This window comes from Cupriavidus sp. UYPR2.512 (genome assembly GCF_000379565.1).
Lineage (GTDB): Bacteria > Pseudomonadota > Gammaproteobacteria > Burkholderiales > Burkholderiaceae > Cupriavidus.
The window spans coordinates 84,581-196,959 of sequence record NZ_KB903075.1; the positions used below are offsets into that span (position 1 = coordinate 84,581).

97 protein-coding genes, 1 tRNA gene, 1 other RNA gene and 3 pseudogenes (2 of these 102 running past the window's edge) are annotated in these 112,379 nt (G+C 67.1%); 35 read left to right on the plus strand and 67 right to left on the minus strand.

The annotated features are described in order from the left end of the window. A protein-coding gene (locus A3A5_RS0120535) for a glycosyltransferase family 25 protein (RefSeq protein ID WP_018312403.1) crosses the window boundary here: on the minus strand, window positions 1-17 show its 5' portion. 757 nt of this gene lie to the left of the window's left edge; 17 of the gene's 774 nt are visible here — the first part of the coding sequence; the start codon lies at window positions 15-17; its stop codon lies beyond the left edge, outside the window. A 299-nt stretch (window positions 18-316) separates the two neighbouring features. On the opposite strand from A3A5_RS0120535, the gene A3A5_RS0120540 reads away from it, so the two are divergent. Then, window positions 317-1,096 carry a glycosyltransferase family 2 protein gene (locus tag A3A5_RS0120540; RefSeq protein ID WP_026200953.1) on the plus strand — a complete coding sequence of 260 codons (780 nt, stop codon included), beginning with the start codon at window positions 317-319 and terminating at the stop codon, window positions 1,094-1,096. Window positions 1,097-1,133: 37 nt separating this feature from the next. Continuing rightward, on the plus strand, window positions 1,134-2,207 hold the full coding sequence (locus A3A5_RS0120545; RefSeq protein WP_018312405.1) for a glycosyltransferase family 4 protein: 1,074 nt from the start codon (window positions 1,134-1,136) through the stop codon (window positions 2,205-2,207). Window positions 2,208-2,225: 18 nt separating this feature from the next. On the opposite strand, the gene dnaE is transcribed toward A3A5_RS0120545, so the two are convergent. Further along, window positions 2,226-5,738: a DNA polymerase III subunit alpha gene (gene dnaE, locus A3A5_RS0120550; protein WP_018312406.1), complete on the minus strand. Its 3,513-nt coding sequence runs from the start codon at window positions 5,736-5,738 to the stop codon at window positions 2,226-2,228. 207 nt (window positions 5,739-5,945) lie between these two features. Here dnaE and A3A5_RS0120555 point away from each other — a divergent pair, with 207 nt between their 5' ends. After that, window positions 5,946-6,794 (plus strand): sulfurtransferase, encoded by an 849-nt coding sequence (locus A3A5_RS0120555; RefSeq protein WP_018312407.1) that lies wholly within the window; start codon window positions 5,946-5,948, stop codon window positions 6,792-6,794. Between the two features lie 12 nt (window positions 6,795-6,806). Here A3A5_RS0120555 and A3A5_RS0120560 read toward each other — a convergent pair whose 3' ends face one another. From A3A5_RS0120560 to rpsP, 5 genes are all read right to left on the minus strand, one after another. Continuing rightward, the gene (locus A3A5_RS0120560; RefSeq protein WP_018312408.1) at window positions 6,807-7,487 is read right to left on the minus strand and encodes a CoA pyrophosphatase; all 681 of its coding nucleotides are present in this window, start codon (window positions 7,485-7,487) and stop codon (window positions 6,807-6,809) included. Window positions 7,488-7,631: 144 nt separating this feature from the next. Next, window positions 7,632-8,024 (minus strand): 50S ribosomal protein L19, encoded by a 393-nt coding sequence (gene rplS, locus A3A5_RS0120565; protein WP_018312409.1) that lies wholly within the window; start codon window positions 8,022-8,024, stop codon window positions 7,632-7,634. Window positions 8,025-8,099: 75 nt separating this feature from the next. Further along, window positions 8,100-8,882, minus strand: a complete 783-nt coding sequence (gene trmD / locus A3A5_RS0120570; RefSeq protein WP_018312410.1) for a tRNA (guanosine(37)-N1)-methyltransferase TrmD — start codon at window positions 8,880-8,882, stop codon at window positions 8,100-8,102. 44 nt (window positions 8,883-8,926) lie between these two features. Then, complete coding sequence (gene rimM / locus A3A5_RS0120575; protein WP_051108553.1) at window positions 8,927-9,562, minus strand: ribosome maturation factor RimM; 636 nt, start codon at window positions 9,560-9,562, stop codon at window positions 8,927-8,929. 99 nt (window positions 9,563-9,661) lie between these two features. Beyond that, window positions 9,662-9,916: a 30S ribosomal protein S16 gene (gene rpsP, locus A3A5_RS0120580; protein WP_018312412.1), complete on the minus strand. Its 255-nt coding sequence runs from the start codon at window positions 9,914-9,916 to the stop codon at window positions 9,662-9,664. 152 nt (window positions 9,917-10,068) lie between these two features. Here rpsP and A3A5_RS0120585 point away from each other — a divergent pair, with 152 nt between their 5' ends. The 6 genes and pseudogenes from A3A5_RS0120585 to A3A5_RS44130 form a co-directional block, all read left to right on the plus strand. Further along, the gene (locus A3A5_RS0120585; RefSeq protein ID WP_018312413.1) at window positions 10,069-11,196 is read left to right on the plus strand and encodes a sorbosone dehydrogenase family protein; all 1,128 of its coding nucleotides are present in this window, start codon (window positions 10,069-10,071) and stop codon (window positions 11,194-11,196) included. A 153-nt stretch (window positions 11,197-11,349) separates the two neighbouring features. After that, window positions 11,350-11,751: a hypothetical protein gene (locus tag A3A5_RS0120590; protein ID WP_018312414.1), complete on the plus strand. Its 402-nt coding sequence runs from the start codon at window positions 11,350-11,352 to the stop codon at window positions 11,749-11,751. A gap of 292 nt (window positions 11,752-12,043) precedes the next feature. Then, window positions 12,044-12,199: a hypothetical protein gene (locus A3A5_RS44125; protein ID WP_018312415.1), complete on the plus strand. Its 156-nt coding sequence runs from the start codon at window positions 12,044-12,046 to the stop codon at window positions 12,197-12,199. A gap of 136 nt (window positions 12,200-12,335) precedes the next feature. Continuing rightward, the gene (locus A3A5_RS0120600; protein ID WP_018312416.1) at window positions 12,336-12,824 is read left to right on the plus strand and encodes an NINE protein; all 489 of its coding nucleotides are present in this window, start codon (window positions 12,336-12,338) and stop codon (window positions 12,822-12,824) included. A 21-nt stretch (window positions 12,825-12,845) separates the two neighbouring features. Next, window positions 12,846-12,923, plus strand: a pseudogene (locus A3A5_RS45760) (hypothetical protein); the annotation flags it as partial. Between the two features lie 26 nt (window positions 12,924-12,949). Then, window positions 12,950-13,084, plus strand: a pseudogene (locus A3A5_RS44130) (LysR family transcriptional regulator); the annotation flags it as partial. A gap of 296 nt (window positions 13,085-13,380) precedes the next feature. On the opposite strand, the gene A3A5_RS0120610 reads toward A3A5_RS44130, so the two are convergent. Both A3A5_RS0120610 and A3A5_RS0120615 read right to left on the minus strand, forming a co-directional pair. Then, complete coding sequence (locus tag A3A5_RS0120610) at window positions 13,381-14,601, minus strand: PA0069 family radical SAM protein (protein WP_232431418.1); 1,221 nt, start codon at window positions 14,599-14,601, stop codon at window positions 13,381-13,383. Window positions 14,602-14,612: 11 nt separating this feature from the next. Next, window positions 14,613-15,116: an Lrp/AsnC ligand binding domain-containing protein gene (locus tag A3A5_RS0120615; protein ID WP_018312419.1), complete on the minus strand. Its 504-nt coding sequence runs from the start codon at window positions 15,114-15,116 to the stop codon at window positions 14,613-14,615. Between the two features lie 108 nt (window positions 15,117-15,224). Here A3A5_RS0120615 and A3A5_RS0120620 point away from each other — a divergent pair, with 108 nt between their 5' ends. After that, window positions 15,225-16,529: a D-amino acid dehydrogenase gene (locus A3A5_RS0120620; protein WP_018312420.1), complete on the plus strand. Its 1,305-nt coding sequence runs from the start codon at window positions 15,225-15,227 to the stop codon at window positions 16,527-16,529. Window positions 16,530-16,605: 76 nt separating this feature from the next. On the opposite strand, the gene A3A5_RS0120625 is transcribed toward A3A5_RS0120620, so the two are convergent. The 8 genes from A3A5_RS0120625 to A3A5_RS0120660 form a co-directional block, all read right to left on the minus strand. Further along, complete coding sequence (locus A3A5_RS0120625; protein WP_018312421.1) at window positions 16,606-18,390, minus strand: acyl-CoA dehydrogenase; 1,785 nt, start codon at window positions 18,388-18,390, stop codon at window positions 16,606-16,608. 98 nt (window positions 18,391-18,488) lie between these two features. After that, window positions 18,489-19,424 carry an electron transfer flavoprotein subunit alpha/FixB family protein gene (locus A3A5_RS0120630; protein WP_010812937.1) on the minus strand — a complete coding sequence of 312 codons (936 nt, stop codon included), beginning with the start codon at window positions 19,422-19,424 and terminating at the stop codon, window positions 18,489-18,491. Between the two features lie 18 nt (window positions 19,425-19,442). After that, the gene (locus A3A5_RS0120635; protein WP_018312422.1) at window positions 19,443-20,192 is read right to left on the minus strand and encodes an electron transfer flavoprotein subunit beta/FixA family protein; all 750 of its coding nucleotides are present in this window, start codon (window positions 20,190-20,192) and stop codon (window positions 19,443-19,445) included. A gap of 218 nt (window positions 20,193-20,410) precedes the next feature. Beyond that, window positions 20,411-21,208, minus strand: coding sequence for a MetQ/NlpA family ABC transporter substrate-binding protein (locus A3A5_RS0120640; RefSeq protein ID WP_018312423.1), 798 nt, complete (start codon window positions 21,206-21,208; stop codon window positions 20,411-20,413). A 60-nt stretch (window positions 21,209-21,268) separates the two neighbouring features. Continuing rightward, window positions 21,269-21,922, minus strand: coding sequence for a methionine ABC transporter permease (locus A3A5_RS0120645; protein WP_018312424.1), 654 nt, complete (start codon window positions 21,920-21,922; stop codon window positions 21,269-21,271). Beyond that, window positions 21,912-22,946 carry a methionine ABC transporter ATP-binding protein gene (locus A3A5_RS0120650; RefSeq protein ID WP_018312425.1) on the minus strand — a complete coding sequence of 345 codons (1,035 nt, stop codon included), beginning with the start codon at window positions 22,944-22,946 and terminating at the stop codon, window positions 21,912-21,914. The genes A3A5_RS0120645 and A3A5_RS0120650 overlap by 11 nt, the downstream gene beginning before the upstream one ends. A gap of 164 nt (window positions 22,947-23,110) precedes the next feature. Then, window positions 23,111-23,914: an enoyl-CoA hydratase gene (locus tag A3A5_RS0120655; RefSeq protein ID WP_026200957.1), complete on the minus strand. Its 804-nt coding sequence runs from the start codon at window positions 23,912-23,914 to the stop codon at window positions 23,111-23,113. Window positions 23,915-23,926: 12 nt separating this feature from the next. Further along, on the minus strand, window positions 23,927-24,850 hold the full coding sequence (locus A3A5_RS0120660) for a histone deacetylase family protein (protein ID WP_018312427.1): 924 nt from the start codon (window positions 24,848-24,850) through the stop codon (window positions 23,927-23,929). A gap of 149 nt (window positions 24,851-24,999) precedes the next feature. Between A3A5_RS0120660 and mltB the strand changes: the two genes are divergently transcribed. After that, a complete protein-coding gene (gene mltB, locus A3A5_RS0120665; RefSeq protein ID WP_018312428.1) occupies window positions 25,000-26,106 on the plus strand; it encodes a lytic murein transglycosylase B in 1,107 nt (368 codons plus the stop codon). Window positions 26,107-26,175: 69 nt separating this feature from the next. On the opposite strand, the gene cysM is transcribed toward mltB, so the two are convergent. The 11 genes from cysM to cmk form a co-directional block, all read right to left on the minus strand. After that, window positions 26,176-27,078: a cysteine synthase CysM gene (cysM, locus tag A3A5_RS0120670; protein WP_018312429.1), complete on the minus strand. Its 903-nt coding sequence runs from the start codon at window positions 27,076-27,078 to the stop codon at window positions 26,176-26,178. Window positions 27,079-27,212: 134 nt separating this feature from the next. Beyond that, the gene (locus A3A5_RS0120675) at window positions 27,213-28,514 is read right to left on the minus strand and encodes a solute carrier family 23 protein (RefSeq protein WP_013955857.1); all 1,302 of its coding nucleotides are present in this window, start codon (window positions 28,512-28,514) and stop codon (window positions 27,213-27,215) included. Between the two features lie 237 nt (window positions 28,515-28,751). After that, complete coding sequence (locus tag A3A5_RS0120680) at window positions 28,752-29,138, minus strand: helix-hairpin-helix domain-containing protein (RefSeq protein WP_018312430.1); 387 nt, start codon at window positions 29,136-29,138, stop codon at window positions 28,752-28,754. Window positions 29,139-29,293: 155 nt separating this feature from the next. Then, the gene (gene rfaD / locus A3A5_RS0120685; protein ID WP_018312431.1) at window positions 29,294-30,289 is read right to left on the minus strand and encodes an ADP-glyceromanno-heptose 6-epimerase; all 996 of its coding nucleotides are present in this window, start codon (window positions 30,287-30,289) and stop codon (window positions 29,294-29,296) included. A gap of 28 nt (window positions 30,290-30,317) precedes the next feature. Continuing rightward, window positions 30,318-31,265, minus strand: coding sequence for a D-glycero-beta-D-manno-heptose-7-phosphate kinase (gene rfaE1, locus A3A5_RS39060; RefSeq protein WP_081623962.1), 948 nt, complete (start codon window positions 31,263-31,265; stop codon window positions 30,318-30,320). A gap of 80 nt (window positions 31,266-31,345) precedes the next feature. Further along, window positions 31,346-32,728, minus strand: a complete 1,383-nt coding sequence (locus tag A3A5_RS0120695; RefSeq protein ID WP_018312433.1) for a UDP-glucose/GDP-mannose dehydrogenase family protein — start codon at window positions 32,726-32,728, stop codon at window positions 31,346-31,348. Between the two features lie 39 nt (window positions 32,729-32,767). Beyond that, window positions 32,768-33,997 carry a lipopolysaccharide assembly protein LapB gene (gene lapB / locus A3A5_RS0120700; RefSeq protein ID WP_026200958.1) on the minus strand — a complete coding sequence of 410 codons (1,230 nt, stop codon included), beginning with the start codon at window positions 33,995-33,997 and terminating at the stop codon, window positions 32,768-32,770. A 3-nt stretch (window positions 33,998-34,000) separates the two neighbouring features. Beyond that, window positions 34,001-34,342, minus strand: a complete 342-nt coding sequence (locus A3A5_RS0120705) for a lipopolysaccharide assembly LapA domain-containing protein (protein ID WP_018312435.1) — start codon at window positions 34,340-34,342, stop codon at window positions 34,001-34,003. Between the two features lie 286 nt (window positions 34,343-34,628). After that, window positions 34,629-35,045, minus strand: coding sequence for an integration host factor subunit beta (locus tag A3A5_RS0120710; RefSeq protein ID WP_026200959.1), 417 nt, complete (start codon window positions 35,043-35,045; stop codon window positions 34,629-34,631). Between the two features lie 30 nt (window positions 35,046-35,075). Then, window positions 35,076-36,770: a 30S ribosomal protein S1 gene (gene rpsA, locus A3A5_RS0120715; protein ID WP_018312437.1), complete on the minus strand. Its 1,695-nt coding sequence runs from the start codon at window positions 36,768-36,770 to the stop codon at window positions 35,076-35,078. 166 nt (window positions 36,771-36,936) lie between these two features. Next, the gene (cmk, locus tag A3A5_RS0120720; protein ID WP_018312438.1) at window positions 36,937-37,605 is read right to left on the minus strand and encodes a (d)CMP kinase; all 669 of its coding nucleotides are present in this window, start codon (window positions 37,603-37,605) and stop codon (window positions 36,937-36,939) included. A gap of 123 nt (window positions 37,606-37,728) precedes the next feature. Here cmk and A3A5_RS0120725 point away from each other — a divergent pair, with 123 nt between their 5' ends. Next, entirely contained in the window at window positions 37,729-37,965 is a 237-nt protein-coding gene (locus A3A5_RS0120725) for a DUF2061 domain-containing protein (RefSeq protein ID WP_018312439.1), read from the plus strand. On the opposite strand, the gene aroA is transcribed toward A3A5_RS0120725, so the two are convergent. The 7 genes from aroA to gyrA form a co-directional block, all read right to left on the minus strand. Beyond that, a complete protein-coding gene (aroA, locus tag A3A5_RS0120730) occupies window positions 37,962-39,266 on the minus strand; it encodes a 3-phosphoshikimate 1-carboxyvinyltransferase (protein ID WP_018312440.1) in 1,305 nt (434 codons plus the stop codon). The two genes, A3A5_RS0120725 and aroA, sit on opposite strands and share 4 nt — an antisense overlap. A 41-nt stretch (window positions 39,267-39,307) precedes the next feature. Next, window positions 39,308-40,204: a prephenate dehydrogenase/arogenate dehydrogenase family protein gene (locus A3A5_RS0120735; RefSeq protein WP_026200960.1), complete on the minus strand. Its 897-nt coding sequence runs from the start codon at window positions 40,202-40,204 to the stop codon at window positions 39,308-39,310. A 117-nt stretch (window positions 40,205-40,321) separates the two neighbouring features. Next, entirely contained in the window at window positions 40,322-41,449 is a 1,128-nt protein-coding gene (gene hisC, locus A3A5_RS0120740) for a histidinol-phosphate transaminase (RefSeq protein WP_018312442.1), read from the minus strand. A gap of 28 nt (window positions 41,450-41,477) precedes the next feature. Continuing rightward, a complete protein-coding gene (gene pheA, locus A3A5_RS0120745) occupies window positions 41,478-42,638 on the minus strand; it encodes a prephenate dehydratase (RefSeq protein ID WP_018312443.1) in 1,161 nt (386 codons plus the stop codon). A gap of 108 nt (window positions 42,639-42,746) precedes the next feature. After that, window positions 42,747-43,904, minus strand: coding sequence for a 3-phosphoserine/phosphohydroxythreonine transaminase (gene serC / locus A3A5_RS0120750; protein WP_051108552.1), 1,158 nt, complete (start codon window positions 43,902-43,904; stop codon window positions 42,747-42,749). A gap of 161 nt (window positions 43,905-44,065) precedes the next feature. Next, complete coding sequence (locus A3A5_RS0120755) at window positions 44,066-44,629, minus strand: DUF2059 domain-containing protein (RefSeq protein WP_010812962.1); 564 nt, start codon at window positions 44,627-44,629, stop codon at window positions 44,066-44,068. A 93-nt stretch (window positions 44,630-44,722) separates the two neighbouring features. Continuing rightward, window positions 44,723-47,389, minus strand: a complete 2,667-nt coding sequence (gyrA, locus tag A3A5_RS0120760; protein WP_026200961.1) for a DNA gyrase subunit A — start codon at window positions 47,387-47,389, stop codon at window positions 44,723-44,725. Window positions 47,390-47,822: 433 nt separating this feature from the next. Here gyrA and ompA point away from each other — a divergent pair, with 433 nt between their 5' ends. The 5 genes from ompA (at window position 47,823) to A3A5_RS0120780 (ending at window position 51,013) form a co-directional block, all read left to right on the plus strand. Then, complete coding sequence (gene ompA / locus A3A5_RS0120765) at window positions 47,823-48,476, plus strand: outer membrane protein OmpA (RefSeq protein ID WP_010812964.1); 654 nt, start codon at window positions 47,823-47,825, stop codon at window positions 48,474-48,476. A 125-nt stretch (window positions 48,477-48,601) separates the two neighbouring features. Then, complete coding sequence (ubiG, locus tag A3A5_RS0120770) at window positions 48,602-49,360, plus strand: bifunctional 2-polyprenyl-6-hydroxyphenol methylase/3-demethylubiquinol 3-O-methyltransferase UbiG (RefSeq protein ID WP_018312448.1); 759 nt, start codon at window positions 48,602-48,604, stop codon at window positions 49,358-49,360. Next, window positions 49,357-50,031, plus strand: coding sequence for a phosphoglycolate phosphatase (gph, locus tag A3A5_RS0120775; protein WP_018312449.1), 675 nt, complete (start codon window positions 49,357-49,359; stop codon window positions 50,029-50,031). The genes ubiG and gph overlap by 4 nt, the downstream gene beginning before the upstream one ends. Window positions 50,032-50,114: 83 nt before the next feature. After that, window positions 50,115-50,473: a transfer-messenger RNA gene (gene ssrA, locus A3A5_RS40585) on the plus strand. Between the two features lie 318 nt (window positions 50,474-50,791). Beyond that, on the plus strand, window positions 50,792-51,013 hold the full coding sequence (locus tag A3A5_RS0120780; RefSeq protein ID WP_018312450.1) for a hypothetical protein: 222 nt from the start codon (window positions 50,792-50,794) through the stop codon (window positions 51,011-51,013). Between the two features lie 198 nt (window positions 51,014-51,211). Here A3A5_RS0120780 and A3A5_RS0120785 read toward each other — a convergent pair whose 3' ends face one another. The 5 genes from A3A5_RS0120785 to A3A5_RS0120805 form a co-directional block, all read right to left on the minus strand. Then, entirely contained in the window at window positions 51,212-52,933 is a 1,722-nt protein-coding gene (locus A3A5_RS0120785; RefSeq protein ID WP_018312451.1) for a gamma-glutamyltransferase family protein, read from the minus strand. Window positions 52,934-53,065: 132 nt separating this feature from the next. Beyond that, the gene (locus A3A5_RS0120790) at window positions 53,066-53,602 is read right to left on the minus strand and encodes a DUF1097 domain-containing protein (protein ID WP_018312452.1); all 537 of its coding nucleotides are present in this window, start codon (window positions 53,600-53,602) and stop codon (window positions 53,066-53,068) included. 37 nt (window positions 53,603-53,639) lie between these two features. Next, window positions 53,640-54,908 carry an amidohydrolase family protein gene (locus A3A5_RS0120795; RefSeq protein ID WP_018312453.1) on the minus strand — a complete coding sequence of 423 codons (1,269 nt, stop codon included), beginning with the start codon at window positions 54,906-54,908 and terminating at the stop codon, window positions 53,640-53,642. Window positions 54,909-55,055: 147 nt separating this feature from the next. Next, on the minus strand, window positions 55,056-55,706 hold the full coding sequence (locus A3A5_RS0120800) for a response regulator transcription factor (protein WP_018312454.1): 651 nt from the start codon (window positions 55,704-55,706) through the stop codon (window positions 55,056-55,058). Further along, entirely contained in the window at window positions 55,703-56,770 is a 1,068-nt protein-coding gene (locus A3A5_RS0120805; RefSeq protein WP_018312455.1) for a PAS domain-containing sensor histidine kinase, read from the minus strand. Before A3A5_RS0120805 ends, A3A5_RS0120800 begins: the two co-directional genes overlap by 4 nt. A 311-nt stretch (window positions 56,771-57,081) precedes the next feature. Here A3A5_RS0120805 and A3A5_RS0120810 point away from each other — a divergent pair, with 311 nt between their 5' ends. After that, complete coding sequence (locus A3A5_RS0120810) at window positions 57,082-57,483, plus strand: hypothetical protein (RefSeq protein ID WP_018312456.1); 402 nt, start codon at window positions 57,082-57,084, stop codon at window positions 57,481-57,483. Window positions 57,484-57,543: 60 nt separating this feature from the next. Here the strand turns inward: A3A5_RS0120810 and A3A5_RS0120815 are convergent, their stop codons facing one another. Together A3A5_RS0120815 and A3A5_RS0120820 are read right to left on the minus strand one after the other, a co-directional pair. Next, window positions 57,544-58,038 carry a DUF1854 domain-containing protein gene (locus A3A5_RS0120815; RefSeq protein WP_018312457.1) on the minus strand — a complete coding sequence of 165 codons (495 nt, stop codon included), beginning with the start codon at window positions 58,036-58,038 and terminating at the stop codon, window positions 57,544-57,546. Continuing rightward, a complete protein-coding gene (locus tag A3A5_RS0120820; protein ID WP_018312458.1) occupies window positions 58,028-60,325 on the minus strand; it encodes an ABC transporter ATP-binding protein in 2,298 nt (765 codons plus the stop codon). The genes A3A5_RS0120815 and A3A5_RS0120820 overlap by 11 nt, the downstream gene beginning before the upstream one ends. Window positions 60,326-60,565: 240 nt before the next feature. Here A3A5_RS0120820 and cphA (A3A5_RS0120825) point away from each other — a divergent pair, with 240 nt between their 5' ends. Together cphA (A3A5_RS0120825) and cphA (A3A5_RS0120830) are read left to right on the plus strand one after the other, a co-directional pair. Next, a complete protein-coding gene (gene cphA / locus A3A5_RS0120825; protein WP_018312459.1) occupies window positions 60,566-63,199 on the plus strand; it encodes a cyanophycin synthetase in 2,634 nt (877 codons plus the stop codon). 46 nt (window positions 63,200-63,245) lie between these two features. Further along, on the plus strand, window positions 63,246-65,816 hold the full coding sequence (cphA, locus tag A3A5_RS0120830) for a cyanophycin synthetase (RefSeq protein ID WP_018312460.1): 2,571 nt from the start codon (window positions 63,246-63,248) through the stop codon (window positions 65,814-65,816). 63 nt (window positions 65,817-65,879) lie between these two features. Here the strand turns inward: cphA (A3A5_RS0120830) and A3A5_RS0120835 are convergent, their stop codons facing one another. The 4 genes from A3A5_RS0120835 to A3A5_RS0120850 form a co-directional block, all read right to left on the minus strand. Beyond that, window positions 65,880-66,539 carry an amino acid ABC transporter permease gene (locus A3A5_RS0120835; RefSeq protein ID WP_018312461.1) on the minus strand — a complete coding sequence of 220 codons (660 nt, stop codon included), beginning with the start codon at window positions 66,537-66,539 and terminating at the stop codon, window positions 65,880-65,882. A gap of 122 nt (window positions 66,540-66,661) precedes the next feature. After that, entirely contained in the window at window positions 66,662-67,483 is an 822-nt protein-coding gene (locus A3A5_RS0120840; RefSeq protein WP_018312462.1) for a transporter substrate-binding domain-containing protein, read from the minus strand. Between the two features lie 199 nt (window positions 67,484-67,682). Beyond that, window positions 67,683-68,594, minus strand: coding sequence for a glutamate/aspartate ABC transporter substrate-binding protein (locus A3A5_RS0120845; RefSeq protein ID WP_026200964.1), 912 nt, complete (start codon window positions 68,592-68,594; stop codon window positions 67,683-67,685). Window positions 68,595-68,699: 105 nt separating this feature from the next. Then, window positions 68,700-69,983 (minus strand): D-amino acid dehydrogenase, encoded by a 1,284-nt coding sequence (locus A3A5_RS0120850; RefSeq protein ID WP_026200965.1) that lies wholly within the window; start codon window positions 69,981-69,983, stop codon window positions 68,700-68,702. A 126-nt stretch (window positions 69,984-70,109) separates the two neighbouring features. Between A3A5_RS0120850 and A3A5_RS0120855 the strand changes: the two genes are divergently transcribed. Both A3A5_RS0120855 and A3A5_RS0120860 read left to right on the plus strand, forming a co-directional pair. Then, entirely contained in the window at window positions 70,110-71,072 is a 963-nt protein-coding gene (locus A3A5_RS0120855; protein WP_018312465.1) for a LysR family transcriptional regulator, read from the plus strand. Window positions 71,073-71,161: 89 nt separating this feature from the next. After that, entirely contained in the window at window positions 71,162-72,481 is a 1,320-nt protein-coding gene (locus A3A5_RS0120860; RefSeq protein ID WP_018312466.1) for a hemolysin family protein, read from the plus strand. Here the strand turns inward: A3A5_RS0120860 and A3A5_RS41965 are convergent. The 6 genes from A3A5_RS41965 to A3A5_RS0120890 all read right to left on the minus strand — a co-directional run bounded on the left by A3A5_RS41965 (window position 72,363) and on the right by A3A5_RS0120890 (window position 78,772). Beyond that, window positions 72,363-73,493, minus strand: a complete 1,131-nt coding sequence (locus A3A5_RS41965) for a phosphatase PAP2 family protein (RefSeq protein WP_081623956.1) — start codon at window positions 73,491-73,493, stop codon at window positions 72,363-72,365. The two genes, A3A5_RS0120860 and A3A5_RS41965, sit on opposite strands and share 119 nt — an antisense overlap. After that, window positions 73,490-74,386, minus strand: a complete 897-nt coding sequence (locus A3A5_RS0120870) for a DUF1653 domain-containing protein (protein WP_369797802.1) — start codon at window positions 74,384-74,386, stop codon at window positions 73,490-73,492. Before A3A5_RS0120870 ends, A3A5_RS41965 begins: the two co-directional genes overlap by 4 nt. 204 nt (window positions 74,387-74,590) lie before the next feature. Further along, window positions 74,591-74,680: transfer RNA gene (locus tag A3A5_RS0120875), tRNA-Ser, on the minus strand. A gap of 90 nt (window positions 74,681-74,770) precedes the next feature. Further along, window positions 74,771-76,087 (minus strand): serine--tRNA ligase, encoded by a 1,317-nt coding sequence (gene serS / locus A3A5_RS0120880; protein WP_018312468.1) that lies wholly within the window; start codon window positions 76,085-76,087, stop codon window positions 74,771-74,773. 126 nt (window positions 76,088-76,213) lie between these two features. Continuing rightward, complete coding sequence (locus tag A3A5_RS0120885) at window positions 76,214-77,569, minus strand: replication-associated recombination protein A (protein ID WP_026200968.1); 1,356 nt, start codon at window positions 77,567-77,569, stop codon at window positions 76,214-76,216. 69 nt (window positions 77,570-77,638) lie between these two features. Beyond that, window positions 77,639-78,772, minus strand: a complete 1,134-nt coding sequence (locus A3A5_RS0120890; RefSeq protein WP_026200969.1) for an ABC transporter ATP-binding protein — start codon at window positions 78,770-78,772, stop codon at window positions 77,639-77,641. 122 nt (window positions 78,773-78,894) lie between these two features. Here A3A5_RS0120890 and A3A5_RS0120895 point away from each other — a divergent pair, with 122 nt between their 5' ends. Together A3A5_RS0120895 and A3A5_RS0120900 are read left to right on the plus strand one after the other, a co-directional pair. Beyond that, window positions 78,895-80,538: an iron ABC transporter permease gene (locus A3A5_RS0120895; RefSeq protein ID WP_018312471.1), complete on the plus strand. Its 1,644-nt coding sequence runs from the start codon at window positions 78,895-78,897 to the stop codon at window positions 80,536-80,538. 113 nt (window positions 80,539-80,651) lie between these two features. Then, window positions 80,652-81,323, plus strand: coding sequence for a hypothetical protein (locus tag A3A5_RS0120900; RefSeq protein ID WP_018312472.1), 672 nt, complete (start codon window positions 80,652-80,654; stop codon window positions 81,321-81,323). A 33-nt stretch (window positions 81,324-81,356) separates the two neighbouring features. Here A3A5_RS0120900 and A3A5_RS0120905 read toward each other — a convergent pair whose 3' ends face one another. Beyond that, window positions 81,357-82,394, minus strand: a complete 1,038-nt coding sequence (locus tag A3A5_RS0120905; protein WP_026200970.1) for a Fe(3+) ABC transporter substrate-binding protein — start codon at window positions 82,392-82,394, stop codon at window positions 81,357-81,359. 143 nt (window positions 82,395-82,537) lie between these two features. Continuing rightward, window positions 82,538-82,873, minus strand: coding sequence for a hypothetical protein (locus tag A3A5_RS0120910; protein WP_018312474.1), 336 nt, complete (start codon window positions 82,871-82,873; stop codon window positions 82,538-82,540). A gap of 256 nt (window positions 82,874-83,129) precedes the next feature. On the opposite strand from A3A5_RS0120910, the gene A3A5_RS0120915 reads away from it, so the two are divergent. Further along, the gene (locus tag A3A5_RS0120915; protein WP_018312475.1) at window positions 83,130-84,230 is read left to right on the plus strand and encodes an NAD(P)-dependent alcohol dehydrogenase; all 1,101 of its coding nucleotides are present in this window, start codon (window positions 83,130-83,132) and stop codon (window positions 84,228-84,230) included. 16 nt (window positions 84,231-84,246) lie between these two features. On the opposite strand, the gene A3A5_RS0120920 is transcribed toward A3A5_RS0120915, so the two are convergent. The 3 genes from A3A5_RS0120920 to A3A5_RS0120930 form a co-directional block, all read right to left on the minus strand. Then, entirely contained in the window at window positions 84,247-84,684 is a 438-nt protein-coding gene (locus A3A5_RS0120920) for a hypothetical protein (RefSeq protein WP_018312476.1), read from the minus strand. Between the two features lie 8 nt (window positions 84,685-84,692). Next, window positions 84,693-85,328: an outer membrane lipoprotein chaperone LolA gene (gene lolA, locus A3A5_RS0120925; RefSeq protein WP_013955810.1), complete on the minus strand. Its 636-nt coding sequence runs from the start codon at window positions 85,326-85,328 to the stop codon at window positions 84,693-84,695. Between the two features lie 148 nt (window positions 85,329-85,476). Further along, complete coding sequence (locus A3A5_RS0120930) at window positions 85,477-87,813, minus strand: DNA translocase FtsK (protein ID WP_018312477.1); 2,337 nt, start codon at window positions 87,811-87,813, stop codon at window positions 85,477-85,479. 245 nt (window positions 87,814-88,058) lie between these two features. Between A3A5_RS0120930 and trxB the strand changes: the two genes are divergently transcribed. From trxB to A3A5_RS0120945, 3 genes are all read left to right on the plus strand, one after another. Beyond that, window positions 88,059-89,024, plus strand: coding sequence for a thioredoxin-disulfide reductase (gene trxB / locus A3A5_RS0120935; RefSeq protein ID WP_035813228.1), 966 nt, complete (start codon window positions 88,059-88,061; stop codon window positions 89,022-89,024). Window positions 89,025-89,146: 122 nt separating this feature from the next. Further along, the gene (locus A3A5_RS0120940) at window positions 89,147-89,821 is read left to right on the plus strand and encodes a Smr/MutS family protein (protein WP_018312479.1); all 675 of its coding nucleotides are present in this window, start codon (window positions 89,147-89,149) and stop codon (window positions 89,819-89,821) included. Window positions 89,822-89,836: 15 nt separating this feature from the next. Further along, window positions 89,837-90,478, plus strand: a complete 642-nt coding sequence (locus A3A5_RS0120945) for a trimeric intracellular cation channel family protein (protein ID WP_026200972.1) — start codon at window positions 89,837-89,839, stop codon at window positions 90,476-90,478. A gap of 63 nt (window positions 90,479-90,541) precedes the next feature. Here the strand turns inward: A3A5_RS0120945 and glnK are convergent, their stop codons facing one another. Both glnK and A3A5_RS0120955 read right to left on the minus strand, forming a co-directional pair. Beyond that, a complete protein-coding gene (gene glnK / locus A3A5_RS0120950) occupies window positions 90,542-90,880 on the minus strand; it encodes a P-II family nitrogen regulator (protein ID WP_006162803.1) in 339 nt (112 codons plus the stop codon). 248 nt (window positions 90,881-91,128) lie between these two features. Then, window positions 91,129-93,177: an NAD(+) synthase gene (locus tag A3A5_RS0120955; protein WP_018312481.1), complete on the minus strand. Its 2,049-nt coding sequence runs from the start codon at window positions 93,175-93,177 to the stop codon at window positions 91,129-91,131. A 190-nt stretch (window positions 93,178-93,367) separates the two neighbouring features. Between A3A5_RS0120955 and A3A5_RS0120960 the strand changes: the two genes are divergently transcribed. Then, complete coding sequence (locus A3A5_RS0120960; RefSeq protein WP_018312482.1) at window positions 93,368-94,621, plus strand: GNAT family N-acetyltransferase; 1,254 nt, start codon at window positions 93,368-93,370, stop codon at window positions 94,619-94,621. Window positions 94,622-94,637: 16 nt separating this feature from the next. Here A3A5_RS0120960 and A3A5_RS0120965 read toward each other — a convergent pair whose 3' ends face one another. Together A3A5_RS0120965 and ppa are read right to left on the minus strand one after the other, a co-directional pair. Next, entirely contained in the window at window positions 94,638-95,210 is a 573-nt protein-coding gene (locus tag A3A5_RS0120965) for a cytochrome b (protein ID WP_018312483.1), read from the minus strand. A gap of 124 nt (window positions 95,211-95,334) precedes the next feature. Beyond that, window positions 95,335-95,862: an inorganic diphosphatase gene (ppa, locus tag A3A5_RS0120970; RefSeq protein ID WP_010813006.1), complete on the minus strand. Its 528-nt coding sequence runs from the start codon at window positions 95,860-95,862 to the stop codon at window positions 95,335-95,337. A gap of 202 nt (window positions 95,863-96,064) precedes the next feature. Here ppa and A3A5_RS0120975 point away from each other — a divergent pair, with 202 nt between their 5' ends. The 5 genes and pseudogenes from A3A5_RS0120975 to A3A5_RS45765 all read left to right on the plus strand — a co-directional run. Further along, the gene (locus tag A3A5_RS0120975) at window positions 96,065-97,501 is read left to right on the plus strand and encodes an aldehyde dehydrogenase family protein (protein ID WP_018312484.1); all 1,437 of its coding nucleotides are present in this window, start codon (window positions 96,065-96,067) and stop codon (window positions 97,499-97,501) included. Continuing rightward, on the plus strand, window positions 97,494-97,736 hold the full coding sequence (locus tag A3A5_RS0120980) for a hypothetical protein (protein WP_013955797.1): 243 nt from the start codon (window positions 97,494-97,496) through the stop codon (window positions 97,734-97,736). Before A3A5_RS0120975 ends, A3A5_RS0120980 begins: the two co-directional genes overlap by 8 nt. A gap of 61 nt (window positions 97,737-97,797) precedes the next feature. Next, window positions 97,798-98,556 carry an SDR family oxidoreductase gene (locus A3A5_RS0120985; RefSeq protein ID WP_018312485.1) on the plus strand — a complete coding sequence of 253 codons (759 nt, stop codon included), beginning with the start codon at window positions 97,798-97,800 and terminating at the stop codon, window positions 98,554-98,556. Window positions 98,557-98,699: 143 nt separating this feature from the next. Continuing rightward, window positions 98,700-100,007 carry an MFS transporter gene (locus tag A3A5_RS0120990; RefSeq protein ID WP_018312486.1) on the plus strand — a complete coding sequence of 436 codons (1,308 nt, stop codon included), beginning with the start codon at window positions 98,700-98,702 and terminating at the stop codon, window positions 100,005-100,007. Between the two features lie 698 nt (window positions 100,008-100,705). Next, a pseudogene (locus tag A3A5_RS45765) lies at window positions 100,706-101,029 on the plus strand (hypothetical protein); the annotation flags it as partial. Between the two features lie 153 nt (window positions 101,030-101,182). On the opposite strand, the gene A3A5_RS0121000 reads toward A3A5_RS45765, so the two are convergent. From A3A5_RS0121000 to A3A5_RS0121025, 6 genes are all read right to left on the minus strand, one after another. Next, the gene (locus A3A5_RS0121000; RefSeq protein ID WP_018312488.1) at window positions 101,183-107,053 is read right to left on the minus strand and encodes an Hpt domain-containing protein; all 5,871 of its coding nucleotides are present in this window, start codon (window positions 107,051-107,053) and stop codon (window positions 101,183-101,185) included. Between the two features lie 145 nt (window positions 107,054-107,198). Next, entirely contained in the window at window positions 107,199-109,412 is a 2,214-nt protein-coding gene (locus A3A5_RS0121005) for a methyl-accepting chemotaxis protein (RefSeq protein ID WP_018312489.1), read from the minus strand. Between the two features lie 120 nt (window positions 109,413-109,532). After that, window positions 109,533-110,093: a chemotaxis protein CheW gene (locus A3A5_RS0121010; protein ID WP_018312490.1), complete on the minus strand. Its 561-nt coding sequence runs from the start codon at window positions 110,091-110,093 to the stop codon at window positions 109,533-109,535. 55 nt (window positions 110,094-110,148) lie between these two features. Further along, window positions 110,149-110,520: a PleD family two-component system response regulator gene (locus A3A5_RS0121015; RefSeq protein WP_018312491.1), complete on the minus strand. Its 372-nt coding sequence runs from the start codon at window positions 110,518-110,520 to the stop codon at window positions 110,149-110,151. A gap of 43 nt (window positions 110,521-110,563) precedes the next feature. After that, on the minus strand, window positions 110,564-111,055 hold the full coding sequence (locus A3A5_RS0121020) for a response regulator (RefSeq protein ID WP_018312492.1): 492 nt from the start codon (window positions 111,053-111,055) through the stop codon (window positions 110,564-110,566). Window positions 111,056-111,384: 329 nt separating this feature from the next. Further along, window positions 111,385-111,555 (minus strand): rubredoxin, encoded by a 171-nt coding sequence (locus A3A5_RS0121025; protein WP_018312493.1) that lies wholly within the window; start codon window positions 111,553-111,555, stop codon window positions 111,385-111,387. Between the two features lie 241 nt (window positions 111,556-111,796). On the opposite strand from A3A5_RS0121025, the gene hemL reads away from it, so the two are divergent. Then, window positions 111,797-112,379 carry the start of a glutamate-1-semialdehyde 2,1-aminomutase gene (hemL, locus tag A3A5_RS0121030; RefSeq protein WP_018312494.1) on the plus strand. Its footprint extends 710 nt past the window's final position, so the window shows 583 of its 1,293 coding nt (coding positions 1-583); its start codon is at window positions 111,797-111,799; its stop codon lies off the right edge, out of view.

The window sequence follows — 112,379 nt, forward strand, 5'->3', positions numbered from 1 at the left end:
ACGTAAGCGCCGATCATGCGGCCAGCGCCTGTGCGTCCGGTCTTGCCCGGATTGCAGCCGGGAAGAGAGAGACCAATGCTGCACGCGCAGGCAGAAGGGAGACTTCTTTCATCCCGGCGGAACGGGACAATTGTGCTCGTATCATCAATTTGTGTTTCAGGAAACGGCCCGCGAGCCGACTCGATGGCATCAGGGTGCGCGAAGGGCGCCATGCGCCGGTGCGGTAGAATACGCGGTCTCGATCCAGCGCCTGGCGCCGTGGGCGACTCCGGCGGCCCGCCGGTCTTGTCCGACCTGCGTGCCTCCCCTATGTTCCATGAGAGTCTCGGCCGTCATCATTACCAGGAATGAAGCTCACAATATCGGGCCATGCCTCGAAAGCGTGTCCTGGTGCGAAGAGGCGATTATAGTGGATTGGGCCAGCACGGATGACACAGTGGCGATTGCGCGTGCCGCCGGCGCCACGGTCATCCAGACCGACGACTGGCCCGGGTTCGGCCCGCAGAAGAACCGCGCGGTCGACGCCGCCACGGGCGACTGGATCCTGAGTCTCGATGCCGATGAACGTGTCACGCCCGCCTTGCGCGACGAGATCCTGGGCCAGCTGGAGCGCGCCAACGCCCACGCGCTTGCGCTGCCGCGCCTGTCAGCGTTCTGCGGCACCTTCGTGCGCCACGCAGGCTGGTATCCGGACTATGTGACCCGCGTCTTCCGCAAGGGCCGCGGCCGCTTCACGAATGACCTGGTCCACGAACACCTGAAGGTGGACGATCCGGTCACCCATCTGCGCGAGCCGCTGATCCATTACAGCTACCGCACACTGTCGGACGTGCTGCGCAAGATCGACAGCTACTCCAGCGCAGGCGCGCAGCAGGCCTACGCGCGGGGCAAGCGCAGCTCGGTGGCGTCCGCCGCGGGCCACGGCCTGTGGGCCTTCATCCGGACCTATCTGCTCAAACGCGGCTTCCTGGACGGCAGCGCAGGCTTCGGCGTGGCGCTGATGAATGCGCAGGCAAGCTACTACAAGTACGCCAAGCTGGCGCAGTTGCAGGCCGACGCCGATATCAAGGCAGCCGCCCCTGAGGTCACCCGTTGAGGTCGCCGGCCGCCCCTCCTCTCTATTCCATGCATCGATGAAAGTTGGCATCTCCTGCAATCGCTTCGGCGCTGGCGGCGGCCTGGAACGCTATGCGCTCGACATCAGCCGGGCAATGGCGGGCCGCGCCGGCACCGAGGTATCGGTCTACGCGCGCCGCTTCGACGCCGGCATGGCGCAGTCGGCCGGCATTGCCCCGCACCGGATCGTGGTGTCGTGGCTGCCCGGCAAGCTGCGCGACCGCTACTTCTCGTGGCGGCTGCAAGCGCGCCGTCCCGCGGATGAAGTGCTGATCGGCTGCAACCGCGTGCGCGGCTCCGATATCGCCATCTGCGGCGGCACCCATCGCGGCTATCTCGCTGCACGCGGCACGACAGCGCGCCGCTCGGACCACTGGCAGATCGAACTTGAGAGTGCCCAGTACGCCGGGGCGCACCGCGTGGTCGCGCACTCCGCCTTGATGCAGCGGGAGGTAGTTGAGCTGTACGGCATCCCCGAAGATCGCGTCGAGCTGATCTACCCGCCGGTCGATACGCAGCGCTTCACCCCGGTCGATGCCGCCACCCGGGCGGCCCTGCGCCGCGAGTTCGGCTTCGGCGACGACGAGATCGTCTTCCTGTTCCCGTCGTCGGGCCATGCCCGCAAGGGCTTCGACCTGCTGGCCGACTACTTCTCGAAATCCAGCCTGCCGATCACACTGGCGGTGGCTGGGCGCCCGGTCGGGCGCACCATCGCGCGGGTCCGTGAACTGGGCTACAGCAGCAGGATCGACGCGCTCTACCGCGCCGCGGACTTCACCATCCTGGCATCAGGCTATGAGCCGTTCGGGCTGGTCGGCGTGGAATCGGTGCTGTGCGGCACACCGCTGGTCTTTGCTGACAATATCGCCTGCCTGGAGGTGATCCGGGCGCAGGCCGTGCATGCGTTTTCACGCGAACGTGCCGAAACGCTGGACCATGCCATTCGCGCCGCGGTCGACTCGGCGCGCGCCGGCAAGGGCCGGCTGGCGAACCCGATTGCGATGCTGGACTACGATCCCGGCATCGACGCCCATGTCGATGCCCTGCTGACGCTGGCCGCCAGCGCGCGCGCCGCCCGGCAGGCGGCCTGAGGCCGCCGCTTCCGTGGCTTATTCGTAAACCGTGCTGACACTGTCCGGCGACAGCGCCAGCCGCAAGGCCATCAGCGCATCGTCCGACGGCACCACACGCCAGTCAGGGCCCAGCATGGCCTCGCACGAGGCCGCCGCCGACTGGTAGTGGATGCGCACCGGCAGACCCTGCGCACCGCTGGCCCGGGCCAGGTGCGGCATCAGCAGTTCACGCAACATCCCGGCCGACGAATTCCCATTCATCGACAACCGCACGGCACTGGCAAACTTGACGCGTGCGGCCACCAGGTCCATCACCGACTCCGCCGTAAACCTGACCCCGCCGGTAAACGTATCGTGCCGCGCATTCCCCGTGGCAATCAACAACTCGTCCTCGCGGAACATTTGCCGGTTGGCGTCGAAGACCTCGTTGAACACCGTCATCTCGACCAGCCCGGTGCCGTCGTCCAGCGTCACGATCAGCATCTTGCCGCGCTGGGTCATCTGCGTGCGGATGCCGGCGATCACGCCGGCGATGGTCTTGCCGCGCACGTCGCGGCCGAAGCCGCCGCCGTTGCCCTGCACTTCCTTTTCCAGCGCGGCCAGCGTGCCCTTGTTGAAGCGGCGGACCTCGTCGCGGTAGGCGTCGAACAGGTGGCCGGAGAAGTAGTAGCCAAGCGCCTGCTTCTCTTCCTGCAGCGTGCGCTTGGCGCTCCAGCGCGCCTCGTCGAGCAGCTCGGGGCGGTGCGCTTCGCCGGCATCGCCCATCAGGTCGAACAGCGACACCTGGTTGGCGGACTCGGCCTTCTGCTCGGCGGCCTCCATGGCGATCGGCACCGATGCCAGCAGTTGGGCGCGGTTGTCGTTCAGGCTGTCGAAAGCGCCCGCGCGGATCAGGGCCTCCATGGTGCGGCGGTTGACCTGGCGGCGGTCGACGCGCTCGCAGAAATCAAACAGATCGGTGAACGGGCGCTCTTCGCGCGCGCGCAGGATGTCTTCAATGGCGCCCTGGCCGCTGCCCTTGATGCCGCCCAGGCCGTAGCGGATGGTCTTGGCGTCGGTCGGCGCGAAGCGGTATTCGCTGGCGTTGACGTCGGGCGGCAGCACCGCGAGCTTGTTGAGCTTGCAGTCCTCGTAGAGGATCTTGACCTTGTCGGTGTCATCCATGGCCAGCGACATGTTGGCTGCCATGAATTCGGCCGGGTGGTGAGCCTTGAGCCACGCGGTGTAGTACGCCAGCAGCGCATAGGCCGCCGCGTGCGACTTGTTGAAGCCGTAGCCCGCGAACTTCTCCATCAGGTCGAAGATGTCGTCGGCCTGCTGCGCGGAAAGTCCGTTCTTGTCGGCACCTTCGCGGAACATCACGCGGTGCTGCGCCATTTCCTCGGGCTTCTTCTTGCCCATGGCGCGGCGCAGCAGGTCGGCGCCGCCGAGCGAGTAGCCGCCGATGATCTGCGCCATCTGCATCACCTGCTCCTGGTAGACCATGATGCCGTAGGTCTCTTTCAGGACGGGCTCGACGCGCGGATCCGGGTACTCCACCTTCTCGCGGCCGTGCTTGCGCGCGCAGAAGCTGGGGATCAGGTCCATCGGGCCGGGGCGGTAGAGCGCCACCAGCGCGATGATGTCCTCGAAGCGGTCAGGCTTGGCGTCCTTGAGCATGCCCTGCATGCCGCGGCTTTCCAGCTGGAACACGGCGACCGTGTTGGCGGTCTTGAGGATATCGAAGGCGGGGCTGTCGTCGAGCGGGATATGGCTGCAGTTCCAGTCGGCCTTGCCGGGGTCCAGGCGGCGGATATAGCGCTCGGCCCAGTCCAGGATGGTCAGCGTGGTCAGGCCCAGAAAGTCGAACTTGACCAGGCCCGCGGCCTCGACGTCGTCCTTGTCGTACTGGCTGACTACGCCGCTCATGCCGTCGTTCTGCGCGCCCTGCGTGTACAGCGGGCAGAAATCGGTCAGCCTGCCGGGCGCGATCAGCACGCCGCCGGCGTGCATGCCGACGTTGCGCGTCATGCCTTCCACGCGCTGCGCCAGTTCCAGCAGCTGGCGCACTTCTTCCTCGTTGCTCTCGCGCTCGGTCAGCAGCGGCTCTTCCTTCTTGGCCTCTTCGATGGTGACCAGCTTGCCCGGCTTGAACGGGATCAGCTTGGCAATGCCGTCGACAAAACCGTAGCCGAGGTCGAGCACGCGCCCCACGTCGCGCACCGCGGCCTTGGCCGCCATGGTGCCGAAGGTGGCGATCTGCGACACCGCGTCCTTGCCGTACTTCTCCTTCACGTACGTGATCACGCGATCGCGCCCGTGCTGGCAGAAGTCGATGTCGAAGTCGGGCATCGAGACCCGTTCCGGGTTCAGGAAACGCTCGAACAGCAGTGCGTACTTGAGCGGATCCAGGTCGGTAATGCCCAGCGCATACGCCACCAGCGAACCGGCACCCGAGCCGCGGCCCGGTCCCACCGGCACGCCGTTGTTCTTGGCCCAGTTGATAAAGTCCGCCACGATCAGGAAGTAGCCGGGGAAGCCCATCTTGATGATGGTGCCGGTCTCGAACTCCAGCCGTGCGTAGTATTCCGGGCGTCTGGCTTCGCGCACCGCCTCGTCGGGGAACAGCACCGCCAGGCGCTTCTCCAGGCCGTCCTTGGCCATGTGGACGAGGTAGTCGTCCAGCGACATGCCGTCGGGCGTCGGGAACAGCGGCAGGCGCGGCTTGCCCAGCTCCAGCGTCAGGTTGCAGCGGCGCGCGATTTCGACCGCGTTCTCCAGCGCCGAGGGGATGTCCGCGAACAGCGCGCACATCTCGTCCTGGGTCTTGAAGTACTGGTCGGTGGTAAAGCGCCGGGTGCGGCGCGGATTGGCCAGCAGCTCGCCCTCGGCGATGCACACGCGCGCCTCGTGCGCGGTGTAGTCGTCCGGCGTCATGAACTGCACCGGATGCGTGGCCACCACCGGCAGTTGCAGTTCCGCCGCCAGCTGCACGGCCTGCTGTACGTAGGCATCGGTGCCGGCATTGCCGGCGCGCTGCAGTTCGATGTAGAAGCGCTGCGCGAATACCGTGGACCAATGCAGTGCCGCGCGGCGCGCACTGTCGGCATTGCCGTTAGCCAGCGCCATGCCGATATCGCCACCCATTGCGCCCGACAGGGCGATCATGCCGGTCGCCAGCGGCAGGTCGTCTTCGCCGGGTTCCAGGAACCAGGCCGGATCGATCTCGGCGCGGCCGCGGTGCTGGTTGCCCAGCCACGCGCGCGACAGCAGCATGCACAGGTTCAGGTAGCCGCGGCGGTCCTGCACCAGCAGCAGCAGGCGCGACGGCTTGTCGCGGTCCTCGGCGTTGGTGAGCCAGACGTCGGCGCCGACCACCGGCTTCACGCCGCCGGCGCGCGCCTCCTTGTAGTAACGGATCAGCCCGAAGGCGTTGGCAAGATCCGTCAGGGCGAGCGCGCCCATGCCATCGGCGGCGGCGGCCTTGACGGCGTCTTCCAGGCGGACGATGCCGTCCACGATGGAATATTCGGAATGCAGGCGGAGGTGTACGAAGCGGGGTGCGGACATGGGCGATATTGTACCGGCTCAGCCCGCTGGCATGCCTCCGATATTGCGTGCAGGCGGCCTGGCGCGAGCGCCTGGCATAGCTGATCGCAGCGCTTGGGAATGCGCGGCGCCGGCGCCCGCACGCGTTATAATTTCGCCTTTCCAATCAGGCAGTTATCGCAAGCCGTCGGCGCCCTCCCGGACGCAGCCGTGCAGGCACAGTCTCTCATGCAGATCGTCAATATTTCCGCTTACAAATTCGTCTCGCTGGATGACATCGAGACCCTGCGCCCGGCCATGCGCGAGCGTTGCGAAGCGGCCGGCCTGAAGGGCACGATCCTGCTCGCGCCGGAAGGCATCAATATGTTCCTGGCCGGCCCGCGCGCAGCCATCGACGGTTTCATGGCCTGGCTGCACGCCGATGCGCGCTTTGCCGATATCGCGCCCAAGGAAAGCCTGTCGGAAAACCAGCCCTTCAAGCGCATGCTGGTGCGCGCCAAGAAGGAAATCATCACCATGAAGATGCCGCTGATCCGCCCCGAGGAAGGCCGCGCGCCGTCAGTGCGGCCGGCCGACCTGAAGCGCTGGCTGGACCAGGGGCACGACGACGAAGGCCGCCCGGTGGTGCTGCTGGACACGCGCAATGATTTCGAAGTCGCGGTTGGCACGTTCGAAGACGCCGTCGAATACGACATCGCCAAGTTCAGCGAATTTCCCGACGCAGTGGCGGCCCACAAGGCGGAGCTGGAAGGCAAGACCGTGGTGTCGTTCTGCACCGGCGGCATCCGCTGCGAGAAGGCGGCGATCCATATGCAGGAAGTCGGGGTCGAGCGCGTGTACCAGCTTGAGGGCGGCATCCTGAAGTACTTCGAGGAAGTCGGCGGCAGCCACTATCGCGGCGACTGTTTCGTCTTTGACTACCGCACCGCGCTGAACCCCAGCCTGGAGCCGGCTGGCCCCAAGCAGTGCTTTGCCTGCCGCGCGGTGGTCACGCCGCAGGAGCAGCAAAGCCCGCATTACGTGGTCGGCAAGAGCTGCCCCCGCTGCATCGGCAGCAAGGACCAGGCCGCAGCGTAAGCACCCGGCGGCTCAGGCCGCCAGCAGGTGGTAAAGATTGCGCAGCATGCCCGCGGTGGCGCCCCAGATAAAGCGGTGGCCGCCAGTCTCGCGCGGATAGGGCATGGCGTAGAACACCCGCTCACCGTCAACCCAGCGGAACAGGCGCCGTTCATGGTGGGACGGGTCCATCAGGAACGCGAGCGGCACTTCGAAGACATCGGCAACTTCCGAGGCATCCGGGCGCAGCGTGAAACCGTCACGCACCAGCCCTACCACGGGGCTCACATGGAAACCGGTGCCGGTGATGTAGTCCGGCAGCGCGCCCAGCACTTCCACATAGTCGCGCGCCAGCCCCACTTCTTCTTCCGTCTCGCGCAGCGCCGTGTCGATACGGTTGACATCCCATGACTCCTGCCGCCCGCCCGGGAAGCTGATCTGCCCGGCATGCGCGCTCAGGTTGGCATTGCGCTGCGTCAGCAGCACCGTCAGGCCGTCACGGCGCTCCACCAGCGGCACCAGCACGGCGGCGTCGCGCAGCCCGCGGCTGCGGTCATAGACGCGCGATTCATCAGTGAGCTCCGGCGCCCAGGCCGGCGGCACCTGGAAGCGGTGCCGGATAAAGTCCACCTCCAGCCGCGGCGCGCTCAGGGCGCCGTTGCGCAGGTCGGTGTCGATGACGGGGAGGGATTCGGGATCGAAAGCAGGACGCATAACATCGCAAGTATGACAGAAGCGCGCATTCTGGCGCCGCAGCAAAAGCGCCTGCCGTTGCCGCCGCGCCAATGCAAAAAGGGCACCCTGGGGTGCCCTTCCTGAGGAAACGCTGGCCGGGCTGCCCCGGCCGGCATGCCCAGCTTACTGTGCAGCCTTGGCAGCGACAGCAGCCTTCGACACCAGCTTTTCCTTGATACGTGCGGACTTGCCCGAACGCTGGCGCAGGTAGTACAGCTTCGCGCGACGCACGTCGCCGCGACGCTTCACTTCGATGGCAGCGATCAGCGGCGAGTACAGCTGGAACGTACGTTCCACGCCTTCACCCGACGAGATCTTGCGCACGATGAAGGACGAATTCAGGCCGCGGTTGCGCTTGGCAATCACGACGCCTTCGTAGGCCTGCACGCGCTTGCGGGTACCTTCCACCACGTTCACGCTGACGATCACGGTGTCGCCAGGTGCGAATGCGGGGATGGTCTTGTTCGCGGTCAGACGCGCGATCTCTTCCTTCTCGATCTGCTCGATGATGTTCATCGTTTTTTCTCCGTAACCATCGTGCCGGCGTTGTATGCCCCAGGCATTGCCCGGGCCCCGGCAGAGGATGGGGTTTTACCTGGCGGGGGTCTCCCCCCGCCCTTCCTTCGCCGCCCATTCCGACAAGAATTTCTCGTCGGCCCGGGTCAGCAAACCTTGTTCGCGGGCGGCCTCGATCAGGTCGGGGCGCTTGCTCGCGGTATTGGCCAGCGCCTGCTGGCGCCGCCATTTCTCGATCTCGGCGTGATGGCCTCCGAGCAGGATGTCGGGGACCCGCACGCCTTCATATTCTTCCGGCCGCGTGTAGTGCGGACAATCCAGCAGGCCGTTGACGAAGCTGTCCTGCACGGCCGACTGGGCATCGCCCAGCACGCCGGGCAAGTGCCGCACCACGGCGTCGATCAGCGCCATCGCCGGCAGCTCGCCGCCCGACAGCACGAAGTCGCCGAGGCTGATTTCCTCATCCACGCGGCGGTCGATCAGCCGCTGGTCGATGGCCTCGTACCGGCCGCACAGCAGGACCAGGCCCGGCCGTTCGGCCAGCTCCATCACCTTGGCATGCGACAGCGTCTTGCCCTGCGGAGACATCAGCACCACATGCGGCTTTGGCACGCCGGCCTGCGCCTGCGCCGCCACCGCGGCATCGATCGCGTCATCCAGCGGCTTGGCCAGCATCACCATGCCGGGGCCGCCGCCGTAAGGACGATCATCGATGGTGCGGTAGTTGTCGACCGTGAAATCACGCGGATTCCAGGTACGCAAGCCATACCGCTGCTGCTTGGCTGCCCGGCTGGTGATACCCCAGTCGGTCAACGCGCGAAACATCTCGGGAAACAGCGTGATCACATCGAACTGCATCCGCTCTCTCCCAATGCCAATCCTGCGCCATCGCGGGCACAGGCTCAGTAGTCGAGCCCCCAGTCCACCACGATGCGCCTGCCCGCGGTATCCACCGAACGCAGGAACGCATCGACAAACGGAATCAGCCGTTCGCCGGCCTTGCCGTCAGGGAGCACGCAGGCCACCTGCAGGATCTGGTGGGCACCGTTGTCGATCAGCCCGGACACCTCGCCCAGCAACTCGCCTTGCTCGTTGCTGACGGTGCAGCCGATCAGGTCGACCCAGTAGAACTCATCTTCTTCCGGCGCGGGAAAATCCGCACGCCGGATCCACACGCGACGGCCCTTGAGCGCTTCCGCAAGATTGCGGTCGGCCACGCCGGACGCTTGCGCCACGACGGTGCCACTGTGCTCGCGCGACTGCGCGATCTTTACGCAGACGGGCTGGGCACGCGACGCATCGGCCACCACCAGCCCCGCCTGCGGCGGTGCCAGCAGCCACCAGCGGCGGGCATGCAGCAAGGCCGAAGCATCATCGGCATGCGGCAAGACCTTGATCCAGCCACGGATGCCGTAGGCAGCGCCAATATAGCCGACCTCCACCAGGTCTTCTGGCAGGGGGTCGGCATAAAGGAGCGCCGCGGGCAGTTTGCAAGCCTTTTGCGGCTCGCCCGGGGACTGAACCAGCGGTCGGTTCAGCGGCCGGGCAGCGCCCTGCTTTCGTTCAGTCACGTGTGCAATAAGAACGCGCCCGGCCGGCCGTGAAAACGGCTCGGCCGGGCGCGCTGCAGGCGACGATCAGGCAGCAGCCTTGGCGGCGCCTTGCTTGACCAGGCGGGCAACGGTCGGCGACAGTTGCGCGCCAACGCCTTGCCAGTAGGCCAGGCGGTCTTGCGCCAGGCGCAGGCCTTCTTCACCTTCCGAAGCCAGCGGGTTGTAGAAACCAACGCGCTCGATGAAACGACCATCGCGACGGTTGCGCGAGTCGGTGGCGACGATGTTGAAGAACGGGCGCTTCTTGCTGCCGCCGCGAGCCAGACGGATAACGACCATGGAATGATTCCTCAGAAAACGGGGTGTTCGAGGACGTTCGAACACGAAACGCAAGAGTATAGCCCAATTACCGAGGCCAAACAAACACTTAGGTGATTGACGCGCGCCTGCCGCGCAGGCATCGTGGCAAAAAACGCGACAGGAGGCCCGACATGCGCCCGGCTCTGCACTTCATGGCACGCACCGTACGGCCTGCGGCCCTGCTCGCCATTGTACTGCTGGCAGGCACCGGATCCGCGCCGGCCGCCCTGCCGCTGGACCAGGTCCGGCTGCCGCCTGGTTTTCGCATCGAGGTGCTGACACAGGACGTGCCAGGGGCACGCGCCATGGCGATGTCGCCGTCAGGCACGCTCTTCGTCGGCTCGCGCAGCGAAGGCAAGGTCTACGCGGTGACCGACGCGCTGGGGACCCGGCCGCGCGTGCGCACGGTCGCCACCGGGCTGCGCATGCCGGTCGGCGTGGCGTTGCACGACGGCAGCCTGTACGTGTCCTCGGTGTCGAAGATCGTGCGGATCGACCAAATCGAGGCCAGCCTCGACAAGCCGCCGGCGCCAACGGTGGTGAGCGACCGCTTCCCGACGGACGGGCACCACGGCTGGAAATTCATCGCCTTCGGTCCCGACGGCTATCTCTACGTGCCGGTCGGTGCGCCATGCAATATCTGCGCGCCCGACGAGAACCGCTACGCCAACATCATGAAGATGAAGCCAGATGGCAGCGACCTGCAGGTGGTGGCACGCGGCGTGCGCAACACCGTCGGCTTCGACTGGCACCCGGCCACGCGCGAACTGTGGTTCACCGACAATGGCCGCGACCGCATGGGCGACGACCTGCCCGACGACGAACTCAACCGCGCCACCGCTGCCGGCCAGCATTTCGGCTACCCATACTGCCATGCCGGCACGGTTGCCGATCCCGAATACGGCAGCCAGCGCCCCTGCGCCGAGTTCGTGCCGCCGGTGGCCCGCCTGGGCGCGCACGTGGCGGCCCTGGGCATGCGCTTCTACACTGGCACGCAATTCCCGGCGGCCTACCGCAACAACGTCTTCATTGCCGAGCACGGCAGCTGGGACCGCAGCGAGCCGTCCGGCTACCGCGTGGTCCGCGTGGCGTTGGACGATGCCGGCAAGGCGGTGCACCAGGAGGTGTTCGCGCAAGGCTGGCTGCGCGGCGGCAGGCCCTGGGGCCGCCCGGTCGACGTCCTGGTTGCGCCGGACGGTTCGCTGCTGGTCAGCGACGACCTTGCCGGGGCCATTTACCGCATCCGGTACCGACCCTGAATCCCGCTGAAACCCCCACGGAACGGGGGTCTGGGTGGCCGAAACAATCCGTTACACCGGTAACGGGATTGGCATAGGCGCCCTGATGACCCATGCGTACCATGAACCCATCTTCCAACAGCAACACAGCGCGTCAGGAACCTGGGAATCCGCATGCTCACCCGCTCTCTCCTGCGCGACCTGGTGGCTGGCATCCTGGTGGCCTCGGGCCTGGTCGGCGCGGTTGCCGCCAGCCATGCCCAGGTCGCGTTCTGGCAACAAGTACGGCCCGATGGCCGGCCCGCACGGATGCAGTCGCAGCCCCGCGACGGCTGGCAGATGGCAACCGTGCGCGCCGAGAGCCGCGAGCACGTGCAAGCCCAGATCGACCGCATGGAGGCACGCGCCCGTGCCGACGATCGCCTGAGCGGGCGCCGCGCCGCGCTGGCTGGTGCCCGCGACGACAACCGCGGCCGGGGCCAGGAACGCGACAACCCCAATGAAGCCCGCAACGACTCCCGGCCAAGCAACGTCGGCCCCGGCTGGCAGGCACGTGGCCGCGACAATGGCCGATAAAGGTCGCTGCTGACGGCTGCCGGCGCAATCCCGCCCATTGCCGCACGGCCCAACGGTCTTTCCGCGGTTCGCGGAACTCCTCCCCCGCTGCCCCTGTCTCTATTTAAGTGTGTGCCCCGCTTGCCGGGTGCCACGCACAGGCTGCCGCCCGGCGCTGCCCGGGGCTCACAGCGTGCCGTCCAGTGCAGACGGCAATCGAACTGACCTGCCTCTGCCCGACACCTCCTGCCGGACCCGATCAAGACGGCCCGGGCGCAGCCTCCAGAAAGACAATAATTCTGTGAGGTTTGTCATGTCACCCCTTCTTAGCGACCTGGCCGAACACGCGGGCCAGTTATCGCTGTCAATCCTGTTCATGGGCATCCTGACGCTGGTCCTCTATGGCGAAACCCATATCAGCGAGCACGCGGTGGCCTTCCTGGACGGCCTGCAGTCCGGCTGGCATTAGCGCCGTCCTGCGCGTCTTCTGACGCACGTCCCTTTCTTGCGCTGACTGCCGGCGTACAATGTGGGCCGGCCGGTACCCGTGTGCCGCCGTTCCTGTGCCGGTGCATTGCCGGCCCGCAACCGCCGGATACCCGACCATGCCTGCAGCCACGCCAGCCCGCCATGCCTCCACGCTCGTGCCGCCCGCCCGCGGCAAATCGAAGCTGCTGACCGTGGCACTGGCATTCCTGTTCGGCAGCCTCGGCGCGCATCGCTTCTACCTGGGCGGCCTGCGCGACCCGTATGGCTGGGCGCACCTGCTGGCGCTGCTGGCGGGCGCTATCGGCGTGACCTCGATGGCGACCGGCGCGGGCACCCCGGCGCTGAACTGGGCCTTCGCCGTCGCCGGCGGAGCCTCCGTCATCAGCGCCTTCCTGGCGGCCATCGTCTACGGGCTGCGCCCGGACGACAAATGGGACGCACGCTTCAACCTGACCGGCAAACCTACGCGCTCCGGCTGGCCGGTGGTGATCCTGGTGATCCTGTCGCTGCTGATCGGCACCGGCCTGCTGATGGCCGGGCTGGCGATCAGTTTCCAGACCTTCTTCGAATCACAGGTCGAGGCCGCCCGCGCGTTGTCGCAATAGCGGCGCGGCGACATCGGCGCCGTGCATTTCTACCTGAGCGAGCTGGGCGGGTCCACCTCCACCGCCAGCGCCCGCCTGGGCCGGCTGGAACAGTCGCTGGGCAGCCGCCTGTTGCACCGCACCACCCGGTGGTGCCAGCCGTGTCGATCTGGGCAGTGTTTCCCAGCCGGCACCTGGTACCGCCCAAGACACGCGCCTTCGTGGACGTCTTCGCCGAGCGCTTCGGCAACCCGCCCTACTGGGACCGGCCCGACATCTAGAGCGCACTCCACGCTTGCGCATGATCAAGGCCGGCTCAAACCGCGGCTCCCCTTTCCGTCAATTCGCCCATACTGGTAGAGCCGTCCGATTCCGGCGGCGTCACGCGCGGCGGGGCCATACCCTGGCGCAAAGGAGCAAGCATCGACATGCCAACCTATGAGGAAGGACGCCTGGCGGCGATCGCTGTCAGGCTGGCGCTGTCCTCGGGACTGCCGCCATCGAGCGCGAAGGCCGCGCTGGAACTCGCCAGCAGCATGATCGGCGACCAGCAGGCCACCGAGCGCGCTCAGAAGACTCAGAACAGCGAACCCTGCGGATCGTCCTTGCCGCGGGGCCCCCTGACTGGCGGGCGGAAACGAGACGTATCCAGCTCGAACCGGTTGTAACGGAAACCTAGCCGATCGGCGGCCTTGTAGAAGCGCTGGCGCAGCAAGTCCGCCCACGCGCCCGTACCGCGCATGCGCGAGGCAAAGCTGGCATCGTAGGCTTTGCCCCCGCGCATGTCACGCACGCGGTTCATCACCCGTTCCGCGCGGTCGGGAAAATGCGCCAGCAGCCATTCCTCGAACAGCGGCCGCACTTCCCAGGGCAGCCGCAGCACGATGTAGTTTGCATAGACGGCGCCCGCTTCGTGCGCCGCTTCCAATACACGCTCCAGGTCGGGTTCGGTGATGAACGGGATCACCGGGGCGATGCTCACACCCACCGGGATGCCCGCGTCGGTCAGCGTGCGGATGGTGCGCAGCCGACGCGACGGCGTCGCCGCGCGCGGCTCCAGCGTGCGCGCGATGCCGGCGTCCAGCGTGGTGATGGTGACCGCCGCCACCGCCAGCCGCTTGGCCGCCATCGGCGCGAGCAGGTCGATATCGCGCTCGATCAGCGACGACTTGGTAATCAGCGCCACCGGGTGGTCGCACTCGTTCAGAACCTCCAGCAGGCCGCGCGTGATGCGCTGTTCGCGCTCGATCGGCTGGTAGGCGTCGGTGTTGACGCCCAGCGCGATAGTCTCGCAGTGGTACGACGGCCGTGCCAGCGCCTCGCGCAGCCGCTCGGCGGCGTTGGTTTTGGCATAAAGCTGCGTTTCAAAGTCCAGCCCTGGCGACAAGTCCAGGTAGGCGTGCGTCGGCCGGGCGAAGCAGTAGATGCAGCCGTGCTCGCAACCGCGGTAGGGGTTGAGCGAGACATCGAACGGGATGTCGGGCGATGCATTGCGCGTCAGGACCGAACGGGCGCGCTCGATATGGACTTCCGTGCGCAGCGGCGGCAGCGGGGCTGCCTCAGGCGACGCCGCGGCCTCGGTGGTACCCGGTGCCGCTTCCGGTGCACTGCCCCAGCCATCGTCGAACGCTTCACGCAGGTCGCGCTCGAAACGCCCCTGCAGGTTGCTCACGGCACCCCGGCCCTTGCGCGCCACGGCCGGCCGCGGGCCTGCCTGCGGCGCGACCGCGTCCGGGTCGGCATCGGGCCGCGTCGGGCGGCTGCCGGCGGGCTTGGGTTTCTGCGGGGGGCGCTCCATGCTGGCCTTGGTCACACTGCCTGGCTCTTCTCCTCGACGGAAATCGCCAGCGTCTCCTTGATCTCTTCCATCACCACATAGCTCTTCGACTGCGCTGCGCCGGGCAGCTGCAGCAGGATATCGCCCAGCAGCCGGCGGTATTCGCCGATCTCGCGGATGCGCGCCTTGATCAGGTAGTCGAAATCGCCGGAGACCAGGTGGCATTCCAGCACTTCCGGGATGCGCAGCACCTCGCGCCGGAACTGCTCGAACATATTGCCCGACTTGTTACCCAGCGAGATCTCGACGAACACCAGCAGCGCGCTGCCCAGCAGCGTCGGGTTCAACCGCGCGTAGTAGCCCATGATGACACCATCGCGCTCCAGGCGCTTGACGCGCTCGATACAGGGCGTGATGGTCAGCCCGACCGCCTCGGCCAGGTCCTTCATCGACATCCTGCCGTCGCTCTGCAGCGCCATCAGGATCTTGCGGTCGAGCCGGTCGAGGGTGCGGGTCGGCTGACGACTCGTTCTCATGAGTTTTTCCTGTTTTCCTGAGAAATTCGGTAACTATGACTGGATTGTATTCAATAGTATAGAGACAAATCCTTCATCTAGTTGTCATCGCAGTTGGAGCCCCCGAACATGCGCGTTCTCGTACTTGGCAGTGGCGTTATTGGCGTCACCAGTGCGTGGTACCTGGCCAAGGCCGGTCACGAAGTGACCGTCGTCGACCGCGAGGCGGGTCCCGCGCTCGGCACCAGCTTTGCCAACGCGGGGCAGATCTCGCCCGGCTATGCATCGCCGTGGGCCGCGCCCGGCGTGCCGCTCAAGGCAATCAAGTGGATGTTCCAGGAACACGCGCCGCTCAGCATCCGTCCGGACGGCACGCTGTTCCAGCTGCAATGGATGTGGCAGATGCTGCTGAACTGCAGCGCCGCGCGCTACGCCGTCAACAAGGAGCGCATGGTGCGGCTGGCCGAGTACAGCCGCGACTGCATCCGCGCGCTGCGCGCGGAAACCGGCATCGCTTACGAAGGCCGCCAGCAAGGCACGCTGCAGGTGTTCCGCACCGAAGAGCAGCTGCAAGGCGCGGCCAAGGACATCGCCGTGCTGGAAGAAGCCGGGGTGCCCTACCAGTTGCTTTCGCGCGAGGAACTCGCCGCGAGCGAACCGGCGCTGGCCGCCGTCCGCCACAAGCTGGCCGGCGGCCTGCGCCTCCCCAATGACGAAACCGGCGACTGCGCGCTGTTCACCCAACGGCTGGCTGGCATGGGTGAGATGCTGGGCGTCCGGTTCCTGTACAACCGTTCGATCGACAGCCTGATGACCCAGGGCGATGCCGTCACCGGCGCCGTGGTCAATGGCGAGCCGATGGGCGCTGACCTGGTGGTGGTAGCGCTGGGCAGCTGGTCGACGCAATTGGTGAAGCCGTTCCTGCGCGGCATGTCCAACCTGCCGATCTACCCGCTCAAGGGATTTTCGATCACCGTGCCGCTCAGCGATGCCTCGCGCAGCCCGGTGTCGACCGTGCTGGACGAGACCTACAAGGTCGCCATCACCCGCTTCGACGACCGTATCCGCGTAGGCGGCATGGCGCAGATCGTCGGCTATGACCGCAACCTGGACCCCGCCAAGCGCCGCACGCTCGAGCATGTGGTGACCGATCTCTTCCCCGGCGCCGGCGATGTCAGCCGCGCCACCTTCTGGGCCGGCCTGCGCCCGATGACGCCTGACGGCACGCCTATCGTCGGCCCGACCCAGGTACGCGGCCTGTGGCTGAACACTGGCCACGGCACGCTGGGCTGGACCATGGCCTGCGGCTCGGGCAAGCTGCTGTCGGACCTGGTCTCGGGCAAGTCGCCCGCGATCCGCGCCGACGACCTGTCGGTGGGGCGCTACCTGAAGCCGGCGCGCCAGCGCCTGGCACCGCGCCCGGCTGCCGCCTGACCCAGACACCGTCCCGACCAGCAAAAAGGGCGACCCCGCAGGGTCGCCCTTCACATTTCCTCAACGCGCGTGCCGTTCAGAACTGCTCGGCGGTCAGCGCATTGACCGGCGCCCCGCCGCTGACGACGGCATCACGCAATGCCGACGCCTGCGACAGGATGTGCTCGGCGAAGAAATGCGCGGTCGCGATCTTGGCGTCGTGGAAGGCCGGATCCTCCGCGCGCTTCGCATCGGCAGCCAGCATCGCACGGCCGAACTGCCAGCCGGAGAACACGATGCCGCACAGCTTCAGATAAGGCACGCTGCCGGCAAAGACGGCGTTCGGATCGGACTTGGCATTGGCCACAACAAACGCCACTACGTCTTCCAGCGCCGCGCGGCCCTTGGCCAACTGCGCCTGCACCGCGGTGAACGCGGTGCAGCCATGCTTGCCCAGCGCGGCCTCGGTTTCGGCGATCTGCGCGCAGATCGCGCGTGCCACGGCGCCGCCGTCGCGCAAGGTCTTGCGGCCGATCAGGTCGTTGGCCTGGATTGCCGTGGTGCCTTCGTAGATCGGCAGGATGCGCGCGTCGCGGTAGTGCTGCGCCGCGCCGGTTTCCTCGATAAAGCCCATGCCGCCGTGCACCTGCACGCCCAGGCTGGTGACATCGATCGACAGCTCGGTACTCCAGCCCTTCACCACCGGCACCAGGAACTCGTAGAAGGCCTGGTTCTGCCTGCGCACGGCCTCGTCGGGATGCTGGTGCGCCGCGTCGCTGGCGGCCGCGGCCACGTAGGCCACGGCGCGCGCGCCTTCGGTCAGCGCGCGCATGGTCATCAGCATGCGCTTGACGTCCGGGTGGTGAATGATGGTCACCGCCGCGCGCGCCGAACCATCGACCGGGCGGCTCTGCACGCGCTCGCGCGCAAAGCCCACCGCCTGCTGGTAGGCGCGTTCGGACACTGCGATGCCCTGCATGCCGACCGAGAAGCGTGCCGAGTTCATCATGATGAACATGTACTCGAGGCCACGGTTCTCTTCGCCGACCAGCGTGCCGATGGCGCCGCCATGGTCGCCGAACTGCAGCACTGCCGTGGGGCTCGCCTTGATGCCCAGCTTGTGCTCGATCGACACGCAATGCACATCGTTGCGCTCACCGCTGCTGCCGTCGGCGTTGACCATGAACTTCGGCACGATGAACAGCGAGATGCCCTTGACGCCCTCGGGGGCGGTGGGCGTGCGGGCCAGCACGAGATGGACGATGTTCTTCGCCATGTCGTGCTCGCCGTAGGTGATGAAGATCTTGGTGCCGAACACCTTGTAGGTGCCGTCGCCCTGCGGCTCGGCACGGGTGCGCACCGCGGCCAGGTCCGAGCCGGCCTGCGGCTCGGTCAGGTTCATGGTGCCGGTCCACTCGCCCGAGATCAGCTTGGGCAGGAAGGTGGCCTTCTGCTCATCCGTGCCTGCCGTCAGCAGCGCCTCGATGGCACCGTCGGTCAGCAGCGGGCACAGCGCGAACGACAGGTTCGCGCTGTTCAGCATCTCGTTGCAGGCGGTGGCGATCAGCTTGGGCAGGCCCTGGCCGCCGAACTCCTGCGGGTGCAGCACGCCCTGCCAGCCGCCTTCGCCGAACTGGCGGAAGGCGTCCTTGAAGCCGGGCGTGGTGGTGACCACGCCGTCCTTCCAGCTGCTCGGGTCCAGGTCGCCGGCGCGGTTCAGCGGCGCGACGACCTGCTCGTTGAACTTGGCGGCCTCATCCAGCACGGCCTCGGCCGTTTCCGGCGTGGCTTCTTCGAAGCCCGGCAGTTTGCTGACGGCCTCAAGCCCGGCCAGCTCGTTCATGACGAACAGCATGTCCTTGATCGGCGCACGGTAGGTCATCGATGTCTCCCAACATGTGTGAAAAAGCCGTTCGCGGGTCACCCCCGGAACGGCTCGTACTTGCTACCCGTGCCGGCCGCCGGGCGGCCGGCGAGGCATCAGCCCAGCGCTGCCACCAGCTCCGGCACCACGGTGTTCAGGTCGCCCACCAGGCCGTAGTCGGCCACGGAGAAGATCGGGGCCTCGGCATCCTTGTTGATCGCGACGATCACCTTGGAGTCCTTCATGCCGGCCAGGTGCTGGATCGCGCCGGAGATACCGACGGCGATGTACAGCTGCGGCGCGACGATCTTGCCGGTCTGGCCGACCTGGTAGTCGTTGGGCACGAAGCCGGCGTCCACGGCGGCGCGCGAGGCACCCAGCGCGGCGCCCAGCTTGTCGGCCAGCGGCGTCAGCACCTTGGTGTAGTTCTCACCCGAACCCACGCCACGACCACCCGAGACGATGATCTTGGCGGCGGTCAGTTCCGGACGGTCGCTCTTGGCCACTTCGCGCGAAACAAACTGCGAAACGCCTGCATCGGCCACGGCCGGCAGGGTCTCGACGGCAGCCGAGCCACCTTCGGCGGCGGCGGCGTCAAAGGCGGTGCCGCGCACGGTGATGACCTTGATCTTGTCTTCCGACTTGACCGTGGCGATGGCGTTGCCGGCGTAGATCGGGCGCTCGAACGTGTCCGGGGCATCGACCTTGGAGATTTCCGAGATCTGGGCCACGTCCAGCTTGGCAGCCACGCGCGGCAGGATGTTCTTGCCGTACGGGGTGGCCGGAGCCAGGATGTGCGAGTAGTCGTTGGCAATGGCCAGCGCCTGCTCGGCCACGTTCTCGGCCAGGCCGTCACCAAAGTACGGTGCGTCGGCCAGCAGGACCTTGGTCACGCCGGCGATCTTGGCGGCGGCATCGGCCGCGGCCTTGGCGTTGGCGCCGGCCACCAGCACGTGCACGTCGCCGCCGCACTGGGCAGCGGCGGTCACGGTGTTCAGCGTGGCGGCCTTGATGGATTGATTGTCGTGTTCAGCAATGACGAGTGCAGTCATGTTATTTCTCCCCCGCGCTCAGATAACCTTGGCTTCGTTCTTCAGCTTCTGCACCAGCGTCGCGACGTCCGGCACCATCACACCCGCGCTGCGCTTGGCAGGCTCGACCACCTTCAGGGTCGACAGGCGCGGCTTGACGTCGACGCCGAGGTCTTCCGGCTTGACGATATCGAGCTGCTTCTTCTTGGCCTTCATGATGTTGGGCAGCGTCACGTAGCGCGGCTCGTTCAGGCGCAGGTCGGTCGTGACCACGGCCGGCAGCTTGAGCGACAGCGTTTCCAGACCGCCATCGACTTCACGCGTGACCGAGGCCTTGCCATCGGCAACCACCACCTTCGAGGCGAACGTGGCTTGCGGCAGGCCAGCCAGCGCGGCCACCATCTGGCCGGTCTGGTTGGAGTCGTCGTCGATGGCCTGCTTGCCCAGGATCACCAGTTGCGGCTGTTCCTTGTCGATCAGCGCCTTCAGCAGCTTGGCCACGGCCAGCGGTTGCAGGTCTTCGGTCGATTCCACCAGGATGCCGCGGTCGGCACCGATGGCCATCGCGGTGCGCAGGGTTTCCTGGCACTGCGTGACACCGCACGAGACGGCGATCACTTCGGTGACAACGCCGGCTTCCTTCAGGCGCACGGCCTCTTCCACGGCGATTTCGTCGAAGGGGTTCATGCTCATCTTGACGTTGGCCAGATCGACGCCGGTGCCGTCCGCCTTGACGCGGACCTTGACGTTGTAATCCACCACCCGCTTGACTGCGACGAGTACTTTCATGCGCTCACTCCACTGATAGCTGATAGTCAGAAATTTTGTTCGCTCGTCATTATAACCACCGGGTTGGCGGCTCTCCTGTTTTTCGAACGATCGTACTATTTTATCGGCAAAATGATGCCGGGCATAGCCCGGCAGATCCCAGCCGTCCGACGATTGTGCCGCAAACCGGGGCTTGCGGGCATCGTCTGATTGGATGAAAACCTCAAAGTGACGTCGCCTTACCAGGCGGTGATGACCGAGTCCTTGAAGGTCGAGGTGACGTATTGCTTGATTTCCGGCGAGTGATAGGCCTTCACCAGCTTGGCCACCCAGGGCTTGCTCTTGTCGGCCTCGCGGATCGCGATCAGGTTGGCGTACGGACCCTTGGGGCCTTCGATGGCGATGGCGTCCTTGATTGGCGACAGGCCCGCCGATTCCGCGTAGTTGCCGTTGATGGCAGCGGCATCCAGGTCATCCAGCGAGCGCGGCAGCTGCGCGGCGTCCAGCTCGACGATGCGGATCTTCTTCGGGTTCTCGACGATGTCCAGCGGCGTGGCCTTCAGGCCGGCGTTGGGCTTGAGTTTGATCACGCCCTTGCTCTGCAGCAGCAACAGGCCGCGCCCGCCGTTGGTGGGATCGTTGGGCACGCCCACGCGCGCGCCCTGCTTGAGCTGGTCGAGCGACTTGATCTTCCTGGAGTACACGCCCATCGGGAACGTCACCGTATAGGCGATATGCGTGAACTTGTAGCCGCGGTCCTTGACCTGGGCTTCCAGGTAAGGCAGGTGCTGGTAACTGTTGGCGTCCAGGTCGCCGGCAGCCAGCGCGGCGTTGGGCTGGATGTAGTCGCTGAACTCGACCACCTGGATGTTCAGGCCATCCTTGGCGGCGACCTTCTTCACCTGTTCCATGATCTGGGCGTGCGGGCCGCCAGTCACGCCGATCTTGATCGGCTTTTCCTGGGCGACGGCGCCGGTGGCCAGCGTTGCGCCGATCGCGGCGCCGAGAATCCATTGCAGCAGGTTGCGACGTTGCATGATATGCGTTCCTGTTTCAGAAAATTATTGGCTTGGCGGTGGCTGGTTAACGGTGGCTGATCAACGGTGGCTGATGCGGCGGACAAGCCAGTCGCCGAAACTCTGCACGGCCTGCACGAACACGATCAGGATCACCACCACCGCCACCATGACCTCGGTGATATAGCGCTGGTAGCCGTAGCGGATGCCCAGGTCGCCCAGGCCGCCGCCGCCGATCGCGCCGGCCATGGCCGAATAGCCGACCAGGCTGACAAAGGTGATGGTCAGGCCGGCGACGATGCCGGGCATGGCCTCGGGCAGCAGCACCTTCCACACGATCTGGCCGGTGGTGGCGCCCATCGACTGGGCGGCCTCGACCAGGCCCTTGTCGACCTCGCGCAGCGCGCTTTCCACCAGGCGTGCGATAAACGGGATCGCCGCGATGGTCAGCGGCACGATCGCCGCCGTGGTGCCAATCGACGACCCGACGATAAAGCGCGTGAACGGGATCACCACCACCAGCAGGATGATGAACGGAATCGAACGCACCGCATTGACCACCACGCCGATGCCGCGGTTGAACAGCGGGTGCGACAGCACGCCGCCGCGGTTGGTCAGGTGCAGCAGCACGCCCAGCGGCACGCCCAGCAGCGAGCCGACCACGCCCGAGATCGCCACCATCAGCAGGGTCTCATTGAACGAGGTCAGGAACAGGTCAGACATTTCAGACCACATGCTCGAACTCCTCCACCACGACGCCTTGCGCCTGCAGGTATTCCATCGCCGCCTTCACGTCGGCCAGTTCGCCCGTGGCCATGATCGCCAGCGAGCCGAAGGCCTGGCCCTGGATCTCGTCGATATGGCCGTGCAGGATATTGAAGTCCAGCCCGTAGCGGCGGATCGCCTGGGCCAGCACCGGCTGGTCGACGCCCTCGCCGGTGAAGGCCAGGCGGTAGACGTGGTCGCGCCCGTTGCCCAGCCGGCTCTCCACGCGCTTGAGCACGCTCGCCGGCAGTTCCTGCGAGATGACGTCGCCGATCATGGCGCGGGTGACGTCGTGCTGCGGGCGCAGGAACACGTCGATCACGCGCCCGGTCTCCACCACCTGGCCGGCTTCAAGCACGGCCACGCGGTCGCAGACCTGCTTGATGACTTCCATCTGGTGCGTGATCATCACGATGGTCAGGCCCAGGTCGCGGTTGATCTGCTTGAGCAGCTCCAGGATGGAGCGGGTGGTTTCCGGGTCCAGCGCGGAAGTCGCCTCGTCCGACAGCAGCACTTTGGGCTTGCTGGCCAGCGCGCGCGCAATGCCCACGCGCTGCTTCTGCCCGCCGCTGATCTGTGCCGGATAGCGGTCCTTCAGGGCAGACAGGCCCACCAGGTCCAGCAGCGGCAGCACCGTCGCGGCGATCTCAGTCTTGGGCTTGCCGGCCAGTTCCAGCGGCAGCGCCACATTCTCATACACCGTGCGCGACGACAGCAGGTTGAAGTGCTGGAAGATCATGCCGATCTCGCGGCGGGCCAGGCGCAGCGCGCCCGTGTCCAGCGCTGTCAGTTCCTGGCCCGCGACGATCACGCGGCCGCTCGAGGGGCGGTTCAGCAGGTTGATGGCGCGTACCAGCGTACTCTTGCCGGCGCCGCTGCGGCCGATAATGCCGAAGACTTCGCCCGCCGCGATCGACAGGCTGACGTCCCGCAATGCATGCACGTCGCCTGACGCGCCCGGGAAGCGCTGCGACAGTCCTTGCAGTTCGATCATGGAAAGGTGACCAAAAGAAAACGGCAACAGGCGAGGGATCTCCAGCGCTGTTGCCGCTCGTTATTTTTCTGAAGCGCGTATTTTATGCGATTCGCTTCATACCATAAACGACTTTTTGCCGATGTCTTTATACGTTCCCGGCATATAAGAAGCGAAAAAGTCGATTATGAGCCACGCCAGGACGGCGAGCGCTTGTCAATGAAGGCCTGCACCCCCTCCAGCGCCGACTCGTCCATCATGTTGCAGGCCATGGTCTGGCCAGCGAGCTGGTAGGCGGCCTCGATGCCCATTTCCAGCTGGCGGTAGAACAGGCCCTTGCCGGCGGCCACCGCGGCGGCCGGCTTGGCGCAGATGCTGGCGGCCAGGCGGGCCACCTCTTCGTCCAGCTGGCCAGCGGGCACCACCCGGTTCACCAGCCCGCGTTCACGGGCGGTTTCGGCGTCGATCATGTCGCCGGTCAGCAGCATCTCCATTGCCTGCTTGCGGTGCAGGTTGCGCGACAACGCCACCCCGGGCGTCGAGCAGAACAGGCCCAGGTTGACGCCGGACACCGCAAAGCGCGCATCGTCGGCGGCCACCGCAAGGTCGCACATGGCCACCAGCTGGCAACCCGCCGCCGTGGCGATGCCCTGCACGCGCGCAAGCACCGGTTGCGGCATCTTCTGGATCGCCATCATCATGCGCGTGCAGCGGTCGAACAGGCGCCGGTAGTAGTCGTGCGACGGCGAGGCCCGCATCTCGCGCAGGTCGTGCCCGGCGCAGAAGGCCTTGCCGGCGCCGGCCAGCACCACCACGCGCACGGTGTGGTCCGACGCCAGCCGGCCGAGGGCTTCGGTCAGCGCGTCGAGCAGCCCTTCTGACAGGGCATTGAACGCCTGCGGCCGATTCATGGTCAGTCGCACCACGCCCGCGGCGTCGCGCGATTCGGTCAGCAGCGGTGCGTCCACACGTGCATCGTTCTCGGCCATGGCCATGCTCTCCTATCGTTCCAGCAGCACCTTCAGGTGCGCCAGCACGCTGCGGCCCAGCGCGCTCAGGTTGTAGCCCCCCTCCAGGCAGCTGACGATGCGGCCCTGCGCATGGGCGCGCGCAACATCCACGAGCTGGCCGGTGATCCAGGCGTAGTCCTGCTCCACCAGGCCCATCTGGCCCAGGTCGTCCTCGCGGTGCGCGTCAAAGCCGGCGGAGACAAACAGCATCTGCGGGCGGAATTCATTGAGCCGCGGCAGCCAGATGGTCTCGACCACTTCGCGCACGGCCATGCCGTTGGTATAGGCCGGCAGCGGGATGTTGACCATATTGGGCGCAAGATGCTCGGTGCCGCTGTATGGATAGAACGGGTGCTGGAAAATGCTGCACATCATCACCTGCTCGTCGCCGCGGAACGCCGCTTCGGTGCCGTTGCCGTGGTGCACGTCGAAATCGATGATCGCCACGCGCTCCAGACCGTGTGCCCGCAGCGCGTGGCGCGCGGCAATGGCAACGTTGTTGTAGAAGCAGAAGCCCATGGCGCGGTCGGGCTCGGCGTGGTGACCGGGCGGGCGCACGCAGCAGAACGCGTTCTCGAACTCGCCCGCGATCACCGCATCGGTGGCCGCCACCGCCGCGCCCGCGGCCAGCGTGGCGGCGGCAAGCGTGTGCGAGTTCATCGAGGTATCCGGATCGATCGCGTGATAGCCGCTGGCCGGGCTGGCACGCTCGAGCGAATCGACATAGTCGGGACGGTGCACGCGCTCAAGCTGCTCGCGCGTGGCGGGCGGGGCTTCGCGGCGCTCCAGCAGCCCGTCCAGGCCGTGCGAAATCAGGTGATCCTCGATCGCCTGCAGGCGTTCCGGGCACTCCGGATGGAAATGCCCCATCTCGTGCCGCTGGAACTCGGGGTGCGTGTAATAGCCTGTCGGCATCTCTTATCGTCGCAATGTTGTCTCCAATCGCTACGTTAGCACACGCCAGCCCATGCCACCCAGCGGCGCCGGCGCGCCATGTCGTGACGGCTTGCCCGTAGTAGCCGCAGTGGCATCCGCTATACTCGGTGCGACTTGCAAAGGACACCATGACCGACACCCAGCGCTCACTGCGACGCCCCCTGCTGGGCGCCGCGCTTTCCGCTGCCGCACTCGGACTCTGCGGCCTCTCTCCCAGCCTGCTCGCCGCGGGCAAGCGCCGCGTCAGCATGCGCGAGGAAGAGATCGAACCCGGCCGCTACCGCGACAATCCGCAGACCCGCGCGTTTATCGACGAGATGGTGGCCCGCCACCACCTTGACCGCGGGATGCTGCAGGAGTGGTTTAGCCAGGCGGTCTATTCCGCCACCGTGGTGCGCCTGATCATGCCGCCCGCCACCACCGGCCGCAAAAGCTGGCGCACCTACCGCTCGCGCTTTATCGAGCCGATCCGCATCAACGCGGGCGTGCGCTTCTGGCAAGACAACCGCGACTCGCTGCGCCGCGCCGAAGCCGAGTTCGGCGTGCCGGCCTCGGTCATCGTCGGCATCATCGGCGTGGAAACCATCTATGGCCGCGACATGGGCACCTTCCGCGTGCTCGATTCGCTGTCCACGCTCGCCTTTGACTACCCGGACACGCCCAACCGCGAAGCCCGCAGCACGCTGTTCCGCAACCAGCTGGCCGACTACCTGCTGTGGTGCCGCGACACCCGCACCGACGTGTACTCGGTGCTGGGCTCCTTCGCGGGCGCGATCGGCATCCCGCAGTTCATGCCGACCAGCCTGCGCGAGTACGCCATCGACTACGACAACAACGGCCGCATCGACCTGCGCAACAGCCCTACCGATGCCATCGGCAGTGTGGCGCGCTTCCTGCAGCTGCACGGCTGGGAGCCGGGCCGCCCGGTGGTGTGGCGCATTGCCGGCGACGCCGGCAGCCTGGGCGTCGCCACGGCGGCGGCCGACGGCGAGCCCTGGCCCACGCGCACGCTCAATCAGCTGACCCGCGCCGGCCTGCGCGTGGACGAGCCGATCGACCCCGCGCGCGAAGGCGAGACCGGCGTGCTGGTGGTGGACTTGCCCACCCCCGACCAGCCGACCGAGTACCTGCTCGGCCTGCGCAACTTCTATGTGCTGACGCGCTACAACCGCAGCTTCTTCTATGCGCTGGCGGTGTACCAGCTGGGCGAGGCAGTCAAGGCGGCAATGGGCTGACGCCAGCTGCCCGCCAAAGCAAGAAGGCCTCGCATTTTGCGAGGCCTTTCTTGTTGGCACCGGTTCAGGTTACGCCGGGAACACGCCGGTCGACAGATAGCGGTCGCCGCGGTCGCACACCACGAAGACGATGGTGGCGTTCTCCACTTCCTCGGCAATGCGCAGCGCCACGCAGAGCGCGCCCGCCGCCGAAATGCCGCAGAAGATGCCCTCTTCGGACGCCATGCGCCGCGCCATGTGCTCGGCATCGCCCTGGCTCACCGGCTCGGTGCGGTCGATGTATTTGGCATCGTAGATCTTGGGCAGGTACGCCTCTGGCCACTTGCGGATGCCCGGGATGCGCGAGCCTTCGGCCGGCTGCGCGCCGACAATCTGGATCGCCGGGTTCTGTTCCTTCAGGTAGCGCGACACGCCGGTAATGGTGCCGGTGGTGCCCATCGCCGAAACGAAGTGGGTGATGCGGCCGTCGGTATCGCGCCAGATCTCCGGCCCGGTGCCCTCATAGTGGGCCTGCGGGTTGTCCGGGTTGGCGAACTGGTCGAGGATCACGCCCTTGCCGTCGCGCTCCATCGAATCCGCCAGGTCGCGGGCGTACTCCATGCCGCCCTTGACCGGGGTCAGGATGATCTCGGCACCGTAAGCCGCCATGCTCTGGCGGCGCTCGAGGCTCAGGTCCTCGGGCATGATCAGCACCATCTTGTAGCCGCGGATGGCAGCTGCCATGGCCAATGCGATGCCGGTATTGCCGGAAGTCGCCTCGATCAGGGTGTCGCCCGGCTTGATGCGCCCGCGCGCCTCGGCCCTGGCGATCATCGACACCGCGGGGCGGTCCTTGACCGAACCGGCCGGGTTGTTGCCTTCGAGCTTGCCGAGGATCACATTGCCGCGCGCGTCGTTGGCGGCACCGGGGATGCGCTGCAGTCTGACCAGCGGCGTATTGCCGATGGTGTCTTCAATTGTCTTGTAGGCCATGGGGCGAGGGATCGCGAAAGGGGTCGCAAACGGGGGATTCCAATTCGCCGGCCATTGTAATCCAGACACCTATCCCTCGCCGGCAGGCGGGATTACGCTGCCGCCCGCCCGCCTGCAGCCCATCCTGCCGCGGCTCAGCCTTCCTCGTGGTTGCCTTCGCCCAGCAGGTGGTACAGCAGGATGCAGCCGAAGGTGGCGGTACCGATGCCGCCCAGCGTCATGCCGCCCAGCTTCAGCGTCAGGTCGCCGGCGGCCACGGTCAGCGTGGCGCCAACCGTGATCAGGTTGCGCGAGCTGGAGAAGTCCACCTTGTTCTGCACCCAGATCCGGCCCGCCGTCGCCGCGATCAGGCCGAACACGACGATGGTCAGCCCGCCGATCACCGGACCCGGGATGGTCAGGATCAGCGCACCGAACTTGGGCGAGAAGCCCAGCAGGATGGCCACCGCGGCCGCGACCACGAAGATCAGCGTCGAGTAGATCTTGGTGACCGCCATCACGCCCATGTTCTCGGCATAAGTGGTCACGCCGGTGCCGCCGCCGCTGGCCGACAGCATGGTTGCGATGCCGTCGCCGATAAAGGCACGGCCAATATACGGGTCCAGGTTGCGCCCGGTCATCACGCCGATGGCCTTGATATGGCCCAGGTTCTCCGCCACCAGCACAATCGCCACCGGGGCGATCAGCAGCATGGCGCTGAACTCGAAGGTCGGTGCGGTGAACGCCGGCAGCCCGAACCAGCTGGCCGCTGCCACGCCCGAGAAGTCGATCGGCTTGCCCAGCCCCATCACGTTGGTGCCCAGGTAGTAGGCGAGGTAGCCAGCCAGGCCGCCGATCAGCACCGGCAGGCGCCCGATCATGCCGGGCGCGCGCACCGCCACCAGCCCCACGGCCACCACCGTCAGCAGGCCCACCCAGGTATCGAGGGCCGCGCCGCTGACCGCCTTGACCGCCACCGGCGCCAGGTTCAGCCCGATCGCCGCGACGATCGCCCCGGTCACCACCGGCGGCATCAGCTTTTCGACCCAGGCGTAGCCCACCGCCTGCACGATCAGGCCGATCACCGTGTACAGCGCGCCGGCCGCGATGATGCCGCCCAGCGCCACCGGGATGTTGAGGTTGGGGCCGCTGCCCGCGTAGCCGGTGGCAGCGATCACCACGGCGATGAAGGCGAAGCTGGAGCCAAGATAGCTCGGCACACGCCCGCGCACGCACAGGAAGAAGATCAGCGTGCCGATGCCGGAAAACAGGATGGCGATGTTCGGGTTGAAACCCATCAGGATCGGTGCGATGGCGGTCGAGCCGAACATCGCCACCACGTGCTGGATGCCGGCCAGCAGCGTCTGCCCGGCGGGCAGACGCTCATCCGGCCCGATCACGCCTTCGGTCTTGAGCCGCCACTGCGGCAGGAATCCCGCGTCCTCGCCATTCGCCATATTGTTCTGCTCCCTGTGGTCCGGACTGGCCGCCTGGTCGGCAGCCGCCGCGATTGTGCCTGGTTGTTGGGTAGATGCTGCCTGTCGGCAGCCGCGCGCGGCAGATCCTGCCAGCGCGGCGTCCGCATGATACTCCGCCGTCACGGGGCGTGCGAAGCGGCAAGGGTCTGGCACAACCCATACCAGCAAGGAGCGCGCCCGGCCACACGGCAGCCGGGCGCCAGCCCCCTGAGCCTGCTAGCGCGCGGGCTTGGCAGCCGCCGCGGGCGCTGCCTTGCCCGCCTTGGCCGGGGCTGCCGCCGCAGCCGGCGCCGCTGCCGCGGTTCCCTTCGCGCCGATGGCAAGGCCAGCGTCCTGCAGCTTCGCCACGGACTTCGGCCCGATGCCGCTGACGCGCTCGGACAGGTCAGCGGCGTCCTTGTAGGGCCCACGCTTGTTGCGTTCGTCGATGATGTTGCGGGCGGTGGCGGGTCCCACGCCCTTGACCGAGGTCAGCGCCGCCTCGTCCGCCGTATTGACATCGATGGCGGCATGCGCGGCACCGCCCGCGAACAGGCAGATGGTTGCAGCGAGGGAAACCAGGGAAAAACGCCGGCCAAGTTGCCGGACCCAATGCTTGAACATGAAGGCTCTCCTTTCCTGTGGATGGTCTGAGGTACCACCCCCGCCGGGGCGGCGAGGTCAGGTCAGGATAGAGGCGGGCCGCAGCGGCGGCCCAGGCGGCAACAAAAGTTGACACCGGCCGCACAAAAGCGTGTCGGCCGGCTGCGCGCCGATTGTCAGCCGGCGCGTTCGACCAGCCAGCGGCAGTAGCGCGCCACGCCTTCCTCGACACTCAGGAAGGGCTCGCTGTAGCCGGCGCTGCGCAGCTTCGACACATCCGACTGCGTAAAGCACTGGTACTTGCCGCGCAGCGCATCGGGGAACTTGACGTACTCGAGCAGGCCTTCCTGCACCAGTTCTTCCAGCGACAGGCGCGGCTTGCCTTCGGCCTCGCGCAGGGTGTTGACCACGGTGGCGGCGATGTCGTTGAACGGCTGTGCGCGGCCGGTGCCGAGGTTGAAGATGCCGGACTTGTCCGGATGGTCAAAGAAGTGCAGGTTGACCTTGACCACGTCCTCGACCGAGATGAAGTCGCGGCTCTGCATGCCGGGAGCATAGCCGCCGTACTCTCCGAACAGCTTCACCGTGCCGTCGGCGCGGAACTGGTTGAAGTTGTGGAAGGCAACCGAGGCCATGCGGCCCTTGTGTGTTTCACGCGGGCCGTACACGTTGAAATAGCGGAAGCCCACGATCTGCGACAACGCGGACGGCAGCCGGCGCCGCACGATCTGGTCGAACAGGAACTTGGAGTAGCCGTACACGTTCAGCGGGCGCTCGAACTCGCGGTCTTCGCGGAACACCTGCGAAGCACCGTAGGTAGCCGCCGACGACGCGTACAGGAACTGCGTGCCCTGTTCCAGGCAGCTCTCCATCAGCGACAGCGTGTAACGGTAGTTGTTCTCCATCATGTAGCGGCCGTCGGTCTCCATGGTGTCGGAGCACGCGCCTTCATGGAATACCGCCCGCACCTTGCCGAACTCGCCGCGGGCAAAGCGCGCGAGGAAGTCCTGCTTGTCCAGGTAGTCGGAGATCTCGCAGTCGACCAGGTTGTGGAACTTGTCGGCACGGGTCAGGTTATCGACAGCGATGACGTTGGTTTCGCCGCGGTCGTTCAGGCCTTTGACGAGGTTGCTGCCGATAAATCCAGCGGCGCCGGTGACGATGATGGTCATGGTCGGATCAGGATGGGGGCGCCACGCCTCACGGGGCGGCGCCAAACAATTCAGAATAAGAGACGACGGCGGTGCCAAGCTTGCCCACCACGATGGCGCCGGCACGATTGGCATGCTGCACGGCTTCCTTGAGCGGCACGCCGGCGCCCAGCATGGTGGCGAGCGTGGCGATCACGGTATCGCCCGCACCCGATACATCATAGACCTCGCGCGCCTGGGCGGAGACGTGCAGCACCTCGGCCTCGGTGTAGAGCGTCATGCCCTCTTCCGAGCGCGTCAGCAGCAGCGCCTCGAGCTGCAGCCCGCGGCGCAGGTTCTGCGCGCGGATGGTCAGGTCAGCCTCAGTCTTCCAGGCGCCGACCACGGCACGCATCTCGGCCCGGTTGGGGGTGATCAGTGTGGCGCCGCGGTAGCGCGAGTAGTCGTCGCCTTTGGGGTCGATCAGCACCTTGCGCCCGGCCGCGCGGCTGGCGTCGATCATGCGCGTGACGTGGGTCAGGCCGCCTTTGCCGTAATCGGACAGCACCAGCACCTGGTAGTCGTTGATCAGGGCCAGGAAGCGGTCCTGTACCGCGGCCAGCACTTCATGCGCCGGCGCGCTCTCGAAATCCACGCGCAGCAACTGCTGCTGGTGCGCCACCACGCGCAGCTTGATAGTGGTGTTGAGCTTGGGATCGCGGTGCAGGTAGGGCTGCACGTGGCTCTCGCCCAGCAGCGTCTCAAGCGTGCGGGCCGGCTCGTCGTCGCCGACCACGCCCAGCATGCCCACGCGTGCGCCCAGCGCCGCGGCATTGCGGGCCACGTTGGCGGCACCGCCCAGGCGCTCGTCGCTGCGCTTGACCTGCACCACCGGCACTGGCGCTTCCGGCGAGATGCGCTCCACATCGCCGAACCAGTAGCGGTCCAGCATCATGTCGCCGACCACCAGGATATGGGACTGCCGGATCTGCTCCTGCGGAATGACGGTCTTGTTCATGAACATCCTTGGCAATATCGCGGCGGCCGCGGCCGTCGCGTTAGCTTATCGGTTGATGAGTCCGTTGACCCGCCGGCGCCTCATTCGTTCACGGCCTGCCGGGTCGCACGGCCGATGGCGTGGTACTCCACGCCGGTCTCGACCATAGCCTCGGGCTCATACAGGTTGCGCCCGTCGAAGATCACCGGGGTCTTCAGGCGCCGCTTGATCTGGCCGAAGTCGGGGCTGCGGAACACTTTCCATTCAGTCACGATCACCAGCGCGTCGGCGCCGTCCAGCGCATCCATCTGGTTCTCGTGGAAGCTCACGCGCGCGGCGCCGCCCGGCAGGTCGGCCAGGTCGGCATCCAGCACGCGCCGGGCTTCGGCCATCGACACCGGGTCGTGCATGCGCAGCGACGCGCCGCGCGACACCAGTTCGCGCGCCAGCACCCGCGACGGCGCCTCGCGCATGTCGTCGGTGTTGGGCTTGAAGGCCAGGCCCCACACGGCAAAGGTGCGGCCGGTCAGGTCATCGCCGAAGCGGCGCACGACCTTGTCGCCCAGCACGCGCTTCTGCGCGCCGTTGACCGATTCCACCGCCTCCAGCACCCGCATTGGCTTGCCATGGTCGGCCGCAGTGCGCATCAGCGCCTGCACGTCCTTGGGAAAGCACGAGCCGCCATAGCCGGCGCCGGCATACAGGAAACTGTAGCCGATACGCGGGTCCGAGCCGATGCCCATGCGCACCAGTTCGATATCGGCGCCAACCTCGTCGGCCAGGTTGGCCAGCTCGTTCATGAACGAGATCCGCGTGGCCAGCATCGAATTGGCCGCGTACTTGGTGAACTCGGCCGAGCGCACGTCCATGTAGAAGGTGCGCTCGTGGTGCCGGTTGAACGGCGCGTAAAGCTGGCGCATGGTGGCCTGCGCGTGACGGCCGGCGGCGTCGGCGTTGCTGCCCAGCACGATGCGGTCCGGGCGCATGAAGTCCTCGACCGCGGCGCCCTCTTTCAGGAACTCGGGGTTCGACACCACCGAGAATTGCAGGTCTTCCAGGCTGCGCGCGGCCAGCTCCTCGCGGATCGCGGCGGCCACGCGGTCGCCGGTGCCCACCGGTACGGTGGACTTGTCGACCACGACCTTGAAGCCGGTCATATGGCGGCCGATATTGCGCGCCGCCGCCAACACGTACTTCAGGTCGGCAGAGCCGTCTTCGTCCGGGGGCGTCCCCACGGCGATGAACTGCACGTCGGCGTGCTCGACACTGGCCGCCACGTCGGTGGAAAAGGTCAGCCGCCCGGCGGCACGGTTGCGCTGGATCAGCTCCTGCAGGCCCGGCTCGTAGATGGGCACGCCGCCTGCGTTAAGCAGCGCGATCTTCTGCTCGTCCAGGTCCAGGCAGAACACGTCATTGCCAAGTTCCGCCAGGCAGGCGCCGGTGACAAGGCCAACATAGCCGCTGCCGATGATCGTGACTTTCATAGCGTTAATTCAATTCTGTTTGCACAGGACCGCCCGGGGTCAGCCGAGCGTCTCGGAGCGCCGCGGGGCGTAGGTTTCCCAGCGGTTGCATCCCGGGCATTGCCAATAGAAAAGCCGGGCACGGAAGCCGCACTCGCGGCAGGTGTAGCGCGCGAGGTTGCGCGTGCGCAGCTGCAGCAGGTCACGGATGGCCGTGGTTTCCTGCGCTTGCTCGTCGTTGCCGTCGGCGCCCTCGGCCGGGGCATCGGCACCCGCCGGCTGCGCGGACGGGGCGCCGGCCGCGGCCACCGCCGCCTGCGCCTCGAAATACCTAGTGAGCGCCAGCAGCGTGGGCTGGCGGCGCAGTTGTTCGCGCATCAGGCGCGCCGCGGCTGCCGGGCCGTTCACGTCCAGTTCTGCCTGGTAGGCAGTATCGAGCACCTCCGGCGCCAGCTTGCCCTTGAGCAGGCCGCGCAACCATTCCAGCGCGGCGCCCTCCTCTTGCAGGCTGGCGTAGGCCTTGACCACGCGGTCCGCCACCAGCGGCAGGAAGGATGCATCCTGCCGTTCGATGCCAAGCCAGTGGCCAAGCGCCGCGCGGGCGTCGCCCGCGGCCGCGGCCACATCGCCAAGCAGGATCGGGGCGCGCACGTTGGCGGGATTCTCGGCAACGGCCTGGTTCAGCCACTTCACCGCATCTTCGGGGCGCTTGCGCTGCAGCGCGTCCTGCGCCAGCTCGCAGCAGAACTGGGCAATCTGCAGGCTGTAGCTCTTCTGTTCCAGCGTCTGCAGCTCGCGCGCGGCCTCGATCGCCTTCTGCCACTCCTTTTCCACTTCATAGAGCTCAAGCAGCACGCGCTTGGCCGACGCCGCGTAGGGGCCCGACATCAGCCGGCGCAGCGATTCCTCGGCACGGTCCAGCAGGCCGGCGCGCAGGAAGTCCTCGCCCAGTTCAAACAAGGCATGCTCGCGCTCTGGCTCGGGCAGGTCGGGGCGGGTCGCCAGGTTCTGGTGCACGCGGATGGCACGCTCGGTCTCGCCGCGGCGGCGGAACAGCGCTCCCAGCGCAAAGTGCAGCTCAGTGGTTTCCGGGTCGAGCCGGGCCACCTCGATAAAGGCATCGATGGCCTGGTCGGGCTGCTCGTTGAGCAGGAAATTGAGGCCCTTGAAGTACGAGCGCGGCAAGGCACCCTGTTCGCTGATGAGCTGGCGCACATCGAAACGCGCCGCCATCCAGCCAAGGCCAAAGACAAGTGGCAGCGCCAGCAGCCACCAGGTTTCAAACATCATGGATCAGACTTTCGGGCCGACTACGTTATAGGGAACAGGCTTGCCGTCACGCGGCGCGGATGCGGCCGCCGCCGTCGACGCTGCGGCTGCGGCGGACGCCGGTGCCTGCGCGGCCGCGCGGCGCAGCTTCGCCACCTCCATGCGCTGGCGCATCAGCCCGGGCGCGACCGATGCGAGTGCCGCCACCGCGCCCAGCACAAAGGCGGCGAACAGGATCAGGATCAGCGGCGCATGCCAGACGGCATTGAAGAACAGCTGCAGCGAGGCTTCGGCGGTATTGCGCAACGCCAGCACGAACAGCAGCACGAATACGACGATACGGACGATCCAGGCGAACAGTTTCATGCAGGTAGGCAGCGAGTCAGCGTGACATTGGGACGGGGCAAGCAACAGACAAGGCGCACTGGCGCAAGGCCCGGCAAAGACCCCGGCATTGTAACGGAATCACTTCCCGTATTCGGTAACGTGGCGGTAACGGGGTGCTAACGCGCCACGGGGCGATGATTGCCGACCGGCTCCTGCGCACGATGCAGCACCTGCTACAGCTGCGGCGGCAAGGCACCAGCCAAAAAAAGCGCCCCCAAGGGGGCGCTTTTTTACAAACAACACAGTGGCTGGCAAGCCCGGACGCTCAGGAGCGGACGAAATTCAGTCCGCTCTCGTGCAAACCCGCCGAGGCGGGTGCCGCGCCCTGGCCTGCCTTGCCCGGCGCGGCCTGGGCCGTGCCGCCGGAATGGCCGTTGCCGTTGACGCCCGCAGGCACCGGCTGGCTACGATCAACCCGTTCGCGCAATTCCTTGCCCGCCTTGAAGTGCGGCACCCGTTTCTCGGGTACCAGCACACGCTCGCCGGACTTGGGATTGCGCCCCACGCGAGGCGGACGCTTGTTCAGACCAAAACTGCCGAATCCGCGGATCTCGATGCGGTGGCCATCGGCCAACGCCTCGGACATCGCGTCGAGTATCGTTTTGACCGAGATGTCCGCGTCCCGCAGCAACAGCTGGGGGAAGCGGGCAGCCAGTTTTTCGACGAGCTCCGACTTGGTCATGGGCATACGCGCAAGCGCGGGGGCCTGCGATTACTGGTTGTCCTGGCCGAGCTTGGCCTTCAGCAGGGCGCCGAGGTTGGTCGTGCCAGCCGTGCCGGTGTCAGCCTGGAACTTTTGCATCGCTTCTTGCTGCTCTGCGCTGTCCTTGGCCTTGATCGACAGGTTGATGTTGCGCGACTTGCGGTCGACGTTCACCACCAGGGCGGTGATCTGCTCGCCTTCCTTCAGCACGTTGCGGGCGTCTTCCACGCGGTCAGCGGAGATTTCCGATGCACGCAGGTAGCCTTCCACGTCGTCAGCCAGCTGGACCACGGCGCCCTTGGCGTCCACGGTCTTGATGGTGCCCTGAACCAGCGAACCCTTGTCGTTGGCCGAGATGAAGTTGTTGAACGGATCGCCCGACAGCTGCTTGATGCCCAGCGAGATGCGTTCCTTGTCGACGTCGATGCCCAAGACCACGGCTTCAACTTCGTCGCCCTTCTTGTACTTGCGAACGGCTTCTTCGCCAGTCTCTTGCCACGACAGGTCCGACAGGTGCACCAGGCCGTCGATGCCGCCCGGCAGGCCGATGAACACGCCGAAGTCGGTGATCGACTTGATCTGGCCGGCCAGCTTGTCGCCCTTCTTGTGGTTACGCGAGAAATCGTCCCACGGATTGGCCTTGCACTGCTTCATGCCCAGGCTGATACGACGCTTGTCTTCGTCGATATCCAGCACCATGACTTCGACTTCGTCGCCCAGCTGGACAACCTTGGACGGCGCAACGTTCTTGTTGGTCCAGTCCATTTCCGACACGTGCACCAGGCCTTCGATGCCGGCTTCGATCTCGACGAACGCGCCGTAGTCGGTCAGGTTGGTCACCTTGCCGAACAGGCGGGTGCCTTGCGGGTAGCGGCGCGAGATGCCGACCCACGGATCTTCGCCCAGCTGCTTCACGCCCAGCGAGACGCGGTTCTTTTCCTGGTCGAACTTGAGGATCTTGGCGGTGATTTCCTGGCCAACCGACAGCACTTCGCTCGGATGACGCACGCGACGCCAGGCCAGGTCGGTGATGTGCAGCAGGCCGTCGATGCCACCCAGGTCCACGAACGCGCCGTAGTCGGTGATGTTCTTGACGATACCGTTGACGATGGCGCCTTCCTTCAGGGTTTCCATCAGCTTCTGGCGCTCTTCGCCCAGCGTGGCTTCGACCACGGCACGGCGCGACAGCACAACGTTGTTGCGCTTGCGGTCCAGCTTGATGACCTTGAATTCCAGGGTCTTGCCTTCGTACGGGGTGGTGTCCTTGATCGGGCGCACGTCAACCAGCGAACCCGGCAGGAACGCGCGGATGCCGTTGACCATCACCGTCAGGCCGCCCTTGACCTTGCCGGTCACGGTACCCGAGATGATTTCGCCGTCTTCCAGCGCCTTCTCGAGGTTCAGCCACGATGCCAGGCGCTTGGCCTTGTCGCGGGACAGGATGGTGTCGCCATAGCCGTTCTCGAGTGCGTCGATGGCCACGGAGACGTAGTCGCCGGCCTGCACTTCGAGTTCGCCCTGGTCGTTCAGGAACTCCTCCACCGGCACGAATGCCTCGGACTTGAGGCCGGCATTGACGACCACGAAATTGTGGTCGATGCGCACGACTTCAGCGGAGATCACTTCGCCAGCCTTCATATTGGAGCGGGCGACGGATTCCTCGAACAGTGCGGCAAAGGATTCGTTAGTTTGCAGGTCGGACATAAACGTAAGGTGAAATCCGCAGTACGCCGGCCGGCGCGACTATCGCGCTCAGTCTGCCAGTGCAGCGGGGTCAGGTTTGACACAAGCCAGCCACAAGTCTTGCCCGGGCTGACGCCATCTGGTGCCGTCGGGGTACGCCGCTTCTACTGATGCGCCCGCATGCATCTCATGCATCGGGCCGCACAGCGGCAAACCACTCCAGCACCTGCGCCACTGCCTGGTCCACCGTCATATCGGAGGTATCGAGCAGCTTTGCATCCTCGGCGGGACGAAGCGGCGCGGCGGTGCGGGTGCGATCCCGTACATCGCGCGCTTCAAGGTCACGCAAAAGGTCTTCAATATTAGCAGAAATTCCCTTATCAATCAATTGTTTATAGCGCCTGCGAGCGCGCGCCTCAACACTTGCGGTCAGGAACACCTTGAGCGGCGCGTCCGGGAAGATCACGGTGCCCATGTCGCGGCCGTCGGCCACCAGCCCCGGCAACTTGCGGAAGCTGCGTTGCAGCTGGGTCAGCGCGTCGCGCACCGGCTGGTGCACGGCGATGGCCGAAGCCCGGTTGCCGATCGCCTCGGCGCGGATTGCCAGGCTGACTTCCTCGCCCCGCAGCCAGACGCGGTCAGGGCCGAACTTCACATCGAGGCGGGAAGCGATCGTTGCAAGGGCGTCCACGTCTGCCAAGTCAATCCCGGCGCGGTCGCTGGCCAGCGCCACGAGCCGGTACAGGGCGCCGCTGTCGAGCAGGTGGAAGCCCACGGCATCCGCGACCTTGTGCGCGACAGTGCCCTTGCCCGAGGCAGTCGGCCCGTCAATGGCGATGACGTTGACGATAGTCATTGTTTATAAAACCAAGAGAAACGATTGATTGGGAATCCAATTGCGAATCATTATCATTTGATGAGTACTTTGCCGCAGCCGCGGCAAGGTGCCCTTTTCGTAACACCCGCGAGGCAATCTGCCATGGCAAAAACACTGACGTTCGGCATCATGCACCTCGGCATCGCGTTCAGCGTGACGTACGCGCTGACCGGCAACCCCCCCATCAGCGGCGCCATCACCTTCATCGAGCCGGCCGTCAATACCGTGGCCCACTACTTCTTCGACCGCTACTGGGAGAAGCGCGAGCGCCGCCGGGCCAGGACTGCCCGCGGCCACGGCCCGGCGCAGCGCGACAGCGCCAACCTGGCCAGCGCTTAGCCAGTCACGCCCGCAAACACGCTGAAGTAATCCGGGAACGTCTTCGCCACACAACCCGGATCATTGATCCGCACCGGCAGCGGCCCGAAGGCGGCCAGCGAGAAGCACATTGCCATGCGATGGTCATCATAGGTGCCAATGCCGTCGGCCGGGGTCTGCCAAGGCCGCGGCGGCGTCACACGCAGGTAGTCCGCCCCTTCTTCCACGACTGCGCCGAGCTTGCGCAGTTCCGTCGCCATCGCCGCGATACGATCCGTTTCCTTGACGCGCCAGCTGGCGATATTGGTCAGCGTGGTCGTGCCCTCGGCAAACAGCGCCGCCACCGCCAGCGTCATCGCCGCGTCGGGGATATGGTTGCAGTCCAGTTCGATGCCGTGCAGGCGCCCGTCGTCGCGTTCCGTGCCGCGCACTTCGATCCAGTTGTCGCCGGCCATCACATTGGCGCCCATGCGGTTGAGCGCCTCGGCGAAGCGTACATCGCCCTGGATGCTGCCCATGCCCACGCCTTCCACCCGGACCGGGCCGCCGCCGATCGCACCGGCCGCCAGGAAGTAGGAAGCAGACGACGCATCGCCCTCGACAAAGATCTCATCCGGCGAGCAGTAAGCCGCGCCCGCCGGCAGCACGAAGCGTTCCCAGCCCTGGCGCTCGACCTGGATGCCGAAGCGCGCCAGCAGGTTCAGCGTGATCTCGATATACGGCTTGGAGATCAGCTCGCCCACCACCTCGATCTCGATGCGGCCGCTGTCGGATTGCGCCATCGGCAGGCTCATCAGCAGCGCGGTCAGGAACTGGCTTGACACGTCGCCGCGCACGCGGATCGGCGCATCGATGCGAATGCCGGCCGGCTGGATATGCAGCGGCGGAAAGCCTTCATTGCCAAGGTAGTCGATCACCGCGCCCACCTGGCGCAGGCCGTCGACCAGGTCGCCGATCGGCCGCTCATGCATGCGCGGCACGCCCGACAGCTTGTAATTGCCGCCCTGCAGCGCCAGCGCTGCGGTGAGCGGGCGGATCGCCGTGCCGGCATTGCCCATAAACAGCTCTGCCGACTTGTTCGGGAAGTTGCCGCCGGCGCCGGTGACGATATAGTCAGCGCCCTCCTGCCGCCAGGCCACGCCCAGCGTGCGCAACGCCTGCAGCATCACGCGGGTATCGTCCGAATCGAGCAGGTCGCGCACGCGGGTCTCGCCATTGGCCAGTGCCGCCAGCAACAGCACACGGTTGGAGATGCTCTTCGAGCCTGGCAGCCGGACGGTGCCGGTGGCGCGGGTCAGGGGGCCTAGCGTCAGGTGTTCCATGGTTTTCGTGGGCGCCGGGGCGCCGCGGTCAGGCGATGGGTTCAGGGTTCGGTATTGCTGCCCGCGGCACGCTCTGCGCCCCAGGCCAGCCGGGTCTTGCTGGCGCGCGCGAAGATGCGTTCGAGCGCGTCGCCGTCGCCCTTCTCGATCTGCGCCTTCAGGTGCGCCAGCACCGACTGGTAGGTATTCAGTTCACGCAGCAGCGCGTCGCGGTTGGCCACGCAGATATCGCGCCACATCTCCGGCGACGAGGCCGCGATGCGCGTGAAATCGCGGAAGCCGCCACCGGCGAAGCCCAGCTTCAGCGCCGCGTCTTCCGCATTGGCGACCTGCGCCACCAGCGCATACGACAGCACGTGCGGCAGGTGGCTGACCGCGGCGAACACCGCGTCATGCTGCACCGCCGACATCACGTGGCATTCTGCGCCAGCGCTTTCCCACATGGCGCGCACCGCGGCGACATCCGCGCGCGAATTTTCCTGCAGCGGGCAAAGCACGGTCTTCTTGCCGACGTACAGGTCCGGCAGCGCCGCCTCCACGCCGTTGAGCTCGCGTCCGGCGATCGGGTGTGCCGGCACGAACTGCGCGACCTTGTCGCCCAGCGCCGTCTTGGCCGCCATGATCACGTCTGACTTGGTGCTGCCGGCATCGGTGACGATGGTGCCTGGCTGCAGGTGCGGCTCCAGCGCATGCAGCAGCGCAAAGTTCTGCGCCACCGGCGCGCACAGCACGATCATGCTGGCGCCGCGTGCGGCATCCGCCAGCGTCGCGGCCTCATCGATCACCCCAAGATCCAGCGCCTTCTGCAGCGACGCCGGCGAGCGCCCCACCCCGACCACCGTGCCCACCACGCCGGCGCGCTTGAGCGCCAGCGCGAGCGAGCCGCCGATCAGGCCGACACCGACAATGACAACACGGGAAAAATGCAATGCACTCACAATCTCAGGCCGCTAGGGGCAGTGGCTCGGACCAGTCCGAGGTAATTCGATGATTGACAAAGCGGCAGGCAAGCGGCCTTCCGCTAACGCCGCGAAACGCCGCGATTGTAGCCGCGCTCACGCCAGCGCCCGCTCCAGCGCCGCGATGAAGGCCGCGTTCTCCTCAGCCAGGCCAATGGTCACGCGCAGCCAGCGCGGCAGGTTGTAGTTGCCCACCGGCCGCACGATCACGCCCTGCTTCAGCAGCGCCAGGTTGACGCGCGCGCCTGCGCCGTCGTCATCGCCGACGCGCACCATCACAAAGTTACCGGACGACGGCACGTATTCCAGCCCAAGCCGGCTGAAGGCATCGGTCAGCTGGCGCTTGCCGGCACGGTTCAGCTCGGCGCTGCGGCGCAGGAAGTCGGCATCGCCCAGCGCGGCGATGGCCGCGGCCTGCGCCACGCTGTTGACATTGAACGGCTGCCGGATGCGGTTCAGCAGGTCCGACAGCTCCGGCTGCGCCACTGCGTAGCCGATGCGCAGGCCCGCCAGGCCATAGGCCTTGGAAAACGTGCGCGACACCATCAGGTTCGGGTAGCGGCGCACCCAGGGAAGCGAATCGTATTGCTGGTCGGCATCCAGGTATTCGTTGTACGCCTCGTCCAGCACCACCACCACGTTGGCCGGCACCCGCTGCAGGAAGGCTTCGATCTGCGCGGCTGGCAGGAAGGTGCCGGTCGGGTTGTTCGGGTTGGCGATAAAGACCAGGCGCGTATCCGGCGCGATCGCCGCGGCCATCGCCTCCAGGTCATGGCCGTAGTCGCGCGCGGGCACTTCGATCGCGCGTGCGCCGATCTCCTGCGTTGCCAGCGCGTAGACCGCGAACGCGTACTCTGCATAGACGATCGACTGGCCCGGCTCCACCAGCGCATGCGCGGCCAGTTCCAGGATGTCGTTGCTGCCATTGCCCAGCGTCAGCCAGTCGGCGGGCACACCGAAGCGCGCCGACAGCACGCCCTTCAGCGCAAAGCCGTTGGAATCCGGGTAGCGGCCGAGTTCAGCCACCGCATCGGCCACCGCGCGGCGGGCCGACTCGGGCATGCCGAGCGGATTCTCATTGGAGGCGAGCTTGACGATGCCGGCCTCGTCCAGGCCGAACTCGCGCGCGACTTCCGAAATCGGCTTGCCGGCCACGTACGGCGAAATCGCCCGCACATAGCCGGGGCCGAACACCGTGCCGCCTTGCTTACCCTGCTCTGCCATCTCGTCTCCTTGTTCTTGGCTGGCGGCCTTACTTGCTCGACGGATACGAGCCCAGCACCTTCAGGTAGGCCGCGTTGCGGCGCAGCTCTTCGATGGCGCGCGCCACTGCCGGCTCATGCTGGTGCCCTTCCACGTCGACGTAGAAGTAGTACTCCCACGCGCCGCTGCGCGCCGGGCGCGACTCGAAGCGGCACATCGACACGCCGTTCTCCGCCAGCGGCGCCAGCAGCTGGTACACCGCGCCCGCCTTGTTCGGCACCGACAGGATCATCGAGGTCTGGTCGCTGCCCGACGGCTCGGTCTCATAGCGGCCGATCACGGCAAAGCGCGTGCGGTTGTGCGGATCGTCCTGGATATGCGTGCGCACGATATGCAGGTGATAGCGGTTGGCGGCGGACTCGCCGGCAATCGCAGCCACGGTCGGGGCTTCGCTGGCCATGCGCGCGGCCTCGGCATTGCTCGACACCGCCTGGCGCTCGAGGTGCGGATAGTTGGCGGTCAGCCAGTGCTGGCACTGCGCCAGTGCCTGCGCATGCGCGCGCACCACCGTGACGCCCTGCATGTCGGGCGTGGATGCCATCAGGTTGTGGTGCACCTTGAGCGCGATCTCGCCGCTGATCTTCAGCGAGGTCTGCAGGAACAGGTCGAGCGTGCGCGACACCGCGCCCTCGGTGGAATTCTCGACCGGCACCACGCCGTACTCGACCGTGCCCGCCTCGACGGCACGGAACACCTCGTCGATGCTCGGGCAAGGCACGCCTGACACCTCATGGCCGAAGTGCGCATACAGCGCCTGCTCGGAGAACGTGCCGGCCGGGCCGAGGAAAGCCACTTCGAGCGGCTTTTCCAGCCCGCGGCAGGCGGACATCACCTCGCGCCAGATCGCTGCTACGCTTTCACCCAGCAGCGGGCCGGGGTTGGCGCCCTGCACCTTGCGGATCACCTGCAGCTCGCGCTCCGGGCGGAACACCGGCGCGCCGTACTTCTTCTTGACCTCGCCGACCTCGAGCGCCAGTTTCGCGCGGCGGTTCAGCATCGCCAGCAGTTCGCGGTCAACGGTGTCGATCTGCTCGCGCAGCGGGCTCAGCTCGACTGACAGCTTGCGCTCGGCTTCGCTCAGGTGGCTGTCGTTCTGCTGCGCGTTGGGCGGTGTCTCCTCGCGCGCCGCGGTGCGGTCTTGGCTTGTCATTTTGTATGAATCCGGTGGGCCGCCGGGGCGCGGCGGCCGGAGAAAAACTGACCGCTGCCTGCCGGCGCACTGTGCCTGACGTGCGCGGGCAGCCAGCGGGAATGCGTGTCAGGCGGACGTACGCTCGAACTCGCGCATGAAATCGACCAGCGCCATCACGCCTTCCAGCGGCATCGCGTTATAGATGCTGGCGCGCATGCCGCCCACGGTCTTGTGTCCCTTGAGCTGCACCAGCCCGTTGGCCCGCGCCTGCTGCAGGAACGCCTCATTGCGCGATTCATCGCCCAGGAAGAACGGCACGTTCATGCGCGAGCGGCAGCTTGGATGGATCTCGTTGCGATAGAAATCGCTCTGGTCCAGGTAGTCGTACAGCGCCGACGCCTTGGCGATATTGCGCTGCTCGATCGCGGGCACGCCGCCCTGGCGCTTGAGCCATTTGAAGACCAGGCCGGCGATATAGATCGCATAGGTCGGCGGCGTGTTGTACATCGAGTTGTGCTCGGCCACCAGGCGCCAGTTGAATGCCGACGGGCACAGCGGGTGAGCATGGCCGATCAGGTCGTCGCGCACGATCACGATGGTGACGCCGGCCGGGCCGATATTCTTCTGCGCGCCACCGTAGACCACCTGCACGCGCGACCAGTCGATCGGGCGCGACAGAATATGGCTGGAAGCGTCCGCCACCACAATGCGGTCGCCCCTGACCTGACCGATATCGGGAATGTCCTGCAACTCCACGCCGACGATGGTCTCGTTGGTGCACAGGTGCACGTAGCCGGCATCCTCCGACAGCTTCCAGTCCCCAACCTCAGGTATGCGGTGGAACTTCTGCGCCTCGCTGGTGGCCGCGATATTGACCGCGCCATAGCGGCGGGCTTCCTGCTCGGTCTTGACCGACCAGGTGCCGGTGACGACGAAGTCGGCCTTGGGCGCCTCGGCGCTGCGCAGGCGCATCAGGTTCAGCGGCACGATGCCGTTTTCACCGATGGCACCGCCCTGCAGGAACAGCACATGAAAGTTGGAGGGAATATGCAGCAGTTCGCGCAGGTCCGCGATCGCTTCGGCCTGGATGCCTTCGAACTCGCGGCTGCGGTGGCTCATCTCCATCACCGAGACCCCGGTCCCATGCCAGGACAACATTTCTTCGGCAGCCTGTTGCAGCACTTCAGCAGGCAGCGCTGCCGGGCCGGGCGAGAAGTTGTAGACGCGTTCGGCCAATGCACGCTGCATCATGCCGGCAAGAGCGGGATTCTGGGGATCGTTCATGAGACGGGGAATGGAAAAAATGGCTGCCGGTGTTACCCAAGCAGCCATTATCCCTCAAACCCGCGCCCCGTTGGGCACCCCGGGGCCGGGCCCCGGGGCCGCACCGGCCTGCAAGGCTGCAGGCGGGCGGCAGTCCGATTCAGTCGCGGATCACGCCGGCATCACTTCGAAGCGGCGGTGATTTCCTTCTCGGCGGCGTCACGCATCGATTTGCCGACCTGCGGGCCGTACTTCTGCATCATCGAGCCCCAGATCTCCTGGGTCGCCTTGCCCTGATTGGCCATGAACTTCTGGCCGGTCGGCGACTTCAGGAAGGTGGTCAGGTCCTTGAGTTCCGCCGTCGAATAGTATTTGCCAAAGGCATCGTAGTGTGCCTGGATTGCGTCCTTGCGGAAGCCATCGGTGCTGAACGCCGAGCCGGCGCCGTCAACCATGCGCTGGACCGCGCCGTTCTTCTTCAGCTTTTCGACAGCGGCTTGCTTTTGCTTGTCGTTCAGGGTCTTGTTCTCGACCAGCACTTGTTCCAGCACCAGCGGAGCTTCCTGCTTGGCGCCTTGCTGCCAGTTTTCGGCCTGGCCCTTGACGGCCTGGTCTGCCTGCATGACGGAAAGCAGTTCCTTGATGGCTGCTGTCTTTTCCGCATCCTGCGCGTGGGCATGCTGCGCCATCATGAAGGTCGGAACGAAAGCGGCCAGAACAGCGATACGTCGATAGGTTTTGAGCATTGTGACTCCCTGGTAAATACGTCCGTTTTAGTCGGACAGCCGCGAGGCGAGTTCCGGCTGGCGTCCTATTGTTGCAACAATTTACGATTTGTCTTACGGATTGGCGTCCGCGTCGGCCCCGGCAGCACCTTCTGCGCCGTCGGCATCTTCAGCCTCTTCGCCACCGGCGCCGTTGTCGGCATCGCTTTCGACGATGCGCTGCAGCCCGGACAACTTGGTGCCTTCGTCAACGTTGATCAGCGTGACACCCTGCGTGGCGCGGCCCATTTCGCGGATTTCGGCCACGCGGGTACGGATCAGCACGCCACCGGTGGTGATCAGCATGATCTCGTCCTCGGGCGAAACCAGTGCTGCCGCCACCACACGGCCATTGCGCTCGCTCGTCTGGATCGCAATCATGCCCTTGGTGCCGCGGCCGTGTCGAGTGTACTCAGCAATGGGGGTGCGCTTGCCGTAGCCGTTCTCGGTTGCGGTCAGCACGCTGCCGCGCACGCCCGCCTCAGCCTCTTCGGCGGTCTCGGCCGGCGCCACCAGCATCGCGATCACGGTCTGGCCGTCTTCAAGGTTCATGCCGCGCACGCCGCGCGCCTGGCGGCCCATCGGACGCACGTCGTTCTCGTCGAAGCGCACGGCCTTGCCGGCGTCGGAGAACAGCATCACATCGTGCTGGCCGTCGGTCACGGCCGCGCCGATCAGGTAGTCGCCCTCGTCCAGGTCGACCGCGATGATGCCGGCCTTGCGCGGATTGGAGAACTCGGTCAGTGCAGTCTTCTTGACCGTGCCGCGGGCGGTGGCCATGAAGATGAAGTGCTCGGCGTCAAACTGCTTGACCGGCAGGATCACATTGATCTTCTCGCCTTCGGACAGCGGGAACATGTTGACGATCGGGCGCCCGCGCGAATTGCGCGAGCCCTGCGGCACCTCATAGACCTTCAGCCAGTAGAGCCGGCCGCGGTTGGAGAAGCACAGGATGTAGTCGTGGGTATTGGCCACGAACAGCGTGTCGATCCAGTCGTCTTCCTTGGTCGCCGCCGCCTGCTTGCCGCGTCCGCCACGCTTTTGCGCGCGGTACTCGGAAATCGGCTGGCTCTTCATATAGCCGCTGTGCGACAGCGTGACCACCATATCCTGTGGGGTGATCAGGTCCTCGGTGTCCAGCTCGGTCGCGTTCAGCTCGATCTGCGAACGGCGCTCATCGCCAAATTCAGCGCGGATCGCGGTGAGTTCGTCGACGATGATGGTAGTAATACGCTCCGGCCGCGCCAGAATATCCAACAGGTCGGCAATTACCGCCATGATGTCGCGATATTCCTGGACGATCTTGTCCTGCTCAAGCCCGGTGAGGCGTTGCAGGCGCATTTGCAGGATTTCCTGCGCCTGCCCATCCGACAGCCGGTACAGGCCGTCGGCCTGCATGCCGAACACCGGCGGCAGCCCGTCCGGACGATAGGAGGCGCGGCCGCCCGGCGTCTCGCCTTCGGCCCGCGCAAGCATCTCGCGAACCAGAGCCGAATCCCACGCCTTCGCCATCAGTTCCTGCTTGGCAATCGGCGGCGTCGGGGCGGCCTTGATGATGGCGATGAATTCGTCGATGTTGGCCAGTGCCACGGCCAGGCCTTCCAACACGTGGCCGCGCTCGCGCGCCTTGCGCAGCTCGAACACCGTGCGGCGGGTGACGACTTCGCGCCGGTGCGCCAGGAAGTACTCCAGCATCTGGCGCAGGTTCAGCAGGCGCGGCTGGCGATCGACCAGCGCCACCATGTTCATGCCGAAGGTGTCCTGCAGCTGGGTGTTCTTATATAAGTTGTTGAGAACAACCTCAGGCACCTCGTTGCGCTTGAGCTCGATCACCACGCGCATGCCGGACTTGTCCGACTCGTCGCGGATGTCGGAAATGCCCTCGACCTTCTTTTCAGTGACCAGTTCGGCGATGCGCTCAAGCAAGGTGCGCTTGTTGACCTGGTAGGGCAGCTCGTCGACGATGATGGCCTGGCGCTGGCCGCGGTCGATGTCCTCGAAGTGCGTCTTAGCCCGCATCACCACGCGGCCGCGGCCGGTGCGATAGCCTTCGCGAACGCCCTGGATGCCATAGATAATCCCGGCGGTCGGAAAATCCGGCGCCGGAATCAATTCAATCAGTTCATCCACCGTGGCCTGCGGGTTGCGCAGCAGGTGCAGGCAGCCGTCAACGATTTCATTCAGGTTATGCGGCGGGATATTGGTGGCCATGCCCACCGCAATACCGGACGAACCGTTGATTAGCAGATTGGGAATACGCGCCGGCAGAATCGAAGGCTCTTTTTCAGAGCCGTCGTAGTTGCTGTCGAAATCGACGGTTTCCTTGTCAATGTCGAACAGCATCTCGTGGGCAATTTTTGCCAGGCGGATTTCGGTATAACGCATGGCCGCGGCGTTATCGCCGTCGACCGAACCGAAATTGCCCTGGCCGTCGACCAGCATATAGCGCAGCGAGAAATTCTGCGCCATGCGGACGATGGTGTCGTAGACTGCGGTATCGCCGTGCGGATGATACTTACCGATCACATCACCGACGATACGGGCCGATTTCTTGTAGGCTCGGTTCCAGTCGTTGTTGAGCTCGTGCATCGCAAACAGCACGCGCCGGTGCACCGGTTTCAGGCCGTCCCGCACATCAGGAAGCGCCCGGCCCACGATCACGCTCATGGCGTAATCAAGATAGGAGCGGCGCATTTCCTCTTCGAGGGAGACCGGAAGGGTTTCTTTTGCGAATGGATCCATTGCGGCGTGGTTTATGCGGCAGGTTTAAGCGAATGACAGGCCCTTTGGCGCGCGGCACAGTGGGCGCCTGACGGCTGGGCAACGTGCCATTCTAACATGCCGCCACCCCCCGCCTTCCGCTCTCCGGACAGCCCTTGCGCGCACCTCCCGAGGCTCTCGCTGAAACCCGGAATCCCTGATGCCACAAGGCTTTGCGGGCGGCACAAGACCCATGTTGCACAAACACCACAGCCCCAAAACCCATGCGGCGAATCGAATATATTTACTTCTTAGGAAACGACCCTTGTGGCACAATTCCCCAGCGAAGAGCCAGACATTGTTCGAAGTGGAGCATACACCACATCGAGAATGTTATACTCCGAAGAATGTATGACTTGTTTTCGTCCATTTGCTCGCAGTAACCCTGCGGTGATCTCATCCTGAGAGGAGAAATATGAAAAAATTTGCCAAGCTCGCGCTCGTTGCAGCTACCGCAGTAATGGCTGCATCCGCTCAAGCTCAGTCCGTCCCTTATGAAAAGAAGGCAGTGAACGACAACTGGGGCAACGGTACGAGCGAGTACGTGTGGAAGAATGGCACGAACGAGCTCTGCTGGCGCGACAGCTCCTGGACCCCGGCCACGGCCAACGCGCTGTGCGACGGCGCCCTGGCCCCGGCCGCACCGGCCCCGGCACCGGCTCCGGTGGCTCCGCCGGTCGTCTCGAGCGAGAAGGTCACTTTCGCTGCTGACACCCTGTTCGACTTCGACAAGGCTGTCCTGAAGCCGGAAGGCAAGGCCAAGCTGGACGACCTGGTCTCGAAGCTGCAAGGCATCACCCTGGAAGTCATCATCGCCGTTGGCCACACCGACTCGTTCGGTTCGGACAAGTACAACGATCGCCTGTCGATCCGCCGTGCTGAATCGGTCAAGGCTTACCTGGTGAGCAAGGGCGTTGAAGCCAACCGCGTCTACACCGAAGGCAAGGGCAAGCGCCAGCTGAAGGTCGATCCGAAGTCGTGCAAGGGCAACCGCAAGTCCCAGATCGCCTGCCAGCAGCCGAACCGCCGCGTGGAAGTCGAAGTGGTCGGCACCCGCAGCGCACGTTAATCGGATCCCTTCCGATGAAAAAAGCCCAGCGCAAGCTGGGCTTTTTTTTTGGTACAGTTGCCCGGACTGCCTCCCTCTTCCCTTCACACCGCCGGCGCGGCTAGTGCCGCCGGCCCCCGCATACGATGACGTTGCAATCGCAAACCCTTTCCGCCGCCGACGCCGCCAATCAGGACGTGCCGCGCCGCAATGCCGATCCGAAGGAAATCGACAAGTTCAGCGAACTGGCCCACCGCTGGTGGGACCCGGAAAGCGAGTTCAAGCCGCTGCATGAGCTGAACCCGCTGCGCCTGGGCTGGATCGACGGCATCGCCGGCCTGGCCGGCAAACGCGTGGTCGACGTGGGTTGCGGCGGCGGCATCTTGTCCGAAAGCATGGCGCGCCTGGGCGCCACGGTGCGCGGTATCGATCTTTCGACCAAGGCATTGAAGGTGGCGGACTTGCACAGCCTGGAGTCTGGCGTTGCCGTGACCTACGAGGAGATCGCCGCAGAAGCGCTGGCCGCGCGTGAACCAGCCAGCGTGGATGTGGTGACTTGCATGGAGATGCTGGAACACGTGCCCGATCCGGCGTCGATCGTGCAAGCCTGCGCCACGCTGGTCAAGCCCGGCGGTTACGTGTTCTTCTCGACTATCAACCGCAACCTGAAGGCCTACCTGCTGGCCATCGTCGGCGCGGAATATGTGCTCAACATGCTGCCGCGCGGCACGCACGACTATGACAAGTTCATCACCCCGTCCGAACTGGCGCGCTTTGCCCGCCAGGCCAGGCTGGACCTGGTGGAAATGCGCGGCATGACCTACAACCCGCTGTCGCAGGTGTATGCGCTGGGCCGCGACACCGATGTGAACTACATGATGGCATTCCGCCGGGTGGCAGCATGACGGCCGGCATCGCAGGGGTCTTCTTCGACCTGGACGGCACGCTGGCAGACACCGCGCCGGACCTGGCGGCGGCCGCCAACCGGCTGGTCGTCGCGCGCGGCCAGGCGCCGGTCGCCTATGAAAAGCTGCGCCCGGTCGCCTCGCACGGCGCGCGCGGCCTGCTGGGCGCGGCGTTCGGCCTGCGCCCGGAGGATGCGGAGTTCCCGGCGCTGCGCGATATTTTCCTGGACTACTACGAGGCCGACATCGCGGTCCACACGCGCCTGTTCGACGGCATGCCGCAAGTGCTGGCCGCGCTCGAGGCAGCGGGCATTCCATGGGGCATCGTCACCAACAAGATCGCACGCTTCACCGTGCCGCTGGTCGCCGCGATCGGCCTGGCCCCGCGCGCCAGCGCGGTGGTCAGCGGCGACACCACGCCCCACGCCAAGCCACACCCCGCCCCGCTGCTGCACGCCGCGGCAAGCGCCGGCGTCGACCCGCGCCAGTGCGTCTACGTGGGCGATGACCTGCGCGACATCCAGGCCGGCAAGGCCGCCGGCATGATCACCGTCACCGCCGCCTATGGCTATTGCGGCGACGGCGAGCCGCCCGAGACCTGGGGCGCCGACCACCTGATCCGCCACCCGGCCGAGCTGATCCCGCTGCTGGTGCCTGCCGCGGTCGCCTGACCGCGCCACAGGGGTATCCTGGCCGCGCCAGGAACTCCGCGCGACAGCTTGCGTCCAACCGGGTACAATCCAGCTTCCTCACTGGGGCCGACCTGGTTTCGACGTGGGTTACAAAGCAGTGGAGGGCATACCGAGGACCCGTCACCTCGTTAATCAATGGGAATGCAATAACTGCTAACGACGAACGTTACGCACTGGCCGCTTAATTGCGGCCGTCCTCGCACTGGCTCGCTGACGGGCTAGGGTCGCAAGGCCACGCGAGGTCATTTACGTCAGATAAGCTCCGGAAGGGTCACGAAGCCGGGGACGAAAACCTAGTGACTCGCCGTCGTAGAGCGTGTTCGTCCGCGATGCGCCGGTTAAATCAAATGACAGAACTAAGTATGTAGAACTCTCTGTGGAGGGCTTACGGACGCGGGTTCGATTCCCGCCGGCTCCACCAGTATTCAGTCCGATGCAATACCAGCAGGTCTAGAAACCCGCGAAAGCCCAAGGCTTCGCGGGTTTTTTCTTTGGCGGCCGGATCCCCCGCCATCTGTCTTCCAGGACGGCATCCGCATCGCACCGCCGCGTTTGCAGTTGTTTGCAGTCGGGCCCACAGCCCTGGCCTACGCTGGAATCGCTGCAGGCCGGGCAACGCACGGCATCAGCAACATAGTGCACCACAGGCGGGCTGGCCTGGCACCGGCGGCTCCCCGTTGCCAGGCCCTTTCTCCACGCCCGCGCGACCGCACAGCGTCCACATGAAACGGAGTTGGCGATGCCAATCAAGTCCATCGAGGTCATCCTCACGCGAGACGCACAGTGGGCCCTGGAATACGGCCCCGATAACCCGGGACCGGTCTACCCGTCCCGCGATGCCGCGATTGCCGCAGGCCTGCAGATGGCGATGACCCACGATGCCGTCCTGACGATTCACGGCATCAATGACAAATCGGACGCATTCGATTTCAGGGAATTGCACGCCCCTTTGCTCCATTGATGGTTGGTGCTATCAGCGCGCAATGGAAAGCAACATCCCCAGAATTGGGGATGCCCGGACCGCGTAGCGGCACCATCATGGCATGGGGGCGTACTGCGACTCGCCCGCTGCCACTTGTGGCCCTCGTCCCCCCTGGCCGAGGGCTTTTTCTTGGGTGACGCACCGGCACAACGCAGCGTCACCGGGAAGCGCCGCGCGCTATACCCCCAGCGCCCGGCCATCGCTGCGCGGGTCATGCGCGCCGGTAAGCTGCCCGCCGGCATCGATCCGGATCGCGCCCGGATGGCCGGCCAGCTGGCTTTGCGCAGGGATCGGGCTCAGTTGATGACCGCGCGCGGCAAGCTCGCTGAACACCGGCAGGCCGGCATCCTGTTCCAGCTTGAGGCTGTCGCGGCTGTCCGAGAAGGTCTTGCCCAGCAGGAAGCGCGGGCGGCGCAGTGCCGTCAGCGGATCCATGCCGTAGTCGATCATCCGTGTCAGCACCGCGGCCAGTGTCTGCGGCTGGCCGTCGGCGCCTTGCGTGCCGTACAGCAGATGCGGCCGGCCCTGCTTCAGGTAGATGCCGGGATTGAGGGTATGGAATGGCCGCTTGCCGCCGCGCAGCACGTTGGGGCTGGCGGGATCGAGGCTGAACGATGCGCCGCGGTTGTGCCAGAGCACCCCCGTGTCGCCGACGACAAGGCCGCTGCCCCAGTCGAAATAGACAGTCTGCAGCATGCTCACGCAGCGGCCCTCGCGATCGGCGGCGCCGATGTAGACCGTGTCGCCGGGCCTGAACACATGCGGCCATGCCATGGCGCGGTCCATGCGGATGCGGCGCGCGTGGGCATCGAGATTGGACCTGGACAACAGCCGGTCCAGCGGCACGTCGACAAAATCGGGATCGGCGACGTAGCGGTTGCGGTCCAGGAACGCCAGCTTCACCGCCTCGACCAGCAGGTGGTAATAGTCTGCGCTGCCTTCCGGGATGCCGGACAGATCGAACCGATCGAGGATGCCCATGATCTCCAGCGTCGTCACGCCTTGCGTGGGCGGACGCAGGCCGAGCAGTTCGCCGTCGCGGTAGGCGACGCGCAGCGGCACTTCTTCGCGCGCCTGGCAGCGCGCCAGGTCCTGTTCGCGCAACGGCGAGCCGGCCTTGGCCAGCCCGGCGGCAAGACGGCCTGCGAGGTCGCCCTCATAGAATTCGCGCCCGCCCTGTGTCGCCACCCGGTCCAGGGTGCGGGCCAGCTCGGGCTGGCGGAACATTTCACCGGGCCTGGGCATGCGGCCGTCTGGCATGAAGACTTGTCCGAAGCCGTCCCAGCCCGACAGGTCCGCCGAACGGAACTCCTGCCAGAAGCACTGTGACGGCGTGACGGGGAATCCGTTGGCGGCGTAATCGGTAGCCCGCTCCAGCAGCGCCGACCACGAGTGCGTGCCGCCCCACTGGTCCCGGCTGAAGGCAAAGGCACGGTCCCAGATCGCAACGGTGGCGGCGGCAGTGAGGGCAGCTGCCGGGCCCCGCAGCGGAATGGTGCCGGCATAGCCCGAGATCTCGGACGCGGCCTGGCCGATGCCGGAGAACGTGCGCACATTGCCGCCGCGGTCGCTGACCACCAGGAAGGCGTCGCCCCCCAGGCCGGTAAAGTGAGGATATGTCACGCTCAGCACTGCGCCGATGGCAATCGCCGCCTCGATCGCGTTGCCCCCGGCCTTCAATACCTCAAGCCCCGCCTGGCTGGCCAGTCCGTGCGGGCTCGTGACCATGCCCGTGGACGAATGCGCCTGCCCCGCGCGCCCGGATTGCGCCGGCTCCTGCGCCAGTTCCTGCCCGACAGCGGGCAATACCGTGCTGCCCGCCAGCGCGGCCGAGCCGGCCAGGAATGCCCGACGCGAGGTGCCGGCGCCGCAAGGATCCACTTCACCCAGAAATTCCATACTCACTCCCCCCGGATACGCGGCGGCCGGCCGACGCTGGCATTCCCTGCGTGCCGGCAGCCGCGATAACGATTCGATGATGGCGCCGGGTCAGGCCGCGCCTTGCACGCAAACCCGGCAGGACACGTCGGCTCAGGTCTCGGTCTTCCAGCCCTGCCATGGGCGTTCGGCAACGGATTCCGGCGCGGCGTAGTGATGCTTGATCCAGGCATAGGCCGGCCCGAGCGCATTCATGGCGATCACCGCGCCGAGCGCGGCCACGGGATCGCCCGGCACCGGGCCGAAGCCGCCGAACAGCGTTGCAAAATACGAGGCAAAGCCAAAGAACATACCGGGGATAAAGCGCAGCGCGACGAACACGCGTGCGAGATACATCATCGAAGCGTTGAGCGTGAACAGGATCACCATCTCCGCCACGATCAGCGCAGGCCCGGAGAACTGCTCGGCTGCCTGGCGGAAGCAAAGCACGATGACAAAGGCAAAGAGCGAGCCCACCGGCAGCGTCGGCCAGATCTTCTTCAGGTTCTCCGGCGTGGGACCGCCCATGGCAAAGGTCGCGGCCCAGCTGATGAAGATGGCCCATGGCGGCAAGTGCGAGGCATGCGCGGCGATGGGAACGGTGGTGATGGCAAGCAGTGAGGCCACGACTTCGGCAGGCAGCTTTCTCATGATCGACTCCTGGATGGACGGGGAACGGGCATTGCTGTCAGTGTGGGCAGCACCGGTGCCGATGGATCTCGCAGCGATGCTGCGTGACGACGGTGATCTTGCCGCGCTTCACCACCCACAGCCGCGGCGGGATGTCGATCAGCGCATCGGCCACCTGGAAGGTATCGAGGACAACCAGGTCAGCCTGGCGCCCGACCTTGAGGCCATAGGTGTCGTGCAGGCCGATCGCGCGCGCCGCGTTGTGCGTGCCCATGTCGAGCACCGCGAGCTGGTGCTCGGGCACGCCGAACTGGGCCACGTGCGCCAGCATATTGCCGATCTGCAGCATGTCGGCCTTGCCGAAAGGCGTGAAGGCATTGCGGATATTGTTCGAGGAATACGCCACGTTGACCCCGCCACTGTGCAGGGCCTTCACCGGCGCCAGCCCGCGGCGCTGGTTCTGGACGTCCTTGCGGCCGCCGAGATAGAGATCGGTGGCGGGCAGCGTGACGATGCTGATGCCGGCCTCGCGGAGCTGCTCGATCAGCGGCTGCAGCTGCGCCGCGTCAAGCGCGCCCAGGCTCGTGACATGGCCCAGCGACACGCGCCCCTGATAGCCGGCTTCGATAGTCTTCTGCGCGATATATGACACTGCGGCAAAGCGCTGGTCGCCGGTGTCGTCGGCAAAATCGGCGTGCATGTCGACCGGCGCGTCATAGCGTTGCGCGAGTTCGAAGACCATGTCGATATGACGCATGGTGTCGGCCCATCTCAGCTCGTTGTACGGGCAGCCGCCGACCACATCGGCGCCCAGGTCCATGGCCTCTGTCATCAGCTCGCGGGTGCCCTGCGATTTCAGGATGCCCTCTTGCGGGAAGGCCACGATCTGCAGGTCGAGCAGATCGTGGTACTCCGATTTCAGCTCAAGCAGTGTCTCCACACCGATCAGCCCCTGGATCAGGTCGACATCGGGATGCGCGCGGATCGCCACCGTGCCGTTCCTGACCGCCATGTCCAGCACCTGGCGCGAGCGGTCCAGCACATCCTGGCGCTGCTGCTTGCTTTTCAGGATGCCGGTAACGCGGATGGCTTCGTCCAGCGTGCCGAAGCGCGCTGGCAGGCGGCGGTGCAGCAGGGCCTTGTCCAGGTGCAGATGGGCTTCCACCAGCCCCGGGATGACCGCGCGGCCGCCGGCCTCGATCACTTCATGCGCCGGCACGTCGATGCCGGGCTCGATGGCGGCGATGCGGCCGTCGCGGATGGCGATATCGGTCAGGGGCGCGTCGTCGCGAACGCAGGCGTCCCGGATCAGCAGATCCAGCTGCATGGCTTGTCTCCTCAGGTCTTTGTTATGCAGGCGAAGTCAGGGCTTCGCTACCTGAAGCGTAGGTGCCGGGGCGGCATCACTGCATCAGGATTGGCTGAATTCGACCTAAGGATTTTCCTAGACGCACCGCAGCAGATCCGCAGCAGACTAGGCGGCGTCCCCGGCTTCGGCGAGCAGGCCGTGGCGGATGGCGTAGTGCACCAGCCCGGCGGTCGACGCGATATCCATCTTGCCGAGGATGTTGGCCTTGTGGGTGCTCACCGTCTTGGCGCTGAGCGACAGCGCTGCGGCGATCTCGTTGATGCCCAGCCCCTCGGCCAGCATCTGGAACACCTGCAGTTCACGCGCCGTCAGGCGTGCATGCGGCAACACGGCATCTGGCTGCCGCGCCTGGCTGACGAGCTTGTCGGCAATCGCCGGCGAGACCACGGTACCGCCGCGCGCCACCTTGCGGATGGCACCGAGCAGCTGGTCGGACTCGACATTCTTGGTCAGGTAGCCCGCCGCGCCTGCGCGGATGGCCTGCAGCGCATATTGCGACTCGCGGTACATGCTCAGCACCAGTACCGGCAGCGCCGGATGGCTGGCCCGTATCTGCTGGATCAGCAGGATGCCGCTGCGCCCCGGCATCGACATGTCCAGCAGCAGCACGTCCGGCGCCTGCGCGCGCAGCAGCGCCAACACTTCGCAGCCGTCGGCGGCTTCGGCCACCACCTGCATGTCGGGCACGGTGGAGAAGATCTTCTTGAGCCCGTCGCGGATGATGGTGTGGTCGTCGGCAAGCATCAGGCGGATCATCTTGCCCCTCCGTTGCCGGCAGCGCCGGCATTGGGGATCTGCGCCTCGACCCGGGTGCCGCCGCCCTTCTCACTGGTTACCGCCAGCTTGCCGCCCAGCATCAGCGCACGCTCGCGCATCCCCAGCAAACCCAGGCTGCGGCGATGCCCGGCCCTGGACGCATCGATGCCGCGGCCGTTGTCGGCAACCACCAGCCGCAAGGTCCCGCCGGCCTCGCTCAGTTCCACTCGCACGCGATTGGCGCGGCCATGGCGGCAGGCATTGGTCAGCGCTTCCTGCGCGATGCGAAAGACCGCGGTGCTGAGCTCGGCGCTGAGCTCGCCAACGGGCTGCAGCGCCAGCTCGCAGGCGATGCCGCCACGCTCGGAAAAAGACTCGGCCAGCCACTCGATCGCCGCGTTCAGCCCCAGCTCATCCAGCAGCGGCGGGCGCAGGTCTGCCGCGATGCGCTGCACCGCGTCCACCGTCGAATCCGCGATCTGCTTGAGCATCTGCAAATGCTTGCGGCACGCGTCGCCGGCATCGGGGCCCTGCTGCCCCTCGATAAAGCTCAGTCCCAGGCGCAATGCCGTCAGGGACTGGCCAAGCTCATCGTGCAGCTCGCGTGAGATCCGGGTGCGCTCCGCCTCGCGCACGGACTGCAGGTAGGCGGACAGCTCACGCAGCTGCGCGCGCGAGTCCAGCAGCTCCTGCTCGGAGCGCTTGCGGTCGGTAATGTCGCGCGAGATGCCGACCGTACCGACAACCGCGCCGTCCTGGCCTCGAATCGGCATCTTGATCGTATCGAACCAGCGCAGGCTGCCGTCCTGGCCGTGACGGCATTCCTCATAGCGCCGGCGGATGCCGCTGGCCACCACGGCCTTGTCGGTGCCCAGGTAGACCTGTCCCCATTCCTCCGACCACACCTTGTCCGGCGTGCTGCCCAGGATCTCGGCCTCGGACCGCCCGCATGCGGCCATGAAGGCGTCATTGACCAGGACGTAGCGGGAGCCGACGTCCTTCAGCCAGGCCTGGTCGGGTATGTTGTTCAGTATGGCCCGCTGCAGGTCGACATAGGTATCCATGATTTCTCCTTGCCGGGCCGTTGCCTTGCCGGCAGGCGCCCGATTCATGACAGACAAGAATCGATTCATGCATTGCACTCATCCGACGGCATGGCCTGCCTGCATCCCCCCGCAGACTATAGCCAGCAACCGGCGGCAATGCGCTTGTCGTTTTCCTCAATGGCTGGACGAAAGCGAACGTCCGGATCACAGAGCCTTGCGGCATGGTGTGGATCAAGGGGCTGTGGCGCGGCTATTGTTGGCATGACACTGGACGGGGCCGCGCGGCGAAGGACTACAATAGGCGGTTGCAGTCCTTGAAGGCTTTCGCCATGTCTGACCATCCCCGCTTCACCATCAACCGTTCCATGGTCGCCCTGGTCCCGGAACAGCCGTTCCTGGACTGGATCCAGGCGGTCGATCCCCAGCCGGTGGCCGGCCTCACGCTAGAGCAGGTGCGCGAGGACCAGAGCGTATTCCTGCTGCCGGAAGAACTGGCCGATACGCACGACAACGCCGTGCGCTGGGTCGAGAAGCGCTGGCAGGAATTCTTTGAATTCATGCTGGGTGAGTGGTTCGACGACTCGATGTGGCCCGAGGAACTGTCGCTGCAGATGTTCCGCGAGTGGTTCAGCGTGCGCTACCACTCGATGGTGTTCGACATGGCGCCCGACGTGCCGGTCATGCACGATGACTGGGACGACGAAGACGACGCGTCCGAGATGCTGCACTAGTCCGGATCAGGAACCCGGCCGGCAGAGCTCCGGCCCGGGGTCAGCGTCGCCAGGGACGCCTCAGAGGAAGCGGTCGAGGATCTTGCGGCTGTGCTTGTCCAGCGCCATCAGGTCGCGGATCAGGTAGTGGATGCCGTGCGTGTCCGATATCAGCAGCGTGCTGCCGGCCAGGCGCCGGATCGCCTCTTCGCCGCGCAGCACCAGTTCGGTCTGACCGCGATCGGTCTGCACCGTCCACACGCTGGGCGTGGCGTAGGTCGACACGCTCACGATACGCTGGATCTCCGGCATGAACTCGCGCGAGGCGAGTTCCGCTTCGATCATGCTGCGCTCTGCCAGCGGCAAATCCTCCAGCCGCGGAATCCACACCACTTCATGCCCGTCGGTGCTCATCAGGCCGATGCCGCCCTGCGGTGCGGAAATCGGGAAGGCGCGCACCGGCACCACGCCTTCGTGGACGGTGCCGTCCTCGGCGATCAGGACCAGGCGGCCAAAACGATTGCGATCTAGCGTAAACATGGGCGTCGGCGTGGTGGCAGGGATGTCATTGGGCATTGGCGGCCTCCGGCGTTTCGATCGCTTGGTCCTCGCCGTCACCGTCCTCGGCGTCGACATTGCGCGCCTGCGCCTGGTACAGCTTGTAGTACGCGCCTTCGCGCAACAGCAGTTCATCATGGCTGCCGACTTCGACGATCTGGCCGCGGTCCATCACCACCAGCCGATCGGCCTTGCGCAGTGTCGACAGGCGGTGCGCGATGGCGATGGTGGTACGGCCCTGCACCAGGTTGTCGAGCGCCTTCTGGATTTCCTTCTCGGTGGCGGTGTCGACCGACGAGGTGGCCTCGTCCATGATCAGGATGCGCGGGTTGATCAGCAGCGCGCGCGCGATCGAGATGCGCTGGCGCTCGCCGCCCGACAGCGCCTGGCCACGTTCACCGACCAGCGAGTCATAGCCGTGCGGCAGGCGCAGGATGAACTCGTGCGCATGCGCGGCGCGCGCGGCGGCGATGATCTCATCGCGCGTGGCGTCGGGCTTGCCGTAGGCAATGTTGTCGGCAATCGTGCCGAAGAACAGGAACGGCTCCTGCAGCACCAGGCCGATATGGCGGCGGTACTCCGACACCGGCAGCGAGCGGATATCGACGCCGTCGACGCGGATCGCGCCCTCGGAAACATCGTAGAAACGGCAGATCAGGTTGACCAGCGTGCTCTTGCCCGAGCCACTGTGTCCCACCAGGCCAATCATCTCGCCCGGCTCGATCGACAGGTTCAGCCCGCGGATCACCGCGCGGTTGCCGTAGCGGAAGCCCAGGTCGCTCATGTCGATGGCGCCTTCGACCTGGTCCAGCTTCGCCGGGCGCACCGGCTCCGGCACGCTCGACACGTGGTCGAGGATGTCGAAGATGCGCTTGGCGCCGGCCGCGGCCTTCTGCGTCACCGAGACGATCCGGCTCATCGAATCCAGGCGGGTATAGAAGCGGCTGATATAGGTCAGGAACGCCACCAGCACCCCCACCGTGATGGCGCTGTGCGACACCTGCCAGATGCCGAACACCCACACGATCAGCAGGCCGATCTCGGTCAGCAGGGTGACCGTCGGCGTGAACAGCGACCATACCGCGTTGACGCGGTCGTTGATCGCCAGGTTGTGCTTGTTGGCCTCGCGGAAACGCGACACCTCACGCTTTTCCTGGGCAAAGGCCTTGACCACGCGGATGCCGGGGATGGTATCGGCCAGCACATTGGTGATCTCGGACCAGATCCGGTCGATCTTCTCGAAGCCGTGGCGCAGGCGGTCGCGCACCAGGTGGATCATCCAGGCGATGAACGGCAGCGGCACCAGCGTCACCAGTGCCAGCCACGGGTTGATCGACACCAGGATCACCGCCGTCATGACGATCATCAGCACGTCGGTGGCAAAGTCCAGCAGGTGCAGCGACAGGAAAACGCAGATGCGGTCGCTTTCCGAGCCGATGCGCGCCATCAGGTCGCCCGTGCGCTTGCCGCCGAAGTATTCCAGCGACAGCTTTAGCAGGTGTTCATATGTTGTTGTGCGCAGATCGGCACCGATGCGCTCCGATACGCGTGCCAGCAGGTAGGTCCGCGCCCACCCCAACGACCAGGCCACCAGCGCCGCACCCAGCAGCCCAGCCAAATACAGGCGCACCAGCCCATAGTCGATCGGCACGCCGTTCTGGAACGGGATCAGCACCTTGTCCATCAGCGGCATGGTCAGGTACGGCGGCACCAGTGTGGCCGCAGTGGACAGCAGCGTCAGCAGGAAGCCCGCCAGCAACTGCCACTGGTATGGCCGGGCAAAGCGCCACAGGCGCAGCAGCGCCCAGGTCGACGGCGGGGTTTCCAGTTCCCGGCTGCATTGGGGGCACTGCTCCTCGTCCGGGGGCAGCGGCGCCTTGCAGGTCGGGCACAGCACCTCGCCCGCCTCGCCGGACGGGCGCGCGCCGGCGGCGTCGCGCTGGGCTTCGAACTGGTCGGCCAGCCGCAGCGCGGCCGGATTGTAACCAAGCGTATATCGCCAGCTGGCCAGCCGGCCCTCCGGACCACTCAGTTCCAGCGCGCCCACGCCCGCGTGGTCGGTGTGCGACAGGCGCAGGGTGGGCCCGATGTTCCATTCCCGCACATTTTTTTCACCGGGAGCCCGGCCAACGATGCGCTGGCCGGTCACAACCAGCCACCCTTGGGTAAAATGCAGCTTCGCGTCGAGGTCCAGGGCCAGTCCGGCCAGGACGGTCTCGCCGGGTCGGAGCCACGATCCGGATTCAGCCCGCCAGGGCTCGTCGGCAGCAAGGGCGGTAGGGACAGGCAGGGAGGACTGGGTCATGGATGGCGCGGCGTGCGTCCAGGGGGAACGGACATAACTTGAAACAAATTTAGGCCGGGCACGCTCTGGCGGCCCGCGAATTCGCCCGCAGTATACATAACGACGAACGCGCGGGTACTCCTGATGCATTGCACAATCACTTTTACACCAAGAAAGTCAACCCGCTCTGTGCTGTAACGTTACTGAAAGGTTAGGCTTCCATTTCTCGGGCGGTTCCGCCCACTGCCTCAAGCAAATTCAATGAAAAAGAAGGACATTGAGATTTTCGATGTCATGTCGCTGCGCGGCCCGAATATGTGGACATATCGGCCCGTCCTGGAGGCATGGGTCGATATCGGGGAACTGGAGGACTTTCCCTCCAACACGATTCCGGGGTTCTACGAGCGCCTGTCGGCCTGGCTGCCGTCGCTGATCGAGCATCGCTGCAGCATCGGCGAGCGCGGTGGCTTCCTGCAGCGCCTGAAGGAAGGCACCTGGCCCGGCCATATCCTGGAACACGTGACGCTTGAGCTGCAGAATCTGGCAGGCATGCCTGGCGGCTTCGGCAAGGCACGCGAAACCCCGGTGCGCGGCGTCTACAAGGTGATCGTGCGCGCCTGGCACGAGGAAGTCACCCGCGTCGCGCTGTTCACTGCCCGCGACCTGGTCATGGCCGCGATCGAGGACCGTCCCTTCGACGTCCCCGCCGCCGTGGACAACCTGCGCCGCCTGGTGGACGAGCATTGCCTGGGCCCCAGCACCGCCTGCATCGTCGATGCCGCGGACGACCGCGACATCCCGGCGATCCGCCTGTCGGACGGCAACCTGGTGCAACTGGGCTACGGCGCGCGCCAGCGCCGCATCTGGACGGCCGAGACCGACCGCACCAGCGCCATCGGCGAAAGCATCTCGCGCGACAAGGACCTGACCAAGAGCCTGCTGGAATCCTGCGGCGTGCCGGTCCCTGAGGGCCGCATGGTCGATTCCCCGGCAGACGCCTGGGACGCCGCCGAGGACATCGGCGTGCCGGTGGTGGTCAAGCCTTATGACGGCAACCACGGCCGCGGCGTGTTCACCAACCTGATGACCCGCGAGGAAGTCGAGACCGCCTACGGCGTGGCTATCGATGAAGGCAACGGCGTCATCGTCGAGCGCTTTATCCCCGGCAACGAGCACCGCCTGCTGGTGGTCGGCGGCCGCCTGGTGGCCGCCGCCATGGGTGAGACCGCGAGCGTGGTCGGCGACGGCAAGTCCACCATCGACGAGCTGATCGAGCTGCAGATCAATTCAGATCCGCGCCGCGGCACCACCGAGGACCATCCGCTGAACCGTGTGCGGCTGGACTCGGCCGCGCGCCTGGAACTGAAGCGCCAGGGCATGGACGCCAGCTCGGTCCCGCCCGAAGGCCGCACCGTGCTGATCCAGCGCAACGGCAACGTCGCCTTCGACGTCACCGACCGCGTGCACCCGAGCGTCGCCGCGCATGCCGCGCTGGCCGCGCGCGTGGTCGGGCTGGATATCGCCGGCGTGGACCTGGTGGCCGAGGACATCTCGCGCCCGCTGGCCGAACAGCGCGGCGCCATCGTCGAGGTCAACGCCGGCCCCGGCCTGCTGATGCATATCAAGCCGGCCGAAGGCACGCCGCGCCCGGTGGGCCGCGCCATCGTCAACCACCTGTTCCCTGAGTCCGATGACGACCAGGGCCGCATCCCGGTGGTCGGCGTGACCGGCACCAACGGCAAGACCGTGGTGGCGCGCCTGGTGGCGCGCCTGCTGCAGCTGTCGGGCAAGCATACCGGCCTGGCCTGCAGCGACGGGCTGTTCCTGGACCGCCGCCAGGTCGAAAGCGGCGACCGCGCCAACTGGGAGTCGGGCCATCGCATCCTGATGAACCGCGCGGTCGAGGCCGCCGTGTTCGAGAACGACAGCGGCAGCATCCTCTCCGAAGGCCTAGTCTACGACCGCTGCCAGGTCGGCGTGGTCACCAATTTCGACCAGCCCGACCACCTCGGCGACTACTACGTCGAGGACGAGGACCGCATGTACAACGTGCTGCGCACGCAGGTCGACGTGGTGCTGGAGACCGGCGCGGCCGTGCTCAACGCGCGCGACGAACGCCTGGTGGAGATGGCCGGGCTGTGCGACGGCGACGTGATCTTCTTCGGCCTGACGCCGGAACTGCCCGCGATCGTGTCGCACCGCGCCGCCGGCAAGCGCGCGGTGTACCTGCGCGAAGGCAAGATCGTGCTGGCCACCGGCAGCAGCGAGACCGCACTGGTCGACGTGGCTGCGGTGCCGCTGACCTATGCCGGGCGCGTCGCGTTCCAGGTCGAGAACGTGCTGGCGGCCGTGGCCGCGGGCTGGGCGCTGGGCATTTCCAACGACCTGATCCGCGCCGGCGTGGTGACCTTCGATGTCGGCCAGGTCGACGTGCCGGGCCGCTTCACGCTGTTCGAGCGCAACGGCGCCACCGTGGTGGTCGACGACGCCCACAACGCGCCCGCGCTGGAAGCGCTGGCGAGCGCGCTGGACCGCTTCCCGGCCGAGCGCCGCATGGTGGTCTACGGCGCCGGCGTGCAGCGCCGCGACGAAGACCTGGTGCGCCAGGGCAAGGTCCTGGGCCAGCATTTCGACCGTGTCTTCCTGTGCGAGGACCGCAGCGTCAAGCGCGCCCTGCCCGATGCCGAGGCGCGCGCGCAGCTCAAGCAGGGCCTGTACGAAGGCCGGCGCGTGACCAAGATCATCGACGAAGGCACGCGCGCCAGCGCCATTGAAACCGCGCTCGCCCAGTTGGTGCCGGGCGACCTGCTGGTATTGCAGTGCGACGAGGCCGCCACCGGCGCCACCGTCGACCTGGTGCACCACTGGATGGGCCAGCCCGCGCGCCGCGCCTGACGCGGCCCCAAGCTCAACCGCGCATAGAAGACACGGAAACCGTTCTATGGAAGTCTCACGTATCCGGGCCCTGCGGGGCCCGAACCTGTGGTGCCGCCACACCGCCATCGAGGCGATCGTGGCGTGCCAGGATGCCACCAACATGCTGTCGGCGCTGCCCGGTTTTGAAGACCGGCTGCGCGCCCGTTTCCCTGAGATCGGGCCGCTGCGCCCGGACGAGGAATCGGGCGAGCTGTCGCTGGCCCACGTGCTGGAAGTGACGGCGCTGCGCCTGCAGGCCGCCGCCGGCTGCCCGGTCACCTTCAGCCGCACCGCGCAGACGGTCGAGCCCGGCACCTACCAGGTGATCGTGCAATACAGCGAGGAAGAAGTCGGCCGGCTTGCATTCGAGCTGGCCGAGGCCCTGTGCCGGGCCGCGCGCAACGACACCCCGTTCGACCTGGCTGACGCGCTGCACCGCCTGCGCGAGCTGGACGAGGACGTGCGCCTGGGGCCCAGCACCGGCTCCATCGTCTACGCCGCCGTGGCGCGCGGCATCCCCTACCGGCGCCTGACGCAGGGCTCGATGGTGCAGTTTGGCTGGGGCAGCAAGCAGCGCCGCATCCAGGCCGCCGAGACTGACCGCACCAGCGCCGTGGCCGAATCGATCGCGCAGGACAAGGATCTGACCAAGACCCTGCTGCACGCCGCCGGCGTGCCGGTGCCGCTGGGCCGCTCGGTGCGCAGCGCCGAAGAGGCCTGGGCCGCAGCGCAGGAAATCGACGCACCGGTGGTGGTCAAGCCGCGCGACGGCAACCAGGGCAAGGGCGTGGCAGTGCGCATCCGCACCCGCGGGGAAGTGATGACGGCCTATGAGGTCGCCTCGGACATCAGCTCTGACGTGATCGTCGAGCGCTATATCCCGGGCCATGACTTCCGCCTGCTGGTGGTCGGCAAGCAGCTGGTGGCGGCCGCGCGCCGCGACCCGCCGCAGGTCATCGGCGACGGCGTGCACACCGTGCGCCAGCTGGTCGAGGAAGTGAACCGCGACCCGCGCCGCGGCGAGGGCCATGCGACCTCGCTGACCAAGATCCGCTTTGATGATATCGCGCTGGCCACGCTGGCCAAGCAGCACCTGACCGCCGATTCCGTGCCGGCCAACGGCACGCGCGTGGTGTTGCGCAACAACGCCAACCTGTCCACCGGCGGCAGCGCCACCGACGTGACCGACGATGTCCACCCGGACATCGCCGCGCGCGCCGTGGCGGCGGCGCAGATGGTGGGCCTGGACATCGCCGGCGTCGACGCCGTGTGCGAGACCATGCTCAAGCCGTTCGAGGAACAGGCCGGCGGCATCGTCGAGGTCAACGCCGCGCCGGGCCTGCGCATGCACCTGCAGCCGTCGTACGGCAAGGGCCGCGCGGTCGGCGAAGCCATTGTCTCGACCATGTTCTCCGATGGCGACGATGGCCGCATCCCGGTGGTGGCCGTGTCCGGCACCAACGGCAAGACCACCACGGTACGGCTGATCACCCACATCATGGCCACCAGCGGCCTGCGCATGGGCATGACCGGCACCGACGGCGTGTATATCCAGGGCGAGCGCATCGACACCGGCGACTGCAGCGGCCCGCGCAGCGCGCGCAACGTGCTGCTGCACCCGGACGTGGACGCCGCCGTGTTTGAAACCGCGCGCGGCGGCCTGCTGCGTGAAGGCCTGGCATTCGACCGCTGCGACGTGGCGGTGGTGACCAACGTGGGCGAAGGCGACCACCTGGGCCTGTCCTTCATCAACTCGGTGGAAGACCTGGCGGTGCTCAAGAGCGTGATCGTGCAGAACGTCGCGCCTCACGGCATGGCGGTCCTGAATGCGGCCGACCCGATGGTGGTGCGCATGGCCGACGCCTGCCCCGGCAGCGTCACCTTCTTCGCGCACGACCCCAACCAGCCGGCCATGGCCACGCACCGCGCGCAGGGCAAGCGCGTGGTGTTCGTGGACGGCGCCGACATCGTCGTATCCGAAGGTGATACCGAAGTGCGCATCGCACTGGCCGAGATCCCGCTGACGCGCAACGGCACCATCGGCTTCCAGGTCGATAACGCGATGTCGTCGATCGCCGCCGCGTGGGCGCTGGGCATCGACTGGTCGATTATCCGCCGCGGCCTGGCCACCTTCGTCAACGACGCGCAGACCGCCCCGGGACGCTTCAACGTGTTCGACTACCGCGGCGCCACGCTGATCGCCGACTACGGCCACAACCCGGATGCCATCCTGGCACTGTGCAGCGCTGTCGAGACCATCCCCGCCAAACGGCGCGTGGTGGTGATCAGCGGCGCGGGCGACCGCCGCGACGACGACATCCGCCGCCAGACCCAGATCCTGGGCGGCGTGTTCGATGAAGTCATCCTGTACCAGGACCAGTGCCAGCGCGGCCGCGCCGACGGCGAGGTGCTGGCGCTGCTGCGCGAAGGCCTGCAGGGCGCGCAACGCGCCGGCCAGGTCGAGGAGATCCGTGGCGAGTTCGTCGCCATCGATACCGCACTGTCGCACCTGCAGCCGGGCGACCTGTGCCTGGTCCTGGTGGACCAGGTGGAAGAGGCGCTGGGGCATATCGCCGGCCGCATCGCGCAGGGCTGACCGGCCCGGCGATAGAGAAAAAGGCCAGCTCCGCGGAGCTGGCCTTTTTCCTTGCAGCGCCGATCAGTGGCGCCCGGGCAGCGACAAGCGCCGCTCCAGCATATGCTGCACGCCCGACAGCCCCGTGCTCAGCACCCAGTAGATCGCCGCCACGGCCAGGTACAGCGGCAACGGCTGGTAGGTGGCCGCGATCACCTCCTGCGCCGTGCGCAGCAGCTCGGTCACGGTGATGACCGATACCAGCGAGGTGTCCTTGATCAGGCTGATCAGGCTGTTGGACAGGCTTGGCACCGCCAGCCGCAGCGCCTGCGGGCCGATCACGTAGAGCAGTGCTTGCACCGGCGTCAGGCCGAGGCTGTAGGCTGCCAGCCATTGGCCGCGCGACACGCCCAGGATGGCCCCGCGCATGCTCTCGGACAGGTAGGCGCCGACGTTCAGGCTCAGCGTCAGCACGCCCGCGGGCGTGGGCTCCAGCGCGATGCCGACGCCCGGCAGCCCGTAGTAGACGACAAAGATCTGCACCAGCAGCGGCGTGCCGCGCATGATGCTGACATAGGTACGCGCCACCGCCTTGAGCACGCGGCTATGGCTGATGCCCATCAGCGCCACCACCGTGCCCAGCATCAGCCCGAACACCATCGACCATAACGCGAATTTGATGGTCAGCAGCGTGCCCTGCAGCAGCACTGGCAGGGAATCGGTGACAAGCTGGAGAGCGGACATGGGCGTGGCGGCGGCAGAAGAATGAAAAAGAAAGCGGCGCGGCAGCCATGCAGGCCGCGGCGCCGCGACATGATACCGCCCGGCTTGCTGGCCGGCTTACCTGACTGGCTTACCTAACTCGTTTACTTGATTGGCTTACCGGCGGGCCTGGTCACGTCGGTGCCGAACCACTTCACCGAGAGCTTGCCAAGCGTGCCGTCCTTGCCCAGGTCATCCAGCGCGTGGTTGATGGCCTGCGCGAACTTGGGGTTGTCCTTGCGGAACGGGATGGCCACCTGCGTGGTGGCGCCCGCCACGATTGCGCCCTGCCGCAGCGGCAGGTTGGCGGTCTTGACCAGGTAGGCGACCATCAGCCGGTCGTTCAGCGCGGCGTCGACGCGCTGTGCCACCAGGTCGCGCAGGTACTCAGGCGCGCCGGGATAGGTCTTGACGTCGATGCCCGGCACCGACTTCGCCAGGTCGTTGAAATTGCTGCCCAGGCTGACGCCGAGCTTGTGGCCCTTCAGGTCTTCCAGCGACTTGAACTGGCGGTTGTCATCCTTGCGCTGGATCAGCTGCGCATCCGAGTAGACGTAGGGGGTGGAGAAGTCGAGCACTTGCTGGCGCTGAGGCGTGACGTTGACCTGGTTGACGATCACGTCGAACTTGCCCGCCTGCAGGCCGGCAATGATGCCGCTCCACTCGGTGGTGACGAACTCCGGCTTCACGCCCAGCTTGCCCGCCACCGCACGCGCCACGTCCACGTCAAACCCTTCCAGCTCGTTCTTCGCGCCGCGGAAGCCAAACGGCGGGTACGTGCCCTCCAGGCCGATCTTGAGCACGCCGGCCTGCTTGACGGTATCGAGCAGGTCGGCGGCCTGCGCCGCGGTGGACGCCAGCCCGGCGCCGGCAAGCAGCGAGGCAGCCAGCAGGGATTTGAGCCAGGCAGTACGAATCGATCGCATATGTTCTCCAGTGGATGCGGATAAGCAGTGTGGGGGCAGACAGCGCCGAGGGCCGCTCGTGAGGGCTGCCGGCCAGTTGTGCTGCTATGAGCCTATATCGGGCTCAACACTACCGCAAACACTATCGAACGCTAAATATTGATTCATTATGGCTAAATAACTGCCGGGCCTGATGCGTCCCGGCGGTGGCGCCCTGCCCTTACTGGTAGGCCTTGTCGTTGGGCGCCGCGAACAGCGCCTTCATGTCGGCCGACAGCGGGTAGTTCATGTTGATGCCGCGCGGCGGGATCGGCGACATAAACCACTTGTTGTACAGTTTCTCGGCACGGCCGCTGGTCTGCAGGTCTGCGATCACGCCGTCGGCCAGCTTCTTGAACGAGGGATCGTCCTTGCGGAACATGCAGGCGTAGTTCTCGGTCTGCAGCGGCGCGCCGACCACCACCCAGTCGCCCGCGTTCTTGGCCTTGGTGCGCTCGCCGTACAGCAGCGGCTCGTCCATGACGAAGGCAGCGGCGCGGCCGGTCTCCAGGATCAGGAAGGACTGGCCGTGGTCCTTGGTGCTGATCAGGTTCATGTTCATGGCCTTCTCGCCGTTCATCTTGACCAGCAGGCGCTCGCCGGTGGTGCCGGCGGTGGTGACCACATTGCGGTCCTTCAGGTCGGTGAACTCCTTCACGCCCGAATCCTTCCTGGTCAGCATCCTGATGCCGTAGACGAACATGCTGTTGGAGAACGCCACCTGCTTCTGGCGCTCCAGGTTGTTGGTGGTGCTGCCGCATTCGATGTCGATGGTGCCGTTCTGCACCAGCGGGATGCGGTTCTGCGAGGTGATCGGGGTCAGGCGCACCTGCAGGCTGGGCATCTTGAGTTCGCTCTTCACCTTGTCGACGATCTGCAGCAGGATCTCGTGCGAATAGCCCATGACGTCCTTGCCGTCGGTGTACGAGAACGGGATCGACGATTCGCGATAGCCAAGCGAGATCACGCCGCTGTCCTTGATCTTCTTCAGCGTGTCGCCATCGGCGGCATGGGCGGCGCCGGCGGCCAGCAGCAGCGTGGCGGCCGCAAGCGCGCGGCGGGTGGCGGATCGGTGGAGGTGCAGTGATTTCATGTGGCGCTCCTTGTAGTGGGGCTTGGTCATTGAGGCATGTTTCGTGAACGGCGTCGTGTACTGCGGACGCACGGGTACGGCATGAACCAATACTTGCCTGCGGCGCTATGCGCGCGCAGCATCAAAATCCTCTGCTTCGATGGCCGGACGGCGTCCTGCCAGCCGGTCGGCCAGCAGGCCGGCGCTGCCCATCGCCAGCGTAAAACCGAGCGCGCCATGGCCCAGGTTCAGCCATAGCCCGGACACCCGCGACGGCCCCACCAGCGGCAGGCCGTCCGGCGTGGCCGGGCGCAGCCCGGCCCATGGCTGCAGCTGCGCCAGCGGCAGCTCGGGCACGATGCCCTCGAACAGCGCGCGTGTCTGTGCCACCAGCGTGCCGACCCGCTCCGGGTCGATGCGGGTGCCGCCGCGCACCAGGTCGGCCATGCCCGCCACCCGCAGTGTATTGCCGATGCGCGCGTAGACGATCTTGTTGGCAAAGTCCGTCACGCTGATATGCGGCGCGCGCGTGCCGCTGGCCAGCGGCACCGTGATGCTGTAGCCCTTGAGCGGCCACAGCATCGGCCGCACGCCCAGCGGGCGCAGCAGCGGCACGCTGCCGATGCCGCCGGCCACGATCACCACGTCGGCCGGCACCACGCCGCTGGCGGTACGCACGCCGGTCACGCGCCCGCCCTGCTGCACCAGCCCTTGCACGGCAGTGCCGAAGCACATCGACACGCCGGGGTGCGCCCCGTCTTGCAGCAACCGTGCCAGCGACAGGCAGAAGCGGTGGCAGTCGCCCACTTCCTCGCTCGGGGTGTAGATGGCGCCGGCAATCTCGTTGCGGATGCCGGCCAGCGCGGGCTCAAGCGCCACGCAGGCATCGCGGTCCAGCGCCTGCTGCTCGCAACCCTGGCTGGCCTGGTAGTCCAGCAGCCGGCAGGCCGCGTCGAACGCCGCCACATCGCGGTGCACAACCAGTTTGCCGCGCCGCGCAAAATCGAAGCCGGCGCCCACATCATCATGCTGGTGCCGGGCCACGAAGGCCTGCATCAGGTCGCGTGAATAGAACCCGAGCCGCAGCAGCTTGCGCGTGGTGGCTTCACTGGTGGCGGCATTGCAGGCGCCCATGAAGGCTGCCAGCCAGCGCCACTGCGCCGGGTCGGCCGCGGGCCGGAAGCGCATCGGCGAATCGCGCCGCAGCAGCCAGCCCGGCACCTTGGCCATCACGCCCGGCCCGGCCAGCGGCGCCACATAGCTGTAGCTGAGCTGCCCGCCATTGGCAAAGCTGGTCTCCTCGCCCGGCCCGTCGTGGCGCTCCAGCACTGTCACCTGGTGGCCGTCCTCGGCCAGGCGCCATGCCGTCGTCATGCCGACCACGCCGGCGCCCACGATCACTACCTGCATTGCCATCCCTTGATTGCTTTGTCCCGATCCGGCAAAGCGTAATGCAGGCGGCGCGGATTGCCCAATGCGAATACGTGCCAGAATATGTCATCAGGCTATGGATGCCTGCCCGCTTCCCGGATTGCCATGCGCTTGCGCCAGATCGAAGTCTTCCGCGCCGTGATGCTGACCGGCACCGTCAGCGAGGCCGCGCGCCTGCTGCACGTGTCCCAGCCGGTGGTCACGCGCGTGCTGCAGCATGCCGAGGCCTCGCTCGGCTTCCGCCTGTTCGAGCGGGTGCGCGGCCGGCTGCAGGCCACGCCCGAGGCCAACGCGCTCTACGGCGATGTCGAAAGGCTATATGGCGAGATCGAGCGCGTGCGCCGGGTCTCGGAAAGCCTGCGCCACAAGGGCGCCGGGCGGCTGCGCGTGGCCGCCACCCCCAGCCTGGCCAACCCGCTGCTGGTGCCGGCGGTGCGGCGCTTCTGCGCGCGCCACCCGGACACGCAGGTGCAGGTGCTGACCCACCATACCGACGAGATCGTCGGGGCGCTGCTGGCCAACCAGATCGACCTGGGCTTTGCCTTTGCGCCACCGGGCCACGAGGCCATCTCCTGCGAGCCGGTGGCCAGTGGCCGCATGCTGCTGGCGGTACCGCGCGGCCAGCCGCTGCCTGCCGGCGGGCGCCGCCAGGTGGTGCCGATGCAGCGGCTGATGGAGCGCGCCTTCATTGGCTATGACGACAACAGCTCGCTCGGGCTGCTGGTGCGCCAGACCCTGGCCCGGCACGCGCTGGAGCCGCGCTCGACGCTGGAGGTGCAGACCTATTCGCTGGCGCTGGCTCTGGTCGATGCCGGGCTGGGCGTGACCCTGCTGGACCAGTACACCGCGCTCAGCGCCAGCCCGGAGCGCGTCGCGCTGCACGACGTGGCCCCGGTGCTGCCGTTCGAGATCCAGATGCTGCGCGCCAGCCACCGCGCCGGCTCCAGCCTGGCCGACGACCTGCGCGCGCAGTTTGCGCTGGCCGCGGGGGACCTGGCCGCGACGCTGCCGCAGCGGCTGGAAGCCCCGGCCGCCAGCTTTGACGCCGTGCCCCGGAGCCGCGATTGAGGTCTGCCTGATACCTGATTGACAGCCGCGCGCGCCGTGCACCATCATCAAGCCGCCTGCAGGCACAACCTGCAGGCGCCAAACCGCCTATGTTCGTCCTGACCCTGATCGCCCTTGTCCTTGTCAGCGCCTTTTTCTCGGTCTCCGAGATCGCGCTGACCGCCGCCCGCCGCACCAAGCTGCAAGTCTTGTCGGAGCGCGGCGACGGCCGCGCCACGCGCGTGCTGCGGCTCAAGGAAGAGCCCGGGAATTTCTTCACGATCGTGCAGATCGGCGTCAACAGCGTGGCCATCCTGGCCGGTATCCTGGGCGAGAAGCATGTGTCGGACCTGCTGCTGGAAACGCTGTCGCCCTATATGCAGGTGGTCCATGCCCAGCGCGTGGCCAATATCGGCTCGTTCCTGATCGTGACGCTGCTGTTTATCCAGTTTGCCGACCTGATCCCCAAGCGCATCGCCATGACCTTCCCCGAGCGCTGCGCGCTGGCGGTGATCGATCCGATGCTGACGCTGCTGCGCGTGCTCAAGCCGCTGGTCTGGGTCTTCAACGCCGCCGCCGATGCCACGCTGCGGCTGCTGCGCCTGCCGACCAAGCCGGTCGACCAGATCACTACCGAGGACATCGCCGCGATGGTCGATGCCGGCGCCGAAGCCGGCGTGCTGCACAAGCACGAACTCCATCTGATCGAGAATGTGTTCGAGCTCGAATTCAAAGGCATTACCGCGATCATGACGCCGCGCGACGACGTGGTCTACCTGAGTCTCGACGAACCCGCCGACAGCGTGCGCCGCAAGCTGGTCAACCAGCCGCACGCGCAATACCCGGTGTGCGGGCACGACCTCGACGACGTGCAGGGCTATATCGATTCCAAGGACATCCTGCAGCTGCTGCTGGCCGATGAAAGCGCCGCCGCGATCGGCAATATCGGCCGCCACCACGACAAGAACGTGCTGGTGATCCCCGACACGCTGACCCTGTCCGAGGCGCTCACGCGCTTCCGCGAGATGCACCAGAACTTTGCCGTGGTGATGAACGAGTATGGGCTGGTGGTGGGCATCGTCACGCTGGACGATATCGTCGGCGCGCTGATGGGAGACATCCTGTATTCCAGCGAGGACGAGCAGATCGTGCGGCGCGACGACAGCTCCTGGCTGGTCGACGGCCTCACGCCGCTGGTGGACCTGAAGAAGGCGCTGGACCTCGACACCCTGCCCGGCGAAGACTATGTCGACACCGCGGGCGGGCTGGTGATCTACGCACTCAAGCGCATCCCGAAGAAATCCGAATCGATCACCGTGGCGGGCTATCGCTTCGAAGTGCTGGACATCGACCATCACAAGATCGACCAGCTGCTGGTGTCGCGCCTGCCGCAAGCACCGGAGGCTGAAGCGCCAGCACCGCTGGCGTAGGCGCGACGGCCTGCCGGTAGCGCTCCAGCGTATCCGGCAGCCGGAACCATGCCACATAGCTGAACGCCACCACCACCGCTGCCGCCGCCACCACGCCCAGCCGCCATGGCGCCACCGATTCCCTCGGCGCCGGCGCATGCAGCGTGCGGTAAGCCGTGCCGAGCAGCGCGATCCATGCCAGCCCCAGCGCATAGCCGGCAGCGACATCCGACAGCCAGTGCATGCCCAGGTACAGCCGCGATACCCCGATCGCCGCCACTGCCACCACCGTCAGCGCCAGCACCGGAATGCGCACGCGCCACGGCTGGCGCAGGCACATCAGGAAGGCCAGGAAGCCATAGGTGACCATGCTGCTGGTGGCGTGTCCGCTGGGGAAGGAATACGATTCCAGGCCGCTGTAAATGCTGGCCGGGCGCATGCGCGCCATGCCCAGCTTGAGCGCCATCACGCAGGCGCGCGCACCCAGCAGCGCGGCGGCCCAGTACAGCGCCACCGTCCAGGCGCGCCGCCAGCACAGCCACGCGAACACCGCCACGCCCACCGCCACGGAAATGCGCGCGCCGCCCAGTTCGGTCACGGCCACCATCGCGATATCGAGCCAGTCGGTGCGCAAGGCACGCAGCGATGCAAACACGATCTGGTCGATGCGCACCACGCCCCCGCTGTCGGCGACCTCGCCGGCCAGCCAGAACAGGGCGCTGCCGCAGGCCAGCAGCACGGCGCCGGCCAGCAGCACCACCACCAGTTCGGCCACGTCGCGCTCGAGCACGCGCAGCGTGAGCGTGCTCAGCCGGCGCGGCTGTGCGGCCACGCGCGCGGACAATGCGCCGGCCCCCCACACGCGCCACCGGTCGAGCCAGCGCACCACCGGCCGCAACAGCGCGACCAGCAGCGGCACCAGGCTCAGCAGCAGCACTGTCACCAGCGTGAACAGCGCAAGCAGCCCCAGCGCCGTGCCCGGCGTAAGCCAGGCCTCGGCGAAGGCGCTCGCGCGTGCCGGCACTTCAATCACGGGACGCGCCCCGCCGCACCGACAATACGGGCGATATTGGCGCGAGCCGGCGCCTCGCAGTCGGTAAAGGCGTCGGTCAGGAAAAGTTGCGGGCGCTGCGCCAGCTTGCCCAGGAAGGCCGCGCGCCGGCGCATGAATTCAGTCTCCAGCGCCTCCCCCTCGAGACCGGTGCGCGCGGCCAGCAAGGCGCGGTTCTCGGCGAACACGTCCAGGCTATGGGCATCGAACATTTCCGGCGCTGCGGCCAGCCTGAGCAGGTCGAGATCGAGCACGGTTCCGGCGCCGGCAATGCTTGGGCCATGGCCGCGCGTATCGAGCACGATCTGCGCGGCACGGTCCAGCACCGCGCGGTCCTCGCCGGGCGCCACCGTTTCGATCAGCGCGGCTGATGCGGCTTCGTTGTGCTCGGACCCCGCCACATAGACCGCGTCGTGGCACAGCACCGCCAGCGCCTGTGCGCGGTCCAGCGCAATGCCGCGCGCGTGGGCGGTCTCGAACATCTCCAGGATATGGCGGCGGTCGTGGTAGTGCCGGTAAGGCGTGTCGTGCAGCGCCAGCACATCGAGCACCGCCTGGCGCGGCAGGAAGTCCAGGCAAGCCAGCGCCGCGGGCCAGGCGGGCGCAAAGCGCGGCACCTCGCCCTGCGGCGTGGCCACCGGTTCGCTGAACACATCGGCGCGGCGCACCCACAGCAATGAGGGATCGCGCATCGCGCGATAGACCACCACCGGCGCGAGATCGGCCTCGAAGCGGCCGATTCCGACTGCGGTGTAGGCGCCGCCCTTGTAGTGCCGGTACGGCATGCCGGCGACCAGGTTGGGGTCGGCCGGCAGTTCGGCCGGATCGCCGTGGAAGACCGGTGCGGAGGGTTGGCTGGCGGGTGGCTGTGTCATGGTGCGGCATCCTGCGTTGCGGATCGCCATGATAGTGCACCCGGCAGCGCGTCCGGTACGCAGGCCAGTGCGGCGGCCCATGCCCGCCGCATGAAAAACCGGCCGCGGAAAAAACAAAACCGACGCGCACTTTCGTGGGCGTCGGCCTGAGTTTTACTACGCTGTTGTTGCCTGCCGGTGGTCGATTCCGACAGCTTCTTGTTATGGCGGAGAGGGTGGGATTCGAACCCACGGTACCGTCGCCGGTACGCCTGATTTCGAGTCAGGTACATTCGACCACTCTGCCACCTCTCCGGTAACTTGTTGCCGTGTGGCGAAACCGAGATTATAGCCATTTCCGGCCAGCCGATGCAATAGGCTGGCAGCGGATTTTTTCAGGCAGCTTTACAGCTCCGGCTCCAGGCGGGTGATGCCGCCCATGTACGGCTGCAGCGCGGCCGGCACCGTGATCGAGCCGTCTGCGTTCTGGTAGTTCTCAAGGATCGCCACCAGCGTGCGGCCCACGGCCAGGCCAGAGCCGTTGAGAGTGTGCACCAGCTCAGGCTTGCCCTGCCCCGTGCGCATGCGCGCCTGCATGCGGCGCGCCTGGAAGTCGCCCATGTTCGAGCACGAGCTGATCTCGCGGTAGGTGTTCTGCGCGGGGATCCACACTTCGAGGTCATAGGTCTTGGTGCTGCCAAAGCCCATATCGCCGGTGCACAGCACGATGGTGCGGAACGGCAGTTCCAGCTTATTCAGGATCGCCTCGGCGTGGCCGGTCAGTTGCTCCAGCGCCTCGAACGACTGCGCGGCGGGCACCACCTGCACCAGCTCGACCTTGTCGAACTGGTGCTGGCGGATCATGCCGCGCGTGTCCTTGCCGTACGAGCCGGCTTCCGAGCGGAAGCACGGCGTATGCGCGACAAAGCGCAGCGGCAGCTTCTCGCCGGCGACGATGGCGTCGCGCACGATATTGGTCAGCGGCACCTCGGCGGTCGGGATCAGGTAGAAGTTCTCGATGCGCTCGCCCGCATTGTCGTCACCGGCGCTGCCGACCTTGCGCGGCACCTTGAACAGGTCTTCCTCGAACTTGGGCAGCTGGCCGGTGCCGCGCATCGAGGCGGCGTTGACCATGTACGGCACGTACATCTCGGTGTAGCCGTGTTCCTGTGTATGGGTGTCGAGCATCAGCTGCACCAGCGCGCGGTTCAGGCGCGCCAGGCCGCCGCGCAGCATCGAGAAGCGCGAGCCGGTGACCTTGACCGCGGTGTCGAAGTCCAGGCCCAGCTTCTCGCCCACGTCGACGTGGTCGCGCACGGCGAAGTCAAACTGGCGCGGCGTGCCCACGCGGCGCGCTTCGACGTTCTGGGTTTCGTCATTGCCAACCGGCACGCTTTCATGCGGCAGGTTGGGGATCGACAGCATCAGTTCAGCCAGGTGCGCCTGGATCTCGTCCAGCCGCGCGGCCGAGGCCTTGAGCGTGTCGCCGATGCCGCCCACTTCCGCCATCACGGCCGAGGCGTCCTCGCCCTTGCCCTTGAGCATGCCGATCTGCTTGGACAGGCTGTTGCGGCGGGCCTGCAGCTCCTCGGTCTGGGTCTGCAGTTGCTTGCGTTCGGCCTCAAGTGCCTGGAACGCCGCAACGTCGAGTTGGTAGCCGCGCGTGGCAAGGCGTTGCGCCACGGCGTCGATGTCTTTGCGGAACAGCTGGATGTCGAGCATGTTGCTATGGTGAAGTGCTGGGCCAGCGACATGCCGGCGGACCCGCCATTTTACTGCACCGGCTCCGTCCGGCGCGAACAGGGCGAGGCCAGGCCACACCGCCGTGTTGCCGGCTCACGCCACCGCTCACTCCCCGCCCTTGCCGCCGTCCTTTGCCTTGCCCGCGCGCTGCTCGCGATGCCAGGCGGCATCCAGCTCGCGCAGGTGGCGCAGCTTCTCGGCGATCTTGCCCTCCAGCCCGCGCGGCACCGGCTGATACCAGCCCTGGGCCTTCAGGTCGTCCGGGAAGTAGTGCTCGCCGGCGGCGTAGGCCTCGGGCTCGTCGTGCGCGTAGCGGTAGGCGTGGCCGTAGCCAAGCTCCTTCATCAACTTGGTCGGCGCGTTGCGCAGGTGCACCGGCACCGCGCGCGACTTGTCCTTGCCGACGAAGGCGCGCGCCGCGTTGTAGGCGTTGTAGCCGGCGTTGGACTTGGGTGCCACGGCCAGGTAGATCAGGGCCTGGCCAAGCGCCAGTTCGCCCTCGGGCGAGCCGAGGCGCTCATAGGTCTCGGCCGCGTCCAGCGTGATGCGGGCCGCACGGGGATCGGCCAGGCCGATATCCTCCCACGCCATGCGGACGATACGCCGCGCCAGGTAGCGCGGGTCGGCGCCGCCGTCGATCATGCGGCAGAACCAGTACAGCGCCGCGTCCGGGTCCGAGCCGCGCACGGACTTGTGCAGCGCGCTGATCTGATCGTAGAAGGCGTCGCCGCCCTTGTCGAAGCGGCGCAGGTTTTCCGACAGCGCGCTGCCCAGAAGCGCGGTATCGATCTGGGTGGCACCGGCGGTGCGCGCCGCGCGCGCCACGATCTCGATATTGTTCAGCAGCTTGCGCCCGTCGCCATCGGCCGAGGCCACGATCAGCTGCAGCGCTTCGTCCTGCCAGCTGATGCCGCCCAGTTCCGCGCTGGCGCGCAGGGCGAGCTGGGTCAGCTCGGCATCGTCCAGGCTCTTGAGCACATAGACCGCCGCGCGCGACAGCAAGGCGCCGTTGACTTCGAACGAGGGGTTCTCGGTGGTGGCGCCGATAAAGGTGAAGAGCCCGCTTTCCACATGCGGCAGGAAGGCATCCTGCTGGCTCTTGTTGAAGCGGTGGACCTCGTCGACGAACACCAGTGTGCGCCGCCCGTGCGCGCGGAACTGCTCGGCGCGCTCGACCGCCTCGCGGATGTCCTTGACCCCCGACAGCACCGCCGACAGCGCGATGAACTCGGCGTCGAAGGCATCGGCCATCAGCCGCGCCAGCGTGGTCTTGCCCACGCCCGGCGGGCCCCACAGGATCATCGAATGCGGCTCGCCGGACTCGAACGCCACGCGCAGCGGCTTGCCCGCACCCAGCAGGTGCTGTTGCCCGATCACCTCGTCGATGGTGCGCGGGCGCAGGCGCTCGGCCAGCGGTTGCCGGGAACGGTCGGGAGTATCGGAAAACAGCGTGTCCGCCACGGTATTCAAGCCTTGTGAATGCAGAACGCCACAGTGTAGACCATCGGCGCCCTGCCCCTGCGTCGAAGGCTAGGCGGGAAATGCCACCACGTCCTCGATCTGGACACGGATGCCGATGCGCTCGCCCACGGCATGGTTGTGGTGCGACGGCACCAGCGCCAGCACGCGGCCGCCGCTGGCCAGGCGCAGCGTGTACAGGATCTCGGCGCCGCGGAAGGCCTTGTGGACCACTTCGGCGCGCATCGGGCTGGCGTCGTCGTGGATGATGTCGTCGGGGCGCACCAGCACGTCGACGGCTGCGCCAGCGGGCAGCGCCAACGGCGCCGCTGGGCGCAGCAGGCCCAGTTCCAGTTCAATCTGCGCAGGCCCGCGCAGCCGTCCCGCCATCAGCACGCCCTGCCCGATAAACCCCGCGACAAAGCGCGATGCCGGCCAGTGGTAGAGGTCGTGCGCGCTGCCCCACTGCTCGATCACCCCGTCGTGCATGACGCCGATCTCGTCGGCCATGGCAAAGGCCTCGTGCTGGTCGTGCGTGACCAGGATCGCGGTGGTGCCCTGCGCCTTCAGGATCGCGCGCACCTCCAGGCTCAGGCGTTCGCGCAGGTCGACGTCGAGGTTGGAGAACGGCTCGTCGAGCAGCAGCAGTTCCGGGCGCGGTGCCAGCGCGCGCGCCAGCGCCACGCGCTGCTGCTGGCCGCCGGACAGCTCATGCGGATACTTGCGGCCCGCGCCGGCCAGGCCGACCAGCTGCAGCACCTCGTCCACGCGCGCCGCGCGCCCGGCGCGGCTGGCCCGCACCAGGCCGAAACCCACGTTGGCCGCCACGTCCAGGTGCGGGAACAGCGCATAGTCCTGGAACACCATGCCGATGCGGCGCTGCTCCGGCGCCAGCATCGCTCCGGAAGACGACACGACCTGCCCGTCCAGCACGATGCGGCCATCCTGCAGCGGCTCGAAACCGGCGATGGCGCGCAGCACCGTGGTCTTGCCGCAGCCGCTGGGCCCCAGCAGGCAGGCGATATTGCCGCGCGCCACCGAGAACGACAGTCCCTTGACCACCGCATGGCGGCCGAAGGCGTGACGGATATGGTCTACCTCGATGACAGCGGCGCCAGCGCCAGTGACGTCAGCAACGCCTGCACGGGTCGCCGGCCGGCTGCGGGCCTGGGTGCCGGGCAAGCGTGAATAGGAATCGGTTCGCATGTGCGCATTATAGGGACGTAGCCCGGGGCCAGGACCGCCTTTCGGGTCGATAGCGTGCCCCGCATTGCTAGAATGCGGCAGCCCGCACGCTGTGCGCGGCGCTTCCGCCTACTTACCGACGCATGCTCCTGTCCAGCCGCCGCCGCTTCCATCCCCTGACCCTGGCCACCCTGGCGATGGCGCTGCTGATCGCCGTGCCGGTACTGGTGATCGCCTCGGCCGTGCTGCTGCCCGCCGGCGACACCTGGCACCACCTGATCGACACGGTGCTGGCGGAATACGTGCTCAACACCGTCTGGCTGCTGTGCGGCGTCGCCATGGGGGTATTGCTGCTGGGGGTGACCACCGCCTGGCTGGTATCGACCTACCGTTTCCCGGGCCACACCGTGATGGAATGGGCGCTGGTCTTGCCGATGGCGATGCCGGCCTACGTGATCGCCTATGCCTACACCGATGCGCTGCAGTTTGCCGGGCCGGTGCAGGGCTGGCTGCGCGAGCTGACCGGCTGGAAGGCGCGCGAGTACTGGTTCCCCGATATCCGCTCGCTCGGCGGCGCCATCGCCCTGTTCTCGCTGGTGCTGTACCCCTACGTCTACCTGACCGCGCGCGCCGCCTTCCTGCAGCAGACCCAGAACACGCTGGAGGCCGCGCGCCTGCTCGGCCACGGCACCTGGAGCCGGCTCTGGCGCGTGGTGCTGCCGCTGGCGCGCCCTGGCATCGTTGCCGGCACCGCGCTGGCGATGATGGAAACGCTGGCCGACTTCGGCACCGTCGCCTACTTTGCCATTCCGACTTTCTCCACCGGCATCTTCCGCGCCTGGTTTTCGCTTGGCGACAAGAACGCCGCGGCGCAGCTGTCGGCATGCATGCTGCTGTTCGTCGCCGCCATCCTGCTGATGGAGCGCGCCAGCCGCGGCCGCGCGCAGGTCTACGGCAACCAGCGCCGCGCCGTGGCCTGGACGCTGGACGGCGCGCGCGGCTGGCTGGCGCTGGCCGTGTGCATGGTGCCGGTGCTGCTGGGCTTCCTGATTCCCGCGCTGATGTTGTGCCGCATGGCCTTCACCGACGGCGATGCGCAGTTCGGCCCACGCTTTGTCGGGCTGGTGCGCAACAGCTTCCTGCTGGCCAGCGCCACCGCGCTGGCCGCGGTGGCGGTCGCGCTGGCGGTGGGCTACGCCGCGCGCGCGGCCAACGGCAAGCGCAGCTGGCTGATGCGCGGCCTGACGCGGCTGTGCGGCATGGGTTATGCGCTGCCGGGCTCGGTCATTGCCGTGGGCGTGCTGGTGCCGGTGGCGCGGCTCGACAACGCGCTGTCGGCCTGGCTGCAGCAGCAGTTCGGGGTCTCGGTGGGGCTGCTGCTGACCGGCGGCATCGCCGCACTGGTCTATGCGCTGCTGGTGCGCTTCCTGGGCGTGGCGCTGCAGACCGTCAATGCCGGGCTGGGCAAGATCACGCCCAGCATGGACGCCGCCGCGCGCAGCCTGGGCCACGGCCCCGGCGCCACGCTGCGGCGCGTGCATTTCCCGATGCTGCGCGGCAGCCTGCTGACCGCGGCACTGATCGTCTTTGTCGACGTGATGAAGGAGTTGCCGGCCACCTTTGTAATGCGCCCGTTCAACTTCGACACGCTGGCCGTGCAGGCCTACAACCTCGCTGCCGACGAGCGCCTGACCGAGGCCGCCACCGCCTCGCTGGTGATCGTGGCCGTGGGCCTGCTGCCGGTGATCGTGCTGTCGCGAACGATCCGGCGCGAAGCACAGCGCTGAACTTCCGCCCCTTGCCGTTCCTGCCCTAAAGTTGCGCTCCCGCGCGCCGATAGCCTTTTATGGCCCGGCGTTCGCCCGGGAGCGAACGGCGGCATGCTGCCGCGCAAGAACCTATGCTGCGATATCACATCCTGCTGTTCAAGTTGAACCGGCTGAGCCGCAACAAGCTGAGCGGCGTGGAAGAAGTCTCGCTGGCCGGGCAGCTGGCGGAGATTATCGATTCGGCCGACACGGCCGCGCGCGTCATCGCTGACCTGTTCGATCATGCCAACCCGCAGGTGCGCCGCATCGCGCTCAACGCGATCCGCCGCGCGCGGCAGTACTCGTCGCCCGAGCTGCAGCCCGCGCTGGTGCGCCGCATGGCCGATGCCGAAGCGGTGCTGCGCCACGACGCCGTCTGGATCGTGCAGGAAACCCGGATGGATGGTGCCGAACTGCGCGCCGCGCTGCGCCGCCTTGCCGGCAAGGTGCAGTTGCCGTGGGACGCCGAGCGCGCCCGCGCCAATCCGGGCGACACCGCGCTGGCAGCGCAGGTGCGCGCACGCATGGCATTGGACAAGCTGCTGGAAAAGAGTGCGGCGCAGCGCAACCAGGCGCTGGCCGCGATGACGCTGGGCGCAACGCCGGAGCAGCCCTATGCCGAAGGCACGGTCGGCCATAAGGGCCTGCTGCACCGGGCACTGGTGCGGCGCCAGGCGGGGCGGCGGCTCAACAGCAGCGTGAAGCTGACGTTCCGCAAGGTCGAGCCCACGCAGGTGACGGGGAACAGGCGGTTCCTGCTGTAGCAGGAACCGCGTTACTGCAAAGGCCGTGGCGGCTTACTTGAAGCCGGCGCGGTCCACCAGCTTCTGTGCCTGCGGCTGGTACTTGCCCAGTTCGGCCACGTTGATAGTGTCGGACTTGAACGTGCCCAGCGCTTCCAGTGCCGGGTTGCTGACCTTCACGCCCTGCACCACCGGCCATTCGTTATTGCCGTCGGCAAAGTAGCGCTGCGCCTCGTCGCTGGCCAGGTACTCCAGGAACTTGACCGCCGCTTCCTTGTTGGGCGCATGCTTGAGCATGCCGCCGCCCGAGACGTTCATGTGCACGCCCTGGCTCGACTGGTTCGGCCACAGCACGCCCAGCTTGTCTGCCACGGCCTTGTCTTCCGGCTTGGTCGACTTCAGCAGGCGCGCGATGTAGTAGGTGTTGGCGATGGCCACGTCGCACTCGCCGGCGGCGACCGCCTTGAGCTGGTCGGTGTCGCCGCCCTTGGGCACGCGCGCCAGGTTGGCGGCCACGCCGCGCGCCCATTGCTCGGTGCGTGCCTCGCCATCGTGGGCGATCAGGCTGGAAACCAGCGACAGGTTATAGACATGGCCGCTGGAACGCGTGCAGACCTTGCCCTTCCACTTGGGATCGGCCAGGTCTTCATAGCTGGCGATATCGCCGGCCTTGACCGCGGTCTTGTTGTAGGCGATCACGCGGCCGCGCGCCGAGAAGCCGAACCATTCGCCATTGGCGTCCCGATAGTTGGCCGGGATGCGCGATTCCAGCACCTTCGACTTTACCGGCGCAAACACACCAGCCTGCTGGGCGCGCCACAGGCGGCCGATATCCACCGTGATGAACACGTCCGCCGGGCTGTTGGCGCCTTCGTTGCGGATGCGCTCCAGCAGCGGGTCTTCCTGGCCTTCGATGCGGTTGATCTTGATGCCGGTCTGCCTGGTGAAGTTGGCGTACAGCGCTTCGTCCGTCTGGTAGTGCCGCGCGGTGTAGAGGTTGAGCACCTTTTCCTGCGCCGCCGCGGCGAGCGGCAGGGTCAGCAGGACCAGCGCCGCAGCGCGCGGCAGCAAGGTTCGGATAGTGGTCTTCACGCGGATGGCTCCCCAGCATGGTTTGGGCAGCCGCCGGGACCCCGAGGCCGCCCGGTTATTGGATTCCGGTCAGCGGGAAACAATATTGATTCTTGTTCAGGCGGTCAAATTACATTTCTGTCATGTTGGCCGCCGCGCCGGCCTCAGCCGCGGCGCACCCACACCACCTTACCGGCCTTGATGCCGAGCGTGCGCCGCTGCGGGTTGTAGTCCATGGTGCCGGGGAATTGCTGGCCGTCCCGCTCGCCGAGCCGCCAGGCGCAGCCTTGCAGCAGGCCAATAGCTTCGGCCTCGGGCTTGCCTGCCAGCGCGTCGTCGGCAAGCTTGTCCGCGGCGCAGCCCTCCGGCGTGCCGCGCGACCCCTGCGGGCCGGGCATCGGTGCCGGCTGTGCAGCGCAGCCGGCAAGCACGGCACCGCCCAGCGCCAGCCAGAGCAGTCGTCGGGCGAGGCTGCCGGACATGGTTCGCATCGCAGTCATGGGGTTCTCCTGATGAGTAAGGCGAGTATGAGGATGGTCGGACACGCGGCACACCGCGGTGTTCAGCTTCTTTGCATACCGGTATGAAACTTTTGCCGGATTGCCATGCATTGTGCACATTTTCCGTGTGGCGTCGGCTTGATCTGGATAAACCGGGCTATGACCCATGCGTGCTATCACTGACTGAGCAGGCCGGCAACGTCCCGCACCACTCCACCCACCGCGCATCCCCTTGCGCCTTCCCTGGGAGCAACGCATGACCGCAATGATGAAAGCCGCCGTTTTTGTCGAGCCTGGCCGGATCGAACTGGCAGACAAGCCCATCCCGGATATCGGCCCCAATGATGCCCTGGTGCGTATCACCACCACCACCATCTGCGGTACCGACGTGCATATCCTCAAGGGTGAGTACCCGGTGGCAAAGGGCCTGACCGTGGGTCATGAACCCGTCGGCATCATCGAAAAGCTCGGCAGCGCGGTGACGGGATACCGCGAAGGCCAGCGCGTGATCGCCGGCGCAATCTGCCCCAGCTTCAACTCCTACGCGGCGCAGGACGGCGTGGCCTCGCAGGACGGCAGCTACCTGATGGCCAGCGGGCAGTGCGGCTGCCACGGCTACAAGGCGACCGCGGGCTGGCGCTTCGGCAACATGATCGACGGTACCCAGGCGGAATACGTGTTGGTGCCCGACGCCCAGGCCAACCTGGCGCCGATCCCCGATGGCCTCACCGACGAGCAGGTGCTGATGTGCCCTGACATCATGTCCACCGGCTTCAAGGGCGCCGAAAACGCCAATATCCGCATCGGCGACACCGTGGCCGTGTTCGCGCAGGGCCCGATCGGGCCCTGCGCGACCGCCGGCGCGCGGCTGTGCGGCGCCACCACCATCATCGCCATCGACGGCAACGACCACCGGCCGGAGATCGCGCGCAAGATGGGCGCGGACGTGGTCCTGAACTTCCGCAACTGCGACGTGGTGGACGAGGTCATGAAGCTGACCGGCGGGCGCGGCGTCGACGCCTCGATCGAGGCGCTGGGCACGCAGGCAACCTTCGGGCAGTCGCTGCGCGTGCTCAAGCCCGGCGGCACGCTGTCCAGCCTGGGGGTCTATTCCAGCGACCTGACCATTCCGCTGTCGGCCTTCGCCGCGGGACTGGGCGACCACAAAATCAACACCGCGCTGTGCCCCGGCGGCAAGGAACGCATGCGGCGGCTGATCAATGTGATCGAGTCGGGCCGTGTCGACCTGGGAGCGCTGGTGACGCACCAGTACAAGCTGGACGACATCGTCGCGGCCTACGACCTGTTCGCGAACCAGCGCGACGGTGTGCTGAAGATCGCCATCAAGCCGCACTGACGGCGGCGCCTCAGGTTCAGCCCTTGGCCCGGGCGGTCAGCGCCTGCATGGCGTCGGCCGGCAACGGGCCGTGGCAGGTGCGCTCGCCGCCGGACTCGCTGACCACCAGCCACACCTCGCCGGTCTTGTCCTTCGGGTGCAACAGCCAGGCCGGGCCGCGCGCGCTGCTGCTCGGCGGCAGGTCTTCCAGTACGCCGGTGCTGGCCGATTGCAGCATCACCGCGCAGTCGGTGGCAGGCACGCGCGTGGCCGTGAGGAAGGCCCCATTGCCCAGCACTTCGGGCAACGCCGAGTCCGATGCGCGCAAGAAGGAATCGACATCGAACTTGCTGGCGCCGCCGCCGCTGCTGGCACATGCCGTCAACAGCAGCGCGCCGGCACTGGCCAGCAACACGGCGCGCCGGCGGCGCCGGGAACAGATGGTGACTGCGGGAGCTTCCTGCGGATCGTTCATGGCGGGCCTCACTGCTTCATCACATCGGCGCCCTTGGGCACCGTGAACCGGAATGCATCGGCCGCCAGCGGCGGGTTTTTCTGCATGCCCGTGAAGGTCAGCAGCGTGGTGTTGCCGAACGCGTCGCGCAGCTCCATGGCTTCAAGGTTGCCGGCCTTGAAGCCGATGCCGATGCGCTCGAACTGCGTGTCCTTGGCCTTGGGCGTCAGCTCCAGCCACTCTACGCCATCGCGCGTCGGGCCGTTCTTGACCACGAAGTTCTTTTCCAGGTCATTGCTGCCGAACAGGATCGCCGCCGGGCTGGAGCCGAGCGCGCCGTCGAGCTTGCGCTCGGTGACCTGGTTCAGGTCCTTGTCGTAGATGTACAGGGTCTGGCCGTCGGCCTGCAACAGCTGGTCGTAGGGCTTGGTATAGCGCCAGGTGAACTTGCCCGGGCGCGAGAAGACAAAGGTGCCGCTGGAGGTGCCGGTCACCTTGCCGTTGGCGCCCTGTCCCTTGACCTGGCGCTGCGTGAACTCGCCGCGCGCGCTCTTCACGCCGGTGACAAAGCTCTGCAACTGGTCGGTGGCGGCGGCATGGGCCGGCGCCTGGAGGGCAAACATCGCCAGCGCGGCGCAAGCCGACACGAGGATGCGGTTTCGCATGGTTCGGGTCCTGGTAGTTGTAGGGTGCGTTGCCTGCGCCGCGTCGGGCACCGGCAACCTGTCCTATTAGAGCCGCCGGCAGCCCCGGGATTCCGCGCGCCGCAAGCCGGCGGGTAACCGGATATTACGAGGGCTGCGCGAGCGGCGCTCACTCATCTTCGCGGGCGGCACCGCCACCCTGCACCAGGATGTCGCGGTTGCCGTTGCCCGACATGGCCGAGACCATCCCGGCCTTTTCCATGTCTTCGAGCAGCCGCGCGGCACGGTTGTAGCCGATGCGCAGATGGCGCTGCACCAGCGAGATCGACGCGCGCCGGTTCTTCAGCACCACCTCGACCGCCTGGTCGTACAGCGGATCGGCCTCGCCGCCGCCCCCGCCGATGCCGGCACCGCCGCCAAACCCGTCGCCACCGCCGGCGTCATCGGTCAGGCCGCCTTCCAGGATGCCTTCAATGTAGTTGGCCTCGCCGGATTCCTTGAGCTTCTCTACCACGCGGTGGACTTCCTCGTCCGATACAAAGGCGCCGTGCACGCGCACCGGCAGGCCGGTGCCCGGCGCCAGGTAGAGCATGTCGCCCATGCCCAGCAGCGCTTCGGCGCCCTGCTGGTCAAGGATGGTGCGCGAGTCGATCTTGCTGCTGACCTGGAACGCGATCCGGGTCGGCACGTTGGCCTTGATCAGGCCGGTGATCACGTCCACCGACGGGCGCTGCGTGGCCAGCACCAGGTGCAGGCCGGCCGCGCGCGCCTTCTGCGCGATGCGGGCGATCAGTTCTTCCACCTTCTTGCCGACCACCATCATCAGGTCGGCCAGCTCGTCGATGACGATGACGATGGTGGGCAGCCGGTCCAGCGGCTCCGGGGCGTCCGGGGTCAGGCTGAACGGGTTGGGGATCTTCTCTTCGCGGGCCGCGGCCTCGTCGATCTTCTTGTTGTAGCCGGCCAGGTTGCGCACGCCCAGCTTGCTCATCAGCTTGTAGCGGCGCTCCATCTCGCCGACCGCCCAGTTCAGGGCATTGCCGGCCTGGCGCATGTCGGTCACCACCGGGCACAACAGGTGCGGAATGCCTTCGTAGACGCTCATTTCGAGCATCTTCGGGTCGATCAGGATCAGGCGCACGCTCTCGGGCTTGGACTTGTACAGCAGCGACAGGATCATCGCGTTGATGCCGACCGACTTGCCCGAGCCGGTGGTGCCGGCCACCATGCAGTGCGGCATGCGGGCCAGGTCGGCCACCATCGGCTTGCCGGCGATGTCCTTGCCCAGCGCCATGGTCAGGCTGGACGCGCTCTCGTTGTAGACCTGCGAGCCGAGGATTTCCGACAGGCGCACGGTCTGGCGCTTCGGGTTGGGCAGCTCCAGCCCCATGTAATTCTTGCCCGGGATGGTCTCGACCACGCGGATCGACACCAGCGACAGCGAACGCGCCAGATCGCGCGCCAGGTTCACCACCTGGCTGCCCTTGACGCCTGTGGCCGGCTCGATCTCATAGCGGGTAATGACCGGGCCCGGGTAGGCCGCCACCACCTTGACCTCGACGCCGAAGTCCTTGAGCTTCTTCTCGATCAGGCGCGAGGTGAATTCCAGGGTCTCGGCGCTGACGGTTTCCTGGTGCGGCGGGATCGGGTCCAGCAGCGACAGCGGCGGCAGGTCCGAGTCCTGGATATCGGCAAACAGCGGCTGCTGCTTCTCGCGCTCGACGCGCTCATGCTTGGGCACCGCCTGCGGGCGCACGATCTGCACCGGCGCCGCCTCTTCGATGCGCACGCGCTGCACCTCGACGGTTTCCTTGCGCTCGGTCTTGGCGGCCTCGCCGATGATGCGGTCCTGCTTGCTCTCGCGGCGGGCCTTGAAGCCCAGGAACAGGGTCTCGACAAAGCCGCCGACGTGCTCGGCCACGGTCAGCCAGGAGAAATGGAAGAACAGTGACAGCCCGATCGCCAGCAGCAGCAATAGCAGCAGGGTCGCGCCGGTGAAACCCAGAGCCACCTGCAGCCAGCCGCCCAGCAGGTCGCCCAGCACCCCGCCCGGCGCGCGCGGCAGCGCGGCGCGCAGCGGGTACATGCGGATTGCCTCCAGGCCCATGCTGGAGAACAGGGTCAGCCCAAAGCCGATCCAGCTGACGGTCACGCCCTGGCGGTGCAGGGCGTGGTCCGCGCGCTCGGGCAGCTCGGCGGTCAGCGTGCGCCAGCCGCGCCAGCAACGGCGCACCAGCAGCACCGCCAGCCAGTAGGCGGAAAAGCCGAAGATAAAGAACAGCACGTCGGCCACCCAGGCGCCGACGCGCCCGCCCAGGTTGTGGATATCGGCAACCTGGTTGGCATGCGACCAGCCGGGATCCGTCTTGCTGTAGCTGGCCAGCACGCACAGGAAGCCCAGCGTGACGGCCAGCAACAGGAACCAGCGGACCTCGCCCAGCAGTTTGCCGATGCGGGATGGCAAGGCTGAGGGATCGGTGCGGGTGGTCGTGGTAGCTCGGGCCATGCCTGGTTAAGACTCGCGTGTAAGGTGATTCCGGATGCTGATCGGGTGCATTCAGAGCCGATGCCGGCATCGGTCAGTGGTCACTCACCGGGTGACTGACGGTCATCGTGGCGGCCATTTTAACGTGGCCTGAGACTATCGCACTCATTGGAATTTGCAACAGTGAGCAAATGCCGCTCCTCTTATAATGTCGCTTTCGAGCAATGCCGGTGGGCAGCATGCCGCACCGGCCACAGGAACGCATCATGGCAAAACACGCAAAAGTGCTGATTCTCGGTTCTGGTCCCGCCGGCTATTCCGCCGCGGTCTACGCGGCCCGCGCCAACCTGGAACCGGTGCTGATCACCGGCCTGGCACAGGGCGGCCAGCTGATGACCACCACGGACGTCGAGAACTGGCCGGGCGATGCCAAGGGCGTCCAGGGTCCGGAACTGATGCAGCGCATGCTGGCGCATGCCGAGGAGTTCAAGACCGAAATCATCTTCGATCACATCCACACCGCCAGGCTGGTGGACGACAACGGCCAGCCGGCCCGCCCCTTCCGCCTGATCGGCGACGCCGGTGAATATACGTGCGACGCGCTGATCATCGCCACCGGCGCCTCGGCGCAGTACCTGGGCCTGCCGTCCGAAGAGTCCTTCATGGGCCGCGGCGTGTCGGCCTGCGCCACCTGCGACGGCTTCTTCTACAAGAACCAGGAAGTGGCCGTGGTCGGCGGCGGCAACACCGCCGTGGAAGAGGCGCTGTACCTGTCGCATATCGCCAGCAAGGTCACGGTGATCCACCGCCGCGACAGCTTCCGCGCCGAGCCGATCCTGGTCGACCGCCTGCTGCAGCGTGAAAAGGAAGGCCGCGTGGTGATCCGCTACGACAGCGTGCTGGATGAAGTGCTGGGCGACGAATCCGGCGTGACCGGCATCCGCGTGCGTGGCACCAAGACCGGCCAGGCCGAGGACCTGAAGCTGGCGGGGGTGTTCATCGCCATCGGCCACAAGCCCAATACCGACCTGTTCGAAGGCCAGCTGGCCATGGAAAACGGCTACCTGGTGACCAAGTCGGGCCTGCAGGGCGACGCCACCGCCACCAGCGTGCCGGGCGTGTTTGCCGCCGGCGACGTGCAGGACCATGTCTACCGCCAGGCCATCACCAGCGCCGGCACGGGCTGCATGGCCGCGCTGGACGCCCAGCGCTTTGTCGAAGCCCTGAAGTAAGCACAGCTCCCTCCGCCGGCCGGGCCGCCACGGCCCGCCGGCGCGTCCCCCCGGCATCTCGTGCCGCCCTCTTGCCGCCCCGTCAGTCGATATAATCTGCGCCGAGCCCCCGGAGATTCTCAATGACGCACGGCGCCCGCAAACCCGACCGACCGCCCCAACGTTTCGGCCTGAACGACCTTGCCAGGCTGCGCGACACCCTCAAGGCCGATACCGAGCGCCGCGAAGCCGAGCGCGTGGCCGCCGAGCAGGCCGCCCGGCGCGCCCGCGAGGAAGCCGACGTCTTCCGCACCAGCGTGGGCCAGGTCAGCCAGCTGCGCGACCGCAACCGCGCCCCCGTGCCCGCCAGCAAGCCCGCCCCGGTGCCGGTGCAGTCGCGCCGCAACGACGAAGCCGTGCTGGCGGCCTCGCTGTCCGATGAATTCGACGTGGAAAGCCTGCTGGAAACCGACGAGACCCTGTCGTTCCGCCGGCCCGGCATCGGCATGGACGTGATCCGCAAGCTGCGCCGCGGCGAATGGGTGCCGCAGGACAAGGTCGACCTGCACGGCCTGCGCAGCGACGAGGCGCGCGAGGCGCTGGCCGAGTTCCTGCGCCGCTCGGTGCGCAATGGCGTGCGCTGCGTGCGCGTGATCCACGGCAAGGGCCTGGGCTCGCCCGACAAGCTGCCGGTGCTCAAGGGCAAGGTGCGCAGCTGGCTGGTGCAGAAGGAGGAAGTGCTCGCCTTCGTGCAGGCGCGCGAGGCCGAAGGCGGCGCCGGCGCACTGATGGTGCTGCTGCGCCAGCCGCGCTCCTGACGCACCCGCGCCCGGATGCATCTCCCGCTTGAATTGCTGATGGGGCGGCTGCCCCTGATCCTCCACATCATGGAGGTGATCGGCGTGCTCGCCTTTGCGGTCTCGGGCGTGGTCGACGCGCGCAAGCAGCGCCTGGACGTGGTGGGCACCTTCGTGGTGGCGTTTGCCACCGCCTTTGGCGGCGGCACCGTGCGCGACGTGCTGCTGGACCGGCGCCCGTTCTACTGGGTAGACCACGAAGGCTACGTGCTGCTGATCTTCGTGATGTCATTCGGCGCCTCATTCGTGCTGCGCGTGGTCAGCCGCGTGGCCTCGGACCGGGCCATGATCGTCGCCGACGCGATCGGGCTGGGGCTGTTCTCCGTAACCGGCGCCTCGCTGGCGCTGGTGGCACAGATGCCGCCCACCGTGGCGGTGATGATGGGCATCATCTCGGCGGTGTTCGGCGGCGTGGTGCGCGACGTGCTGTGCAATGAGGTGCCGATGATCCTGCGCGACCGCTCGCCCTATGCCACCTGCTCCTTTATCGGCTGCTGGATCTATGTCGGCATGACCTGGCTGGCGGTGCAGCAGGAAGCGGCGCTGCTGACCGGGGCGCTGGCGATCATCGCCATGCGGCTGGTGTCAGTGCGGTACGGATGGAAGCTGCCCAGCTGAAAGGCGCCCCGCCAACAAAAACGCCGCCCTGCAAGGCGGCGTTTTTCTATCCTGGCGCGTGGCTCAGACCGCGGCTTCGTCCTGCTCGCCGGTGCGGATGCGGATCACGCGCTCAATCTCAGTGACGAAGATCTTGCCGTCGCCGATCTTGCCGGTGTGGGCGGCCTTGACGATGGCGTCCAGCACGGTGTCCAGCTGGTTCTCGGCCACCACCACTTCGATCTTGATCTTGGGCAGGAAGTCGACCACGTACTCGGCGCCACGGTAGAGCTCGGTATGCCCTTTCTGGCGGCCGAATCCCTTCACCTCGGTCACCGTCAGTCCGGTCACGCCGACGTCGGCCAGGGCTTCACGCACCTCGTCGAGCTTGAACGGTTTGATGATGGCGGTAATCTGCTTCATGACTGGCCCCTGTTTATCGTTTGTTCACACGCCTGGCGGCGCATCGCCGCGGTCGCGGCGCTCTCCGGCAGGCATTTTACCAGCCCTTGGCCGCTTGCATTTCCGCCTACCCCACAGCCGGCGCGGCCGCAGCGTTGGCCAGCGCGCCTCCGCGCACGCCCCGGTCCTGTGGATAAACCTGTGGACAGCCACTGGAGAATCTGTGCACAAGCCGCCACCCAAGCGCCGGGGCATGACCGGCGCTGCGCTCAGTCCGGCACCTTCTCCAGGTCCGCCAGCCACACCACCGACTCTGAATCGCTCGGTGCACGCCAGTCACCCCGCGGCGACAACGATCCGCCCGAGCCCACCTTGGGCGCGTTCGGGATGCATGAGCGCTTGAACTGGCTGGTGCGGAAGAAGCGGTCCAGGAAGATCGCCAGGTTGCGCTTGATCTCCGGCAGCCCGTACTGGTTGCGCACTACATGCGGGCCATTGGGCCAAACGCCGCGCTCGCGGTCGCCCCAGGCATGCAGCGCCAGGAAGGCGATCTTGGATGGCGTGAAGCCGAAGCGCAGCGTGTGGTAGAGGTTGAAGTCCTGCAGCTCATACGGGCCGATGGTGCTCTCGGTCTTCTGCTCAGGGCCGTGGTTGCTGTCGCCCGGAACCAGCTCGGGGCTGATGTCGGTGTCGAGCACAGCCAGCAGCACGTCAGAACCGCCCTCGCCCACCTGCCCGGTCTCGGCCACCCAGCGCACCAGGTGCGAGATCAGCGTCTTGGGCACGCTGGCGTTGACGTTGTAGTGCGACATATGGTCGCCCACGCCATAGGTGCACCAGCCCAGCGCCAGTTCGCTCAGGTCGCCGGTGCCGATCACGATGGCATGGTGGAAGTTGGCCAGCCGGAACAGGTGGTTGGTGCGCTCGCCGGCCTGCACGTTCTCGAAAGTCACGTCATAGACCTTCTCGCCGGCGGCGTACGGGTGGCCCAGGTCCTTCAGCATGGCCAGGCACGACGGCCGGATATCGATCTCGGTCGCGGTGCAGCCCACCACCTGCATCAGCTGGCGTGCCTGCATCAGCGTGCGCTCGCTGGTGGCAAAGCCCGGCATGGTGTAAGCCAGGATATTGGCGCGCGGCAGGCCCAGGCGGTCCATTGCCTTGGCGCAGACCAGCAGTGCGTGGGTGGAATCCAGCCCCCCCGACACGCCGATCACCACCTTGCTGATCTTGCTGGCCGACAGGCGCTGCACCAGCGCCTGCACCTGGATGTTGTAGACCTCCATGCAGCGTTCGTCGCGCTGGCGCGGATCGGCCGGCACGTACGGGAAGCGCGCCACGTTGCGCGCGAGCGGCAGCGACTTTTCCAGTGACAGGTCGAGCGGGAAGCGGACCACGCGGAATTTGTCCACTTCTGCCTTGTGCCGCCGCACCGAGTGGCCGAAGGTCACCTGGTGCATGCGCTCGCGCGACAGCCGCTCGACGTCGATATCGGCGCAGAGCAGGTGCGAGGTATCGGCAAAGCGCTCGGATTCGGCCAGCAGCTCGCCGTTCTCGCAGATCAGCGCCTGGCCGTCCCAGGCCAGGTCGGTGGAGGACTCGCCCTTGCCGGCCGAGGTGTACAGGTAGGCCGCCAGGCATCGCGCCGACTGCTGCGAGACCAGCTGGTGCCGGTAGCCGGCCTTGCCGACCACGATATTGGAGGCCGACAGGTTGACCAGCACCGTGGCCCCGGCCAGCGCCGCGAACGACGACGGCGGGATCGGCACCCATACGTCTTCGCAGATTTCCGCGTGGAAGCGGAAGTCAGGGATGTCGTCGACATCGAACAGCAGCCCGGCGCCGAACGGCACGTCCTGGCCCAGCAGCTGGATGGATTCGACCGCGGCGTTGTCGGCGGCGCTGAACTGGCGCGCCTCGTAGAACTCCCAGTAGTTCGGCAGGTAGGACTTGGGCACCACGCCCTGGATACGCCCGCGCGCCACCACCACTGCACAGTTGAACAACTGGTGCTCGACCCGCAGCGGCATGCCGACGATCAGCGCCGCCGGCAGCTTGCGCGAGGCCTCGACGATGGTGGCCAGCGCCGCCTCGCAGGCATCCAGCAGCGCGCGCTGGTGGAACAGGTCGTCGCAGGTATAGGCGGAGATGCCCAGTTCCGGGAACGCCACCAGCACGGCGCCCTTCTGTGCCGCCTGCGTTGCCAGGGCAATGGTCTCGGCGGCGTTGAAGGCCGGGTCGGCCACCCGGCAGACGGGCACGCCCACCGCGACACGCGCAAAGCCGTGGGAATACAGGTTGAAAAACGGGTTCTTCATATCGGGCCTTGGTGATCGGACGGACCATGCCACGCGCAGGCGGGCCGCCTGAAGCATCCCGGGATGCCTCGGCGGCACTGGTGACGAGGATGTTCCATTTTACGACGGCCGCCCCGAGCCTGCCGCGCAGCACAGCAACGGCGCATCGTTTCCGGTAGACTCGACCGACCCACAGACGGAAACTGGTGCAATGCAGTCTGAATCATGCGCGCCCGGCGAGGGCAAAGACCAGCGCCGGCCGGCACAGCACAAGCGCAAGGCGGCAGGCGACCCTGCGCAGGAATACCGTACCGAGATCATCTCCGACCTGGGCGAGATCGATGCCGCCGCCTGGGACGCCCTGGTGGCGCACCACGCCGACGCCACGCCGTTCCTGAAGCATGCCTTCCTGCACGCCCTGCACGCCAGCGGCAGCGCCTGCGCCGAAACCGGGTGGAACCCGCGCTACCTGACGTTATGGGCGCCGGCCACGGACGGCCAGCCGGAACGGCTGGCCGCGGCCATGCCGCTTTACGCCAAGGCGCATTCCTATGGCGAATATGTCTTCGACTGGGCCTGGGCCGACGCCTATGCCCGCAACGGGCTCGAGTACTACCCCAAATGGCTGGCGGCAATTCCCTTCACGCCGGTGCGCGGCGCGCGGCTGCTGGCCGAAGACGCCCATGCGCGCCGCATGCTGCTGCAGATGGCGCTGGCGCTGGCCGCCGAAAGCCAGATGTCGTCGCTGCACATCCTGTTTCCCGACGAGGCGGAGGCCGCCCTGATGCAGCAGGCCGGCATGCTGATGCGGCACGGCGTGCAGTTCCACTGGACCAACAGCGGCTATGGCAGCTTCGACGACTTCCTCGCCACGCTGTCGCAGAAAAAGCGCAAGAACATCCGCGCCGAGCGCCGCCAGGTTGCGCAGGCCGGCATCACCTTGCGGCGCCTGCGTGGCGCGCAGATCGACGACGACGCGTGGAAGTTCTTCAACCGGTGCTATCGCCAGACTTACCGCGAGCACCATTCCACGCCCTACCTGAACCTGGATTTCTTCCGGCGCATCGGCGCCGCCATGCCGCAGCACCTGCTGCTGGTGATCGCCGAGCGCGAGGGCCAGCCCATCGCCAGCTCGCTGCTGGTCTATGACGACAGGCCCGAAGTCAGCACGCTCTACGGGCGCTACTGGGGCGCACTGGAGCACCACGCCTGCCTGCACTTCGAAACCGCGTACTACCAGCCGCTGGAATTCTGCATCGAGCAAGGCATAGGCACCTTTGAAGGCGGCGCCCAGGGCGAGCACAAGATGGCGCGCGGCTTCCTGCCGGTGGCCACGCGCTCGGCCCACTGGCTGGCCCATCCCGCCTTTGCCGATGCCGTCGAGCGCTTCCTGGAGCGCGAGCGCCAGGGCATCGATGCCTACCTGGACGAGCTGGGCGAACGCAACCCGTTCGCCCGCGCCTGAAAACTCCGCGCAGCGATCAACGCCACATCCGCCGCAGCGTGTTGTCGCCCAGCATGTAGTGGTGGAACAGCGACGCCATCGCGTGCAGCCCGATCACCAGGTAAAAGGCGGTGCCCAGGGTCTCGTGGATTGCCTTGACGGTGTCCTTCAGCGCCGGGTCGGCCGCCACCAGCGCTGGCACGTCTATCCCCAGCGAAGGCAGCGCCAGCAGGTGGCCGCCGGCGTTCATTGCCAGCAACCCCAGCAGCGGCTGGGCCAGGATATACAGGTAGAGCACCCAGTGCATGGCCTCGCCGGCCAGCTGCATCCAGCGCGCTCCCGGCTCCGGCGCGGGCGCCCCGCGCACCAGGCGCCACAGCAGGCGCGGCACCGCCAGCACCAGCACCAGCGCGCCCGCCCATTCATGGACCGTCATCGCCAGCGCGCGTGGCGGCGTGCCCTTGGCAAAACTGCCCTTCAGCTCGATCGCGGCATAGGCCAGCGCCACCAGCAGGAACACCGCCCAGTGGAAGCACACCGCCAGCCGGTCATAGCGGCGCAGCCGCGACTGGGCCTGCGGCAATGCCTGGATTTCGGTGATGGGATTCATGGGAACTCCTCTTGTCAGCACCCGCATAGCGTAGCGCAAGGCACTTGCCCGGGTGCTGCCGTGCGTCAAGCGCGCGGCAACAAAAAACCCCGCCGGAGCGGGGCTTCTTCAGCGGCGGCTCAGCTTACTTCTTGTAGTTGGCCACGCCGTCGGTGATTTCCTTGTGGGCTTCCTCGATGCCGGCCCAGCCTTCGACCTTGACCCACTTGCCGGCTTCCAGTGCCTTGTAGTGCTCAAAGAAGTGCTTGATCTGGTCTAGCTGGTTCTGCGGCACGTCCGACAGGCCCTTCATGTAGGCAGTGGCCGGCGACAGCTTGTCCAGCGGCACGGCGACAAGCTTGGCGTCCACGCCCGACTCGTCGGTCATCTTCAGCATGCCGAGTGCACGGCAGCGCACCACGGCGCCGGCCAGGATCGGGAACGGCGACAGCACCAGCACGTCCACCGGGTCGCCGTCGCCCGACAGCGTCTGCGGGATATAGCCGTAGTTGGCCGGATAGCGCATGCCGGTGCCGATAAAGCGGTCGACGAACAGCAGGCCGGTTTCCTTGTCGGCCTCGTACTTCACCGGATCGCTCTGGGCCGAGATCTCGATGATGACGTTGAAATCGTTGGGGATGTCCTTGCCCGGGGTTACGAGGTTGAAGCTCATGCGGTTCTCCAGATGCCTGCGCGGTGTTGTTGGATGGCGGGCATTATAGCGGCTCATGCCTGACCGCAGGCTGACAGCTGGGCCAGGCACGGCGCATTGCACGCTGGCCGGTGTCGGCGATAATGGCGCATTCTTCAGCCGTCACTGAATAGCGCAGCCGCCACGCTGCCCCCTTGTTGCACCCGCTGCCCCGGAGCCACCCATGCACGCCCAGCACTTCGTCGCCAACCGCCTGATCGCGCCCGACAACGGCCTGCGCATCAAGGTCTTCGATCCGTCCAACGGCGAGCCGTTCGCCGAGATCGCACGCGGCAACGCCACCGATATCAACGTCGCCGTCCATGCGGCCCGCCAGGCCGCCGAAGGCGCCTGGGGCCAGATGGCGCCAGCCGAGCGGGTACGCCTGCTCAACCGCGTCGCCGTGGCGCTGATCGCCCACGAGGACGAGCTGGCCGCGCTCGAGGCCCGCGACACCGGCAAGCCGCTGCGCCAGGCGCGCGCCGATGCCCGCGCCGTGGCCCGCTATTTCGAGTTCTACGCCGGCGCGGTCGACAAGCTGCACGGCCAGACCATTCCCTACACCCCCGGCTACACCGTGCTGACCGTGCGCGAGCCCCACGGCGTAACCGGCCACATCATCCCGTGGAACTACCCGCTGCAGATCTTCGGGCGCAGCGTGGGCGCGGCGCTGGCCGCCGGCAACGCCTGCGTGGTCAAGCCGGCCGAGGACGCCTGCCTGTCGCTGCTGCGCGTGGCCGAGATCGCCGCCGAGGCCGGCCTGCCCGAAGGCGCGCTCAATCTCATCACCGGCTACGGCCATGAAGCCGGCGCCGCGCTGGCGCGCCACCCGGGCGTCAACCATATCTCGTTCACCGGCTCGCCCCAGACCGGCAAGCAGGTGGCCCAGCTGGCCGCCGAGAACCACGTGCCGGTCACGCTGGAGCTGGGCGGCAAGTCGCCGCAGATCGTCTTTGCCGATGCCGACCTGGATACGCTGGTGCCGGTGGTGGTCAACGGCATCGTGCAGAATGCCGGCCAGACCTGCTCGGCCGGCAGCCGCCTGCTGGTGGAGCGGCCAGTCTATGACGCCCTGCTCGACCGGCTGGCGTCGGTGTTCGAGTCGCTGCGCGTGGGCCCGTCCGAGCTCGACCTGGAATGCGGGCCGCTGATCAGCCGCAAGCAGCAGCAGCGCGTGTGGGACTTTGTCTCGGATGCGCAGCACGCAGGCGTGTCGGTGATGGCGCAGGGCCAGATCGTGGCCGAGGCGCCCGAGGCTGGCTACTACCAGGTGCCGATGCTGTTCCGCGACGTGCCGCCGGCGCACCGCCTGGCGCAGGAAGAAGTGTTCGGCCCGCTGCTGGCCGCCATGCCCTTCGACACTGAGGCCGAAGCCATCGCGCTGGCCAACGGCACGCCCTACGGGCTGGTCGCCGGGGTCTGGACCCGCGACGGCGGGCGCCAGCTGCGCCTGGCGCACAAGCTGCGCGCGGGCCAGGTCTTTATCAACAACTACGGTGCCGGCGGCGGCGTGGAGCTGCCCTTCGGCGGCACCGGCCAGTCCGGCTACGGCCGCGAGAAGGGCTTCGAGGCCCTGTACGGATTCACCACCCTGAAAACCATCGCCATCCAACATGGGTAACATCAATTTCCTGTCCGTCGCCTTTGCCATCTTCTTTTTCTGGATGGCGTGGCATGTGCGGAACAAGCGCGCCACCAATCCTTCCGGCATGCCGCGGCTGCAGGTCTTCAAGCGCAAGTGGGGCGACGTCGTCGGCGACCGCGTGCACTGGTGCCTGTATGTGGCACTGCCCTTCCTGCTGGCACTGATGATGGTTGCCAATGCACTGCGCGGCCAGGGGCCGTTCTCGCATTAGGCATCGAGCCCCCTCGCAGCACGGATCACCAGAACATAAGCACAACACCAGGAGACAAGCCATGAGACTGGCCAACAAGGTAGCGATCGTCACCGGCGGCGGTTCCGGGTTCGGCGAAGGCATTGCCCACACCTTTGCGCGCGAAGGCGCCAACGTGGTGGTGGCCGACCTGCGCGAGGAAGCCGCCGAACGCGTCGCCGCCGCGATCCGCGACGCCGGCGGCCGGGCCCGCGCGGTGCGCGCCGACGTCTCGCGCGAAGCCGACACCGAGGCCATGCGCGAAGCCGCGCTGGCCACCTTCGGCGACGTGCATATCGTGGTCAACAACGCCGGCACGACCCATCGCAACAAGCCCATCCTTGAAGTTACCGAGGAGGAGTTCGACCGCGTCTACGCCGTCAACGTCAAGAGCATCTACTGGTCGGCGCGCGCCTTTGTCCCGCACTTCCGCCAGCGCGGCGGCGGCGTGTTCGTCAATATTGCCTCCACCGCCGGCATCCGGCCGCGCCCGGGCCTGGTCTGGTACAACGGCAGCAAGGGCGCGGTGATCACCGCCAGCAAGGCCATGGCCGCGGAACTCGGCAAGGACAACATCCGCGTCAACTGCGTCAACCCGGTGATCGGCGCCACCGCCCTGCTCGAAGAATTCATGGGCATGCCCGATACGCCCGAGAACCGCGCCAAGTTCCTTGCCACCATCCCGATGGGCCGCATGTCGACCCCGCAGGACGTGGCCAACGCCTGCCTGTACCTGGCCTCGGACGAAGCGGCCTTTATCACCGGCACCTGCATCGAAGTGGACGGCGGCCGCTGCGTCTGAGCCGGTGCCGGCCGCCTGCCTTCCGCCCTAGTCCGCTGAATCACTGAAACTGGTCGGCGCCTGCCATGTCAATGATTCAGTGGACTGTCGTACCGTAGCTGTAAAACGCGTCACATAGAAACGCCATATCCTCAGGAGACAGCATGACAACGACCGCAGTGAACCCCGGCGTCAGCGACGCCGCCTTTGAAGACGCCACCTACCGCAAGGTCAGCTGGCGCCTGGTGCCCTTCCTCTTGCTATGCTACGTGGTGGCCTACCTGGACCGCGTCAACGTAGGCTTTGCCAAGCTGCAGATGCTCAATGACCTGCAGTTCAGCGAGACCATCTATGGGCTGGGCGCCGGCATTTTCTTTATTGGCTACTTCCTGTTCGAAGTGCCCAGCAACGTGATCCTGCACAAGGTGGGCGCGCGCATCTGGATTGCGCGCATCATGATCACCTGGGGCGCGATCTCGGCGGCGATGATGTTCGTGACCACGCCGACCATGTTCTACGTGATGCGCTTCCTGCTGGGCATTGCCGAGGCAGGCTTCTTCCCCGGCATCATCCTGTACCTGACCTACTGGTACCCGGCCAACCGGCGCGGGCGCACCACCACCTACTTCATGACTGCGGTCGCGCTGGCAGGCGTGATCGGCGGGCCCCTGTCGGGCTGGATCATGCAGTCCTTCCACGGCCACAACGGCTGGTCCGGCTGGCAGTGGATGTTCCTGCTTGAAGGCATTCCGTCGATCCTGGTGGGCCTGTGGGTGCTGGCCTACCTGGACGACCGCATCGCCCACGCCAAGTGGCTGTCGCAGGAAGAGAAGGCGCTGCTGGAGCGCAATATCGCCAGCGAGGATGCGCACAAGGAAGACCCGCCGATCCGCACCGTGATGTCCAGCCCGCGCGTCTGGCTGATGAGCGCGATCTACTTCTGCTTCGTCATGGGCCTGTACGGCGTCAGCTTCTGGCTGCCGACCATCATCAAGCAGACCGGCATCAAGGGCGCGCTCGATATCGGCCTGCTGACCGCCATCCCCTATGGCTGCGCGGTGGTCGGCATGGTGCTGGTGGCCTACAGCGCAGACCGCAGCGGCGAGCGCCGCTGGCATATCGCGCTTCCCGCGCTGGCTGGTTCGCTGGGCCTGCTGCTGTCGGTGCAATGGCATAGCGACACCACGCTGGCAATGGTGGCGCTGACGCTGGCCACCATCGGCATCCTGACCACGCTGCCGCTGTTCTGGAGCCTGCCGACTTCCTTCCTGGCCGGCACTGGCGCGGCCGCGGGCATCGCGCTGATCAACTCGCTGGGCAACCTTGCGGGCTTCCTCAGCCCCTATGCGGTGGGCTGGCTCAAGGACCTGACCCACAGCACCGATTCGGGCATGTACCTGCTGGCCGCCTGCCTGGTGGTGGGCGCGGCGCTGACGCTGTCGGTGCCCAAGCGGCTAGTAAGCCAGAAATAATCCGTCCGCCAGGATCACACGCGATCAACGGCCCTTTCCTTGCGGGAAGGGCCGTTTTTCTTCCGGCACCTGCGAAGTCGCTCGCACGCCGCCTGCGGGCCACAATGCGCCGTCGGCTGACGCGGATGTAGGACCAAACCCGGCATTGCCGCCCACCCTTGGGCCCTAGGATGAAAAAGAGAGACCCGGAGTGATCCCGCGGGGTCCTCCGGGGCATCTGATTCCGAAGCTCGCCCAAGGAGGCCACGATGCCGCAACAGCCCCCGTTTGCCCCTACCCGCTCGCTGGAACTTGTCGAAGCGCGCCTGGCACGCCGCTCGCGCGTCAAGCGCCTGGTTATCGCGCTCAGCGCCGGCGTGATCGCGCTGCTCGCGCTGTTGCCGGCTGCCAGCCATGCGCAGGCGCCGGTGGTGGACGCCAGCCCTGCGCCTGCCGCCCCGGCGCCCGCTGCCCCGGGCAGCACCATGGCGCCGACCCCGGGCGCCACGATGCCGGCCGCGCCGCCGTCTGACACCATGCCCCCTGCCACACAGCCCGCACCGGGCATAGCGGCGCCTGCTACGGCAGCACCGCCGCCGACGGCATCCCCGGCACCCGCGCCCATCGGCACGCCACCAGCTGTGCCGGCGCCACCGCCGATGGCAGCGCCCGCGCAGCCACGCCCGCCGCTGACCATGCCCCCTCCGGCGCCGCCGCGTGATGCGATGGTCCGGCGTATGGCCGGTTCGGTCGCCTATATCTGCGGCGGTGTCGCCGAAGATGAGCAGGCCGCGCTGCAATCGGAGGCGCGCAAGTACAACATGAGCCTGCTGTTCACGCAGGGCGCGCGCGGTGAGTACCTGTCCGATGTTGATGTCAAGCTGATGCGCGGCGGCAAGGAAGTTGCCAGCTTTGTCGCCGACGGTCCGCGCTGCCTGCTGAAGGCACCGTCGGGCACGTACAACGTGCGGGCGACTTACCAGGGCCGGACCAAGACTGCCACGGTCAGCACCGGCGGCAAGAACGCGCAGATGCGCTGGTAACCAGCGGGAACGGCGCGCCCTTGGCGCAGGAAAAAAGGCTCGACATCTTGCGATGTCGAGCCTTTTGCATGGCAGGTCCTTGAGAGAGCCACTGCCCTTTGCATGCCGGCTGCATGCTCCCCTCTCCCGCGAGCGGCAGAGGGGAGCAAACCTTCAGCCTGCGGGCCCGTCCCCCAGCATCTGCGCCACCGACCCGGCCGTACCGGCCGCCCGCTCGCCCAGCAACCGATGCAGCGTGCCCAGCAGCTCATCCTCGTTGTAAGGCTTGCCCAGGTACACGTTGACGCCGATCTCCTCGGCATAGCGGCGGTGCTTGTCGGCCGTGCGCGAGGTGATCATCACCAGCGGCATATGCGCGGTGCGCGCGTCGGAGCGCACGTTGCGCGTCAGGTCAAAGCCGTCCATGTGCGGCATCTCGATGTCGACCAGCATCGCGTCCGGCATGACATCCTGCAGTTGTTTGAGCGCATCCACACCGTCGCGCGCCAGCACCACCTGGTAGCCGGCACGGCCCAGCAGGCGCTGGGTGGCCTTGCGCACGGTCAGCGAGTCATCCACCACCATCACGGTCGGCTGCACCGCCAGGCCGCGCACCGGCTCGGTGGTGCCGTCGCTCGCCAGTTCCGCAACCGCGCCCATCTGCGCCTGCACGGCAGGCAGCGCCGGCGTCTGCGGCAAGGCCTGCGGCACCGGCTGGCCGCGTTCGCGCACAAAGCGCTGCGCCAGCACCACCGGGTTGTAGATCAACACGATCTCGCCATCGCCCAGCGTGGTCGCGCCGGCAATGCCTTCCAGCCGTGCCAGGTGCGGACCGATATGCTTGACCACCACTTCGCGGTTGCCGACCACATCATCCACATGCACCGCCACACGCTCGGCGCCGCTGCGCACCAGCACCACCGGCGAATACTTGCGCCCGGCCGCGACGGCGTTGCCTTCCTCCAGCAGCGCGCCGAAGTAGAAGAACGGCACCTCGGCACCTGCCACGGCGAGGCGGCCCTGATTGTAGGCGTCCAGCAGCGCCGGGGCGCGCAGCTGCTGGACCTGGTCGATCATGCCGCTGGGCACGGCATAGCGCCGCGCGCCCAGCGCGATCACCAGCACCTGCGTGATCGCCGTGGTCAGCGGCAGGTGCATGGTGAAGGTGGTGCCCTGCCCGGGCTTGGATTCCAGCGTGATGCGTCCGCCCAGCGCCACGGTCTCGGCGCGCACCACGTCCATGCCCACGCCGCGGCCGGCCAGCTCCGACACCGCGTCGGCAGTGGAGAAGCCCGGCGCAAAGATCAGCTCGGTCAGGCGCGCTTCGCTGGCGTCGTCGTCCGGCGCCAGCAGGCGGCGCTCGACCGCGCGCGCGCGGATGCGCGCCAGGTCCAGCCCGCCGCCGTCATCGACGAAATGCAGCACCACCTCGTTGCCTTCCTGCTGCACCTCCAGCGTCAGCGCGCCGGTGGCGGCCTTGCCCGCGGCGCGGCGCGGCGCGGCGGCTTCGATGCCGTGCACCACCGCATTGCGGATCAGGTGCTCGATCGGGCCGGCCATGCGGTCCAGCACCGAGCGGTCGATTTCCACCGTGCCGCCCTTGATCAGCAGGCGCACTTCCTTGCCGGTCTCGGCCGCGGCCTGGCGTGCCACGCGATAGAGGCGCTCGGCCAGCGCGTCGAACTGCACCATGCGCGCCTGCATCAGCCCGCGCTGCAGCCCGCGCGTCAGGCGCGCCTGCGCGGCCAGGTCGCCGGCGGCGCGGTCAAAGCCGCGCTGCAGGTTCTGCTCGACGGTGGCCACGTCGTTGACCGACTCGGCCATCATCCGCGTCAGCTCCTGGAAGCGCGTGAAACGGTCGAACTCGAGCGGGTCGAATTCCTGCTTGTGCTGCGCGTCGGCAATGCGCGACGCCATCTGAGATTCAGCCTGGATCTCGATTTCGCGCAGCTGCCCGCGCAGGCGCGCGACGTTGTCGTTCAGTTCGCCCAGGTAGGCGCGCATCCCCTCCAGTTCGCTGTCCAGGCGTGCGCGCGTGGCTCCGACTTCGCCGGCTTCATTGATCAGCGTGTCGAGGGCGCGCGCCTGCACGCGCACCAGCGCGCGTTGTGGCTCGGCGGGCACGGCCGGCGGCATCGGCACCATCACGTCTGCGGGCCCCGGCATGGCGGGCAGGCTGGCTGCGGGCACCGCCTCAACGACGGCATCTGCCTGCGGCAGCGGCGCATCGCCCTGCGCTTGCTCGGGCGCCTCGGCCAGGCCGTTGACCACGTCCGGATCGTCCGCGGGCAGCAGGCGGCCGGACGGCAGCGCCTCGACATGCGCCAGGATGCGGTCGTACCAGGCATAGAGCCGCTCGAACAGCTTCGGCCCGACAGCCTGCTGCCCCTGCCCGCGCAGGCTGGCGTCGAGCAGCGTCTCCATTTCATGCGCGGCCTGGCCCAGTGCCATGGCACCCGCCATGCGCGCACTGCCCTTGAGCGTATGCAGCGCGCGCAGCACCAGGCCGCCGTGGCGCGAGTCTTCCGGCGCTGCTTCCCAGCCGCGCAGCAGCTTGCCCAGCTCGGGCAGCGTGCCTTGTGCCTCTTCCAGGAAGATCTGGACCAGCTCGGGATCCGGGGCGCCGCCCTCGTCCGATACCGGCGCACCGGGCGCCCGGTGCGGACTCGGCAGCGCGATAACGACCGCGTCATGCGGCGTGGCCGGCGGCGGTGCGGCCTCCGGCCCGGGCAACGCCGGCGGCTCCGGCTGGTCTTCCTCCTGCGCGGGCGGCAACTGGCCCAGCAGCTGCGCCACCGAGCCATCCGGCTCGGCCGGCGCCTGCGGCGCGGGCACCGCCACGCGCGGACGCAGCAGCGCGCGCTCGCCAAACTCAACCAGGCTGCGGCGCAGGCCGGCATCTGCATCCGGCCAGACGCCCGCGGCAAACTGGTGCAGCATGCCGCGCAGGCGCTCGACCGCCTGCTCCAGCAGGCGGAAATCGCCCGGGTGCATCGCCACCGGGTGCGAGCCCAGCTGCAGCAGCAGGGCTTCCAGCGCCTCGGCGATCTCTCGCACGGGTTCCAGGCCGACGGTGGACGCACTGCCCTGCAGCGTGTGGGCAACGCGCAGCCCCAGCTCGCTCGGGCACGGATGGCCTTCATGCCGCCATTCAGAGATGTCGGTGGCGAACTGGCGCAGCAGGTCGTCGGCCTCCTGCAGGTAGACGTTGTAGAGCGCCAGGCCAATGCGCACCGGCCCGATGACCTTGTAGTGGTCGTCCTCGTCCGACAGGCCGCCGGACAGGCGGAACGGGATCACATTGTCTTCGCCGTTCCCGACGGCATCGGCGCCGGGGTGATCGGCGGCCTCGGCGGCCGGCTCGGGCGGCGCTGCTTCAGCCGCTGCGGGCAACACTGGCCATTCGTCCGCGGCCTGCGCGCCGCCCGGCTCGCGCACCGCCTGGGCGGCTGCCACCAGCGGCGCAATGTCGTGCCACGTCGCCGCATCGCGATGCAGCTGTGCCACCCACGCCGACAGCTCGGCATGCGCGCGGCGCAGCAGCGACAGCAGCGCGGGCACCGGCTCGCGCGCTTCGGCAATCCACAGGTTCATGACCTGCTCGACCGCCCAGGCCGCTTCGCCATAGCGATGCAGGCCGACCATGCGGCTGGAACCCTTGAGCGTATGGAAGGCACGCCGCACGCGGCTGAGCGTATCGGCATCGTGCAGCGCCTCAACGCCCGAGCCTAGGTCGCCGGCGATGCCGCCCAGCACCTCGTCGGCTTCGTTCAGGAAGATGTCGAGCAGTTCGGCGTCCAGCGCCTCCTTGTCGCCGGCAGCCGGCAGGCCTTGCGCCGCGGGCGGCGCGGCTGCGGGTGCCGCAGCCCCCGCCGGCTCGGCCAGTGCCAGCGCCAGCCTGCCAGCCGCATCATCGCTACCGGCCAGCCAGGCATTGCATTGCATAGTGGCTTCGGCGGCCTGGCGGCGCAGCGCGGCATCGTCGTCGATGGTGGCCTGGTCGGCCAGCGCCTGCAGCGCGGCACGCAGGCGCTGCACTGGCGGCGCATCGGGCGCGGGCCCGGCCTGGATTGCCTCGGCCGCGGCGGCGCGCGCGGCGGCCAGCGGATGCTGCGCAGCGCGCGGTGCATCGGGCTCGCCAGCCTCGGCAAGCGTATCGGCGCGCCGCACGCGGCCGAATTCCAGCGCATCGGCAAAGGCATGGACCGCGCCCAGCTCTGCCGCGACTTCGCCCAGCAGCGCGGCACGCGCACTGGCATCGGCGAGTTCGCCCGGACCGGCCAGCCGCGCATTGACGGACTGTACCGCGGCGGCGGCCTGCGCGGCATCGTCCACCAGCGCTGCAGGCAGCGCGCCGGACGACTGCAAGTGCGCCAGCGTGGCGCCAAGCGCGGCGAAGGCCTGACATGCGTCGCGCAGGTGGCCGGCGCCTTCGGCGCGGGCCGCGTTGCGGTCGAAGCTGTCCAGCCACGATTCGCCGCTGTCCAGCTGCGCCCGCAGCTGCGTCACGGCCTCGCTGCGCAGCGCCTGGGCGCGCGCCTCGTCGACCATGCGCGCAAGCCACGCGGGCGCGCTCGCGGCGGGATCGGCCAGGCACGTCGCCAGCGCCTCGCACTGCTCAGCAAAACGCGCCGCCGCCGGATGGGCGGATTGCCCGTGCACGCGCCACGGCAGCGCCAGCGCGCGTGCCAGGAACAACGCGATGCCGGCGGCGGCCAGCGCCTCGCCACGGTGATGCTGGCCGCCGTGCATGGCCGCCTGCGCCAGGCAGCGCTGCAGCGCCGGCTGCCCGAGCGGCTGCGCGGCTTCGGCCAGCGCGGCCAGCGCGGTTTCCCAGCCGGCGGGTTCGCCGGCGGCGGCGTGCTCAAGCCCGGCGGCGGCCTGCTGCAGGTTGCGCGTGTCGATCGGGTCGAGCCAGCCGTAATAGCGCTGGCGGAAGTCCGCATTGGCAAGCGCGTGCGCCGGGTCGAGGCGGAACACCGCGAGCGTGCGCGCAATATCGGCACGCAACGCGGCACGCGGCGCAGCCACGCCATCGTCGTCAGCGGCACCGTCGCGGGCCAGGCCGGTGCAGACCAGCAGGAACACCGCGTCGTTGAGCAGCGCCTGCGGCACGCGCACATGGCCTTGCAGGTACTGGCGCAGCAACAGGTTGGCGCGGCCCGCAAAGCGCTTGGCCAGCAGGTCGGAAGGCAACAGGCCAAGGCCCAGCGCGCGGAACACCAGCCCCAGCACATGCCAGACCCCGCGATCCGGATGATCCGCCGCGCGGCGCGCCTCCTGCTCATTGGCGCGCACCTCGTCCAGCGCCGCGCACAGCGGCAGCCAGGATTCGCGCAGCAGCGCCGCGTCGGTGCACGGCGTGGGCAGGCGCAAGGCCTTGAGCAAGGCCGATTCAAACTGCTGGCGCGCACGCATGACCGCCGCCGGGCCCTTTGCCGGCAGCAGCATGCCGGGCAGCATCTGCAGCTCATCGAGCCACAGGTCGGCCGGATGCACGCGCTCTTCACCCAGGTGCGCCAGCACGCCCGCGTAGGGCTGGAACAGGCGCAACGGCGCTTCATCGTCGCCGGCCATCAGGTCGTCGACATACTCGGCCAGCGCCTGCACGCCGGCGCGGAATACCGCCAGTGCCTCGGGGCTGGCGGCAACGGTGCCGGCGTCGATGGCATCGAGCAGGCGGCGCAGGGCCTGGCAATACGGATCGGTGCCGCGCAGCCCGACGATATGCACCGCGCCGGCGGCCTGGTGCAGGTGCTGGCCGGCCAGCCGCAGCGAGGTGGTGTCGCGCGCGCCCAGCGCTTCGGGCGCCTGGCGGACCTCGTCGACATAGTGGCCAAGCTCGGCGGCGGCGTCTTCCAGCGCGCTGCGCAGGCTGGGCGCAAGCCACGCCAGGCCGGACAGGTCGCGCGCGGGAGCGCCTGGATCGGGGACAGCTGGCGCGCTGGCGGACGGCGGCGTCGGAGCCGGCTCGGGCACGGCGCTGGCTTCAGCCGGTGCGCCGGCTGCGGCGCCATCGCGCGGGACAGGGAAATTCAGGGACATGACGGCTTCCAGTGCGGCGCCCGGACGGCGGCCGCGGGCAACCTGCCGCAACAGGCGGCAGGTGCGGAGTTGGCATGGAGCGCGTGGCCGCTAAGCCCGGTAAGGCCGCGGTGCGCGGAAGCGGTCGCAGGCGTCATCCGGCCACTCAGGCGATCTTGAATCGCGAGACGGAGTTGCGCAGCTCTTCGGTCAGCAGCGTCAGCTGGCGCACCGACTGCGCGGTCTGGCGCGTGCCGGTGGTGGTCTGCTCGGTGACCTGCAGGATGCGCTCGATATGGCGGGCCACGGTGGTGGCCAGGTCAGCCTCGTGCGAGGTGGACTGCGAGATCTGCTCGATCAGCTCGGCCAGCTGGCGCGACACGCGCCCGATCTCGATCAGTGCCGCGCCGGCGTTGTCCGACAGCCGCGCCCCTTCCACCACGCCCTGCGTGCTGCGCTCCATGGCGTGCACGGCGTCCTGGGTATCAGTCTGGATGGTGCGGATCAGCGCGCCGATCTGCTTGGTGGCCTCGCCGGAGCGTTCGGCCAGCCGCTGCACTTCTTCGGCCACGACCGAGAAGCCGCGCCCGGCTTCGCCCGCTGACGCGGCCTGGATGGCGGCGTTCAGGGCCAGCACGTTGGTCTGCTCGGTAATGTCCGAGATCAGTTCGACAATTTCACCGATCTCCTGCGACGACTCGCCCAGACGCTTGATGCGCTTGGAGGTTTCCTGGATCTGCTCGCGGATGTCGTTCATGCCGGTGATGGCGTTCTGCACCGCCTGCTGGCCCTGCTCTGCGGCAGACAGCGAGGCGCGCGCCACGTTGGCGGACTCGGCCGCGCCGCGCGACACCTGCGTGATGCGGTCGGCCATCTCCACCACCGATTCGCCGGTCTGCCGGATCTGGCGCGACTGCTCTTCGGTGGTCGACACCAGCTGGGTCGAGGTGGACTGCACCTGCCCCGACGCCTGCGTCACCTCGCCGGCGGTCTGCTGCACCCGGCCGACCAGCTCGCGCAGTTCTTCCACGGTGTAGTTGACCGAGTCGGCAATGGCGCCGGTGATGTCCTCGGTCACCGTGGCCTGGCGCGTCAGGTCGCCGTCGGCGATGTCCTGCAGCTCATTCATCAGCTGCAGAATCGCCTTCTGGGTGTTGTCGTTGTTGCGCTTTTCATCCAGGCGGCGGGACTCGGCCTCGCGCTCGCGCGCCTCGGCTTCCAGCGCGCGCATGCGTGAATCGCGCAGGTACAGTGCCGCCAGGCCTACCAGGCACAGCAGCGTCATGGCCGCCGACACCACGGTCGCGCCCAGCGTCACCGGGCGCACGCGCGCCGACTGCGCGTAAGCGCCCTGCAGCGCCGAGAGCTCGCCGCGCAGCGCCTCGTTGTCATTGAAGATCTGCTGCTGCGCGCGCTTGGCGGCAATCAGGCCGGGCAGGTTCTGCAGGATGGTCTGCGTGGTCTTCTGCACTGCCTCAAAGCGCTGCAACAGCTGCTGCAGGTAGCCGCGCGTCTCTTCATCGGTGGCCGCCGACAGGCGCAGCGCCTCGCTGCCGTTGAGCAGGCCGTCCAGCGTTTCGCGGAAGGTGTTGGTGTCCTTGCCCAGCAGGAACGCGGTTTCGGGGTTGACGCCTTCGCCGGCCAGGAACTCGTTCAGGTTCTTGCCCAGGCGCTGCGTCAGCATCACCAGCTGCGCGGATGCCGCCACCTCGCGCGCGTTGGCGCCGGACTGCAGCTTCATTGCCGCGACCTGTTCTGCGGATTCCAGCAGCTCAGGGTTGGAGGCGTTGAAGATCTGCAGCGTCTGGCCGATGGTGGTCAGCACCGGCTGCTGCGCCAGCACGTCGGCGGCGCTTTTCTCGGAGCGCTTCCACGATTGCATCGCGGTCTCGAGCAGGGGTTCGGCCGCGCCGGCGGTGGCGCGCACGCGCTTCTCGTCGCTGCCTTCCTGCAGCGCCTTCAGGTCGCCTGCCAGCGCGTCTTTCGACTGGCGCAGCTGGGTGAAGGCCTGCGCATTGCCCAGCAGCGCCACCGGCACCGCCTTGCCCAGGCGCTGCGAGTGCATCAGCATGTCGCCGGCAATCTCGATCTGCGCGGCAGCGTTGTTGGCAATGCGGTTATCCAGGTACACCGAGCCAAGCAGCGCCACCAGCGACACCACCACGCCCACCGTCAGCAGCCGCTGCTGCGACGAGAACGGCATGCGCCCAAGCCAGCGGGTGACATGCTCCATAGGCGTGGTGCCCAGGCCGTCGGCGGATGGGGGTGCCGGTGCGGGTTCCGGGCCGCCGGCATAGGCCATGCCGGGCTCGCCCGCCGGGCCGGTGGCTGCTTCGGCTGCCGGCGTGCGCCGGCCCAGGCTGAATTTCTTGAAACCCATGGCACCCTCATCCATTTAATCGTTGTCATGCCCGGCGGCTCGTGCCGGGTGCGGCAGGCCGTGGCCTGCGCGTCATTCTTGTTTCTTGTTTTCTGGCGGCGCGGCGGCGGGCCTCAGGCCTCAAGCCGTAACCCGTCCCACCTGCAGGAAGGCCGGCGCGTCCAGCAGCGCGCGCACGTCCAGCACCTGCCAGTCACGCCCGTCGCGGTCGGCAAAGCGTTGCCCTTCCCATGCCGGCGTGCCCGCCGGTCGCGGCGCCGCATCGCCGTGCGGCAGGCTCAGGTCGGCGGCATGGCGCAAACCCGCCACGCGCGTGGCCAGGATCGCGCAGGCGCGCTCCACCTGGCGCGACAGCACCACGATCTTGCTGCCGGGCTGCAGCGGCGTTGGCGCGCCACCGCAGAACAGGCTGAAATCGATCACGCCCAGCAGGCTGCCGCGCGCATTGACCAGGCCGCTGTACCACGGCTGCGTCAGCGGCACCGGGCTGGGCGGGCGCATATCGAGCACCTCGCCGGTATCGGCCAGCGGCAGCAGCCAGTTGCGCGCGCCCACCTGCAGCGCCAGGTAGCTGTCGGCCGCGGGCAGGCTGCGCGCCTCGCGCAGGCGCCGGGCCAGCATGGCCTGGTAGTCCTGCAGGCGGGTCTGGCGGGCGCGAAGGTCTTGGCGTGGCGCGTTCATCTGGCGGTCCCCGGAACAGGTGGCGGTGGCTTCCCGTACGGCCTGCGCTGGCAGCTCAGTGCGCCAGCGCGGCGATCTTGCCCAGCAGCTCTTCGCCGTCGACGGGCTTGACGATGTAGTCCGACGCGCCCTGGCGCATGCCCCAGATGCGGTCGGTGTCCAGGCCCTTGCTGGTACACATGATCACGGGGATGTCCTTGAAGCGGTCGTCGCGCTTGATCGCGCGGGTGGCCTGGTAGCCGTTCTGGCCGGGCATCACCACGTCCATCAGGATCAGGTCGAAGCTCTCCGCCTGCAGGCGCGCGAAGGCCTGGTCGCTGTTGCTGGCAACCGAGACCTTGAAGCCGCGCTTGCAGAGCAGGTCGGACATGAACAGGGCTTCGGTGGGGGAGTCGTCGACGATCAGGATCTTGTTGATGGCAGTCATGAGGGTTTCCTTCGATTCGTACATGGCGTCGCGTGCATGCGCTTCAGGCAGGCAGCATGTGGTCCGCGGCCTGGCATGGCAGGCAGGCCTGCACGGCGTGCAGCAGCGCTTCGCGGGTAAAAGGCTTGGCAAGATGGTCGTGCGCGCCGACCAGGCGGCCGCGCGAGCGGTCGAACACGCCGTCGCGCGAGGACAGCATGATCACGGGGATGGCGTGAAAGCGCGGACTCTTCTTGATCAGGGAGCAGGTCTGGTACCCGTCCAGGCGGGGCATCAGGATGTCGCAGAAGACCAGGTCCGGGTGCAGCTCGCCCACCTTGGCCAGCGCCTCGAAGCCGTCTTCGGCCAGCACTACCTGGTATCCCGCCTGCGACAGGAAGATCTCCGCCGTGCGGCGGATGGTGCTGGAATCATCGATGACCAGCACCTTGCGGCGCGGCTGCGCCCTGGTGTCCGGAATGGAAATGCCAGGCGCCACACCCTGGGCGCCGGCGGTATTGACCCGCTGGTTTTCTTCTGTTTGAGCGACCCGCATTGTTGTTCCCGCGACCGGCTGCCCCTTGCGGAGCGCTGGCAAGCACTAGAGAACACCCGTGCGGAGCAGCGCGACCCATGCGCGCCCCGACGGACCCCCGACATTCTTGTTTCCCTTCCAAGGCCGGGCTGTGCCCGGCAGCGGCGGTGCGTGGAACCCGCACCTGCCTACCGTCCTCCCCGCCAGCGGCAGTGGGACGGGCAGTCATTTTGCAACAGAGTGTGACAAGACGCCGGGGGGCCGTCAATCCGGTCCGGCCGCGGCCGGCCCGCGTTTTGTCGCATCGGCGCGACGCGCGCCCGCTTATTGTTCTTCTGGAGGACGTCGCCTCAGATGGCGATCATCTCGAAATCTTCCTTGCGCGCACCGCATTCCGGGCAGGTCCAGTTGACGGGCACGTCTTCCCACCGCGTTCCGGGGGCGATGCCGTCTTCCGGCGCGCCTGCGGCTTCATCGTAGATCCAGCCGCAGATCAGGCACATCCAAGTCTTGTATTCCATAACAGGCTCTGGCCGCTCTCCATTAAAATCCAGCGCAGATGGTACCGAAACCGTGCCGCCGGCGCCAGCCGGTGGCCGCCAGAATCGTGCCAGATCCGCCGTGTTCGCACCTGTTAGCGCCCTGTTAGCGCCTGATTGGCGGCCAATTGCAGCGAATTTCCGCTGTTTTTGCCGCATGTCAACGATAAGTCCCGGGCCCGCCGCACACGATCCCTGCAGTCCTTGTCCTTACCTCAACGCCATGTCCCGTAATCAGCAGCTCTTCGACCGCGCCCAGCAGACCATTCCCGGGGGCGTCAACTCGCCCGTGCGCGCCTTCCGCTCGGTGGGCGGCACGCCGCGCTTCATTACGCGTGCCGAAGGCGCCTATATGTGGGATGCCGACGGGCAGCGCTATATTGACTACATCGGCTCCTGGGGCCCGATGATCGTGGGCCACGCTCACCCCGAAGTGGTGCGTGCGGTACAGGAAACAGCCGCGCACAGCTTCTCGTTCGGCGCCCCGACCGAGGCCGAGATCACCATGGCCGAGGAAATCTGCAAGCTGGTGCCGTCGATCGAGCAGGTGCGGCTGGTCTCCTCCGGCACCGAAGCCACCATGAGCGCACTGCGGCTGGCGCGCGGCTTCACCGGCCGCGACCTGATCATCAAGTTCGAAGGCTGCTACCACGGCCACGCCGACAGCCTGCTGGTCAAGGCCGGCTCCGGCCTGCTGACCTTTGCCGACACCACCCAGAACGCGCCGTCGTCGGCCGGCGTGCCGGCCGACGTGACGCGCCACACCATGGTGCTGGAGTACAACAACGTCGAGCAGCTGGAACAGG

Excerpts from the sequence above, each read along its gene's own strand:
- A3A5_RS0120540 (WP_026200953.1), top strand. The coding sequence starts at position 317 with ATGAGAGTCTCGGCCGTCATCATTACCAGGAATGAAGCTCACAATATC.
- A3A5_RS0120545 (WP_018312405.1), top strand. The coding sequence starts at position 1,134 with ATGAAAGTTGGCATCTCCTGCAATCGCTTCGGCGCTGGCGGCGGCCTG.
- dnaE (WP_018312406.1), bottom strand. The coding sequence starts at position 5,738 with ATGTCCGCACCCCGCTTCGTACACCTCCGCCTGCATTCCGAATATTCC.
- A3A5_RS0120555 (WP_018312407.1), top strand. The coding sequence starts at position 5,946 with ATGCAGATCGTCAATATTTCCGCTTACAAATTCGTCTCGCTGGATGAC.
- A3A5_RS0120560 (WP_018312408.1), bottom strand. The coding sequence starts at position 7,487 with ATGCGTCCTGCTTTCGATCCCGAATCCCTCCCCGTCATCGACACCGAC.
- rplS (WP_018312409.1), bottom strand. The coding sequence starts at position 8,024 with ATGAACATCATCGAGCAGATCGAGAAGGAAGAGATCGCGCGTCTGACC.
- trmD (WP_018312410.1), bottom strand. The coding sequence starts at position 8,882 with ATGCAGTTCGATGTGATCACGCTGTTTCCCGAGATGTTTCGCGCGTTG.
- rpsP (WP_018312412.1), bottom strand. The coding sequence starts at position 9,916 with ATGGTCGTTATCCGTCTGGCTCGCGGCGGCAGCAAGAAGCGCCCGTTC.
- A3A5_RS0120585 (WP_018312413.1), top strand. The coding sequence starts at position 10,069 with ATGCGCCCGGCTCTGCACTTCATGGCACGCACCGTACGGCCTGCGGCC.
- A3A5_RS0120590 (WP_018312414.1), top strand. The coding sequence starts at position 11,350 with ATGCTCACCCGCTCTCTCCTGCGCGACCTGGTGGCTGGCATCCTGGTG.
- A3A5_RS44125 (WP_018312415.1), top strand. The coding sequence starts at position 12,044 with ATGTCACCCCTTCTTAGCGACCTGGCCGAACACGCGGGCCAGTTATCG.
- A3A5_RS0120600 (WP_018312416.1), top strand. The coding sequence starts at position 12,336 with ATGCCTGCAGCCACGCCAGCCCGCCATGCCTCCACGCTCGTGCCGCCC.
- A3A5_RS0120610 (WP_232431418.1), bottom strand. The coding sequence starts at position 14,601 with ATGGAGCGCCCCCCGCAGAAACCCAAGCCCGCCGGCAGCCGCCCGACG.
- A3A5_RS0120615 (WP_018312419.1), bottom strand. The coding sequence starts at position 15,116 with ATGAGAACGAGTCGTCAGCCGACCCGCACCCTCGACCGGCTCGACCGC.
- A3A5_RS0120620 (WP_018312420.1), top strand. The coding sequence starts at position 15,225 with ATGCGCGTTCTCGTACTTGGCAGTGGCGTTATTGGCGTCACCAGTGCG.
- A3A5_RS0120625 (WP_018312421.1), bottom strand. The coding sequence starts at position 18,390 with ATGACCTACCGTGCGCCGATCAAGGACATGCTGTTCGTCATGAACGAG.
- A3A5_RS0120630 (WP_010812937.1), bottom strand. The coding sequence starts at position 19,424 with ATGACTGCACTCGTCATTGCTGAACACGACAATCAATCCATCAAGGCC.
- A3A5_RS0120635 (WP_018312422.1), bottom strand. The coding sequence starts at position 20,192 with ATGAAAGTACTCGTCGCAGTCAAGCGGGTGGTGGATTACAACGTCAAG.
- A3A5_RS0120640 (WP_018312423.1), bottom strand. The coding sequence starts at position 21,208 with ATGCAACGTCGCAACCTGCTGCAATGGATTCTCGGCGCCGCGATCGGC.
- A3A5_RS0120645 (WP_018312424.1), bottom strand. The coding sequence starts at position 21,922 with ATGTGGTCTGAAATGTCTGACCTGTTCCTGACCTCGTTCAATGAGACC.
- A3A5_RS0120650 (WP_018312425.1), bottom strand. The coding sequence starts at position 22,946 with ATGATCGAACTGCAAGGACTGTCGCAGCGCTTCCCGGGCGCGTCAGGC.
- A3A5_RS0120655 (WP_026200957.1), bottom strand. The coding sequence starts at position 23,914 with ATGGCCGAGAACGATGCACGTGTGGACGCACCGCTGCTGACCGAATCG.
- A3A5_RS0120660 (WP_018312427.1), bottom strand. The coding sequence starts at position 24,850 with ATGCCGACAGGCTATTACACGCACCCCGAGTTCCAGCGGCACGAGATG.
- mltB (WP_018312428.1), top strand. The coding sequence starts at position 25,000 with ATGACCGACACCCAGCGCTCACTGCGACGCCCCCTGCTGGGCGCCGCG.
- cysM (WP_018312429.1), bottom strand. The coding sequence starts at position 27,078 with ATGGCCTACAAGACAATTGAAGACACCATCGGCAATACGCCGCTGGTC.
- A3A5_RS0120675 (WP_013955857.1), bottom strand. The coding sequence starts at position 28,514 with ATGGCGAATGGCGAGGACGCGGGATTCCTGCCGCAGTGGCGGCTCAAG.
- A3A5_RS0120680 (WP_018312430.1), bottom strand. The coding sequence starts at position 29,138 with ATGTTCAAGCATTGGGTCCGGCAACTTGGCCGGCGTTTTTCCCTGGTT.
- rfaD (WP_018312431.1), bottom strand. The coding sequence starts at position 30,289 with ATGACCATCATCGTCACCGGCGCCGCTGGATTTATCGGCAGCAACCTC.
- rfaE1 (WP_081623962.1), bottom strand. The coding sequence starts at position 31,265 with ATGAACAAGACCGTCATTCCGCAGGAGCAGATCCGGCAGTCCCATATC.
- A3A5_RS0120695 (WP_018312433.1), bottom strand. The coding sequence starts at position 32,728 with ATGAAAGTCACGATCATCGGCAGCGGCTATGTTGGCCTTGTCACCGGC.
- lapB (WP_026200958.1), bottom strand. The coding sequence starts at position 33,997 with ATGATGTTTGAAACCTGGTGGCTGCTGGCGCTGCCACTTGTCTTTGGC.
- A3A5_RS0120705 (WP_018312435.1), bottom strand. The coding sequence starts at position 34,342 with ATGAAACTGTTCGCCTGGATCGTCCGTATCGTCGTATTCGTGCTGCTG.
- A3A5_RS0120710 (WP_026200959.1), bottom strand. The coding sequence starts at position 35,045 with ATGACCAAGTCGGAGCTCGTCGAAAAACTGGCTGCCCGCTTCCCCCAG.
- rpsA (WP_018312437.1), bottom strand. The coding sequence starts at position 36,770 with ATGTCCGACCTGCAAACTAACGAATCCTTTGCCGCACTGTTCGAGGAA.
- cmk (WP_018312438.1), bottom strand. The coding sequence starts at position 37,605 with ATGACTATCGTCAACGTCATCGCCATTGACGGGCCGACTGCCTCGGGC.
- A3A5_RS0120725 (WP_018312439.1), top strand. The coding sequence starts at position 37,729 with ATGGCAAAAACACTGACGTTCGGCATCATGCACCTCGGCATCGCGTTC.
- aroA (WP_018312440.1), bottom strand. The coding sequence starts at position 39,266 with ATGGAACACCTGACGCTAGGCCCCCTGACCCGCGCCACCGGCACCGTC.
- hisC (WP_018312442.1), bottom strand. The coding sequence starts at position 41,449 with ATGGCAGAGCAGGGTAAGCAAGGCGGCACGGTGTTCGGCCCCGGCTAT.
- pheA (WP_018312443.1), bottom strand. The coding sequence starts at position 42,638 with ATGACAAGCCAAGACCGCACCGCGGCGCGCGAGGAGACACCGCCCAAC.
- serC (WP_051108552.1), bottom strand. The coding sequence starts at position 43,904 with ATGAACGATCCCCAGAATCCCGCTCTTGCCGGCATGATGCAGCGTGCA.
- A3A5_RS0120755 (WP_010812962.1), bottom strand. The coding sequence starts at position 44,629 with ATGCTCAAAACCTATCGACGTATCGCTGTTCTGGCCGCTTTCGTTCCG.
- gyrA (WP_026200961.1), bottom strand. The coding sequence starts at position 47,389 with ATGGATCCATTCGCAAAAGAAACCCTTCCGGTCTCCCTCGAAGAGGAA.
- ompA (WP_010812964.1), top strand. The coding sequence starts at position 47,823 with ATGAAAAAATTTGCCAAGCTCGCGCTCGTTGCAGCTACCGCAGTAATG.
- ubiG (WP_018312448.1), top strand. The coding sequence starts at position 48,602 with ATGACGTTGCAATCGCAAACCCTTTCCGCCGCCGACGCCGCCAATCAG.
- gph (WP_018312449.1), top strand. The coding sequence starts at position 49,357 with ATGACGGCCGGCATCGCAGGGGTCTTCTTCGACCTGGACGGCACGCTG.
- A3A5_RS0120780 (WP_018312450.1), top strand. The coding sequence starts at position 50,792 with ATGCCAATCAAGTCCATCGAGGTCATCCTCACGCGAGACGCACAGTGG.
- A3A5_RS0120785 (WP_018312451.1), bottom strand. The coding sequence starts at position 52,933 with ATGGAATTTCTGGGTGAAGTGGATCCTTGCGGCGCCGGCACCTCGCGT.
- A3A5_RS0120790 (WP_018312452.1), bottom strand. The coding sequence starts at position 53,602 with ATGAGAAAGCTGCCTGCCGAAGTCGTGGCCTCACTGCTTGCCATCACC.
- A3A5_RS0120795 (WP_018312453.1), bottom strand. The coding sequence starts at position 54,908 with ATGCAGCTGGATCTGCTGATCCGGGACGCCTGCGTTCGCGACGACGCG.
- A3A5_RS0120800 (WP_018312454.1), bottom strand. The coding sequence starts at position 55,706 with ATGATCCGCCTGATGCTTGCCGACGACCACACCATCATCCGCGACGGG.
- A3A5_RS0120805 (WP_018312455.1), bottom strand. The coding sequence starts at position 56,770 with ATGGATACCTATGTCGACCTGCAGCGGGCCATACTGAACAACATACCC.
- A3A5_RS0120810 (WP_018312456.1), top strand. The coding sequence starts at position 57,082 with ATGTCTGACCATCCCCGCTTCACCATCAACCGTTCCATGGTCGCCCTG.
- A3A5_RS0120815 (WP_018312457.1), bottom strand. The coding sequence starts at position 58,038 with ATGCCCAATGACATCCCTGCCACCACGCCGACGCCCATGTTTACGCTA.
- A3A5_RS0120820 (WP_018312458.1), bottom strand. The coding sequence starts at position 60,325 with ATGACCCAGTCCTCCCTGCCTGTCCCTACCGCCCTTGCTGCCGACGAG.
- cphA (WP_018312459.1), top strand. The coding sequence starts at position 60,566 with ATGAAAAAGAAGGACATTGAGATTTTCGATGTCATGTCGCTGCGCGGC.
- cphA (WP_018312460.1), top strand. The coding sequence starts at position 63,246 with ATGGAAGTCTCACGTATCCGGGCCCTGCGGGGCCCGAACCTGTGGTGC.
- A3A5_RS0120835 (WP_018312461.1), bottom strand. The coding sequence starts at position 66,539 with ATGTCCGCTCTCCAGCTTGTCACCGATTCCCTGCCAGTGCTGCTGCAG.
- A3A5_RS0120840 (WP_018312462.1), bottom strand. The coding sequence starts at position 67,483 with ATGCGATCGATTCGTACTGCCTGGCTCAAATCCCTGCTGGCTGCCTCG.
- A3A5_RS0120845 (WP_026200964.1), bottom strand. The coding sequence starts at position 68,594 with ATGAAATCACTGCACCTCCACCGATCCGCCACCCGCCGCGCGCTTGCG.
- A3A5_RS0120850 (WP_026200965.1), bottom strand. The coding sequence starts at position 69,983 with ATGCAGGTAGTGATCGTGGGCGCCGGCGTGGTCGGCATGACGACGGCA.
- A3A5_RS0120855 (WP_018312465.1), top strand. The coding sequence starts at position 70,110 with ATGCGCTTGCGCCAGATCGAAGTCTTCCGCGCCGTGATGCTGACCGGC.
- A3A5_RS0120860 (WP_018312466.1), top strand. The coding sequence starts at position 71,162 with ATGTTCGTCCTGACCCTGATCGCCCTTGTCCTTGTCAGCGCCTTTTTC.
- A3A5_RS0120870 (WP_369797802.1), bottom strand. The coding sequence starts at position 74,386 with ATGACACAGCCACCCGCCAGCCAACCCTCCGCACCGGTCTTCCACGGC.
- serS (WP_018312468.1), bottom strand. The coding sequence starts at position 76,087 with ATGCTCGACATCCAGCTGTTCCGCAAAGACATCGACGCCGTGGCGCAA.
- A3A5_RS0120890 (WP_026200969.1), bottom strand. The coding sequence starts at position 78,772 with ATGCGAACCGATTCCTATTCACGCTTGCCCGGCACCCAGGCCCGCAGC.
- A3A5_RS0120895 (WP_018312471.1), top strand. The coding sequence starts at position 78,895 with ATGCTCCTGTCCAGCCGCCGCCGCTTCCATCCCCTGACCCTGGCCACC.
- A3A5_RS0120900 (WP_018312472.1), top strand. The coding sequence starts at position 80,652 with ATGCTGCGATATCACATCCTGCTGTTCAAGTTGAACCGGCTGAGCCGC.
- A3A5_RS0120910 (WP_018312474.1), bottom strand. The coding sequence starts at position 82,873 with ATGACTGCGATGCGAACCATGTCCGGCAGCCTCGCCCGACGACTGCTC.
- A3A5_RS0120915 (WP_018312475.1), top strand. The coding sequence starts at position 83,130 with ATGACCGCAATGATGAAAGCCGCCGTTTTTGTCGAGCCTGGCCGGATC.
- A3A5_RS0120920 (WP_018312476.1), bottom strand. The coding sequence starts at position 84,684 with ATGAACGATCCGCAGGAAGCTCCCGCAGTCACCATCTGTTCCCGGCGC.
- lolA (WP_013955810.1), bottom strand. The coding sequence starts at position 85,328 with ATGCGAAACCGCATCCTCGTGTCGGCTTGCGCCGCGCTGGCGATGTTT.
- A3A5_RS0120930 (WP_018312477.1), bottom strand. The coding sequence starts at position 87,813 with ATGGCCCGAGCTACCACGACCACCCGCACCGATCCCTCAGCCTTGCCA.
- trxB (WP_035813228.1), top strand. The coding sequence starts at position 88,059 with ATGGCAAAACACGCAAAAGTGCTGATTCTCGGTTCTGGTCCCGCCGGC.
- A3A5_RS0120940 (WP_018312479.1), top strand. The coding sequence starts at position 89,147 with ATGACGCACGGCGCCCGCAAACCCGACCGACCGCCCCAACGTTTCGGC.
- A3A5_RS0120945 (WP_026200972.1), top strand. The coding sequence starts at position 89,837 with ATGCATCTCCCGCTTGAATTGCTGATGGGGCGGCTGCCCCTGATCCTC.
- glnK (WP_006162803.1), bottom strand. The coding sequence starts at position 90,880 with ATGAAGCAGATTACCGCCATCATCAAACCGTTCAAGCTCGACGAGGTG.
- A3A5_RS0120955 (WP_018312481.1), bottom strand. The coding sequence starts at position 93,177 with ATGAAGAACCCGTTTTTCAACCTGTATTCCCACGGCTTTGCGCGTGTC.
- A3A5_RS0120960 (WP_018312482.1), top strand. The coding sequence starts at position 93,368 with ATGCAGTCTGAATCATGCGCGCCCGGCGAGGGCAAAGACCAGCGCCGG.
- A3A5_RS0120965 (WP_018312483.1), bottom strand. The coding sequence starts at position 95,210 with ATGAATCCCATCACCGAAATCCAGGCATTGCCGCAGGCCCAGTCGCGG.
- ppa (WP_010813006.1), bottom strand. The coding sequence starts at position 95,862 with ATGAGCTTCAACCTCGTAACCCCGGGCAAGGACATCCCCAACGATTTC.
- A3A5_RS0120975 (WP_018312484.1), top strand. The coding sequence starts at position 96,065 with ATGCACGCCCAGCACTTCGTCGCCAACCGCCTGATCGCGCCCGACAAC.
- A3A5_RS0120980 (WP_013955797.1), top strand. The coding sequence starts at position 97,494 with ATGGGTAACATCAATTTCCTGTCCGTCGCCTTTGCCATCTTCTTTTTC.
- A3A5_RS0120985 (WP_018312485.1), top strand. The coding sequence starts at position 97,798 with ATGAGACTGGCCAACAAGGTAGCGATCGTCACCGGCGGCGGTTCCGGG.
- A3A5_RS0120990 (WP_018312486.1), top strand. The coding sequence starts at position 98,700 with ATGACAACGACCGCAGTGAACCCCGGCGTCAGCGACGCCGCCTTTGAA.
- A3A5_RS0121000 (WP_018312488.1), bottom strand. The coding sequence starts at position 107,053 with ATGTCCCTGAATTTCCCTGTCCCGCGCGATGGCGCCGCAGCCGGCGCA.
- A3A5_RS0121005 (WP_018312489.1), bottom strand. The coding sequence starts at position 109,412 with ATGGGTTTCAAGAAATTCAGCCTGGGCCGGCGCACGCCGGCAGCCGAA.
- A3A5_RS0121010 (WP_018312490.1), bottom strand. The coding sequence starts at position 110,093 with ATGAACGCGCCACGCCAAGACCTTCGCGCCCGCCAGACCCGCCTGCAG.
- A3A5_RS0121015 (WP_018312491.1), bottom strand. The coding sequence starts at position 110,520 with ATGACTGCCATCAACAAGATCCTGATCGTCGACGACTCCCCCACCGAA.
- A3A5_RS0121020 (WP_018312492.1), bottom strand. The coding sequence starts at position 111,055 with ATGCGGGTCGCTCAAACAGAAGAAAACCAGCGGGTCAATACCGCCGGC.
- A3A5_RS0121025 (WP_018312493.1), bottom strand. The coding sequence starts at position 111,555 with ATGGAATACAAGACTTGGATGTGCCTGATCTGCGGCTGGATCTACGAT.